This is a genomic window from Micromonospora polyrhachis, from assembly GCF_014203835.1.
Classification (GTDB): Bacteria; Actinomycetota; Actinomycetes; order Mycobacteriales; family Micromonosporaceae; genus Micromonospora_H; species Micromonospora_H polyrhachis.
On record NZ_JACHJW010000001.1, the window covers coordinates 922745 to 1038087 of the forward strand.

Consider the following 115343-nt stretch of genomic DNA (forward strand, 5'->3'; position numbering starts at 1 on the left):
CCCGCTCGTCGCGACCGCACGATCGGCGACCGGGCCGGTGGTCAGCTCCAGGGTGAACTGGCTGCCGTCGGAGCGGGTCACCAGGTACGACCCGTCGGGCAGCGCCGCCACGCTGCGGACCCCGGCGTGCGCCGCCACGTTACGGATGGCCAGCCGGGCCTGGTCCAGGACCGCCTGCGGCTCGGCCTGGGGCCGACCCTCGCCATGGAAGGCGGTGTTGGGAATCGCGCTGGCGGTGATCCGTTCCTGCGTCGATACGCTGCCGTCATGACCACGATCGACGACATCTACGCCGCCATCCTGGCCGATCCCGACGACATCGCCCTGCGGCTGCGTTACGCCGACAGCATCCGGGGACTGGATGCCGAGCATGCCGACCTGATCCGTCTGCAGATCGAGTACGACCGACTGCGCGTCGCCGGTGGCGACCTGCCCGCGAGCGAGGGAAGCCGGATGCGTGCCCTGTACGCCAGGCTGCGGGGCCGTCTCAGTGAGCCCGTCGCCGGTCTGGTCACCCGCACCGGGCTGCGGCGCGGCTTCGCCGAGTTGATCGTGTTGCCCGGGGCCGACTTCCTGGCCGACGGGGCCGAGATCTACCGACGGGTCCCGGTCCGACACGCCGTCCTGACCGGTGTCGACCCCGGTCTGGTCGCCGCGATCGCCGCCAGTGGGCTGCTGGCCCGGCTGTCCAGTCTCGATCTGAGTGACAACCCCATCGGTGACGCCGGTGTCCGTGCCCTGGTCACCTCGCCCCACCTGGGAAAGGTCCGCTGGCTGGGATTGGAGGGCTGTGGCATCGGCATCGACGGGGCCGAGGCCCTGGCGGCTGCCGCCAGCCAGGTCCTGCCCAACCTGCGGTACCTGCGTTTCGGTGGGAACGCCGTCGACCTGGTTCCCCACGGGGAGGGTTGGGATGCTGTCTCCGGGCAGGGACCCGTCGACGTCCACCTGCCCGAGCTGGGTGTCCGACTCGACGAGCGGTACGGTCCCTTCCCCTGGCTGGACGCGCGTCTGGCCTGGACGGACTTCGTCGACTTCACCCACGTCTGAGACGTCGGGTGTGCGGGACGGCAGCGCACCGGGCCGGCCAGCCGGCCCGGGCCGGGGGCCGGGTCCCGTACCGCTGTCATCAGCGAAGGGCGGCACCGTCCGGTTGGCCTCGGCGATCCGCTGGGCGTGGAACCGGATACTCGGCGGGATGTTGTACGAATCGATCGGCAAGGCGGTCGCCTGGGCCGCCAGGCTGTTCCGGAGGATGTCCCGGTCCTCGACCGGCACGCGGCCGGTGACCGCCGGGTTGACCGCCGCCGCACCGAGCACCCGCAACCCGCCGGAGCTGTCCTGGAGGCCCAGCACGTCCGGCTCCCCGCCGGGTGTGGTCGCCGGGCCGGTCAGCGGATTCAGCGACAGCGAAGCGACGAGGTCGGCGACGCCGCCCGCCATCTGGGCGTCCTGGCCGATGGAGAACACGACCCGGTCGTACGTCTGTTGGCTGCCGTCGGTGAACTCCACCAGGAAGTCCCCGTCGACGGTGTGCCGGACGCTGACTACCTCCCGCAGCGACATGTCGTTGACCCGGACCTGTGCGGCGTCGGAGTAGGCCCCGACCCCGGGCAGGGTGTTACGTCGGTTGTATCCGCCCTCGAAGCTGTAGCGCAGCTGCGCCTCGGCATCCAGCGCCGGATCGCCGGTCCGTTGACTGTCCGGCAGCGGCATGGTCCGAGCGGACCAGTCGATCTGGCTCGCCGGGGACGCCGCCGCCTGCTCGATGTCCCAGGCGCCGGAGGCACCGGCCCCGAAGACCAGCACCCGGTCGCCGGCCCGGTAGGCGTCGGCCAGGTTCTGTCCGCCGAAGTCGACCGTCGGATTCGTCGGTCGGGGCGCGGTGAACGACCCGTCCGGGGCGTACCCGAGTCGGCCGCGCGCGGCGTCGGGCACGGTGTCCGGGTCCACCGTCGTGCCGTCCGGGGCGTACGTCCGACCGGTGTCCGGATCCACCTGATAGCCGGTGACCGGGTCGACCACGAGCGGGTTGGTCAACCGGCCGGAGGTGTCGGTCAGCAGCGGCCTTCCGGACGGCTGACCGCCCAGCACGGTACGGGCGGCGGGCGGCAGAGTGTTCGGGTCTACGACCACCCCGGTCGGATCCCGGAAGACCGGCGACGAGCCGGACCGGTCGACGCTGTAGCCGGTCGCCGGGTCCACGAACCGTCCGGTGGCGGAGGACGGGACGCTTGGCACCCGGGCCGGGCCGGGGCCGCTGACGATGTCCACCGAGGCGGTGAAGAACGTCCGACCGCCCACGGTGACCTGGTAGTTCGCGCCGTCGGGCCAACCGGTGGCGTTCGCCGGACGCGGGGTGACGGCGGTCGCCCACCCCTGGTACGTCGGCATGCCGGTCAGGGCTCGGGCCGCGCCGACCGCTGCGGCGAAGTCGCTGGACGGGGCGAACTGCGTCCCCTGGTCGGCGAAGTGGGCCGGTTGGAACGGCAGGCCGGGGATCTCCAGCTCGGACGGCACCTGACCCATCAGCAGGTCCTGCCGATCCGCCCACGGGTCGGCCCCCTGCGACAGGCAGAGCACCGGCGGTAGACCGTGCCCGGTGTCGGCCGGTGCCCCCAGGGTCACGAAGTTGGCCGTCGCCGCCCATCCGCCACCGATCACCAGGCGGGTGAAGACATGTTGGGGGTCGCCGTCCAGGGCCGCGTCCACGCGATCGGTGAGCGCCTGGTCGGCCTCGTTGCGCAGCATGGTGGCCTGCTGCGCCCAGGCACGGGCCTCCGCCCGGATCTCCGCCTGGGCGGATCGGATGTCACCCACCAGGCCCTGCGCGTCGCCCCGGCCGAGCCCGATGAGGTTCTGCACCTCGGCGGCATCCGGCCCCAGCAGGCTCCGGGCCAGGTCGAGCCGTGCCTGGGCGGCATCCGGTCCGACGACGGGCACGTTCGAGCCGAGTTGGTGTACGTCGTGGGTGGGGTTCTGTTCCAGCAGCCCGGTGGAGACGAGCAGACTCAGCGCTTCGGCCCGCAACTGGGCGACGGTGGTCGGGTCGCCGCCGGTGGCCGCCTGCAGGTCACCCAGGACCACCCGTAGCTCGGTCAGCCGGCCGACGTCCCGGGGGGTCAGGTGTAGCTGTCCGTCGCCCTCGGGCCGGGAACCCTCGGCGAGGGCGGTCGTCGCGTCGGTCCGTACGCCGTCGGCCCGGTCCCGGGCGACGGTGTCCGCCTCGGCCAGCGCGGCGGCCATCGCACGCCGGATGTGGTCGGGCTGGGCGCTGGTGGACACCTGTACGACGGCGCCGTCGGCGGACATCTGGATGGTGGCGACCGGAGCTACCGTCGTGCCGGGCGGGACCGCCACGGTCTCGACGGTCACCTGGAACGGCCCGTTTGGCGTGTCGATAACAACCGTGCCGGTGGCCGGGTCGGCGACCGCATCCGCCGGCAGCGGGCCGGTGGTCAACGCCTGCTGCACGGCGGCGGTGGTACGCGCCGGGTCGGCGTCCAGCGCCGCGCCGCCGAAGACCGTGCCCGCTGCCGCCTGCCGTACGTCCGGCCCGGCGGAGTCGCCGGTCAGCCCGTCGGATCGGCCTCCGGCCACACCTGCCGGCCGGTGATCCGGCCCTCCTGGCGTGCCTGGCTGTACCGCCTCATGATCAGCCGTGGGGGCAGACTCGGATGTGCTGTCACCACTCCGCTCCGGTCGATGACGAAGCTCCCCTGACCCACGTGGATCCCCCGGGCCTGTTGTTCGGGTGACAGGATCTCCCGGGCCAGCCAGCCCTCCTCGAACGGGTGCAACGCTATCTGGTTTGGCGTGCCGAGCAGCCGGCTGATCAGTGCCCGGGCCTCGTCCTCCGTCATGATCCGTCTCTCCGTCCGGCACGATCATCGAGTCGAGCGTGTGCGTGTCCGCCACATAGTCTGCCGGTGGCTGCGACCAGGTGCTCCCGTCCTGCGGATCCCACCACACCGGGCCATCGGCATCCAGCGGGTAGACCACGAGGAAGGCGTGCGACCCCTCGCCGAGGACGTTGCCGTCCTCGTCGACCAGCGGATCGCCGTTCTCGTCGTACCCCACCCAGTTGGCGATCACCAAGGCGGCGGACCCAGGGCCGGCGTCGGCTATCTGCTGGTGCAGGTCGGCGTACTGTTGCGCGACCGCTGCGGCTCGTTCGGCCGGCGTACCCGGCATGTTGTCCGGTAGCGGCGTCCACTCACCGCCGATCCAGTCCGCCGCCCGGGTGTCGCCGTCGAACTCGCCCAGCACCGTCTCGATGCTGCCGTCGGGGTTGACGTCCGCCCAGCGGGGCGCCGCCACCTGCGGGTCACCAAAGAAGCTGGAGAGCGCCGCCAGTGCGACGTCGATGCAGTTGTTGTTGCGTCCCGGTTGGGTCGGTCCACCATCGTTGATCAACTGGCCGTACGGATGGGTCAACGGGTCGGCCCAGACCTCGAAGCCGTCCGGGGTCCGGAGGCTCTGCTCCAGGTCGGCCTGGAACTGCGGGTCCTCGATCGGGGCCAGTTGGTCCGGCCCGAACTGTCGGGTGTCCGTCAGCGACGGCCGACCCTCGTAGTCGGTGTCTGCGTCGACGTCCGTGTCGACGTCGGCGTCCGGATCGGTGTCGGTGTCTGCGTCGACGTCGGTGTCTGCGTCCGGATCGGTGTCGGACTGGTCGGTGTTGCCCGTCTGCTCGGGCGCCGCTGGCGAGGAAACGTCGCCGTCGGTACTCCCGGCCGGGGAGGAGTCGGTGTTCTCGGTCGTGGCACCGGGCCGCCCGGTCTGGGAGCGGCTGCCGCTGTTGGTGCCACCGACCGTGGGTGCGGCGGCCGACGACGTGTACGGGTTGCCGTTGGCATCGAGGGTGATCGACCACACGCCGTCGACCGCGGTGGTGTGGATCGGGCCGGTGTCGGAGACCGCTCTGATCTGTGCGTCGACCCAGATGATGGTGCCGTTGTGGTTGACCGCGTTCCAGGTGTGGGCATGCCCACCGGTTTCACCAGTCCAGCTGGTGATGATCAGCACGGACGAGCCCGGACCGGCCTGACGAAGGCGGTCGGCGATCGCGTCCAGTGCGGCCTGTCCGTGGCCGTCGGAGTCGAAGTTGGTGCCCAGTACCTGTTCCTGGCGCGCGGTGCTGTCGTTCTCCACCGTCGTCGGATCGGCGGTGACCGCCGCGACCTGCGGATCGCCGTACCAGGTGGAGAGGAACGACAGACCGACGTCGGCACAGTTGGTCGCCCGGCCCGGGTTCGTCGGGCCGCCGTCGTTGACCAGGTCCGCCCACCGGCCCTCGCGGGGATCGGGGTGGACCTCCGGCTGGTTGTCCGGCCCCTTCGGGACCTCGTTCTGCAACGCCTGCTGGTCGGTCTCGGCCGGTGGGTTCAGGCCCTGCGGATCGCCGTACGGGCGGGAGTCGACCAACGGCTGCCCGTTGCCCGGCACACCGGACTCCGGCGGTGGATTCGTGCCGGTGAGCCGTTCCGTGTCCACGATCGGTTGGATGCCCAGGGCGGGTACGTACACCTCGCAGGATCGGCAGGGTGGCCGGTAGTCGCCGTGGTTGTACTCGGTGCCGTCGCTGAACGCCTTACCGAGTTGATGGGTGACGATCTTCGCACCCTCGAACTTGCTGCGGGCGTACGCGTCGAACGTGCCCGGTCTACCCTCGCTGATCCACTGCTGTTCGAGTTGGTACAGCTGGTCGGAGATGAGGGCGACTTCCGAACACTTACCGTGACCAGCGCCCACCCTGGACAGCTGTTGTGCGGTCTGGTCGAGCAGCGTCTGCAGCAGCGGATGCACCGACGGAGTTGTCGGTGGATTGGTGCTCTTGTCGACCGTCATGCTGGTGTGGACGGTGATCTCACCGTTGGGCATCAGCAGCGCCCCGGCCATACCCGGCTGCTTGCCCTTGGAGATGATCTCGTTCTTGACCGCCTGCTGGATCGCCTTGGCCATCGTCCGCGACGCCTCGATCAGCGCCTGTTCGGCCTCCGGACCGGCCGGATCACCCTCAACGGTGGTCGGATCGAGCTGCCAACTGTGCGTGCCCTTGCCTGTCGGACCAGTCGACCGCCGCAGGGTGTCCGGGTTCACGGCCCCGCTCGACGCCGGAGGAGCCGGGTTCGCCGCAGTGGTGTCCGTCGGCGACGACGGGCCGGGCACCACCACGGGTACGACGACCGCGTCGGGATCGCTGTCCAGGTCCGAATCCGTGTTGGTCGGTCCGGAGTCGGATGTCTGGGGCGTAGCCGCCGACTCGTTGGTCGTTGGGTTGGTGTCCGGAGCCCCACTCTGCTCGGGCACCGGTAGCGAACCGTCCTGCTGGACCGGCCCGCCAGCAGCCGGGATCCGCGCGCCCTCGGTGGTACCGGGCGCGGTGTTCCGGACGTCCTGTTGTGCGGGTGCGTTCGGCTGGTTGGTGCTCGGCTGGCTCGTAGCTGGCTGGTTGGTACCCGGCTGACCGGTGGCCGGTTGGCCCGTGGCTGGCTGACCGGTGGGGCTCTGCTGGTTGGGCACGCCATGCTGCGTCGTGCCGACCGACTGTCCGGTCATGGACGGCCCGGACGGCGGAGTGAGCGACACGGAACCAGCGGAGTTCGGTGCCGTGGTGTTGGGCGCCGACATGCCGGACGGAGTCGTCGGAGTGACCGACACGTTGGTACGCGTCGCCCCGGTCGACGGCTGGTTGTTCGCCGTGTTCCCCGGCGCGGTGTTCGTGCCCGTGGTCGTGCTGGTGGTGCCGGGGGACGTGGTCGTCGTACCTGGGGACGTGGTCGTCGTACCTGGGGACGTGGTCGTCGTGGCCGGTGTCGAGGGGTTGGTGGTGGTACCGGGCGTGCTGGTGGTGGTACCGGGCGTGCTGGTGGTGGTACCGGGCGTGGGGCCGGCGTTGACCGGTGCGGAGGTCGTCGGGCCGGTACCGGGCACCACGGTCGGCGTGTCAGTGGTGTTCCCGGTCTGACCGATGTCGGACGGGGACGTCGACGTTTCGCTCGTCGGTAGGGTGCCGGAGGGTGTCTGGTCGGAGACCCCGCCACCTGCCACGGGCTCGCCGCCGACCGGCACTCCGACCGGTGTGTTCGACGACGGGTTACCGCTTGTCGAACCGCCCTGTGTCGGGTCGCTCTGTGTGGTGTCGGTGCCCGTGCTCTGCCCGGTATCGGTCGTTCCGCTGTCAGTCGTGCCCGGGGCAGCGGTATCCACCTCAGGCGGGCTGAGCGTGATCGAGCCGGAGCCCGTGTTGGGGGCACTCGACGGCCCGCTGTCTGTGTCCCCGGCATCGCTGTTGCCGCTACCGGTACTCGAACCGCTGTTTGAACTCGAACCGCCGCTGTTCGACGAGGATCCACCCGAGTTCGAGCCGCTGCCGCTGCCGCTGCCTGAGTTCGAGCTGGTGCCGCTGCCGCTACCCGAGTTCGAACCGGTGCCGCTGCCGGACGAGGATCCGCCCGAGTTGGTGCCGCCGGATCCGGTGCCACTGCCCGAGGAAGATCCTCCGGAGGAGGAGCCGCCGGTACCCGTGCCGGTGCCGCCGCCCGTACCAGTGCCGGTGCCGCCGCCCGTACCGGTGCCAGTGCCGCCGCCGGTGCCCGTACCGGTGCCCAGATTGCCGGTGTTGGCCCCACCGACGTTGAAGTTCCCGGAGTTGATCGGGCCGGTCTCTCCCAGTCCGGTGTTACCGGGAGTGATGTTGGTCGCGCCGCTGAGGGAGTTGGAGATCCCGGCGAGGCTGTTCCCGATGTTCGTGCCGATGTTGGTCAGGCCGGTCCGGCCGGCGCCACTGGTGAAGCCGCCGAGAATGGACTCGCCGGTCGGCAACTGCCACTGTCCGTTGACCATGCCGTTGGCCAGAGTGCTGGCAACCGGTGAGATCACCGCGTTCTGCATGCCGGAGGCGAGGGAGTTGCGCACCACCTGGGAGCCGGGGAAGTTCAAGCTGGGCGGGCTGAAGTTGACCGGAATTCGCGGTGCCACGTTGTTCCGGGCCCACTTGGTACCCGCGTTCAAGCCGACACCGAGAACAGCGCCGATGGCGCCACCGACGCCGGCGGTGAGGGTGCGCTTGGTGTCCCACTCCGAGCGCTCGCCGCTGTTCATCTGGTAGGCCTGCGCGCCGATGTCGATGATCAGCTCTTCGCCGACCTCCTTGGCGAGTTCGATCGCCATGACCCGACCAGCGTTCCGCAGGCTGGTCTGGGCGAGGCGTTGCCCAATCTGGCGCATGCTCGTCTGGAGGAAGAGCTTCATACCGGCCTTGGTGAACAACTGTCGGCCGAGCTGGGTGAGCAGGCGCTTGAAGGCCACCGTCACGGCCTGGCGACCCGCCGCCAGGATGCCGGGGATCGCGCCGGCCGAGACGCCACCCAGCCACGCCATGAGCAGGGCGACGAAGACCGCGATGACGGTGATGATGACGGCGATCAGAACGGTGAGCTTGGCGTACTCGATCTCCAGAGCGGCGGCGTCGCAGCCGGCACCGAGTGCGGCGGCGGCTTCCTGGACCACCGGCAGACCGGTGTTCGGGCCGACGCCGATCTGGGTCCAGAGCTGGCCGAACGCCCCACCGGCACTGCCGCCCCAGTTCTCCAGGATCTGTAACGCGGCACCGTCGCCCTCACCGAGCGCCTCGCCAATCGCCTCGGAGAGCTGGACCCACGCCTCGCCGAGCTCGCGCAGCTTGTCTTCGTCGCCGGTGGGCCACGCCTCACCGGCGCTGACCCAGCAGATCGCGTCCCAGACCCAGGCGTACTCGCCCAGCGTGCTCTTGGGATTGGGTATCGCCAAGCCCGCCCGCCCCTTTGCCGATGCCTGTCAGTTGAGTCGTGTGAGTCGTGACGCTACTTTTCGCCCTTACCGAACCAGCCGTCGACCATGTCGTCGACATCGACCGTACCGTCTACTGCTCCGGCGATGTCCGGACCCAGTTGCTGCATCCGCTCGACCAGCTTCTTTCCGGCGTCGAGCGTCAGGGTGGCCGGGGGCTCGTCGCCGGACAGATAGTTCTTGTTGAACTCCTCGCCCGCCTGGTCGGTGCCCCAGGGCTTGGCGCTGTTCAGACTGTTGATGGTCGAGGAGAGGGTGGCCCATCGCCCGGCCAGGGTGTCACCGGCCGCCGCCAGCGCGCTGGCCCCGCCTCGCGTCGCGCTCGGGTTGACGATGGTCTCGTGACTGTCGCTCATCGGTCCTCGTCTCCCGTTAGGTCGCGGTCGAGCTGGCGGAAGATGCCTTCTAGATCATGCTCCATGTACGCCTGGAACTGCGAGTCGGGCACGAACGGCCGACACAGTTCCTCCACTTCGGCCATGGCCTTCTCGGTGGCACGACGGATGGTTTCGGTCACCGTGGTGGAGAGTTCCTTGGAGTTCGGCCGTCGGTAGATGCGGGGGTCGAACTCCACCCGGATTACCTGGCCCCGTGGGCCGACGGTGGCCTTCACCAGGCCGTCGTCGGAGGCGACGGTGGCCGACACCGCCCTCAGCTTCTGCTGTAGGTCACCAAGGCCGGACCGCATCCGCTCGAACTGGCCCATGAGCTCGTCGGCCCGGGCACGCAGCCCCTGCGTGTCCATGACGTCCTCCCCCGTACGTCCACACCTCTCGCCGCACCGCAGACTGGCGACACGACACTCAGACGATACTGAATGCCGGCAACGTCGGCTCGTCGGGCGGCCGTCCCGAGACCGCTACCGGAATGCGGGCCAGTGCTCCGCCCTTCAGGGCGGAGGTAAAGGACCGCGCTGGGAGGCCGCCAAGGCCCGAGCAGTGCCTTGATCCGGACGGTTCTGCCAGTACGGACGCCTTCGAGTCCAGCGACAAACCAACGATAGGGTGCTCGTGTGCGGCTGCGTTACAACTACCGTTTGTACCCGACGCCGGGTCAGCGGATCGAGCTGGCGAAGGCGTTCGGGTGTGCGCGGGTGGTGTTCAACGACGGGCTGCGGTTGCGTCAGCAGGCTCGCGAGCAAGGGCTTGCGTACGTCTCTGCCGGGGAGTTATCGCGTCGTGCGGACAACTCAAACGACCGTGGAGCGCACGGGTAAGACCGGGACTCGTCCCGGCACCGCGCCGTGGAGCGGTAACCCACCCCCGGACGCCGTGTGTTCCACACGCAGCGTGGAGGGAACCTCCGCCGCTAGGGCGGAGAGGATGTCAAGATGCAGCAACGCTGTTCGGACGGAAAGGTGAGTATGCCGATGGGCGTCAGCCGTCGCACGTCCGTGGTGGTGGCAACAGCGGCCCTGCTGGCCGCCGGTACCGCCGTACCGGTCCAGGCCCGACCAGCGAAGGTCGCGGTGCCGCAGGCACGGGCTGCCGCCGCAGCGGACATCTGCAAGAACCCGGCAGAACCGGGCGAGTTCATTCGACAAACTCCCTGGCATCAACAGTGGTTCACACCGGAGCGCATCTGGGCACTCACCACCGGTAGCGGAGTCAAGGTGGCGGTCATCGACTCCGGCACGGATCCCGCCCATCCTCAGTTGGCGGGTCAGGTGTCGACCGGATACGACGCGTTGCGAGGTGGCCCCGGTGGTGACGTCGACTGTGTCTCCCACGGCACAGCGGTCGCCAGCATCATCGCGGCGAAGCGGTTGGAGGGCATCGGGTTCCAGGGACTCGCCCCCGGGGTGACGATCGTGCCCATCCGGGTCAGCGAACGCGAGGTGGACCAGAGCGGAAAATCCAAGGGCGAGACGATCACCCCGGAACTGTTCGCCCGGGCCATCCGCCGGGCGGTGGACAGCGGTGCCCAGGTCATCAACATGTCCGTCACGCTCTACATACCGGACGAATCCATCGAGTCGGCGGTCAAGTATGCCCGTTCCAAGAACGTGGTGTTGGTCGCCGCCGCCGGCAACCAACACCAGAACGGCGTGCGCCCGGACCCGGTGCCCTTCCCAGCCGCGTACGACGGGGTCATCGGTGTCGGCGCCATCGACGAGCGCGGCGCGCGCGTGACCCAGTCCCAGATCGGGTCGTACGTCGACGTCGTGGCGCCCGGCGGGAACATCACTGCGGCGACCCGGCTGTTCGGGCACGCGAGCTGGACCGGTACCAGCTTCGCCACACCAATGGTGAGCGCCACCGCCGCGCTGATCCGGTCGGCCGAGCCCGACCTCTCGGCGGACGAGGTGGCCCGTCGTATCGCGGCGACCGCCGACCCGGCCCGCGGTGGGCCCGTCGAGGGGTACGGAAACGGCATCGTCAATCCCTACCGGGCGGTCACCGAGCGCCTGACCTCAGCCCCACCGGTCGCCCAGCCGCCCCTGCCGGATCCGCCCCACGATCCGGCGGCGATCGCCCGAGCCGACCGCTGGCGGGTCTTCGGACAGGTGGCGACCTGGGGGGCGGTGGGAGTGGGGGTCATCGTCCTCGCGCTGGCAATGTCCGCCCTGCTGTTGCCGTACGGTCGACGGCGGCGGTGGCGCGCGGCCCGGCCGGCGGAGCCACCCGCGCCTAGGGTGGAGATCGACGAACCGGAGGAGGTCTTCTTCCGGGTGCCCAGTTCGTCGACGCCCGGCTAAGCCGCACCCGCATCACTGGCGCGCGGAAAGGCCGGCGGGCACTGGCTTGTGAAAATGCCGGTGGGCACTGGCGCGCGGAAAGGCCGTGGAAACGGTGCTGGCCCGGTCGGAGGACCGGGCCAGCACGCGATGTCGGCGATTACTGGAACTTCGCCTTGTTCGCGTTCTCCCGCTGCTGCATCTTGATGGCCGACTCCCGCAGCGCCTTCTCGATCCGACCGAGCAGGTCACGCAGGTCGTTGGCGGCCGCCTCCCAGTCGTTCTGCCGGCGGTAGTACTCCGTCTGCGCGTCGCCTTCCCAGGTCGTGAGCAGCGGCTGGATGCCCTGCTTGAGCCCTTCCAGCTCGCCGTTCAGATTCTTACTGGCGTTACCGCAGTTGTCCGCCGCCGCCTGCAGCGCCGGAAAGTTGTAGCGGATCTCCACGAGACTCCTCCCCCGGTCAGAGCTTCAGTGCCGCAGTGATCTGACCGGCCGTGGCACCTGCCGAGTCCATCTCGGACTTGATTTCGTCATCGGCGACGTCGTAGTCCTTACCCGCGGACCCGACGGCCTCGGCGATCGCCCGCAGCGCCACGTTCAACTTCGCCATGTCCTCGTCGAACCGCCGACGAACCTCATGGAAGGAACCCGCACCCGCGCCCTTCCACTGGTCGTACAACGGCGCCAACTCGTCCATCAGCCGGTTGAGGTTACCGGTCAGCCGGTCCGCGACGCCGTCGACGTCCTTCTCGGTCTGCACCATCAAGGCGGTGTCGGTATTCATCTGCGTCATGGCGGAAGTCACCCCCGTCCTCGCTCGATTGCCCACCGGTTACCCGGAAAGCGTCTATCCACGGCGCTTACGCACCCCCTGTCGTCCAGAACGGTAGCGGTTACGGTCCAGCCCGCGCTAGGGCGGTTGGCCGGTCCGTCACTCAGGGTCGATGGCGCGCTTCGCCGTCGCGGGGTCCAGTGCGGGACCGCTGGGCAGCCGAACGACGAGGCTGGCCGGCAGGCGGACCGGTTCGACGTCCTGGTAACCGAACATGCCGGGCACCCCCTCCGATGCCAGCGGGTAACGGTAGCCCAGATCGGTCACCAGATTGAGTGTGCCGGTCGGAGCGTCCGGCGAGGGCATGGAGGACACCAGCACCCCGTATCCGGGCGGCACCACGACCCGGTCGGCCAGCGGGATGCCGTCGCCGGTCTGCTGCGCGGTACGCACCGGTTCCTTCACCGGCTGCACCTGCGCGTCCAGGAGCACCTGCGGGTCGGTCTGGCCCGGTTCGTACCCGGCGCAGACCACCGGGCGATCGCCGGTCAACCGGGCGATCTCCGGACGCTGCTGGGGTGCCCGGTGGCTGCCCTCAGCCGGCGGTGCGGACTTCGGCGCGCTCGCGGCCGTGTTGGCGTTGAGCGGAATGGCCTTCGGCTCCGCTCCGTCGTACGCCCGCCGGGTGGCGGGGTCGGCCAGCAGCACGTCGGCCTCCAACTGGGTCAGCGGGGCCAGCTTGTCACGTTCGGCGAGGTAGTACTGGCGGCTGCCGTTCTGGCTCTCCACCACGTAGACCTGACCGACCTGCGCGTCGGAGAGCGCCTGGGAGGAATTGCCCCGGTTGGCGATCTCCCGCACCCTGATCGGCTCCCCCGCCGGGAGGGCGTTGAGCCAGGCCCCACCGACCGAGACGACCGGCTCCGAGCCCATCGTCAACCCTTCCAGGACGATGCGCTCGTCGGTGATCTCGTACCGGTGGTCGTTCCACACCAGATAGAGCCGGTTGGTCTTGCTGTCCCGGGCGAGCAGTCCGGCGTCGCCCAGGTCTCGTCCACCGGAGGGGCGCTGGCCCACCGTCAGCACCGTGGTCGGTACGAGTTCGCCGGCCTCGTCCCGGGCGGGCTGGGAGCAGAGGGTCCACGGGCCGCCGAGCATCCGCTTGGGGTCGGGAAGCGCCTCCGGTGCGTCCGGGATGCCGATCCTCGGCCCGCGTGGGGTACCTACCAGCGAGTTACGTGACACGGTCAGCGTCTGGGCTGGCGACTCCATCGCCAGCAACGCCGAGGCGTAGTTCAGCACCGGGTGCAGCCGGCCATCCCGATACAGGTAGCGGGTCCCGGTCTCCTTCTCCAGGATGACCGTTCCGCCTTCCTTCCAGCGGTAGGCACCCCCGGGGAAGATGAGCCCGTACACGCCTACCGCGGCCAGGAAGATCACCCCCACCATGATGCCGCCGAGGCCCGCGCCGCCGAGACGACGAAACGGCGCCGAGGCCGGATCCGGGTCCCGGGCGACCAACGCGGAGGTCATCCGCTGAACGAAGAACTGGTACGACTGGACCTGGTCCCGTCGCGACGGCATCGCATCCTCCCCCTGGCGTGAGGCCGGCGCGGATGGGGCGCCGGACCGCCGTGCCTACGATAGGCATCGCAGGCGTACGCCGATGCCGGCACCCAACCTGATGGGCACCCGACGATGGCCGGTGGGCCCGGAATCGACTCCAGGGAGCATTCCATGATCAGTCGCGAGGAGGCACTAGCCCTCGCCCGCGCCTGGGCGGCCGGCGATCGACCCGGCCCGGCACCGGAGGTCGGACTGCACGAGTTCGACCTCGGCTACGTCGCCTGGCCCGTGCTACCGGCACCGGCGGACCCCAGCCGGCCACCGGCGGCGACCGGCTTCCCCCGGGCCGTGATCGATCGGGAGACCGGTGAACTGACCCAGTGGCCGTCGCTGCCCGCCCCGGTCATCGCCGAGCGGTACGCCCAACAGCGTGCCGTCGACCACCGCTTCCCCCCGGACGTGCGGTATGTGCTGGAGGAGGCTGGCTGGTTCCCGGGTCGGGAGGTCACCGCTGCGGTGGACCACTGGCGGAACCGTTTCGCCGGGGACCTCGCCGGGCTCACGTTCTTTCCGGTGGCGCGCGCCGCGCTGACCGAGTTCGGCGGTCTGCGCCTGCCCCAGTTCGGCCGTAACGGCGAGCCGGAGGGGGGTTTCACCAGCTACCTGCACCCCACGCGTGGCGGGGTGGCCACCGACGCCGCCCGCACCTTCGCCGAGGAGTACGACAACCCGGTCTTTCCGTTGGGCAACAACGAGGACGGGCCGTCCGAGTTGGTCATCGACGCGCAGGGCCGGGTCTTCATGCTGCACTGGGCGGAGGAGTTCTTCGTCGGCGCGGGCATCGACGAGGCGTTGGTCGCGCTGATCCGGGGCACCGAACTCACCCCGGCCAGCGACCGGACCTGGTGACCGCCCCGTAGGCGTCAGCCGTTGATGGCCCGCATGAAGGCGTAGAGTCCGAGCACGCTACAGGCCACTGGGACCACCGCCAGTTGCAGGACGACATCCAGCATGTCCCCGAACCGGGCCAGTCTCGGCGACGGCGGACGCTGACTGTAGACCAGCCCGGCGCTGGCCACGACGGCCGCCGCCACCAGCGCCAGCGGCAGCACCGCCACCACCCGGACCAGCGTCGAGGTGTCGGCCGCACCGACCAGGGGAACCAGGGCGACGCCGGTCAGCCCGGCGACCAGCAGCGGCACCCGGTGTCGGACCGTCGCCACCAACCGGGCCCGCAGCAGGCAGCCGAGCGACACGATGCCGGCCAGGAGCAGCGTGGAGACCGTACTGGCCTTCGTCAGTACCACCAGGCAGCTGACGGTGACCGTGACCGCCCCGAACATCATGCCGGTCAGCATCTCGTCGGCCCGCGCGGTGGCCTGGTAGACCTTCTCCCGGCTCGGCTGCTCGTCGTCGCGCAGCAGGTCGTCCACGGTGCGGGGCAGCATCGGCATCGGCATCTTGCCGAGCCGGACGGAGATCAGCGGCATTGCCGGCAGGAGCAGGGTCACCACGCTGATGATGATCGCCGCACCCTGCGCGGCGTCGAGCGAGCTGAGGGCCAGCAGGCCACCCGTCAGTCCGCAGACACCGGTGAAGATGCCCGCCACGAAGACCCGGCTGGCGTCGCCCACGCCCAGGAAACCGAGTAGAGCGGCCAGCAACAGACCTGCGGAGCCGAGTAGCACGTGCGGGGCACCCAGTGCCCAGACCGACTCACCCGATCCGATGACCAGGGCGGCACCCATGAAGGCGTACGGCATGCTGAGCGCGGCGAGGACGGCCCCGGCGAGCGAGTCCGACAGCGCCCGGGACAGCGCGATCCCGGCGACCAGCAGCACGGTCGCGGCACCGAGTGCGATCGCTCCGCCGGCCCAACCGGGCTTGTCGGAGAAGAGGATGACGGCCAGCCCGAGAATGAGCAGCAGGCCGGCGACGACGAGGCCAGTGATCCGAGTCACGGCGGGTGTCCAGGCGATACCCCGCCGGCGGGCCCCATCCGCGATCGCCTCCATCAGGTCGTCATACGCCAGTTCCGGCCAGTCGGTACGACGCGGCACCAGGTGCAGGGTCTCGCCGTCGTGGACGTCCTGCGCGGCCAGCGTCCGGGACAGGTCCAGGACGCTGCCGTTGGCCCGACGTAGGGTCCAACCACCGTGGACGACGCCGTCCGACGGATTCTCGTCTGTCTGGCGCAGGACGGCTGGAAGGAGCCCCACGAGCGGTAGATGCTCGGGTAGGGCAAGATCGAGCCGCCGGGTGGGTGCGACGATGACGATACGCGCTAGTCCGGTTCCGGCCTGGGTGACCACTGCTTGACCCCTCGCGGCGAGGAGCGGGCTGACCGCCCGCGGCTGTCATGACGGGATGAGGCTACCTACCATGTGCCGGTGTCGCCGGGGCCGGTTCGCTACGGTGGCGACCGAGCATCGGCGGAGGGGTCTGATTCGTGAGCACCGTGGTGGTCAAACGTCCGGCTCGACAGCCTGAACCGGAGTACCCGTCCGGCGAGGTGCTGCTCGACCCACCACCGGAGGTTCCCCCACCCGGTGGCAAGGCCTGGGGCCAGATGCTGATGATGCTGCCGATGCTCGCTGGTTCGGTGGCGATGGCGCTGATGTTCGCCGGTCAACGCGGCAGCACCATCGGCTACGTCACCGGCGGCCTCTTCGGCCTGTCGGCGATCGGCATGCTGGCCTCGCAGCTGTCCAACCACTCGGGCGGGCCGAGCAAGCAGGAGATGCTGCAACGCCGCCGGGAGTACATGGACCACCTGGCCCGGCAGCGGCGGCGGGTCCTGAAGACGGTACGCAAGCAGCGGGAGTCGGCCTTCTACCGGCACCCGGACCCGGACTCCCTGTGGTCCATCCCGGTCGGTCCGCGTCTGTGGGAACGTCGGCGTGGTGACGCGGACTTCGCCACCGTACGCATCGGCCTCGGGGTCCAGGAGTTGGCGACGCCGCTGGTGCCGCCACCGGCCACCTCGCTGGAGAAGCTGGAACCGATGTGCGCGTTGGCGCTGCGCCGGTTCCTCACCACGTACGCGGAGGTTCCGGACCTGCCGGTGACGATGGCCCTGAACGGCTTCGCCCGCATCCACCTTCGTGGAGACGAGGAGGCCAAGCGCAGTCTGGTCCGGGCGATCCTCACCCAGGCGGTCGCCTTCCACGCCCCGGACGACATGCTCGTGGCGATCTCGGTCAGTGCCGATCGCCGGGGCTACTGGGAGTGGGCCAAGTGGTTGCCACACGCCCTGCATCCCACCAAGACGGATGCGTTGGGTGCGCTGCGACTGGTCTCGCCGACCGTCGCCGGCCTGGAGGCGATGCTCGACGACGTGCTGGCCAGCCGCCCCCGGTTCAACCTCTCGGGCGGTGAACCCCAGGTCAACGGTCCGCACGTGCTGGTGGTCATCGACGGCGGCGACGCCGCCGGCTCGGACCACCTGATGACCGACGGGGGCGTCGAGGGGGTCACCATCATCGACCTGTCCCAGCCGCCGCCCCGGGTGCTCGACCGGGCCCGGCTGGCCCTGGAGATCGATGCGGACGGCAAGCTGAGCAGCATGACCGTCGACGGGCCGGCCGACATCGGTCGGGCCGACCGATGCCGGATCGAGGAGATCGAGGCGCTGGTCATGCAGCTGGCGCCGATGCGGCTCTCCGCCGCCTCGCGGGGCGAGACGTCGCTGACCACCGAACTCGGCCTCGCGGAACTTCTCAACCTCGGCGACCCGTACGAGTTCGACGTCGACCGGGCGTGGACGCCCCGGCCGAACCGGGACCGGCTGCGGGTGCCGCTCGGCGTGACGCCGGACGGCGGCCCGGTGGACCTGGACCTGAAGGAGTCCGCGCAGGACGGCATGGGGCCACACGGACTGCTGATCGGAGCCACGGGTTCGGGTAAGTCGGAGTTGCTGCGTACCCTCGTCCTGGCCCTGGCCACCACCCACTCGTCGGAGAGCCTGAACTTCGTCCTGGTCGACTTCAAGGGTGGCGCGACCTTCACCAAGTTGGACAAACTGCCGCACACCAGCGCGGTGATCACCAACCTGGCCGACGAGCTGCCACTGGTCGACCGGATGACCGACTCCATCAACGGCGAGCTGGTCCGCCGGCAGGAACTGCTCCGCGCGGCTGGCAACTACGCGTCACAGCGCGACTACGAAAAGGCCCGATCCGCGGGTGCTCCCCTGGCACCGCTGCCCAGCCTGCTCATCATCTGTGACGAGTTCTCCGAGCTGCTCACCGCCAAACCCGACTTCATCGACATGTTCGTCCAGATCGGACGGGTCGGACGGTCCCTCGGCGTACACCTGCTGCTCGCCTCGCAGCGGCTGGAGGAGGGCCGGCTGCGCGGCCTGGACACCCACCTGTCGTACCGGATCGGTCTACGGACCTTCTCTGCGATGGAGTCCCGGGTGGTCCTCGGTGCCACCGACGCCTACGAACTGCCCCGCTCCCCCGGTCACGGTTACCTGCGCTACGGCACCGAGCCGCTGGTCCGGTTCAAGGCCGCGTACGTCTCCGGCACATACCGGAGCAAGACCGCCGAGGCGGTCGCCGCGGGTGACGGAGACGAGCGGGTGCAGGAGTACACCACCCAGTACGTCGCGCCGCAGCTGACCCGTACCCCGAAGCCGGTGGTGGAGGAGTCCACCGACGCGATCGGCGAGAGCCTGCTGGACCTCCTGGTCGGCCGGCTCACCGGCCGCGGCAAGCCGGCGCACCAGGTCTGGCTGCCGCCGCTGAGCGACCCACCGACGCTGGACCAGATGCTGCCGCCGCTGGCCGCCGACCCCAACCGGGGCATCACGGTTACCCACACCGGCCTGCACGGCGAGTTGCAGGTGGCGGTCGGCATCGTCGACAAGCCCTTCGAGCAGCGTCGCGACGTACTCTGGCTGGACCTCGCCGGCGCGGCCGGGCACACCGTGATCGTGGGCGGACCGCAGAGCGGCAAGAGCACCCTGCTGCGTACCCTCGTCACCTCGCTCGGCCTCACCCACACCCCACGCGAGGCCCAGGTCTACTGCCTCGACCTGGGCAGCGGCGCGCTCTCCTCGCTGCGGGACCTGCCGCACGTCGGCGCGGTCGCGACCCGGCTGGACTCCGGCCTGGTCCGGCGCACCATCGCCGAGCTACAGCTGCTGATGTCGCAGCGGGAGCGCCGGTTCGCCGAGCGCGGAGTGGACTCGATGGCGGCGTACCGGCGGGCGCGGCGGCACGGCCAGCACAGCGAGGACCCGTTCGGGGACATCTTCCTGGTCGTCGACGGCTGGGCCACCATCCGCGCCGAGTTCGAGGACCTCGAACCGGTCATCAACGACATCGCCAACCGGGGCCTCTCCTTCGGGGTGCACCTGGCCGTCACCGCCTCGCGGTGGATGGACCTGCGGCCGGCGATCCGGGACGTCTTCGGCACCCGACTGGAGTTGTGGCTCGCCGACGCCAGCGACTCCAACCTGGACCGGCGGGCGGCGATGAACGTGCCGGAGAAGGCACCGGGTCGCGGTATCACCGCCGAGGGGATGCAGTTCCTGGCCGCGCTGCCCCGGGCCGACGGCGTACAGGATTCGGAGAGCCTGCCTGAGGGGGGCCGCAAGCTCATCACGGACCTGGCCAACGCCTGGCAGGGGCCGGGGGCACCGCCGATCCGGCTGCTGCCGGCGGTGCTGCCGTACGGCAGTCTGCCCGCCACCGGCCGGCCCGGCATTCCGATCGGTATCGCCGAGGTCGACCTCCAGCCGGTGCACCTCGACTTCGCCGCCGACCCGCACTTCCTGCTCTTCGGGGACGGCGAGTCGGGCAAGAGCACCTTCCTGCGCGCGTTGGCGACGAGCATCGCCGACCGGCACGAGCTGACCGAGGCCCGACTGGTCATCGTCGACTATCGGCGCAGCATGCTCGGCGACATCACCTCGCCACACCTGATCGGCTACGGCTCCTCGGCCCAGATCACCGACGGCATCATCACCGAGGTGGCCAACGTCATGCGGGATCGGCTACCCCCGGCGGACGTCACGGCCGAGCAGTTGCGCGCGCGCAACTGGTGGAAGGGGCCCGACCTCTACGTCCTGGTCGACGACTACGACCTGGTGGCGGGGGCGGGGAGCAACCCGCTGGCACCGCTGCTGGAGTTCCTGGCCCAGGCCCGCGACATCGGCCTGCACCTGATCATCGCCCGCCGTACCGGTGGGGCCAGCCGGGCGCTCTACGAGCCGGTCCTCATGCGGCTGCGGGAGCTGAGCACGCCGGGCATCGTGATGTCCGGTAACCGGGACGAAGGGGTGTTGTTGGGTACCGTCCGGCCCGGTCCGCTGCCGCCGGGCCGGGGCTGGTTGGTGACCCGCCGGGAGGGCAACCGCCTGGTCCAGCTGGTGAATCTGCCACCTCGGGCGTGACAACTGTCTCGCTCTGGCTTGCTTGACGGCGATAGCGTCTACCAGAGTGGACGGGTACGACCTGCGGTCGGCGGAGACGACCGCACCACGGGCATGTAGGTGAACGGGGGAGGCACATGGGCGACGAGTGGCTCGTCGACAAGGACATCGAAGTCGACATCCAGCAGCTTCAGGACTTCGCCGAGCACATCAAGAAGGAGCTGGAGCTCAACTTCCAGCCGAGCTTCGAGAACGGCATCAAACCGATGCTCACCACGCAGGCGCCGTTCGGGGCGGGTGGGCTGGAGGAAGGCCGGTTCTTCCGCGGCCGACACGACGACAGCCGCGCTGCCGTGGCGCAGATGCTCGGTGAGGCCATGCGAGGGCTTACCGCCTTGAGTGTCGCCGCCACTTCCATCGCCGCCGAGTACCTCACCGGTGACGCCCTGTCACAGGCCACGAACGACGATGTCCTCAACGCGTTCTCGGGGGTCGACGGCCAGCAGACCCTCAACGACTACTGGGGCCAGGAGGGCAAGGGTCCGGACGAGGACCCGCAGAACCTGGTGCCGGAGGGTGCCGACGACCCGAACACCTACTTCGGCAAGGGCGAGGACACCGGCTCCACCCCCGGCGGCACTCCGGCCATGTACGAGGAATCAACCATCGCCGAGGGCAAGCCGGGCGAGTACACCATCCAGGGCGACGACGAGGGCATGCACGACCCCAAGTACGACATGCCCGAATACGAGCACTAGTCGGCGGCGGAACCAGGAGTTATCGAGGAGCAGCATGTCCGACGAATACTACGGATACGTACACTATTCGCCGCCGATGTACTCGGGGTACAGCGACGACTACATCACCGCCAACTACTCCGACCCGAACCGGGTCTACACGCCCACCAACTGGGAGCATCCCAACACCAACATCGAGAAGATGTGGGCGTGGATGCAGAAGGAGAGCGACGAGCGGACTCGCGCCCTGGCGGAGATGTGGCGGCGTACCAGCGTCCTGTTGGAGAGCACCCGGGAGAACCTGAAGAAGCACGCCGACGCGCTGGCCGCAAAGTGGACCTCGCCAGCGGGTGAGATTTTCATGGGCAAGGTCGGCGCCACCCTCTACTCACTGGACGAGTGGAAGCAGATCGCCAACGACAGCGCCAGCGGTCTCGAACAGCTGGCCACCAAGATCCAAACAGTGCAGCGGGACTTCAAACCGCTCTGGGAGGACTACCTCGCCGAGCAGAACAAGCAGGAAGGCAAGCGCAAGGACGACGAGGGTCTCCAGTTCGGCGACATCTTCGGCGCAAACAACGGGGACACCCCGGAGGAAGTGCAGAAGAAGTTCCACGATCGGGCGGTCGGGCTGGTGAAGCCGCTCGGCGAGCTCTACATCGACGTCTACATCAGCAACATCTCCCGGGGCGGCAAGTTCAAGGGCCCGACGAACGCGGCCATCACCGACCCGTCGCAGGTGCCCCGGCCGGGTGCCCCGGGTGCGCCCGGACGGCCCGGCGGGTCCCGGCCCGGCACGCCCACCGGGGGCACGCCGCCCACGCGGCCCAACCTGAGGGGACGCCCGGACACGCCGAACCTCTCCGACGCACCGGGCAAGCCCGACCTACCGGGCAACGTCCCGGACGGGTTGAGTCTGGCCGGCACGGCGACCGCCCCGCCGCCCACGGCACCGAACGTCCCGTCTACGCCGTCCCCGGGACCGGCACCGGCCGGCGGCCCAGCGCCGCACACCCCGATGGTCCCCGGCGTTCCGGGGGCACGCGGTGGTCCTGGCCCGGTGAAGCCGACCCTGCCCGGCACCGGCAGTGGTCCGAGCAGCGGACCGGGAGCGCGTTCTGCCGGATCGAACCGGCCGGGGCGGCCCACCCTGCCGGGCAACACCGGCCCCGGCGCGCCCGGCGGGCGTGGGGCCGGCACCCGGGGAGCGCCACCCAGCCGGCCCACCCTGCCCGGCAACACCGGCACGGGAAGCGGACCGGGTGCGCGCGGCCTCGGCACTCGGTCGACCGGCCGCCCGGTCCCACCATCGACACCAAACCTGCCCGGTAGCACCAAGCCCACCGGCCGGTCCACCGGTCTTGGCCCCAACGGTCGTCCGGCCACGCCACCACCGAGCCTCGGGGGCAAACGTGGCCAAGCCCCGGGGACCCCGACCGGACCCGGTGGCAAGCAGCCGACCAGCCCGCAGGGGGGCGCCTCCTCGGTCACTGGCACGGGCAAACCCGGCACCCCGGCGCAGCCCAACCTCACCGGACGGGGCGCACCCGGCACCGGTCGGCCCGCTCCGACCACCGGCCCGGCGCCGTCGCTCGGTGGTCGGCGTGGCCCCGCCGTACCGCCCCAGCGGACGGCTGGCCGCAAGCCGGAGGACGCCACGGAGGACTGGGAGTACGGCGACGGTGACGACGAACTGTGGGTCACCGAGTCCACTGCGGTCGGCAACATCGAGGCACCGACGGAACACCGGCCACAGCAGCAGGGCAAGGCGCTGGGCCAATCCTGATCCCAACTAGGACCGGCGGGCCGGTCACCGACGCCAGGCGTACGGTGGCCGGCCCGTACCATACGGTGACGGACCGTACAGCCGCCTGCCGGCGGCCCACAATGGGAGGTTGAACCGATCATGCGCGTGGTCCCCCGCCCGGCAGCCGCGCTGTCCGTACTCACCCTGAGCCTGCTCGGTGCCCTGGCCCTCCCGGCCGCGCCCGCAGCGGCCGACGAGGTCCGGGACCGCTCCTGGCACCTCGACGCGCTCGGTCTCGCCGAGCTGCACAAGATCACCCAGGGTGAGGGCGTGACGGTGGCGGTCATCGACACGGGTGTCGATGCCGCCCACCCCGACCTCAAGGACAACGTGTTGCCCGGGGTGGATCTGCACGACGAAAAGACCAAGGGTCGGGTCGACCGGCAGGGCCACGGCACCGCCATGGCCTCGCTGATCGCCGGACACGGACACGGGCCAGGTAACGGCGACGGAGTGCTGGGCATCGCCCCGAAGGCCAAGATCCTGCCGGTCACGGTGCAGTCCGCCAGACAGGGCATCATCGCTCCGGACGCGGTCGCGGCCGGCATCGACTGGGCCGTCGACCATGGTGCCGACATCATCAACGTGTCGCTCTCCAGTTCCTCCGACGACGACCTCGACCGGGCAGTCGACCGGGCGTACAAGAAGAACGTCATCGTGGTGGCCTCGGTCGGCAACCGGCAGGACCTGGTCATCGGCAACCCGGCTCGACACCCGGGCGCGATCGCGGTCACCGGTAGCGACCGCAAGGGCGGGCTGGGCCCGGAGTCGATCGCCGCCGAGGAGACCGACATCGCCGCTCCCTCGGTCGACCTGCAACGGGCCGCGCCCGGCGGGAAGTACTCACAGGCCACCAGTGTCAGTGGTGCCACTGCGGTCGTCTCCGGTGCGGTCGCTCTGATCCGGGCCAAGTACCCGAACCTGTCGGCCTTCGACACCTTCAAGCGGCTGCTGGAGACGACCAAGGACGCGGGCACGCCCGGCCATGACCCGGACTTCGGGTGGGGCGTACTCGACCTGCGCCAGGCGTTGACCGGCGAGCCGGACGGCCGGGCCAACAGCACCAACGCATCGCCCACGGCCACACCGGACCCGCTCTCCGTCTGGCAGCACCAGGACCCTGATGAGGACTGGTATTCCTGGCTGATCCTGGGAGTGCTGCTACTGCTCATCGCGGTGCTGGTCGTCGTCGTGCTCCTGTTCGTCCGTCGTCGTCGCCGTCAACGGACGCCAGCGGCCCAGCCCTCCGGGCCACCCAGCGCCGGGCCACCTGCTACCGGGCCGCCGAGCGCCGGGCCGGCGGCCAGCGGACCCCGTACCCCGGCCGACGACAGCATCTGGCGCCCGCCGGCCCGCTGAACTCGCTGGGTCGGCCAACTGTCAGGTGTCACTGGCCGGTCACCGATTCATGCTCCGGTGACCGGCCAGTGACACCGAGGGGCGGCCACTCCGCGCGACAAGGAGACGCAGATGTCCGCTTCGCCTGCTGGGGCCGTACCTCCACCGCCTCCCCCGCCGCCGTCGGCAGCGGCACAGCCGACGCTGGTGCGCCGGCCTCCGGCGGTGGTGGCGGCGGCGTTGCTCATGTTGCCGGCCGCCGCCACCTGGCTGGCCGCCGGAATCGGCTTCCTCGTCGCCACCGCCCGGACCGAGGGGGATGCCAAGTTCCTCCTGTGGATCATCGCCTTGGGCATCCTCGGCATCAGCCTGCTGCTGGTCCTGATGACCCTGCATGGGATCAGCGGCGCCTGGCGGGGACGTTCCAGCCTGCTGACCGTGCCCGCCGGATTCACCCTGGCACTGTTCGTGCTCGCGTTGATCAACCTGCTGGTCCGGGGCCGGCTCGACTACACCCCGACGATGCTCACCCCACTGATCGTCGGTGGGCTGGCGGGCATCGCCCTCGTCCTGCTGAAGAGCCGTCCGGCCCGCGCCTGGTTCGCTCAGGGCGGCCGTTAGCCCAGGGCGGCCGTTAGCCCAGGGCGGCCGTTAGCCCAGGGCGGCCGTTAGCCCGCTGAGACGGGCCCGTCGGGCTCGCAGACGGTTCTGGTCACCCCTGGGGGGAGCAACTGTCCGCCGGCCGGCGCTGTCGTCACCAGCCAGCCGCCGTCAGCCGGTTGGTCGCCCGGGGCATCGTCAGACCGGTGGGTCGTCCATCTCCGGTGGCACCGGTAGCCAGCGGCGCACCCCCACGTCGAACCGGGCCAGCGGCTCCTCGCTACCGTCCCGGTGGATGCGATACAGCCCGGCACCGTCAGGAACGACCAGCGCCTCCATCCGCGGTTTGCCCTGCCCCCAGTCGGCTGGCGTCTCCTCGTCGGGAGCCCAGCGCAACACCGCCGCCCATTCGTCGGCCTGGGTGAACGGGGAGCCCTCCCCCAACAGCCCCAACCGCCGGTAGAGCCGGACCGGAGTGTCCCGGCCCGGACCACGCCAGGCGTGCACCAGGCCGGCGGCCCGGTCGTAGCCCTGGTCGAGATAGGACGGTAGGTACTGCGGGGGAATCACCATCTGGAGCGTGAGCGGTACGTCCGGGTCCGGCTCGTCGTCTTCGTCATCGTCCTCGGCCATCCAGGACGCGCTCCGCTGGCTGGGCACCACCGGCTCGTCCTGCTCCGCAGCCACCAACCGGGATCGTTCGTCCTCGGCGGCGTCGGTCACCACCGTACGTAGCTGCCCCAGCCAGTTCCCGAGCGCGAGTACGGACTCCCCTGGCACGGTGGTGGTCAGCGCGGTGCCCGGGTTGACCGACAGTTGCCACGCCGGGTCGGGCCAGCTCTCCGCGAGCTGGTAGCTGCTGACCACGACGAAGTCGTGGTCACCGAGGGCCTGGCGTAGCCGGGCTTCGGAGGTGAAGACCGGCAGGGCCGGCTCACCGGCCGCGTCGGGCAGGCACCACCACGGAAACTCCGGGTCGGTCAGGTCCCGTGACTCCGAGCCGCCGGGGCGCAACGGTACGATGATCTCGCTCTTGAGCAGCGCGGCGGTCAGCAGATCCGGATCCTGCCGGATGATCGCGTCCCGGAGCGTCGCCTCGGCCTCGACCGCCGCTGGATCGGGCAACCCCCGCAGCTCGACGGTGGAGAGCCGGAGTCCGATCGGGAGCCCCGGGTCGACCGCCAACCACCAGCTTTCGTCGGGCCAACTGTCCACCACGTCGGTCAGGCTGACCAGGCGGTAGCTGACCGACTCCCCGGGCATGCAGACGGCGATCGCCGCTGGCGAGGTGAACGCGATGACGTGGGTGAGCCCGTCGAACACCCCGGTGGGCCAGGCCAGTTGCGCCCGGCCGGCGGCGGCCTCCGGCGAGACCGGCAGCAGCACCGGGCCACCAGCAAAGGCGGCGAGGAACGCATCCCGGTCACCGGCCTCGACCGCGGTGGCCATTGCCGTCTCCACCTCGGTCGCCGGCTGCCAGTCGGTCACCAGGTGCCGTCCAGTCGTACCCGGGCGGGCTGCCGGCCGAGCAGCAGTGTGCAGAGTGCCACGTCGAGTGTGTCGCCGAGGAACCAGTCACCGCCGTGGTCGAGCACGAACACCCTGCCCGCCTCGTCGATGGTCAGGATTCCGGTGCCGTCGCCCTCCTCACCGAGCGGAGTGACCGGACTGCCGAGGGCGTCAGCGAACGCGGTGAGGGTGGTCACGGAGTGCAGCACCCGGAACGGGTCCAGGTGCACGACGCTGGGCGCGATCTGTTCCCCGTCACCGGTCGGCTCCAGCCGCAGCCCGCCGAACTCGGCGTACGCCTCGATCGCCGCCGCCACGACGGCATGGTGTCGACCGTCCAGGTCGGCGTAACCGGCCAGCCGCAACGCCCAGTCGCGCGCCCGGTCGTCGTCGCGCTGCTGCGCCGACCAACCGGCCGCGGTGAGCAGTTCGGCCACCTCGGGTGGGAAGCGGTCACTCATGCCGACACCTCCACGCCGAACCAGTCCAGCAGCGTCGCGCAGGAACGGCAGGGTAGCTGCGACTCGCCGTGCCGGGGGTCGGCCGGTTCACGTACCCGGGTCAGGCGGATCCGAGCCCCCCACAACAGCGACCGGGCGCGGGCCGGACTGATCGGACCGCCGACACGCTCCGCCTCGTAGAGCCGGTCGGAGATCAGCACCGGCTCGGCGCACCAGCCGAGAAACCGTTCCCGCTGCTCGATTGGCAGTTCGTTGAGGAAACGGCGGACCATGGGGTGCAGCTCGGGGGCCAGGTCGCCGCGCACCGACGTGTGCGTGTGGACGACACCGTCGATCAGCAGGGCCCCCACCGCGAGGGGCAGCATGCGAACCTCGCTCAACCCGTCCTCCCCCAAGACCGCGACAAACGGCCCACTGTCTCTCGACCCGGGCCTCTCCCGCAGCCTAGCGTCCGTTCCCCGGTCGGGGGCGTCCGAGGCGGCGGGGCTCCCGCCGGTTGGCGGGCCTGCGATAGGGTCGGCGCCAACCCCTCCATCGTCGTACGAAGCCCGGAGCCATGACGCGCACCCTTCTCGTCTCCCCGGATCAGCCCGGCGCCTACCCGTCGATCGGCGAAGCGCTGGCGGCGGTGACGGACGACACCGTGGTCTCGGTCAGCCCCGGCACCTACTACGAGGCGCTGTTCATCAACGATCGTGGCGTCACCATCGTCGCCGCGCAGGGGCCGGGAACGGTCACCATCGACGCCTCCTCCGGTGCCTATCCGACCGTGTCCTGCAACAACGGTCGCCTCGAACTGCGCGACCTCGTCCTACGGTCCGGTGACGCCCCGACGGTCACGGTCGACCGGGCGAAACTGACCATGACCGGCTGTGAAGTGAGCGCCGGCTTCGGCGCGGCCATCAACGTGGGCAGCCGGTCCGAGTTCGAACTCACTCGCTGCCGGGTGACCGGTGGACGCTACGGCCTCGTCGTCGAGGACGCCAACGGCACCGTCGAGGGCTGCGAGTTCGCCGACCTGGTCGAGGACGGTGTCATCATCCGGATCGGCGCCAGCCCGACGGTCCGCACCAGCACCGTCACCCGCTGCGGCGGCCGGGGCATCTACGTCTACCAGTACGGCCGACCCACGATCGAGGCCTGCGACATCTCGCAGACCAACGGCGCGGGCATCGCCATCGTGCACCAGAGTGCTCCCGTACTACGCCGGTGCCGGATCCGCGACACCCGGGGACCGGCGGTCTCGTTCGCCCGGGGCTGCCAGGGCACGGTCGAGGAGTGCACGACGGAGAACACCGGCGTGCCGGCGATCGAGGTAGCCGAGGGTGCCACCCCCACCATCGTGGAGGGTACGGCCAGCAAGCGGGCGGTGTTCGGCGCGGAGGCGGCCCAGGCCGCCACGCAGCAGGACACCGCCCGGGTGGAGAAGCTCCTGGCCGACCTCGACGCGATGGTGGGGTTGGAGACGGTCAAGGACGAGGTCCGGGCCCTGATCGACGAGATCCAGGTCAACGAGTGGCGGCGGGGAGCCGGGCTACCGGTCGGTGCCGTCAGCCATCACCTGATCTTCGCGGGGGCACCGGGTACCGGTAAGACCACCGTGGCGCGCATCTACGGCGAACTGCTCGCCGCGCTCGGTGCGCTGCCGGGCGGGGACTTCCGCGAGGTGTCCCGGCGAGACCTGGTCGGCCAGTATCTCGGGCACACGGCCGAAAAGACGGCTGCCGCCTTCGAGCAGGCTCGCGGTGGAGTGCTGTTCATCGACGAGGCGTACACCCTGTCGCGCTCCTTCGGCAGCGGCGGAGACTTCGGCCAGGAGGCTATCGACACCCTGGTCAAGCTGATGGAAGACCACCGTGACGAGGTGGCCGTCATCGCTGCGGGATACACCGCCGAGATGTTGCAGTTCCTCGACGCCAACCCTGGTCTGGCGTCGCGGTTCGCCAAGACCATCGAGTTCGGCAACTACTCCCCGGAGCAACTGGTCATCATCGTCCAGCGAATGGCCGGAGGCGACGAGTACCTGCTGGAGGATGGCGTCGTCGACGTGCTACAGGACCACTTCGCCAACATCGAACGCGACCAGAACTTCGGCAACGCCCGCGAGGCGCGCAAGCTCTTCGAGGGGGTACGGAAGGCGCAGGCACAACGGCTGCGTCAGTCCGGCAAACGGCCGAGCCTGGACGATCTCCGTACGGTGACCGCTGCTGACGTTCGCGTGGCGACCGGCCGCTGAATGGCCGCCGAGACAAGAAGGGACCTGTGGTGACAGCTCCCGGCGCGGCACGTCCCGGTGAGCCGGGATGGCAGCACCAGACAGCCGGAGCGACCCAGCCGCCCTCAGCGGCTGCGGCCCGGCCGGCGGCAGGACCAGGACAGGCTCCCCCACCGACCGTCACCTGGGCTGGCTCTGCGGTATCCGGGTCCCCCGGACACGCCACTGTCCCGGCTGGGCCGGCCCAGGCCGCCTATCCGTACGCCGCACCGGCCCAGCCGTACACGCAGACACAGGCGCACACCCAGACGCAGACGAGGGGTGCGGCCGCTGCTTCGCACCCCGCTCAGGCCGCTGCCGCCACCAACGTCGCCGCGACGAGCGGGCCACCGGCCCAGGCCGGCGCTGCCGTCTCGGCCCGGGCCAGCGTCGCCGCTCAAACTACGGCGACGGAGTCCGCAGCGGCAGCGGTGGCCCGGCCCCGCCCACTGCGGTCGGGCATCGGCACCTTCCACGTCGCGCAACTGCTGGGCTGGCAGGTGGCCGGTGCTGCCGGACTCGCCGCCTACCAACACAGCGTCGCGGCCACCGCCGCCGTATCGGCCGGCGCGGCGCTGACCCTCGCCCCGACCCTGATCCGGCTCCGTGGGCGATGGGCCTACCAGTGGCTGCCGTTGTGGCTTCGCTACCGGCTCCGTCCCCACCGCCTGCCGGCCAGCGGCGGTAACCACGCCCTCAACCTGCTCTCCTTCGTGGAGAGTAGTGCCGCGCTCGACACCATCGACATCGACGACCAGTCGGTGGCACTCATCGGGCACCGGGGTGGGCTCAGCGCGGTGTTCGAACTGGACCCGGCCGACGGGTCGCTGGTCGTCGGCCCACCGCAGCCCATCCCCTCGCCAGCGGAGCTGCTGCCCGCCGCCGACGACGAGTCGCCTTCGATCACCGTGCAGGTACTGATCCACGTCGCACCGGCACCGAGGGTGTCTCTCGGACCCGGCGTCGTCGACCGGTCCTACCGGGAGTTGACCGACGGTGACGTGCCCGCACACCGTCGCGTGTGGGTGGTGCTCCAGGCGGCCCGCACCCCGGACTTCTACTCCGACGCCGAGCTACGGCCAGCGCTGACCTCGGCCATCCGCCGCACCCGTCGGCGGCTACGGCGGGACCAGATCACCGCCCGGTTGCTCAACCGCGACGAGTTACTGGCCGCCGTCGGATACCTGGCCGAGCTGCCTCCGCAGGCGGACAAGGGCAACGTGTACGGCGCCGCCAGTGGCCGAATGCTGGCCCGGGAGGGCTGGCAGACCTGGTGGACGGAGCAGATGCCGCAGACTTCCCATCGCCTCGTCCAGTGGCCTCGGATGCCCTGGCAGGTCGACAGCCTGCTGCGTCAGCTGCCGACCCTCGCCAGCGTGGTTTCCGTCGCGGTGACCCGTGACCCCAACCGCACCTCGCCCGGCGACGACGTGGCCGTCGAGGTCGGGTTCCGGCTCATCGCCCGGGACGCGAACACGCTGGCCGCCGGCAACCAGGCACTGGCCGAGGCCGTACGGCGGGACGGTGGCCGCACCGAGCGACTCGACGGTGAACAGGTGCGTGGCCTCGCCGCCACGCTGCCGCTCGGAGGTTTCCTGCGGTGAACGACTCCGCGTTTCCGGCCAGCCGGATGGGACTGTATCTGTCCGGACCGGCTGCTCTCGGCAGTCTCGACCTGCTGGCCGGTGCTGGTGGTCTGGTCATCGGGCACAACCGGCAGAAGGAGCCGGTCGTGTTGCGCCTGTTCCGGCCGGAGCCGGTGCGGCTGATGCTCGTCGGTGGGGTCCGCTGCGCCCAACTGCTGGCGTCGCGGGCGGTCGCGCTCGGTGCCCAACTCTTCATTCAGACCGGGCGGGAGCAGGTCTGGGACGCGTTCCTGCGCAGCGCCGTCATCGGCCGGGACGTCGTCTCCTTCCTCCCGGTCGGGGCGCAGCCACCCCAGCCGGCGTCCTCGTCCGCGCCGCAGCTGATGATCGTCGACACCGGGCCGGCCACCGGACCCGACTCCGTCGCCGGTACGCCCTGGCGGGCGACCCTGGTGGTTCGGGACGACCTGGCCAGTTGGGACGTGGACGCGTTGGTACGCAGCGACGTCGTGCTGTTGCAGCGGTTGACCGAGCCGGAGGCGGCGCTGGCCGTGTCGCCTCTCGGCCTGGCGGAGGCGCAGAACTGGTTGCCCCGCATCCATCCGGAGATGGTGGGCCTGGTCAGCAAGGGCCGGTTGCAGTGGGTGTTGCTGAGCATGACCAACTCGGAGCGCAGCCTTCTCGGTACGGTGGCCCGAGCCGGCTGACCGGTCGACGCCACCGGATGTGCAGCGGAACGAGGCCCTCGGCCACCCGACCCTGATCGCTCTGGATCGCTACCCTGAGTGCTCCGGATCGGCAGCGGACCGACGCCTCGGCACCCGACCCTGAGCTATCCGGATCGCCGTCGGCCGGGTCGGGTGGGCATGCGAAGAGACGGCCACCCAGCCGCCTGGCAGGCGGTCGGGTGGCCGTCGGGGGTATGTGCGTGCGGGTGGGTGGGGTCAGTAGCGGCGGCGACCGTAGGCACCGGCCGCGATGGCCACGCCCACGGCGGCGAAGGCGACCTGGATGAACAGCTCGATCCAGTCGACACCACCGGTGTCATCGACGCCGAGGGCAGCCGCGACGACCGTGCCCAGCAGCGCGGCGACCACACCGATGACCAGGGTGAGCCAGATCGGGATGCTCTGCTTGCCGGGTACGACGAGCCGGCCCAGGGCACCGATGATCAGGCCGATGATGATGGCGGTGAAGATGCCGGTAACTTCCATGAGAGCCGTCCCCTCAACGTTTGTCGTCTGGGCCGGTCATTGCCCACCGCCACCGGTGCCGAAACTCGGTCCGACCTGTGGTCGGGACGTACGGTTGGTGGTCAGTCGGAGAGGCGGACGCTCAGGCCCTTTCCGCCGAACTCCTGGCACACGAAGACCGGCTGCTGCCCGGTGCTCGCCTCGACATCGAAACGGTAGCCGATCTCGGCGAACTCCGGGATGCGCTGCGCCGTGTCGACCCGGGATGTGACCAGCCAGCGGGCGAATGCACCTCTGGCGATCTTGGCGTGCACCACCACGAACTTGGGTGTGCCGGTCTTCGGGTCGATGGTTAGGAACTTGGGGGTTACCAACCGGCTCGATTCGACGAAAGGCGTGACCGTCTTGCTGTATTCGACGGCGGCCAGGTTCACGATGAGTCCGCTGGCGGGGAGGTTTCGGGCGATCGCCTCACCCCAGAATCGGTAGAGGTTGGCATACGCCGGATCGGGCAACCGATAGCCCATTTCAAGCCGGTACGGCTGGATACCGTCGTTGGGGCGCAAGATCCCGTACAGGCCGGAGAGAATGCGTAGATGCCGATTGGCGTAGTCCCGATCCGCCGGGGAGAGGTCCCCGGCGCGCAGGCCGCTGTAGATGTCACCGACGAAGGTGTCCACGGCCGGCATCTGGGCCTGTGGTTCGACCCCCCAGTCGGCGAGGAGCGTGTGGATACGCTCCGCCAGGTCGGGCGAGACCGCCATGACCTTCGTCAACTGCTCCGGGGAGAGGGTCTTCAGGTAGTCGGCGAGCGTTCGGGCTCGCTCAAGCAGGGCCGGTGTGTCGAGGGACAGGTCGCCGCGCGCCGACGGCCGCATCGTCTTCGAGGAGTGGAGCAGAATAATCATTTCTTGTCGATCATATCGACCTCGTCGGACCGGTTGACGGTATTCTTCGCCTTGCCCACGAAGTCCTCCTCACCCGTTCCGACAAATTGAGTGGATCATTGTAGCGGTCGACCGAGGTGCAGCAGACCCGCGAGACGGATGTCCCCGCCCGCCGCTGCGGCGGGCGGGGACACCGATTGGTCAGCGCTCCTTCCCCGGCTGCCTGGGTATGATCACCACCGGCGCCTTCGTGTCTGGAGCGGTCGCCGCCGTCGCTGGGGCGGCTGTCCCGGCGGCCGGGCCGTGCCGCCTCGGCGGCGCGAGCAGGCGCATCATAGGTTTTTCCACGAGCCGGAAGAGCAGCCACGCGACGACCAGGTTGAGCAGCAGGAAACCGATCGCCGCCGCCGGTCCGCGCCAGCTGGTAAACCCTCCGATCGTGCCGGTCATCCGCAGCACCGTGGTGACCACGAAGACGTGCACCAGATAGAAGGCGAAGGACACCTCCCCGAGCCAGACCAGTGGCCGGGACCGCCAGGGCGACCAGGTACCGCGCAGGTCCGCGTTGGCCGCGGCGGCGATCACCAGCACGTACGCGACCGCCAACAGCGTGGTCCACCACTGGGCGGGAATCCAGAAGCTGGCGATCATCCAGGTCGCGACGAAGATGGCACTGGCGACCGGCAGGTTCGGGCCCCGCCAGCAGCCCCGCCGCATCAGTTCACCGGCCGCCACGCCAAGCCAGAACTCGAGGGACCGGACCAGTGGGAACACCTGCGAGAACCACCAGCGGTCGGCCTCGGGCAACAGCGCCTGGGCCGGCCACACGGAGAGGATCAGCAGCGGCATGGCGACGACGACGGCGTACAGCATCCATGGCCGGGCCCGACGGATCAGCGGCAGGGCCAATGGCAGACAAAGATAGAAGAACAGCTCGCAGGAGAGCGACCAGCTGACCGTGTTGACGCTGTAGAACCAGCCAGGTGTCGGGTTCCACGCCTGGACCAGGAAGAGGTTCGACAGCAGCACCTTGAGGTTCTGCGGCTCGGCCCAGTAGTAGACGCCGAACAGCAGCACGACGGCCCACATCGCCACGTGACTCGGGAAGATCTTGGCAATTCGTCGGCGCCAGAACACGTGTCGGGGCTCACCCACCCGGGCCGACCAGACCAGCACGAACCCGCTGAGGATGAAGAAGAACTGCACTCCGGAGAGGCCGAGGCTGAACAGCCGGTCGACCACCGCCTTGTAGTCGGGATCGGCGATGACGTGCATCGTTCCGACGTGGAAGCCGAATACCAGCATCGCGGCGATCCACCGCAGGCCGGTCAGGGACGGCAGCCGGTGCAGTGGTGCCCGGACGACGGCGGGGCTGGACTCCTTCCTGGTAGCCGAGCCAACCGGGCGGTCCGGGACGGCGGCGGGGCTCTCGGCGGTGGACAGCGGTCCTGGGGGCATCGGCACGGAGGTCATAACGCCGGGCACTCTAGCCCGTTCGGCCGATGCCGCAATCGGGCGGTCCGGGGAGTCGGACGTTGTGCCCGCCCAGCTAGCCGCGGAACAGCGATACGGACCGTTACGGTCTCCGGTCGACGACGGACGACCGACGGTCCCGGGTATCGTGCTGCCACGTGACCGGCGCTCCGTACTCCCACTGCTCGTCCTGCGGCACCGTATACCCGGCTCAGACGGACTGGCCCCGGGTGTGTGCCACCTGTGAACACACCGTCTGGCGCAACCCGATACCGGTGGCGGTAGCGATCCTGCCGGTCGTCACGGCCAGCGGCCTGGGCGTGGTGGTACAACGCCGCGACATCGAGCCGGCCCGAGGGCTGCTGGCATTGCCCGGTGGCTTCATCGAGCACGGCGAGGACTGGCGCACCGCGCTGGTCCGGGAACTCCGCGAGGAGACCGGCCTGCTCGGCGACGCCGACACGGTGCGGTTGTTCGACGTACAGAGCGCACCCAGCGGTGGGACGATCCTGATCTTCGGCACGTTGCCGGCTCAGCCGGCCGATCAGTTGCCCGCCTCGGCCCCCACCGACGAGGCGACCGAGTGGCTCGTGGTCACCGAGCCGACCGAACTTGCCTTCTCCACCCACACCGAGGCGCTGACCCGGTTCCTCGCCGAGCAGTCCGACGCGGGCTGATCCAGGCGCACACGGCGAGCATGGCCGTGCCATGCTGCCGACCGGTAAGGCCACTGGGTGCTCAGGCGAGGAGATAGTTCGGCGGTACGGCGTCGGTGAGCCAGACCCCGTTGTCGCTGCGGTAGAAGGCGTAACCGTCGCGGTCCATCGCCGCCGCGTCCACGGTCAGTATCACCACGGCACCGCTGCGTCGGGCTCCCACCCGGCGGGCCGTCTCGACGTCGGCGGAGAGGTGGACGTGGTGCCGGTTGCCCCGGTTGAGGCCGGTGGCGCGAATGGGTTCGAGCACGGCGGCGCTGGTGCCGTGGTAGAGGTGACACGGCGGGGTCTGCGGCATCAGCCCGAGTTCGACCGAGATCGAGTGCCCCTGGTTGGCCCGGATCCGCTCCACCCCGTCCGGACCGCGCTGGACAGCGAACCGCTGTTTGTCGTTCTCGGCCACGACCAGGTCCAGTTCGGCCCGGCCCATCCGTAGGGCGACCAAGAACTCGTCCAGCGGCACCCAACCTGCGACGTCCAGGGTGAGGCCGAACCGTTCCGGGTCGTGCCGCAAGGCGCGCGACATCCGCTTGCTCAATCTGACCAGGCTTCGGCGGTCCACCCGGGCATTGTCACCCGTGTCACAGATGCGATCCAGCGGATATCTTCTCGCTCGGGTCAGGAGAGCCGGGCCGGCAGGCCGAAGCACACAAAGTGCTCGGCGCCGAGGAACGAGGTGAGTTCGGCGATGCGCTCTCCGCGCAGGGTCAGCACTGTGATCGACCAGGCGACATGTGAACCGGCGGCGTCGTCCCGGAGGTAGAACGCCACGGCCGGTTGACCGTTTGCGCTGGTCAGGAGGTAACGCCAGGTTGGGCAACGGGTCATCGGGACCTGCCAGGCGAAGTCGGCGACCGCCGTAATGCCGTGGTACCAGTGTGGCAGCGGTGGCATCGACCAGGTGACGTCCTCGGTCAGCAGGGCGACCAGGGCATCGATGTCGCCGCCCGCCAACGCGTCGGCGTACCCACCGACGATCTCCCGTACCCGGGCGTCGTCGATCTTCCGCAACGTCTGCTGCTGCGTACGGGGCGGAACCTTCTCCTTCACGGTCTTGCGGGCCCGCGCCAACGCGGAGTTCACCGAGGTCGTAGAGGTGTCCATCATCGCGGCGATCTCGACAGCGGAGAAACCGAGGACGTCGAACAACAACAGCACTGCCCGTTGGTTGCCCGGCAGGTGTTGCAGTGCGGCGACGAAGGCGAGTTCGACAGCCTCCCGCCGCTCGTAACGGGCATGCGGGCTGGCCGGGCCGTCCATGAGGTCCGTGTCGGCGTACGGGCCCAGCCAGCCGACCTCGGTCAACGGAACGTTCCCGTCGAGTACGGCGTGGTCGCTGGACGGGCCGAAGTCGACGGGCAGCACCCGTCGACCCCGGGCCTTGAGGATGTCCAGGCAGGTACGGGTGGTCGTGGTATAGAGCCACGACCTCAGCGAGCCACGCCCCTCGAAGCGGGCCAGCCCGCGCCATGCCCGCAGCAAGGCATCCTGCAGTGCATCGTCGGCATCATGGGTCGAGCCGAGCATCTGGTAACAGTGGGCGTGCAGTTCGCGTTGCAGTGGTGCCACCAGGTGGGCGAACGCGGTTTCGTCCCCATCACGTACGCGCGCCAGGTCGGCGTTCTCGGGCGCGGGTTCAGCAGACCTCGCCGAGAAAACTTCGCTCACAGGCGACGAGTCTGCCCCATCGCGGCGGTCTTACCACTGGCAGCCCAACGCCGACCCGACGCAGGAGACCTCCGACATGACCAACTCGAAGCAGAAGACAGCCCGACGCAGCGATGCCAGCATCTGGCCTCTGATCCACGACGAGCGGGCCGCCCTCGCGACCGATCTGGCGAGTCTGACCAACGAACAGTGGGCGACGCCTTCGCTGTGTACCGGCTTGTCGGTGCGGGAGGTGCTTGCCCACCTCACGGCGGGGGCCAGCCTCAACAACGTACGGTGGCTGGCGGGCGTGATCCGCTGCCGGTTCGACTTCGACAAGCAGGTGGCGATGCGGCTGGCCGAACAGTTGGGCACGACCCCGACCGAGACGCTCGCGAGGTTCCGCCGCAGTGTCACGAGCACCACCAAACCGCCGCTCCCAACCGTGGCGATGCTCGGTGAGTCGATCGTGCATGGCGAGGACATCCGGCAGCCGCTGGGCATTCGTCGCGACTACCCGATCGAGATCATCACGATGGTGGCCGAGTACTACCAGGGCTCCGACCTCGTCGTGTTGGCCAAGGGGCGAATCGGCGGCCTGCGACTCGTCGCGACCGACGGGCCCTTCACCAGCGGCTCCGGACCACTGGTGTCCGGCACCACCCTGGCGCTCGTGATGGCGATGACCGGGCGCACCAGGTACTGCGACGAGCTCGATGGCGACGGCGTCGCGACCTTGCGTAACTGCTCTTAGCGCACGACTCCCGAAGCAGCCCCGGCCGACGGGTTCCAGGGCGGAGCCACCTTTGAGCCAAAGCGACTTGACGTGGCATCATTTTGACACCACCATGATGTCATGGATTTGCTGCCGTACGTCGAACTGCTCCGGCGGGAACTCGCGGTCGCCGCCGAAGCCGGCGGTAACGAGGCGCGGGCCCTCGCCGAGCGCCTCACCGCTCCCCTCGAATCCGCGATCCGGCTCACCCTGCTGGAAGCGCTCTCCACCGCCACCGCGGAGATCACCCGCGACCTGGCCCCCGGCTCGGTCCACCTACGCCTACAGGGACGCGATCCGGACTTCGTGGTGACCCCGGCCCCGATCGACCAGCCGGCGCCAACGGAGCCCGAGCCGAACATCCCCCCGCCGCCCATGGAGGAGATCCCGGCCACCGGCGGCGACAAGGGCGGGACCGCCCGGATCAACCTTCGTCTGCCCGACGACCTCAAGGCCCGGGTCGAGGAGGCTGCTGCCCGGGAACGACTCTCGGTCAACGCCTGGCTCGTCCGCGCCGTCGCTGACGCGCTGTCGCCGCCCCGTCCCGCGCACCCCGGCACCGAGCGCCGGGCCTCCAGCCATGGCCAACGCTTCACCGGCTGGGCCCGCTGACCGCACTATCCCACTGCCCCGCTAGGCCCACTGAGCGCAACGCCACCGCTCGACAGCTCGCGAGAGAAGGACCGTCATGCCCACCTTCGACACCCCCCAACCGATCACCGTCACCCTCAGTCTCGGCATGGTCGTCGGCAACGTGCAGGTCATTGCCAGCGACCGCACTGACACCAACGTGGACGTACAACCCATCGACCCGGCCAGCAAGGCCGACCTCAAGGTCGCCGAACAAACCCGCGTCGAGTACGCCAACGGCCGGCTGACGATCAAAGCTCCGAAGCTCGGCTCGCTGTTCACTCGTACCGGCGGGATCGACGTCACGCTCGAACTCCCGTCCGGCTCCCAGATCGAGGGCGAGACCGGCATGGGCGAGCTCCGCTGCGAGGGCCGAATCGCCGAGTGCCAGCTCAAGAACGGCTACGGAACGATCCGCATCGACCAGGCCGGGGCGGTGAAGCTGCACAGCGGCAGCGGAGACGTGATCGTGGAGCACATCGTCGGCAACGCCGAGGTAACCAACAGCAACGGGGCCATCCGCCTGGGTCGGATCGACGGACCGGCGACGGTCAGGAACTCCAACGGTGACAGTTGGATCGGCGAGGTCGCCGGCGAGCTACGGCTCAGATCGGCGAACGGCGCGATCACCGTCGACCGGGCGCACGCCAACGTCACCGCGACGACCGCCAACGGCAGTGTACGACTCGGCGAGGTCGTCCGCGGCGTGGTCACCCTGGAGAGCGCTGCCGGCAGCCTCGAGGTGGGCGTCCGCGACGGCACCGCCGCCTGGCTCGACCTGAAGACCGTCGCCGGGCGGGTCCGCAACGAGCTGGAGTCCTCCACCGGTCCGGGCGACGCCGAGGACACCGTGGAAATCCGCGCTCGCACCTCCGTTGGCAGCATCACCGTCCGACGTTCCTGACCCGACTTCCTGGAGGAGAGCAATGTCCCGCCAACCCGCGATCGTGGCCACCGGGCTACGCAAGGCGTACGGCGACAAGCTCGTGCTCGACGGCATCGACCTGACCGTGCCAACGGGAACGATCTTCGCCCTGCTCGGCCCCAACGGGGCCGGAAAGACCACCACCGTCCAGATCCTCTCCACCCTGATCCGCGCCGATGCTGGTCAGGTACGGATCGCCGGGCACGACCTGCACAGCGACCCCGACGGCGTACGTGACGCGATCGGCGTCACCGGGCAGTTCTCCGCCGTGGACAACCTGCTCACCGGCGCGGAGAACATGGCCCTGATGGCGAACCTGCGCCACCTGGACCGGGCCGCCGGGCGGCGGCGCATCGCCGCGCTACTGGCACAGTTCGACCTGGTCGAGGCGGCCGGCAAGCCGGTGGTCACCTACTCCGGTGGCATGCGTCGCCGACTCGACCTGGCGATGACCCTGGTCGGCGACCCCCGGGTCATCTTCCTCGACGAACCGACCACCGGTCTGGACCCGCGCAGCCGGCGCACCATGTGGCAGATCATCCGTGACCTGGTACGCGGCGGTGTGACCATCTTCCTCACCACCCAGTACCTGGAGGAGGCCGACCAACTCGCCGACCGGATCGCGGTCCTCGACCACGGACGCCTGGTGGCGGAGGGGACCGCCGACGAACTCAAGCGACGCATCCCGGGCGGTCACGTACGGCTACGGTTCAGCGGCCCGGCCGGACTGGACCTGGCCACCCGCTCGTTCACCCACCTGTCGCGTGACGACGACACGCTCACCCTGCACGTCCCGCACGACGGCAGTGTCCAGTCGCTGCGTGCCCTGTTGGGCCGGCTCGACGACGCCGCCATCGATGTCGACGAGCTGTCGGTGCACACCCCGGACCTCGACGACGTCTTCCTCGCCCTCACCAAACAGTCCCAGGAAGAAAGGGTTCCCGCCCGATGAGCACACTCGCCTACGCCGTACGTGATTCGAGCACGATGCTGCGGCGCAACCTCCGGCGTATGCAGCGCTATCCGTCGATGACGTTGCTGCTCATCGGTATGCCGGTCGTTCTCCTGCTGCTCTTCGTCTACGTCTTCGGCGGCACGATCGGTGCCGGCCTCGGCGGCAGCTCGGGGGGTCGGGCGGAGTACGCGAACTACATCACCCCGGGCATCCTCCTGATCACCATCGCCAGTGTCGCGCAGGGAACGGCGATCTCCGTCGCCATGGACATGACCGAGGGCATCATCGCCCGGTTCCGTACGATGGCGATCTTCCGACCCTCGGTGCTGACCGGTCACGTGCTCGGCAGCATGATCCAGGCCATGCTCGCGGTGGCCGTCGTCACCGGGGCCGCCCTGCTCGTGGGCTTCCGCCCCACCGCCACCCCGGTCGAATGGCTCGCCGCCATCGGTGTCGTCGCCGCGATCACCTTCGCGGTCGTCTGGTTCTCGGTCGCCTGTGGCCTGGTGAGCAAGAGCGTCGAGACGGCCAGCAACATGCCCATGCCGCTCATCCTGCTGCCGTTCCTCGGCAGCGGTTTCGTCCCCACCGACTCGATGCCCGAAGCGGTGCGTTGGTTCGCCGACTACCAGCCCTTCACTCCCGTCATGGAGACCCTTCGGGGGTTGCTGCTGGGCAGTGGAATCGGCAACAGCGGCTGGCTGGCCCTCGGCTGGAGCGCCGCCATCGCCCTGGTCAGCTACCTGTGGGCCAGGAAGCTCTACAGCCGCGACCCCGCCCGCTGACCATCGAGGCGTCCCGCCGACAACCGGGTCGGGCCATCTCCACCTGGCACAGCACCGCCCCGCAGCAACCACTCCGCATTACCGGATAGCACCACCCAGGTAGCACCAGCCGGGTAGCACCACCTCTTCAGCGGGCAACCGATCCGACCTCGTCCCGCGCTCGCTCCGCCGCACCACACGGGCCGACAGCCCCGCACCACGCGGGCATGCCGACAGCCCCGCAACATGCGGGCCGAGCCAGCAGCCCCGCAACATGCGGGCCGAGCCAGCAGCCCCGCACCAGCACAGCGGCAGACCGTACCGAAAAATCCGGCCGCATCTGCGGCTATCCCACCGTGCCCAAAAACGGGCCTACCGCCCGCTGGGTGCCGGCATCACGGTGCCGGCACCCAGCGGTCACCCCACTCGGGACGGCCACCGGGCGCTTTTCCCACCTACGGGTGAGACACCCCCAGACCGCTTTCTCACCTACCGGGTGAGACACCCCCACACCGCGCTGCCCCGGAAAGGAATCGACATGTTCCCCTCCCCCAGCGTCAGTCCTCGCGCCCGCGCCGACGAACCCACCAGCCTGATGGTCAGATCGCTGGCACCCGATCTGGCGCGCGGCCTCATGCTGCTGCTCATCGCCGTGGCGCACGCCCCAGCCTTCGTCAACGACTGGGACCTCGGGCCCACAGCCCTCAACGCCGCCGCCACCTTCGTCAAGTCCCTCGTCGCCGACAACCAGGCCCGCGCCATGTTCGTGTTCCTCTTCGGATACGGGCTCGGTCAGCTCACCCAACGCCAGTACGCCCGAGGTGACGACTGGCCGACGATCCGGAAACTGCTCCGGCGCAGAAGCCTCTGGCTGCTCATCATCGGTTTCCTGCACGCCGTGCTCCTGGTCCCGCTCGACATCATCGCGGTCTACGGTGCGACGCTGCTCCTACTCACCCCACTCGTACGAGCCCGCGACTCGGTGCTGTGCTGGACGGGGGCGGCAACGCTCGTCCCCGCAACGCTGCTGCTCACCTGGCAGGGCGTGACGGCACAGCACAACGCCCACAACGGCCGGGCCTTCACCATGGCCGAGTACATGACGCCCAACTTCGGTGCCCACGTCCTCGCCGCCCTCCCGTCCTGGCCGATCGAGACCCTGCTCTCCACCATCATTGTCGTGCCCGGCATGGTGCTGGGCATCTGGGCGGCTCGGCGACGGATCCTGGACGAGCCGGCACGCCACGCGGCACCACTACGCCGGGCCGTTGGCGTCCTGCTCGTCGGGTCGATCGTCGGCCGGATCCCCGTGGCCTTCCTGATGGCTGGTGTGTGGAGCACGTCGTCCGCCCCGGTGGCCTGGGCGGTCCACGCCGCGCACACCCTCGCCGGATACGCGGGCGGAATCGGTCTGGCCGCCGCCATCGGTCTCGCCGCGATCCGGCTCGGCCACGAGCATGGCGCCCTCACCACCGCACTCGCCGCGCTGGGGCAGCGGTCGATGACGTTCTACCTGTTCCAGTCGGTGGTGTGGGTGGTGCTGTTCTACCCATTCACCCTGGACCTACGCGACGACATGGGCGCCGCCGCGACCATCGTGATCGGCGTCGGGACCTGGGTGGTCTCGATCCTGCTGGCGGACTGGATGCGCCGTCTGGGGCATCGCGGTCCGGCGGAGACACTGTTGCGCCGGATGTCGTACCGGCCGAGGGTGGGCGACTACCCGGACCGGACCACCGAACACCGATCCGGGTAGTCGCCGAGCTACGCCGAGACGGGCAGCACCGGGTCCGGCACGAAGACGGGGCGGCGAGCCATCCGGGCACGTACCGCAGCGGTCCCGAAGTGGTGGTCGAGGGCGCGGGTCGCCGCCGCCCATTGCCGTACGGATCGGACCGGCGCCAACGTCCGTACCACGAACTCGTCGCTCCAGCGATGGACAGCCCGCTGCCAGAGCACCATTGCCGGCTCGTCGAGCAGGCTGCCCACCGTACCCTCGTAGATCGGCATCGCCCGTACCTGTCCGTCCGGCTCCACCTGCAGTGGCCGGAAGTCCGGGTTGGCGGCGAGGAGTTCGGGATCCATCCGTAGCTCCAGGTTGTCGGTCACGGTGACCTCGACCGACGGTGGCGCGAGTTGGCGCAGCCGCTCCACGAGCCGGCCGTCCCCGAATTCGGCGAGCTGTTCGTCGGTGAGCAGCTCGTGCTCGGCGAATTCCGGTCGGCTGGCCAGTCCACTCGGCACCGCCGCACCGAAGCTGACGGCGTCGAGCTGTTCGAATCGGGATGCGACCGAGGTGCAGAACCGCTCCATCTCGTGACGGTTACTGCGGGTCACCACGCAGTCCAGGCCGAACCGGAACCCGGGCGAACCGTCGGCCCGCTGTCGACGTGCCGTTTCGTCCAGCAGCGTCGCCGCCCGCAGGGCCCGCTCGAACGAGCCGGCCCGACCCCGGATACGGTCGTGGGTCTGGGCGCTCGCCCCGTCGACGCTGACCGTGATGTGGTCGAAGACCCGGCCGAGTTCCTCGGCGAGGGCGGGATCGAGCCGCCAACCTCCGGTATAGATGCCCACCTGCACCCCGGCCCGCGAAATGCGCTCGGCAACCTCGACAAGGCCGTCGACCAGCAGCGGCTCGCCCCCGGCGAAAGTGACCAGGTACGGCCGCAGGGAGGCCAGTCCGTCCGCGACCCGAAGCAGGTCCGGCCGGGACAACTGGCGGGACGGACGGCGACCGGACTCGGAGTAGCAGTGGAAACAGCGCAACGGGCAGGCGTAGGTGATGTCCCAGATCACGCCGGTGGGTCCCTCGGGCAGGTCCATCGGTACTCCTTTCGACGTCGCCCGAGACTAGAAGCCGACGCCCGCCGCCGGCATCGGTACACCGGTACGGGCGCTGGCCGACCGAGTACGTAACCCGATCCGGCCCGACAACGTCTACGTACCGGTCGCCGCCGTTTGCGTACCCCATCACGGATGGCCGCCGGCCGTGCGCTGCCTAGCGTCGTCGGCAGCGGTTTCCACCGGAGGGCACGGGCGACGGAGGTGTACGGATGCACGACAACGCAGTCTCGATCATCGTCTGCGGGGCCAGTGCCGCCGTCCTGTTCCCCACCTACGCGATGCAGCTACGGCAGCAGCTCACCGATCCGCTGCGGGTGCTGCTGACCCACGGTGCCGAGCGCTTCGTCAAGCCGAGCACCATCGCCTTCTTCGCCGACGAGGTGTACGCCAGCGACGACGAGAGTTTCATCCCGACCGAGTTCGCCCGCCGCTCGCGGGTGATCGCGGTGCTGCCGGCGACCGCGCACACGCTGGCCTCGGCGGCGCTCGGGCTGGCCGGTTCCCCGGCGCAGACCGCACTGCTCGCCGCGAGCGGACCGACCCTGTACTTCCCGTCGATGAACCGGGCCATGTGGCAGCGTGAGTCGACCCGTCGACATGTCGCCACCCTACGCGCCGATGGGCATGTCGTCATCGACCCGGTCGAGGCGGGCGTCTACGAGAACTGGCAGAGGTCGGTGGTACGGGCCCCCGCGCTGCCAGCGCCGGCCGAGGTCGCACAGCTCATCGCGGCAGCGGCAGCGGAGGCGGGGGCGGGAACAGAGGCGGGGGCGGCAGCTGCGGCAGCGGAGACGGGGACAGAGGCGGCAACGCCGATCCAGTCGACGTCCCCGGACCTGCTACTGGTCGGTGACCCCGAACCGTCGGACCCGTGGCTGCAGTACAACGCCGAGGTCGACTGGGCGACCCCCGAGCTGTACGACGCGCTGCGCACCGACGTGACCGAATTGCTCGGCGACGGCACGGTGGCGGACTTCTTCTTCGTCCACAAACCACCCGGGCTGCGGCTGCGATACCGGATCGACCCCGCCGACCGGCCGGCGGTGGCGGGCCGCGTCACGACACTCCTCGACGACCTGTGTCGACGCGGACTGGTGCGCGGCTGGCTACCAGCGGTGTACGAGCCGGAGCAACGCCTCTTCGGCGGAGCCGAGTCGATGCGTAGCGTGCACCAGGTTTTCACCGCCGACAGCCTTGCCTGGCTCGGCTTCCACGCGGACCAACCCGCCGCCGGGCAGCGCCCGACCGCCACCTGGGCGATGTCCCTACTGATGATCCGCGAGCTGCTCGACGCCCTCGGGATCACCGGCTGGGAGGACATCGACGTGTGGGACCGGCTCGGCCGGTACGGCCAGCGGATGCTCGACACCGAGGTCGCCGACGACGCCCGGGTCGCCCGGATCGCCGCCGCCCTGCGTCGGGACTGGGCAGAACCGGAGCGCCTGCGCGAACAGCTTCCGCCCACCGGGCCGCAACTACTGGACCGTTGGGCACAGTCGATGGCCACCATCGGCAAGGAGTGGTGGGACGGCTACTTCACGAGTCCCGATGCGGAGGTGGGGCCGCGGCATGCTGCTGCCTTCACCATCATCTTCCACTGGAACCGGGCCCGACTTCCCATCGGCCAGCAGGCGCTGATCACGCACACGCTCGGCGGCCGGATGACGGAGGCGACGGCATGACCGGGTTGGCAGGCTGGGTCCTGCTCCGCACAGCGGGCCTTCCGCTGCGGATGTGGCTCGACGGGGCGAATCCCGAGCTGGCGCTGCGGATCCGCGCCCTGGTCGACGCCGAGGACCGATACGCCGACCTGGCTGCGGCCCTGGCGGTCGAGCTCGGCGCGGTGCTCGTACCGCATCCGGCGCTGGACACCGCGACCCGCCGGCACGTCCTGGCCTGTCGACGGCGACTGCACCGGAGTCAGCCGATCGACCCGGCGGGGTTCACCCGGCTGGTGTCGGCGGCGCAGGCGGCCGGAGAACCAGACCTGGCGACACGGCTCACCGTGCTGGCCATGACCGCCGAGCGGACGACGGCCGAGCGGACGACGGTAGATGTCGCGGTGGACGAGGAACTGGCCCGGCTGCTGCCGGCACCATGGACGATGCTGACCGAGTCACCGGTCGGGCGACACGCGTTGGCCGACGGCGACATCACGGCCGGCGACGACATCGCCGCCCGGGTACGCGTCGGCGAAGCCTGGCAGGGAAAGCGGTTACGCCAGCGCAGCGAATACCTGTGGCGGATGATCAGCCGGGGCGCGGCGAAGACCACCCCGCGCGGTTGGCTGGGTCACGTCAGCCTGATTCCCGCAACCGAGGACGGGACGTATCCGGTGACGCTGGGGCCCGAGGTCGCGGCCCGCTGGACGGAGAACGTGCACGCCCTCCAGGCGGAGCCCCCCGCCGGCCGGTCCCGGGTGGCGCTGGCACCCCTGCACCAGTTGGTCGACGGCCAGCTACGGGTGTGGGTGGTGCGGCCGGACGACCCCACCGAGCTGCATCCGGTCACGCTGCGGATGACGCCACACCTCACCCGCGTACACGCCGCGCTGCGTCACGGTGCCCGTTCCATCGACGAGGTGATCGCGGCGCTCGTCACGGATCCCGACGATGCCCGGCAGCGGACGACCTGGCACGGGTTCCTGTCCCATCTCGTGAAACTCGGCGTCTGCCAGTTCACCGGCACCCCCCGGGTACGACGTACCGGCTGGCGTGATGTCGGGCAGCAGGTGACGGCAACGGCCGAACCGGACGCCCCCGGATTCGTCGACGTGTACCGCCGTGCCACCGCTGACTGGCCGGCCGCCACCGGTGCACTGGTGCAGGCCGCGCTCGGACCGGTGCAGCGGCTCAACGCCCTGATGAGCCTCGACGAGGAGAAGCCCTCGATCGTCCCCGACCATATCGGGCCGGACCGGCGACCGGTGCTCGACCTGCTCGGCGAGCTACTCGCGGACGAGTCGCACTCGAAGCACGAGTGGCGTCCTGCGGTGTGGCCGACCACCGACCGGCCGGATTCCGGCTATGCCCGGCTGCTCCGGCTGATCGCCGACACCTCGACCGGGCAGCAGGTGGTCGACCTCGACGACGACCTACTGGACCGTCTCGGCGCACCACCGGCTGAGTACGGCTGGCCGGTGGACTGCCTGGTACGTCCGCTTGCCGACGGCGGTGTCGTGCTCGACGCGATCGCCTCCGCCGGCATGCTGGACGCCCGCTTCGCCGCCGAGCTGACCGCGCTGCATCCGGCGTCGTCGCACGTCGACGCGTACCGCCGGTTCCTCCGCGAACTGGACGCCCAGACCGGGGTCACCTCGGTCGAGCTGCTGACACCGGCGTTGGCGGAGCGGGCAGCCAACGCGGTGCGCCGACCGCTGTATCCGACGGCGTGGACCGGCGACGCGGACCTCGAACCGTACTGTGACGTCGACGTCGGCTCCGCCACCCACATCCCGCTGGAGGCGTTGACCGCACGCCGGGTGGACGACCGGATCGTCATCGAGGCGGACGGCCGTCGGGTCAGGATCATGTACCACGCCACCCGCCAGCCGCCGACCCCGTGGAGCCTGCTGCTGTCCATCCTCCAGGGTGGGCCGACGCTGGTCGCCACGCGTTTCCGCCGCCTGCGGCATTCGCTGGCGGCATTGCCCGACCAGGCGTACCTGCCCCGGGTCACCGTACGGGGCTCGACCATCGTCTCCCCGGCGCAGTGGCGGCTACGTCCGGCGCGGCTGTGGGACCCAGCCGATTCTCCACTGGCCAAGGCGAAGCATCTCGCCCGGCTTCGTGATCGGCTCGGCCTACCACGTTGGATCATGTTGTGCGCCCGGCCCGGCGGCCGTCCGGTCCCCTGTGACCTGGACAGTCTCCGCGCACCATCGGTGTTCGAGGCGGTGTCGGACGCAGCGGTCACCGAGACGACGGATGCAGCGGTCACCGAGGCGACGGATCCGGACGAAGCCCAGCTCATCGTCGAGGAAATGGTGCCCGCACCGGACGAACTACCGGTCCGCGACCTCGTCGACGGGCGGCCGGAGCCGGTTGCCGCCGAGCTACTGCTACGCCTGCCGCAGCACACGGATCCGGCCTCCCTTGCCGTCGCCACCGCCGCTGCGCTGGCCGGCACCCCGGTCGGCTGGCCTGGTCCCGCCGATCATCGAAACGGGGCCGAGTTGCCCGACCAAGGACTCCCCACGCGAGCGATCGCACTGGGGCCCCCCGACGACCTTCCGGCGAACGGTGCAAGCCGCGCGCTGGAACCGACTCCACGAGGGAGGTGAACGAGATGGAGAAGATCGAGATCACGACCCAGCCGGCGCTGTCGGTGGACGAGCTCATCGCTGAGCTGGAGACGCAGTTCGGTGACGTGCAGATGCTGCCGAAGGCTGCGTACCCGCCGCCGACCAACGGCTGCACGAACGTGTCCAGCTGCGCGTGCTGATGCGCCCGGTGGCTGCCCTCAGCCTGGGGGCGGCCACCGGCCCACCCGACGATGAAAGGGGGGCTTCTGTGGACGCGTTGCAGACCGTCGCGACGACGCCGGACGATGTCGATGCGCTCATCGCCGAGTTGGAGGCACAGTTCGGCGACGTACAGATGCTGCCGCAGGCCGCATATCCGTGTGTCAGCTGCACGCAGGGCTGCACGCACGTCGCCAGCTGCGCGTGCTGATCCGCCTGGTGGCCGTCTTCAGCCCGGGGGCGGCCACCGGCCCGTCCCACCGACCGGAAGGGCTCCCGTGAGCACCTCGTTGTCCAGCCCGGTGACGGCGAACCGCAGCCATCCGGCCATCGTCACCGATCCGCAGGTCGTGGCCGCCGCGCGCGCCCATCTGATGGCGGCGGCGGCGCGACTGCCCGGTTCCGATCCGCACTCCACGTTCACCACCGATGCCGGCACTCCGATCGTGGCCTCGCTCGTGCTCGACGCCGCCGACACGGACGAGGCGACCCGTTCGGCGGCGGAGCGTGCCCTGTCCGCCTGGCTCGCCGTCGTCGGCGGCACCGGCGCGTCCCACTACGGCGTCTTCGCCGAGGGGCTGGCCGGACGACACCTGGGGTTGCTCGCCGCCGCACACGTCCGACCGGGTCTGCGTCGGCTCGCCGCCGCGTCCCGCCGCGCCCTGGTCCGGCGGACCGCCCTCGACACGTGGCGGACCAGCGATGTCGGCTGGGAAGACTACGACATGATCATGGGACCGGCTGGCGCCCTGCTGGCCCTGGCCGCCGACCCGGAGGTCATGCCAACAGACTTGGCACCTCTCACCGCGCACCTGGTGACGCTCTGCGACCGTCCGGAACTGGAGCGATTCCGTCTCCGTCAGCGACTCGACGAGCGGTACTCCCCCTGGAACCAGGACCGGATCAACGTCGGGGTGGCGCACGGCGTTCCCGGTGTTGCACTGGCCCTCTGCGCAGCCCTCGACGCCTCCGGCGACGACGCCGGCATCCGCGCCGCGCTGCGGCGGGTCGCCGACTGGCTGGTCGCCGAGGCGTATCCGGACCCGCTGGGCTTCATCACCTGGCCGACGGTGGCCCGGGAGAACCGCCCGCCCGCCAGGGACGTGGCGGAGCAACCCACCGCACGGCAAGCCTGGTGCTACGGCACCCCCGGCGTGGCATGGGCAGTCTGGGAGATCGGCCGGGTGCTGGACGATGACGGGCTGCAACAGCTCGGCCGCACCGCGATCAGCTCGTTCCTGGACGCCGGCTGTCCGAACGGCAACATCGCGCTGCGCGAGAGCCTGGCCATCTGCCACGGCGACGCCGGGCTGCTGGTGCTCTGCGACGCGTTCCACCGGCACGCCGGACTGGCGGCTGCCGGCGCGGTCCGCGACCTCCTGTACGCCCGGCTGCGGGCCCGGCTGACCGAGCTGACGCCCTGGTCCGCCACCAACTACGCGCTGCTCAACGGCCCCGCCGGCGTACTGGCCGCCCTGTTGACCAGGCCGGGTGCCGACCGGACCTGGCTGTATACGGTGGGGCTACGGTGACGACGAGCGGGAACCGTGCGGTATGGGCGTTGGTGCGCTGGCTGCCCACCGTGTCCGCCAGGCTGACCGTGCTGCTCACCGCCCTGATCACCGCTGCCGCAGTCGCTGCCGTCCTCCTCCCGTTGTCCGTGGGGCAGTTGGTCGCCGTACTGTCGACCGCGCCCGCATCGGCGGACGGCGGTCAGGCGGTACGGGGTGCGCTCGCCGTGGTCGGTGGGCTGTTGCTACTCGATGTCCTGCTCGACCCGGTGCGTACCCTGGTGGCCGCCCGGCTGGCCGCCAAGGTGGACACCGGGACCGCACAGCTCACGGCGGAGGGCGCGATGCGTCCCGCCGACATCGCGCACCTGGATGATCCTCGGGTGGTCGACCAGATCGAGCTGGCCCGGGCGGTGGGGTTGGGCGCCATCCCGCCGGGACAGGCGGTGACGGCGCTGACGCACCTGAGCGCGATGCGGCTGGCCGGTCTCGGCACGGCGGCGCTGCTCGGCTGGGCCGGGGACTGGTGGATGCCGCTCGTGCTCGGCGCGGCCTGGATCCTCACCGGGCGACTGCACGGCCGACGGGTCCGACGCGCGGTGGCCGCCCACGTCGGTGAGACCACCGCCCTACGCCGTGCCGCGTACCTGCGTGATCTCGCCATGAACGTGCCCTCGGCCAAGGAGGTCCGGCTGTTCGGGTTGCAGTCCTGGCTGGTGGAGAACTTCGGCCGGGCCTGGTGGGACGGCATGCGTGAGCTGCGACGTGGGGCCACGGGCTGGCACTCCCACCTCGCCGGCCTCGTCCTGCTGACCCTCGGCCATGCCGCCGTCCTCGGCCCGCTGATGGTCGGCGCTCGTCGTGGCGACCTCTCCACCGTTGAGCTGACCGTCGCCCTACAGGCGGTGCTGGGCATGTCCGCACTCGGCTGGCCGGGCGATCTGATGTGGCTGCTGCACACGTCCAGTGCCGCCGTCCCGGCCGCGCTCACCATCGGCCGACTCGGTTACCAGGAATCGACCCGGGTCGAGCCGCGTACCGGCGAACAGCGCCGAACACAGCGACCGGAAACGACCGGGCTTCCTCGCCGGGAGATCCGCTTCGAAGGGGTGAGCTTCCACTACCCCGGCGTCGACACACCCGTGCTCGACCAGCTCGACCTGGTCATCCCCGCCGGGTCGTCGCTGGCGATCGTCGGGGCGAACGGCGCGGGCAAGAGCACCATCACGAAACTGCTCGCCGGCCTCTACCGGCCAACCGCCGGCCGGATCACCATCGACGGCCGGGACCTCGACGAATACGAGATCTCCGGGTGGCGTCGGCAACTCGCCGTGGTGTTCCAGGACTTCACCCGATACCCGTTCTCCATCCGGGAGAACATCGGCCTCGGCCAGGTGGAGGTCGAGGCGACCGACACGGCGGTCCGCCGCGCGGCGCGGTTGGCCGGTTTCACCGACGTGGCGGAGCGGCTGCCCAGTGGCTGGGACACCCCGCTACACGAGGGCTACCTGGGCGGCACCGAACTCTCCGGCGGGCAATGGCAACGACTGGCGATCAGCCGCGCCCTCTTCGCCGTACAACACGGGGCCAAGGTGCTCGTCCTGGACGAGCCCACCGCGCACCTCGACGTCCGGGCCGAGCACGACCTCTACTCGCGTTACCTCGACATCACGGCGGGAATCACCACGATCCTGGTGTCGCACCGGTTCGCCACCGTACGACTCGCGGATCGCATCGCCGTCCTCGACCGGGGCCGGATCAGCGAGTACGGCAGCCACGACGAACTACTCGCCGCCGGTGGTCGGTACGCCCGACTGTTCACGGTGCAGTCGCAGCCCTTCACCGTCGGCATCGGGGAGCGCTCATGAGCCGTATGGGCGCAGCCATCCGGCTGCTGATCGGTATCGCCTTCCGGGTCTCCCCGTGGCGCTCCACGGTGGTGCTGCTCCTCGCGCCGCTACTCGGGGCCGCCTCGGTGGCGCAGGGCCTGGCCCTGCAGTGGATGGTCGACGGGGCGCTACGCCAGCAGGTCACCCCGCTGACCAATGGCGCGGTCCTGCTGGTGGTGGTGACGGTCATCATCCACCAGGTCACCGCAGCGGCAGCGGACCTGCGTACCAGGTTGCAGCAGCAGGTCGGTCTCGAATTCGACCGTCGACTGATGACCTTCTTCGCCGGGCGGGCCGGGCTGGACCACTATCACGACCCTGCCTTCCTGGACGCCGCGACGCTGTTGCGGGCTCGGCGCGGCGAGTTGGGCAACGCCTTCGCCGCGGTGGTCGAGAACCTCAACGTGCTGGCCCGGTTCGTCGCAGCGGCCGTGCTGCTGGTCAGCACCAGCCCGGTACTCGCCCTGCTGCCCCTGGTCGCGCTCCCGCTCGCCCTGGCGACCCGGCGACAGGAGCGGCTGGTCGCCGAGGCGGAACACGAGACCGCGGAACTGGACCGCCAACGTAGGGATCTGTTCTCGCTGGCCAGCGACCCCGCAGCTGCCCGGGAACTGCGGCTCTACCGCTTGACCGACGAGATCGCCGACCGGCACCGGCGGGCGTTCGCCGCCGTGCATCGGGTACGGGAGAACGCCCGGGTGCGGGGCGCGGTGGCCGTCATGCTCGCCTGGACGGGATTCGTCGCCGCCCTCCTCGGTGGGCTCGCCATCACCCTCGACGGGGTGGCGGTCGGTACCGCGTCGCCGGGCGAGGCCGTACTCGTGGTCGTGCTCGGCACCCGGCTCACCACCGCCACCACCAGCCTCACCCAGCTGATCGCCTGGCTCCGCCGGTCGCTGGACACCGCCGGCCTCTACCTGCGCCTGGTCGGTGAACGGACCGCCGCCGCCACCGGTGGCGACCGGGACGCTCCGAGCGGTGACATCGTCTTCGAGAAGGTCTCCTTCACCTACCCGGGTGGTTCCTCGGCGGTGCTGGACCAGGTCGACCTGTGCCTTCCGGCCGGGGCGACGGTCGCCCTGGTGGGTGCCAACGGGGCCGGCAAGTCGACGATCGTCGCCCTGCTGGCCGGCCTCTACCAGCCGACCGCTGGCCGGATCAGCATCGGCGGAGCCGATCTGGCCGACCTCCCCCTCGACCGGTGGCGCAGCCGGATCACCGCGTGCTTCCAGGACTTCTGTCAGTTCGAGTTGCTGCTACGCGAAACGGTCGGCCTCGGTGATGTCCGGGCGCTTCCGGACAGTTCGGCGGTGGCGACCGCACTCGACCTGGCCGGGGCGCAGGGTCTGGTCCGGAACCTGCCCGCTGGCCTGGACACCCAACTCGGGTCCGCCCTTCCCGGTGGCGTCGACCTCTCGACCGGCCAGTGGCAGAAACTCGCCCTGGCCCGGGCCAGGATGCGGCCCGACGCCCAACTGGTCCTGTTGGACGAGCCGGCCGCCAGCCTCGACCCGGACACCGAGGCGGCGCTGTTGGCGCGCTACCTGCACCCACCGCAGCAGCGTCGGACGACCACGGTCGTCGTGTCGCACCGGCTCACCACCGTGCGCGCCGCCGACCTGATCGTCGTACTCGACGGCGGCCGGGTGGTGGAGCAGGGTACGCACGACGAGCTGATCGAACAGGCTGGCCGGTACGCCGAGATGTACGCGCTGCAGGCAGCGGCGTACGCCCGCACCTCCAGCTGACCAGCCGGCGCAGTTCATCGTCGACTCGGCCGCTCATCCGACCGGCACCCGCACTCAGGCGAGCGTCAGCTCGACCGGCAGGTTCTGCCGCGAGTTGACCCCGAGTTTCCGGTACACCCGGGCGAGATGGCTCTCCACGGTACGCACCGAGAGGGTGAGCCGTCGGGAGATCTCGCGGTCGGTGAGCCCGGCAGCGGCGAACGCCGCGATCTGTGTTTCCCGGCTGGTGAGCGCCGGCAGTGTGGGGATCGCCGGAGCCGGTTGGCCGAGCGCGACCCGAAGCCGTTCGAGCAGCACCAACGCCTCGGCCCGACGCGGGCCACCGTGCTGGGCCAGCAGCGCCGCCGCCGCCTCCGCGAGCCGCCACGCCGGCCGGAGCAGTCCGGCCCGGTCGAGTGCGATGGCGTGGTGCAGCAACTCGCCCCCGTCCTGTCGGGTCAACGCGATGGTCGCCGCGCCGGTGAGGGCGAGGCGGGGTGCGTCGATCCGGCGCAGCACCGCGGCGATCCGGTCGGCCACGGTGACGGGGCCGCTCGCACCACGAAGTTCGGCGGCCTGGACCAGGTAGTGCAACTCGGCGGCCCCGCAGCCGGCCCGGTGGGCCGCGTCGATCGCGGCCTCGATCCTCCCGCAGGCGGTGGGCAGATCGCCGCGCGTGCCGGCCAGTACGGCGGCAGCCCATGCGGAGACCCCGGGTACCAGGGTCAACCGGTCCGGCGGATCGTCGGTCAGGGTCTGGGTGGCTTCCGTCGGCCGACCGCCCTGGGCGAGACAGACCGCCAGTAGCGCGGCAGTCTCGGTGCGCAGCGGACCCGGAATGGCGCACTGCTGCCCGAGCGCCTCCCGCAACCGGGTGACCGCGATCGAGTCGGCCCCGACCAGCCAGCCGGCGTAGCCATCGAGCAGACAGCGCAGCGCCGCTGGCAGACCCGGCGACGGTCCGGGCTCGTCGAACCGCGCCCGGACCGGGTACGACGGGATATCCGCCGGGCCGGGCTGGTCGTTCGCCCGCCACAGGGTGGCGAGCTTCTGGATCGCCCGCACCGTGCCGAGACGCTGCCCGGACGATCCCGAGCCGGTCTGGCCGAGACCATGAGGTCCCTCGGCGGCCCCGGTCAGCAGTTCGGAGGTGGTGGTAAGGGCGCGACCGGTCTGGCCGACCAGGACCGACGCCGTCGCCCGAACCAGTCTCGCTCGGTCAGCGGATGGACCATCCGGAGCGCGGTCCAGCAGCGCCTCAACCTTGGCCAGCGCCTCGGCCGGGAGCCCGGCGAAGAGCGACAGCGTCGCGTCCAGTGTCTCGACCCGGTCCACCGCGGCCGGTGGTACGCGGAGCAGCGCCAGTTCCTCGCGGGCACCAACCGGATCCCGTTGCACCCAACATCGGTATCGGACGAGGGCGAGCGAGACGGCGAGCCGATCGCCGGGATCGTCGGTCGCTGCTCGGTGCCGGGTCAGCACCTGCCGTCCCTGCGCGGTCGCACCGCTGGCGACCAGCGCGTTGGCGTACCCGACTGCGGCGGTGGTGGTGGCGGATTGGGCGAAGGCCCGGGCCGCGAATCGTACCGCCAGGTCGGGGTCGGAGTGCTGTACCTCGCGCGCCGCTCGCAACAGCAGTGGTGGATCGACCGGCTGCTGGGTGGCCAACTGCCACCTTGCCCGAGGAACGAGGCCGGGCAGCCGGTCGGCCGGGTCGGCGGCCCGGAGCAGCAGTTCGGCCACTCGACGTTGCCGGGCCGCCGACGCCTCGGCGCGGGCCACGGCGCTCAACAGCGGATGTTGGCAGCGCACCAGGATCCGACTTCCGTCGTGCGTGGTACGGAGGAGGCCCTGCTCCTCCAGTTGTTCCGCCACCCCGGGAGCCACCGTCTCGGCCAGGGCCAGTGGTAGTGGCTCCCCCAGCGCGACGGCGGTCAACACGTCCCGGCTCGACGAGTCGAGACTCGCCAGTCGATGAGCGAAGACCGCCGACAGGGCGGGTGGCTCGGCCGTGGGGCCCTGCCACCACCACAGCCCTCGGCGGCGCACCAACTGTCGTGTGCTGCGGCCCTGCCGGACCAGTTCGACCATGAAGGCGGCATTGCCACCGGTCCAGCCGTGCAGCAATTCGACCGTCGGCCGCGCCACCTCGCCGTCGAGTAGCCCGCACAGTAGTCGCCCGGTGTCGTTCCGATCGAAGGTGGTGACCTGGACCTGGTGCAGGTACCGGTCCTTCCAGAGGGCGAGCAGCGCGTCGGGGAGCGGGACGTCGGAGCGGACCACGGTCATCAGCCGGAGGGTGCCGCTGGTTGCCAGGGCGAGCAGGCCGGCCGCGGAGGCATCGTCGAGGTGGTGCGCGTCGTCGACGACCAGAACCGGCACCCGGGCTCCGGCCCGGCGGACCAGTTCGTCCACCAGCCGTGCGTACCGGGTGGCCGGGTCCCTGGTTGCTCCTGCCGACGGCAGCATCGCGAAGGCGCCGAACGGCACCTGCCGGGCCGCCCGGCTCGCGGTGACCCAGGTGACCGCGTACCGGGAGACGGGCAGTGGACGGATGACGGCGCGGGCCAGGGCCGTCTTGCCGGTGCCAGCAGGCCCGCTGATGACGCTGCCGCGTCCCGAGGTGAGTGCCGCGAGTACGATCCGGGACTCCCGTTCCCGCGCGACGAACGTGTCTGCGCCGGTCTCGCGTGGCATCGCATCCCCCCGGAGGTCGCGGTGCCACCCTCGGCCCTCCGGTTCTGGTCCGAACGCGGCACCGCATCAGACGTACCGGTCAGCCTCCAGTGGGTACGGCCTGGGGGCTAGGGACAACCTCCCGAGTTTCTCGGGACATCGACCCCACCGCTGCCCCGTCCCCCGCCCTGATCACCGCAATCCCACCATTGTCGGTCAGGTACTGGACGACCCGGTCGACGATGGTGGGATCACGCAGGATCCGCCGATGCCCGTGGCCCTCGGTCAGCATCAGTTCGGCCCGGGGCCAGGCCGCCGCGAGCGCCTCACCGTCGGTGTGCCGTACCTCCTTGTCCAGCCGGTCGTGTACGACGAGCAGCGAGGGAAGATCCTGCCGCTCGGTTGCGCGGGCTGGGATGTCGAACTCGGCCATCCGCCGGCCGACCCGTCGTTCGAGTCGGCGGAGGAATCGGGTGTGGATCCGCTCGCCGAAGTTGAGGGCGTGGGCGAAGTCGGCGGTGTAGGCGATCGGGTCGCCCATCGGGGCGATGAGGACCAGTCGCTCGGCGGGTACGCCGTCCAGGGCCGCGATGGCAGTGGCGGCACCGCCGAGGGAATGACCGACCACCGCGTACGCCGGACCGCCCGCCTGCATCACGGCGGTCAACGCGTCGACGAACTCCGTCAGCAGTCCCCTTCCCGGCCCGTACCCGCCGGGGGCCGAGTCGCCGTGGCTCGGCGCGTCGAAGGCGATGACCCGGTGCCCGGCGGCGACCAGGGGGGCGATGAAGGCGTTGAACTGGCCACGCCAGCCGCCCCAGCCGTGCATCAGGTAGACCGCCGGGCCCTCACCCCAGGCCTCGGCGACGACGGCTCGACCGTGTACCGGCACGGTGAACCGTTCACCGGGTGGGTCGGCCGGGCTTACCCGACCACGTGGGACGGTGCACCACATCCGTTCGGCGAGTACGGCTCCCGGGCCGGGTGCCAGGCGCTCCAGCGCACCAAACGTCAGCCGCAATCCACCCATGATTACAGCACGAACGGTCGTGCTTTTTTTGCTACGCCAATCAGCCATGTCACTCCAATACGAGGGGGTCAGATCCGAGCGTTGCCCAACAGCGCGTCCACGGCCCGGCGGGTCCTGGCCGCGGCCATGGGATCGTTCATCAGGCGGTGGGCGTGAAAGAAGCCGAGCATGACGCCGTAGAGGTCGTGGGCGAACTGCTCGGGGTCGACGTCGGGCCGGAACTCCCCTTCGGAGATCCCGGTCCGGAACATCTGGGCGATCGACTCCATCAGGTCCCGGTGGTCTCGGACCAATTGGTCCCGGATCGGTCCAGGTCGGTCGTCGAACTCCGTGTCGGCCGCCACGAAGAGACAGCCGGCCTGCCGCTCCAGGCCGAGGGTCAGCCAGTGGTCGACGAGCACACGGATCCGGCGTTCACCCCGGGGGGTGGCCAACGCAGGATGGACGACAGACTCGACGAAGTTCTGTCGGACGTAGGCCAGGACCTGCAACTGGAGGGACTCCTTCGAGCGGAAGTGACCGAACAACCCGCTCTTGGACATCTCCACCTGGCTGGCCAGGGAACCGATGGTGAGGCCCGCCAGACCGATCCGGTCAGCGACCTCGGCCGCCACCTCCAGCACGGCCTGCTTGGTCACCTCACCCTTACCCACCCGCAGATAGTTGCGCACGATCGTGCGCCCAGTCAAGGCAGCTGACGGTCAGGTGTCGACGGCTTACAGCCGGTGCCGGACCCAGACATTGGGCTCGACGTAGACGGCGTGGTCCTGGGCGACATCGCAGTACACCGGGACGAGCGCCTGCGGGACGTGGACCGGGCCGGTCGTGTCGAAGGGCAGCCCGGTCCAGCTCCGCCACTCGGCGAGCGTGCCGGGCACCACCATGGACCGGGTGGCGATGCCCTCGATACGCCCACCGGCGCGTACGTGCACCCGCAGCCACGGGTCGACAGGGAGGCCGTCCTCACGGGTCTGCGTCACGTACTCGCCCATCGGCAGGTCGGGCTGGGTGTGCTTGCCGCTGGGGCGGACCGGCGCGATCAGGGTGTCGTAGCCGAACCGGCGGGCGTTGTCCCCCATCGCGGTCAGCATCCGGGCGGAGAGCCCGCCACCCCGCTGGTCGGGCTGGATGCAGATCTCCAGGGCCGACACGATGTTGGTGGGGGCGCCGACGAGACGGTTGAGGGTGGCGCGCTGCACCACCCGGTCCCAGCCGCCGACGGGCAGCGGGTCCGCATCGCTCCAGGACAGCGGCACCGAGTAGGCCCGTGCCACGGCCCGCTCCGGCTGGTCCGGATCGAGGGCGAGCAGGACGAACTCGGGATACAGCTCGTTGGCCACGCCGTAGTAGAGGGTAGCCATGGGATCCCAGGCCATGAACTCCGGCCAGGCTCTGTCGAAGCCGTCGAGCAGCGGGGCGAGGTCGGGCCGGTCGGCCAGGGTCACGATCTCCAAGGTCACCCAGGCACAGTAAGCGGTCGCCCTGACCAGCCCAAATGGTTATGCGGCGTGGCTTTGCCACCAGGACATCCAAGGTCATCCAGATTCATCGATTGACAGCCGGATTGCGCACTGGAAACATCAAGGCAATCTGGGAGCGCTCCCACCACCCCCGTCCCGAAGGGACCCCCATGAGCCCACACCGAATCCGCCGATCCCGCCTGGTGCTGCTCGCCACAGCGACCACTCTCGCGATGACCGGCACCAACACGCCGGCACACGCCGATCCCCCGCCACCCGATGCTCCGGAACAGATCGACAACGGCGACTTCAACGTCGGTGTCCCACCCTGGTTCTCCTACGGCACCGGTCCGCTCGGCGTCGTCGACGGCCGGGGCTGCGCCACCGTCCCCGGCGGACTGGGCAACCTGTGGGACGCCGGCATCGGACAGGGTGCCGTCCCGCTGGTCGCCGGTTCGGCGTACACGCTGTCGTTCGCGGTCTCCGCCAACCCCGGCAACTCCGCCCTGCGGGCGGTACTCCAACTCGGCACCGCGCCGTACACCGCCTACACCTCCGTCGACGCGACCGCCAGCGACGGTGCCATCCGGGTCGAGCACACCTTCACCGCCCCGACCGACGACCCCACCGCCCAACTGATCTTCCAAGTCGGTGGCAGCCCGGTGGAACAGACCCTCTGCCTGGACGACGTCTCGCTGCGTGGCGGGACCGAAGAACCGCCGTACGTGCCGGACACCGGTCCCCGGGTCCGGGTCAACCAGGTCGGCTACCTGCCCAACGGGCCGAAGAACGCCACCGTCGTCACCAGCGCCACCGACCCGCTGCCCTGGCAGCTACGGTCGGCTGGCGGTGCCGTGGTGGCCAGCGGTCAGGCCACTGCGCGCGGCGTGGACCCGGCCTCCGGGCAGAACGTGCAGAGCATCGACTTCTCCGCCCACCACACCGCCGGCACCGGCTACACCCTGGTCGCCGACGGCGAGACCAGTCACCCGTTCGACATCTCCGGCGACCTCTACACCCGGCTGCGTTCCGACGCGCTCCAGTTCTTCTACGTCCAGCGCAGCGGCATCGCCATCGACGGTGACCTGGTCGGCACCGAGTACGCCCGACCCGCCGGGCACCTCGGAGTCACCCCGAACCAGGGCGACACGGATGTGCCCTGCCAGGCCGGGGTCTGCGACTACCGGCTGGACGTACGCGGCGGCTGGTACGACGCCGGCGACCACGGCAAGTACGTCGTGAACGGCGGAATCGCCACCTACCAGCTGCTCAGCACCTTCGAGCGGACGAAGACGGCGGCCAGCGCGGGCGGCGGCGCAGCGCTCGGGGACCGCACCCTGCGGGTGCCCGAGCGGGGCAACGGCATACCGGACATCCTCGACGAGGCGCGCTGGGAGCTGGAGTTCCTGATCCGGATGCAGGTCCCGGCCGGCAAGCCACTCGCCGGGATGGCCCACCACAAGATCCACGACCGGAACTGGACCGGGCTACCGCTGGCCCCCGAGGACGACCCACAACCCCGGGAACTGCACCCGCCGTCCACCGCCGCCACCCTCAACCTGGCCGCCACCACGGCCCAGTGCGCCCGCCTGTACGCCCGGTACGACGCCGCCTTCGCGACGCGCTGCGGCACCGTGGCGCGGACGGCGTACGCGGCAGCCAAGGCGAACCCGGCGATCCACGCCAGCCCCACCGACGCCACCGGCGGCGGGGCGTACGACGACACCGACGTCACCGACGAGTTCTACTGGGCCGCCGCCGAGCTGTACCTGACCACCGGGGAGCAGGCGTACCTGGCCGACCTGACCGCCTCGCCGCACCACACCGGTGACGTGTTCGCGTCACGCGGTTTCGGCTGGCAGAGCGTGGCCGCACTGGGCCGGCTGGACCTGGCCACCGTGCCGAGTGGACTACCGACCGCCGAGCGCACCCGCATCCGTGCCTCGGTGACCACCGCCGCCGACCGTTACCTCGCGGAGCTGCGCCGACAGGCGTACGGGCTGCCGATGCCCGGCGATCCAGACAGCTACTTCTGGGGCGGCAACAGCAACGTCGTCAACAACGCCATCGTGCTCGCCACCGCCTACGACCTGACCGGGCAGGCGGGCTACCGGGACGGCGCGGTGCAGGCGATGGACTACCTCTTCGGTCGCAACGCGCTCAACATGTCGTACGTGACCGGCTGGGGCGAGCAGGCCGCCCGCAACCAGCACAGCCGGATCTTCGGCAACCAACTCGACCCGTCGTCGCCGAACCCGCCCGCCGGATCGCTGGCCGGCGGCCCCAACACCGCACTCCAGGACCCGTTCGCCAGTCAACTCCTGGCCGGCTGTGCGCCGATGTTCTGCTACGTGGACGACATCAACTCGTACTCGACGAACGAGGTGGCGATCAACTGGAACTCGGCGCTGGCCTGGATCGCCTCGTTCCTCGCCGATCAGGGCGACGGCACGGCCCCGCCACCGGCCACCTGCCGGGTGGACTACGTCAACTACGGCACCTGGGCCGGCGGCGGCGGATTCACCGCGCAGGTCACCATCCGTAACACCGGCGCGCGCACGGTCCAGGGCTGGACAGCCAGCTTCGCCTTCGTCGGCGACCAGAAGGTACACGAGGCGTGGTTGGCGAAGGTGACCCAGGCCGGTGCCACCGTGACGGCCCGCAACGAGTCGTACAACGCCCGGATCGAGCCCGGCCAGACGGTGACCTTCGGCTTCAACGCCACCACCGCCGGCGGGGCCAATCCGCCCCCCGGCCTCTTCACCGTCAACGGGGCGGCCTGCTCCTGAGGTCACCGGGGGCGTCCACCCCGGCGTGGATGCCCCCCGCCAGCCGTCGGAAACTCGGCGGCACTGGCCGGCGGCACGGGGACACAGCCACGGCCGCAACCAGCCTCGTCGGCACCGAGTGAACGCCCGCATCGGCCACAGCCCGGACATACGAAGATCCGCCGATCGATCGGCAGCCAGCAGGGAACGCTGAGCATGTCGTTGCCGTGTGAAAGGTCAAGCGCGTCACCGTCCCCGCCGACCGCCTGCGTCGAGCCGTACCACAGCACCGGGTAGCGGCCGTGGCAGGCACCGCACGCGTTGACCCCCCACTCGGTGCTGCATCCAGCGCAGACGGCATGGAAGGTGTCACCCGCCCATGCCTCGAACTGACGGCCGTCAGCGACGACACCACAGGTGGGACAGGTGGCGAGCCACCCGAGCGCGGCACGGGCCGCCTCCAACGCGCTTCCGGTGTCCGCTCCCACCGCACTCCGGTTGTCCCGGTAGTCCCTCGTGTTGGTCCACTGGGCCAGGGCGGCCCGCACGCTGTCGAACTCGGCCGGGCGGGGCGGCCGGACCGCGACGAGTCCGCCGGTCGTCCGGCGTAGCCAGGCGGGTGCCATGTCCAGTGCCGCGGCCAGGCCAGCGGGGGCCGGAACGACCGGCGGGTAGGCCAGCAGCCGAGGTACGTCCATGGTCCACCGCAGGGCGCGGGCGACCCGTTCCAACGAGTCGGACTCCAACGGACTCACCGGCACGCAGAGTGGACCGTCGGGGGCAGGCGGACTCGCCCCCGACGCGCCCGGGGCCGCCGCCGGGACGGCCCGCTGGAAGCCTGCCCAGAACGCCCGAAGCCGGGTCTCCACCGGCAGTGCCGCCCGTTCCTCCGCCGTACCGGGATACAGCACCACGGTCGGCGGGTCGGTCGGTACGAGGTCGTCGAGCAGGTCGGTGACCGGGGCTCCGGGGCCGGTGATGGTGTGCGGCAGGGCCACGAACCGGACGAGGGGACGGCCCCGCTCCCCCAGCACTAGTACGCCGTCGGCACCCCAGTCCAGTTCGTACGTCGCACCGTCCCGGTGCAGGGGGGTGGGCGGACCCGAGCGGGCCGGACTCGATGCCGCCCCCACACTTATCCTCAGGTATTCACAGGCACGCAGCACGAGCAGTACGCAGTACCGCTCGAATGCGACGGCGAAACGCTGGTGGCGGGACCGGTCCATGGTGCGGGCACGCACCTCCTCCGTCCAGGCCGTCCACAGTCTTCCCACCCGCCGGTACCGGTCGTCATTGGTCATCAGGTTGGTGCGGCGCAACGTGACCGGCAGGTGGGCGTTGCGGTTCACCCCCCGCACCAGCCGGGATCCGCGCAGCGCGTCGACCTGCCCCCGCCAGCCGCGCAGCACCTCCGCGAACGCTCCGGCCTCCGCGACCACCCGTTCGGCGTCGGCGGCCATCTCCTCCAGCAGCAACGCGAACCGGTGTGCGTTGCGCCAGGAGGGCCGCTCCACCTGACGGTGCTCGACCAGCCGCTCCACCAGCCGTACGATGTCCTCCACCTCGCGGATCCGCAGCCTGAGATACCTGGCCAGCTCTTCGACGAGCCGCCCGGCGAGCCGGTTCTCGTACAGGTCGAGGTCGTCGTCGAAGCGCAGCGCCAGAATGTGCGACGGGCGCACCCCACGCACCGTCCGGACCTGCCAGTACTGGCTGTGTCGGGACAGGTGCGCGGCGGCGCTGGGGGCGATACGGCGGGCCTGGTCGACCCGGGCGACCTCCTGTACCACCCGGAGCCGGTCGACCGGCCGGCGGCCGACCGCGACCAGCGCGCCGACACCGGCATGGATCTCCTGGTCGAGCCGGGTGGGAGTCAACCGCTGGCGCGGCTCCGCGATCAGCGGGGACTGCTCTGCCCACTCCCTGGCACCGCTGTCGCCGGCAACCGGGGTCGCCAGGCGTGCGGAGATGGACAGAACGGTATCCACCACCACCGGATCGGGCAGACCGTCAGCCCACAACTGTCCGCCGACAGTCGCGGGCGACGACCCGGGCACCGCCGACGCCGTACCTACGGCGGTGGTCCGGGCGGGGCTGACCAGCTCCAGCGACCAGCGTTCGCCAGTGACCGGCACGAGGTAGTCGCCGGCTCCGACCGGGAGTCCGTCCAGCGTCGTCCCGGGTGGCGCGCTCCACAACAGGTACCGGCCCGCGATCGCGCGACCGTTGGGAAGTGCGGACAGCAGTTGCCCGGTGAGCCGGTCGGCCCACTCGACCCCGCCCACCTAACCACGGCTCCGGCGGCGGATCGCCCGGTCCAACACCGCCACGGTCTGGACCGGCTCCCCGTCCAGTCCCTGACCTTTCCAACTGGTGGCGACCTCGTCGCGTACCCGGCCAAGCGCCTCGCCAGTGATTTCGTAGTGGTGCTCGATCTTGTGGATGACCTTGGTGGCGAGCAACCCGTCGGCCGCTTCGCCGACGGTGCCGCCGGCAGCACAGACCACCGGCACGTACGCGTCGATCTGCCGCTTCAGCCGGGATCCCCAGCCGAGTTGACACTCCTCGGCGAGCAGTTCCTTGAGATCACCCTCGATGAACCGCCACACCCGGCCCGCCTCGCCACGCAACGACCGTCGGGCTGCGGTGAACGCCTTCTGCAGCCCGACGAGGGTGACGACTGGCTGGCTCCGCAGTGCCGGTTCGTCGATCCGAGGACGCTGGGTCGGCAGCTCCAGCACGAACGCCCGGTCGTAGGTCTTGTCGGCGAACCGGACGGTGGTCTCGTCGTTGTTGGCGGTACCGATGAACCAGACGTTCTCCGGCAGGGCGATGCGCCACTCCCCGTCCGGCTCGTCGGTCAGCAGCCGCGCCGGTGGTCGGCCGGTGCCGCTGGGCAGGAGGTCGAACGCCGCGCCACGTGGGTTCTCCAACTTCGACAGCGCGTCGGCGAAGTACTGCTCGGGGTGCGACAGGTTCATCTCGTCGAGCACGATGAAGTACGGGACCTCGGCATAGTACGGGCACTGCGCCTCGTACAACGCCTTCAGAAAGGCCGACTCGTGGAACCGCCGCTCGAAGGTGTTGTAGTGCCCGAGCAGGTCCTGTCGGTCCCGCCAGCCTGCCTGGACCTCGACCACGCGGTGACCAGCCCCGATCGCCCGGGCGAAGGCCCGGGGCAGGCTGGTCTTGCCGATCCCACTGAGTCCTTCGAGCAGGTGCAGCCGGCTCATCGCCAACCCGCCGAGGAACGATCGGACGTCCCGCTCCGAGTAGGCCAACCGGTCCTTCGGGTCCTGGTGCCACATCGCCCGGCGTACCTCGTCAGCCAGGACGGCCAGGTCCGGATCGGGTACCTCCGTCAGGTCACGCGGGGTGCCCACCCGCTGGTCGCGGTCCATCTCGTCGCAGCCCCGGAACGCGGTCTCCCGCTCGGCCTGCTTACTCAACAAGTCGTACCGCTGATGAAGTTCGTCGATGGTGGCCCGATATCCGTTGACCACCCCCTGGTACGCCAACTGGGTGTCCCGCAACAGTCTGATCTCGTCGACCGCGACCCGCGACGACTGCACCTCGTTGAGCAACCGTTGCTGCTCCAGCCGCAGCTCGGCCACCCGCTGCGCGCAGCGGCGATGTTCCTCGGCGGTACGACGCAGGTAGGCGACGTCCTCCTCGTCGGGTCGCCGGGCCAGCTCGTCGCGCAGCCGCTGGTTGGTGCTCTCCAGGTCCTGCACCCGCTGGGCGTGCGCCTCCGGGCTGTGTTGGCCCAACAGGTCCAAGTCACGCCGCTGCTGTTGGACCAGCCCACGTTGGTGGTCGAGTTCCGCCACGGCGGCGGCCAGCCGCTCGTCGCTGGTCCGCAACCGGAACTCCAGTTCCTTGATCCGACGGGCCGTCCTGGCGTCCGCGGCCAGCCGGGCGGCCTCGATCCGTTCCTCCAGCTCACTGTGCAGAAGGTCGACCGAACGGCGATCGGCACGTAACAACGCCCACTGCTGCTCCAACTCGGAACTCTCGGCCTCGACCCGCTTGCGCCGATCGGCCAGTTCCTGTTCGACCGCCACCCGATCGGCCGCCAGCACCTCCCGGTGCCGGCGGCGCTCGGCCCCCTGACGGTCGCGGTGCTCCCGCTCCTCGCTCTCCAACCGGGCCGTCAGCTCGGCCAGCTCGGCGTCCAGTCTGCGCCGTGCCTGTGCGCCGTACTCGCGGAACCCCGCCTCGGCGTCCAGCTCACGGGCGCGGATCGCCAGCTCGCGATCGCCGAGCGCCTGCTCCCGCTCGGTCAGGACAGTCCACCGCTGCCGCAGCTCGGCCGCCTCCTCGGCCAGGGTGGTCCGGGTCCGTTCCGCGTCGGCGAACCGGTCGTCTGCGGCCTTGGCCCGCGCCTCGGCGGCGCGCGCCGCCCGGTCGTACAGTTCCTGTGCCCGGCGGGCCTCGACGAGCGCCGCCGCGAGCCGGCCCACGTCCACCTCGGCGACGTCCAGCGGGGTGCCGGCGTCATCCGGCCGCTCACCGGTCGGGTCCAGTTCCTCGGCGGCTGCGGCGGTCCCGGCCACCGCAGCCAGTTCCGAAGCCTGCGACAGCAGCCGGTCGGGTTGGGCATCGGTCCGGGGCGCGGCGCTCGTCGCCGGACGGCCGGCGGTGGGCTTGCGGGGAGTGTTCCGGGACGACTTGCGTTTCGACATCAGCCTGCGGTTTCCCTTGCTGGATCGGACACGGATCGGAGGTAGGCCCGGACCATCTCGTGGGCGAGGTCGCGGCTCCATTCGACCTCGTCGGCGCTCGGGTTCGAGATGGCGGCGTGGGAGCCGTCGTTGCGGAGATCCCCGAGTCGGTCCCAGTCGTCGGCGAAGCCCGGCCGTCGCGGGCCAAAACTGGTCAGCGGGTGGTCCACATCGATTCTGAGGACGCCCAGGACCGCGGCGGCCAGCAGGACGTTGCGGTTGACATGGTCGCCGGCGAAGGCCCTGCTGATCTGGTGCCACGGGAGGGCCCGGAGCCGGCCTGGCGACCCCAGGCTGAGGTCGTGACAGATGTCCACCACCACCTGCTGCCGCAGGGAGTTGTTGACGCCCAGTTCCGCCAGGACCGGGCCGGCCGGCTGGTACGTCGCCACCATGCGACGCAGGAGCAGCTCGATGGTGCGGGCAGCGTAGGTGACGGTGTGTTCGTTGGCCGCCCGGCCGTGTCCACCGCCACTGCGCAGGTACGCCGTCTCCACCGCCACCAGCAGTCCGCACAGTTCCGGATCGTCGGTGGCCCGCAGACCGAACTCCAGTTCGAGACGGGCCGCCACATCACGGCGGACGAGAAGATCCGACTGGTAGAGGTTCACCGCCCGCTTCTCGGCTGGGCCTCCGGTCAGTTCCCCGAGCACCTGTCTGATCCCATCGTCGTGGTCGACTCGGGCGAGCACGAAGCCTCGCAGCATCGGACTCGGCCGGCCGGCGAACGGGTCGCGGGCCTGCCAGGTCTCCTCCTCACCGTGGCTGCCGACGTACAGGCAGGTCGAGAGCCACACCAGGGTCGGTTCGGCGTCAACTATCGACACTCGCCGGATCGCCCTCGGTGGTCGCCCACCGCCGGCTCGGCGCGGCTTGCGGCGTCGTACCGCCTCCAGGATCGCCAGCGCATCCGGTGGTTGCGGCACCGGCCGCGCCGGCAGCGCGACAGCGGTCAACCGGCGGGGCGGGCCCGGACGCCCCTTACTACCACTGTGTAGGAACGGCCCTCCCTGGTCCCAGGCGACGTCCGCATACCGTGGGTTGACTTCCGCCCCCGGCCAGAGCGTCTGGGTGAAGACGTCCTGGAAGACGTACGCGACCTGGGTGTCCTGCGGATCCACCTCGCCGGTGACGAGGGCCTCCTGCCCTGCCGTGGTAGGCCGGCGGATGCCGTCCAGGTAGTCGAAGCGGGTCAGCTCGCCCACCACGACGTCCACCAGGGCCGGGTGCAGGCGCAACGCGGCGGCGATCCGGTCGCTCTGCCGCACCCCGATCTGGCACAGCTGTAGCACCGCGTGCTGGAACAGGTTCAGTTCCTCCTGCTCGACGACGGGCGCACAGACCCGGTACTGCCAGGCCGGCCAGACGATCCACCGGTGCGGCGTGTCCGGCACGCTGCGCACCATGTCGACCATCGGCAGGTCAGACCGGAAGGTGACGACCGAACTGCCCATGACACAACTCCCGGAAGGCGACCAGTCCCTCAACCTGTTCCGGGGCCTCGCCCCGGACGAACATGTCACTGTCCCCGACCGCGATCAGCAGCCGCCGCTGGCGACTGAGTGCGACGCAGAGACGGTTCACCAGCATCAGGTGGCCGTACTTACGCCAGCGTTGCCGGGCAGCGTCCGCGACGTCGTTGCTCCTCGTCGTGGAGAGCAGAACGACATCAAACTCCTTTCCCTGGAACGCGTCGACCGTGCCGACCCGCAACCGCTCCTCACCGTCGGCGGTGGACTCCATCTCCGGAATCGGGCGGAATCCGTCGCCGTCACGCAACGCCAGGCCTGCCTGGACCAGTTGCGCCCAGACCAGGTCCACCTGCGGGCGGTAGAAGGCGATGATCCCGAAGGTCAGGTCCGGATCCTGCGCGGCGAGCCGACGTAGCTCGGCCACGACCGCCTCCGCCTCGACCGGCCGCTGCCAGGAACTACGTTTCCGTTCCTCGGCGCCCGCCGCCAGGGGTAGGTGTCGCCATACACCGACCAGCCCCTGGTACGGCCGCAGCGGATGACTCAGTTCGGCGGCCGTCCGTCCGGAGCGGATGTTCTCCGGCCCGCCGTAGAACACCGTACTGACCAGGCGGCCGAGTTCGGGGTGCATCCGGTACTGCGTGTCCAGCCGGATCGTGCGGTCGCCCCGACCCTCCTGGAGCTGGAAGAGCCGCTCGAACAGACTCTGGGTCAGGTCCGTCTCCAATCGGGCGTCCTCTGGCGCGTTCCGCCGCAGCGCGTCGAGCAGTTGCCGTTCGACGGTGTGCGGTAGCTGCGCCTGGTCACCGACCAGGACGATCCGTTTCCGGGCGCAGGCCATCGGAATCATCAGGTCCAGCGGATTGGCCCGGGCGGCCTCGTCGATGATGACGGTGTCGAACGAGAGCTTCCCCTCGGCGGCCAGCTCGCGCATCTGCGCCGAATCCACCTGCTGGCAGGTCGCGGCGAGGACCGGGGCGTAGGAGTGCACCGCCTGATAGACCCGCTCGGGGTCGTATTCGAACACGTCCACGTAGTCGGCCAGGATCGCGTCCGGGCCGTCGCGCGCGTCGCGCAGGCACCCTTCCACCTCGGCGGCGAGGGCGAGCAGCGCGTCCCGGACCGCCGGGTTCAGTCCGGGCGCGGCGATGGGACCACCCATTCCGGCCAGGAGCTCCAGCAGTCGGTGTCGCAGTGCGCGCAGATCCGGGAGGAAGTCCGGGGTGCTCGCTCCGGTCCAGCCGGCCCCGCGTTCCAGCAGCTCGGCCTCGGCCGGCTCCAGCAGTTCGACGTCGACGAGCCGGTCGCGCATCCGCCGACATCCGGCCGGGCCATCGTCGGCGAAGCTGGTGGGCGTGCAGCGCAGACCGCGGACCAGCCGGCGCAGCGGGCCCATCTGGTGCGGGTCGACCCGGGACGTGTCCAGAGCCAACTCCAGCTCGTCACGGACCGTGGCGACGCGATTGCGCACCTCCGGGCTGACCTCCCACCCCACCAGTTCCTCCACCTGCCGGAGCAGGCCAACGGTCCCCTCGGCCGACGGTGGTGACACCAGGTACGACGAGATCATTGTCTGGACCGTGACCAACTGCCGCCGTCGGGCGCTGGCTGGGCGGCCGGCAAGGTCCTCGTGCAGCTGACCGAGGACCTGCCTACGCCAGCGTTCCGTGGTCCGGACCGTGCCCCGCCTGCGCGCGTCGACCTTGACACCGGGTAGGCCGTACACGGTGGTCTTGGCCAGGACGTGCTCCAGCGCGTCGTGCTGGTACGTGGTGAGCAGGGTGTTGCGTCCCACCGTGCACACCAACTCGTCCACCTCCGCCAACCGCTGCTGGAGTGCGGTGATCACCTGGGTCTTCCCGGTCCCAGGCGGGCCCTGGATCAGCACGATGCCGGTTGTGTTCAGCGCCATCTGGATCGCCTCGCGCTGCCGCTGGGTGGGTCGACCGCCCCGAAACACCGCTCGGGTCGCAGCCGACATGGCCTCGAAACCGAGCGGGCGGGTGTCCGGCGGGACCACGCCGTTGAGTAGGAGGCCCAGGCCCTTCATCTCGGCCCGGCCCCGCGCGATCCGGTCCCGGGCCTGCTCCCGCCGCTGCTTGCTCACCTCGCTACCTCGGTAGGCGTAGTGCAGATACCCCGTGGCCGGTGGTGCCGTCTCGTCCCGATGACCGGTTCTCGCCACGAGCACCAGTTGCAGGTGGTCGAGGTCGATCCGCCCGACCGGTCCGCTGAACGCGGGACCACTGCGCGTCGTGGCACCGGGTTCATCGGCACCGAGCAGCAACGACGGCACCTGGTTCGCCGCCTGTAGTTCGAGGCCAGGCTCATCGGCACGGGCCTCCTGGATCTGCTCCAGAAAACGCCGCGTCTTCGGATCGGGGGCAAGCCGGAACCGCCATGCGCCGTCCTCGATCGCCTCACAGGACGTGTAGTGACCGGTGCCCAGGTCGGTCGCGAACCGTACCGCGTGCGCCCACTCCTGCTCGTTGTACCGCTGCCACAGCTCCAGGTACGACCGTTCCCCGGCCACCGCCGTACCGAGTTGGCCGAGCAGGTGCGCCTCGAGCCTCGCCCCGGTCGTGTCGTCGGTGAAGGTCAGGCTGGTACGCAGCAGGGCCGGCTGGCGACCGTCCGGGGGGCGCCGGGCGATGAGTAGCCTGGTCAGGATCAGACGCCCGTCATGCTCGCGGAGGTCGGCGTCGACGTCGAGGCCGTGCAACCGGAACCCGGTGTCCCGGTATCCGCCGTCGGCGTGCCCGGACAGCATGGCGCGGGCGTACGTCTCCCCGGCCAGCGGTCCCAGCATCAGCTGCCGGTGTAGCCAGACACACACCTCCTCGACGGAGCCGAGCGAGCGGTTCCGTCGCCGCGCGTCCATGATCGCCCGCTCGTCGACTCCGACCCGTAGCTCGTCACCCCACAACAGCTCACGGTCGAACAGGTGGACGCGGACCGCCGCGCCCCGACGGTCCCGATCAACGCGGGCCAACCAGGCCACCGACCGACGGCGAGCCTGGAGAACCAGTCGTAGGGCGTCCTCGTCCCGTACGCCTCGGCCGCGAACTGCCGTGTCCCCACCACGAGAGCCCGGACCAGCCGGGCCGAGCAGGATCTCCCCCTGCCCACCGTGTAGCACGACCTCGTCGGTGGACCGGAACCGATCGGGTATCCGTTCCGCTCCGACCGTCCGTAGCTCCAGGTCGAGCACCTGGCCGTGCCAGGGCTTCAGACCGCTGGCGGAGAGTCCGGAGCGGGTCGACCCGCCGGGCGTCACCGCACCGTTCCCGTCGACTCGATGAGGTCGAACGTCACCTGCCGGTGTGGACTCAGTGGATCGCTGGTGAAGCACAACCGCCACGGCGGCACCTCCGGACGTAGCTCCACCTCCGCGTCCTGTTCCGGCCACAGCCGCCGCTGCACGTTCCGGTCGCCGGAGACGAGCAGGACCGGCCGGGCGCCCACGTTGCGCACCTGGATGCGGTTGTCGCCATCCCAGCTCACGGTGGACAGTGGTCGGTCCGGGGCGGCGGGACGAATCTCGCCGTGCCGACCGGTCAGTACGAATGGTCGGCCCCGGTCGATTGCCACCAACTCACCGGCGGGTATGTCCCAGCCCCGCACTCCCACCACTCGATCCGGGTCACCGGAGCGCTCGGCCCGGTCGAGGCTGAAGACGTCCGGGCCGGCGTGCAACCAGATCCGGCAGACGAGGTCGCTACCCGACGACGCGCCGCACCAGGGACAGGCCCGGGTCGCGAACCGCTGCCCGGGACACGACCCGCACGCGATCATGGCATCGCCGGCCTGCCACAGCGCCATCGCCCAGTCGGCGCAGGAGGGGCGGCGGCGCGGCTCCAGGAGCCCCTCCTCGAAGGTGCTCCGGAAGTACCGCGTGACCGTCCGCGTCACCAGCCGGTTCCGACCGGGCAGGCCCCCGGTCGAGACGTTGCTATGGTCCTCCGCGTGGTCGATCCACGGCACTCGGTACGCATGTGCCGCCTCCTCCCACTCGACTGGCCCCTCCTCGATCTCGTCACCGATGAACGGGTGTACCGCGAACAGGGTGTGATGTGCCATGACGGCGAACGCGAACGCATCCGAGAGAGTGCTGATCCGGCCACCCCGATTGACCAGCTCAGGGGCACCGTAGCCCGGGGTGTAGACCGCAGGTCGCGATCCGTCGGACTCCACCGCGAGGTTGTCTGGGTCCACCAACCAGATCTGGTCCTGGTCCGTCGGCTCGGAGACCAGGACATTACCGGGAGATGGATCGCCGTAGGCCATTCCCCGGGTGTGCAGGGTCGCGAGCGTGGTCGCGATCCGGGCGAGTATCCGCAGGCGGCGACGCAGTCCGCCGGTCGCCAGATACCACGGGACCAGTTCCACCTCGTACGGTGCCAGCATCTGCCGTTCCAGCGGCACCATGTCGTCGACCAGTTCCATGACGAAACCAAGGTCCGGCTCCGCGAGCATCACCATTGGTCGGGCTATCGGAAGGTCCTCGATCGGCATCCGAGCAACCGCCCGTAGCCGACTCTCCAACGCGGTGGCCTGGCCCGGATCCGCGTCCCGGCGAAACAGCCGTTTCACCGCCAGCCGGCTGTCCTTGACCCGATTGACGACCCCCTCGGCACCGTGGCCGAGCCGCTCGGCCAATGGAAGTGACCGACCCCGCGCGTCCCGCACGGTCTGCTCCATCGCTCTCCCTCTGGCTCCTGGCAGTTCAGGTGGCTGTCCAGATCGACGTGGTCTCCGGTCAGATCAGGTCCTGCAACTCGCGAAGATCGATCGGCGGAATGGTATCGGGCTTGACACTATGGACCCGTTCGGTGACGCGCAGCGTCACCCACCGGAAGAACTGTGCGACCCGGTGGACGTCCTCGGCCCGAAAGACGGGTATCGCCGGGTTGGCAACGAAACTCTCCAACACCCGCTGGGCCTCGTCGTCGATGTCCTGACCGATTCCGACCGCTATCCGCAACGCTGCGGCTCCCCGAACGGACACGAGAAATCGCTCCATTCCGGACTGCCAGTCGTCGGTAGGTTTTCCGTCGGACACCAGGATCACCGTGGGGCTGTACGCCCGGCGGGGCACAATCTCCTCGTTCCTGAGCAGGTCGGCGGCCAACGAGAGCGCACCGCCGATCGGGGTACGTCCAGAGGGTTGCAACTCGGGCCAGACCGCCGATGGCGAGGGTGTCATCGGCAGGTGTAGTCGGGCTTCCTCGCCACCGAACTCGATCGCCGCCACGTGGATCAGACCACGTGGCGAGTCCTGGGCAGCGAAGTCCCGGAACATGCCGGCGATGCTGGCGTTCAGTGTATCGATCTTGTTGTCATCGGCCATGCTGCCGCTTGAGTCGGCGAGGATCAGCACGGGAAGCGGACGCGGAGCAGCCGATCTCGGTCGCACATTCATGATCGGTTCGACGACTTCCGGTTCGGCCCGCCCGGTCGATTCCACGCCTGCCATGGCTACTTCCTTCCATTGACTGTGCCCGTCCGCAAAGCAACAGGTCAGAATGGTCGGAACAAATACATCTGTCAACCCCTCGATTTCGGCGACGACGAGCCAACCACCGGGCTTCGGCCACTCCGGACCGAGGGCCTGTGCACGCCGTGCCCGCACCCTTCGCGCCGCTCCGACCGTCCTGGTGTTGACCTTGTACCGTTACGGTTTCCCGACAGTGGTCACGGGACGGCCCATCGACGCGCGTCCCGGCAGGAGCACCATCCGGATAGGAGACCGAAGAACGTGAGCCCGACCTCACGCCGACCGTCCATCCTGTGGAGGGGGCTCCGGACCCGAGGGCCGATGCTCGCCCTGATCGTGGTGGTGCTCCTGTCGGCAACGGTCATCGCCGTCGGCCTACGCGCCTCTCCCACGGCCCCGTCCCGACCGATGCTGGTCTCCAGTGGATCGTGGGCACCGTTCGTCGGCCCCGAACTGCCCGACGGGGGCCCGGTCGCCAAACTGGTCGTCGAGATCCTCAACCGGTCCGGCTACTCGCCCGAGATCCGGCACACCTCGTGGTCACTGGCCGAGAAGCAGGTCACCTCCGGCGCGTCCCACGCGGTGTTTCCGCTGGTGGGCAGCGAGTCACGGCGGGCCGGCTTCCTGCTCTCCGATTCGCTCCTCGACATCGAGTACGTGTTGTTCTACGACCGCCGTCGGGGTGAGCCGAAGATCTCCGCACCGGCCGACCTGGCCGGCCTGCGGGTGGGCGGCATCGCCGGATACGACTACTGGAAGGAACTGGAGTCCGCGGTCAGCACCTTCGTGACCTTCGACTCGCCGCTGGAGGGCTTCCAGGCGCTGGCCGACGGGCGCGTCGACGTACTCGCCGAAGGGCTGCTCCCCGGTCAGGCGGTGCTGACCGGTACGTCGTTCGCCGGAGACGCCAGCAACTTCGGCTACCTCCAGAACGACAGTCCGCTGGTCCATTCGGTGGAGGGCCTGTACTTCATGATGGCCGACACTCCCGAGGCCGCCATCGTGATGAAACGGTTCAACGAGGTGCTGGCGAAGTTGCGCAGCAGTGGCGAGTATAAGGAGATCGTTCCCGGGTTCGAGCCAGCCGAGGGCCGGCAGGTCACCCTGATCCCGGTGGGCGATACCGGCCTGGTGGAACTCCTGGACGACAACGGAAGGCTGGCCCTGTTGGCCCCCCAGGGCACTCGCGCGCAGGTGCTCGTCTGGCCCCGGGAGTTCGTGGCATCGCCCGGCGCATCCCGCGCACCGATCCTGGTCAAGGTGAAGGTCGTCAACGGGCCGGCACAGGGCCGGGTGCTCCACGTCGACGCACGCGCCCTCCTGATCGATGCGGAGGGGAAATGACCGAGCTGCGAATCCTCGCCCCGGTGGTGGTGGACTACTACGCCGTACCCGGCGCGTCGCTGCGCGACCCCATGGCGTACGCCGGTTTCTGGGCGGAGCAGCAGTCGGCCCTGGACGAGCTGCTGGTGGAGCTGGCGCCGGAGGCCCCGACGGAGGGAACCGCTGGACGCCCGATCGTCGTACTGGAACACACCCGGCCGGCGAACTCGCTCAACCTCTACCGCACCATCAGCGACTACGGCGCGGAACGGACGCCGCACGTGCTCACCGGAACGCTGCGTCCGGCACACCTGCCGGGCGAGTTCGCCGGTGTGACCGACGTCCTGCACACCGGGGTCAGCGAGATCAGCTTCCGCCTCTACGACCACGGCCTGATGCTGGTGGAGTTGCTGGCCGACGTCGAACCCGCGCTGGCCACCCCGGCCGACGAACTGCCCGCGCGGCTCGACGAACTACAGGATCAGGCGGTGGCGATGGGCGAGCGGGTAGCCCGGGAGGTCGTCAGTCGTTACCTGGATCCGATGCTGGCCCTGTTCCGCCGGGCCGACCGGGAGGATCAGATCCTCGCCGCCGCCACCGGGCAGGACGACCCGGTGACGGCGGAGTTCGGCGAGGCGTTGTGGGTGACCCGGAGTCTCATCCTCGACCCGGCATGCCCGAACGCCGAGACGATGGTGCGGCACTGGGTCAAGGACGTGGTGTCCGCCGCGGACGACCGACTGCCGGCCGACCGGCTGCTGGACGGTGAGATCCACCATCTCGTCCGCTGGCTGAACTACCTCTTCCTGGACCGGCATGGCGCCGGCGGCCGAATGCTGCCCGGCGATCCCTTCCAGGACCAGTGGGACGCGCTGCGCCACGCCCAGGTGTTCTACGGCATGTTGGACCGGATCGACACCCGACTGTCGAAGATCCTCGCCGATTCGGCGGCGGCCACCTCCCGGTGGGAGCTGGACCAGCTCAAGGACAAGCTGATCGGGTTGAGCCAGCGAGCCGAGCTGATCATCATGGAACGCCAGGACCTGTCGAAGTACCTCAAGCGTTCCGTCCGGGTGGAGATGGACGCCATCCTCGACTTCTGGGACTACGAGACGCTCCTGGAACAACCCGTACGCTTCAAGATCGAAACCTGCGACCGGCGACTCGCCGAGCTGGCCGCACGACGTACCGCCCGATCGGCGATGTTCACCGATCTCATTCTGCTGGGCATCGCCATGACGTCGATCCTCGGTACGGCGTTGGCGGTCACCGACTTCGGCCGGTCGATCGCCAGTGACCCGGACATGGCCGTCTACGACCTCGGCCGATCCTCGGCCGTGGAATGGTTCGCCTCCCAATCCGCCGACACCATCCTCATCGCCTCCGGCATGCTCTCGATCCTGCTGGTCATCGTCTACCTCTTCTTCCGTCGCGACAGCCGTTCCTGAGGAGAGCTGCCGTTCATGAGAACCGCCCTCCGCAGCCGGTCGATACGGATCTTCGCGACCACCCAGTTCCTGCTGGAGGTGCAGTTCTGGTTTCCGGTCTGGCTGATCTACCTGCTGGACCTGGGCTTCCCGCTGGCCACGGCGATGCTCGCCGACGCGGTGTTCCGGATCGTCTCGGTGGTCTGTGAGTTTCCGGTGGGGGTGATCGCGGACCGGGTCGGCCGCCGCCGCGCCTATCTGACCCTGGCCGGCCTGTCGGTACTGACGTTCGCCCTGATCGCACAGATCCAGTCCAGCCCGCTGCTCTTCGCGACCTGGGTGCTGTGGGGGGTGCTCTGGGCGCTCACCTCCGGCGCGGCCAGCGCCTATCTCTACGAACTGTGTGCCCAGGACGAACTCCCGATCAATCCCGCTCGGGCCTTCGGGCTGGTACGCGCGGTCGGTCACGGGTCCGTACTGGTCTCGCTCCTGGCCGCCGGCTACCTGTACGAGGCGGATCCCCGGCTGCCGTTCGCCGTCACCTCCGCCCTGGCGGCGGTGGCGTTCCTGCTGGCCCTCCGGCTACCGGAGATCCGGGGATCGCGGGTCGCCACCTCGCTCTCCGCAGCGCTGGCCGACATCCGCCGGGCACTCACCCTGGCCCAGGTACGCCAGGCCGTCCTGCTGGGCATCCTGCTGCTGCTGTTCGGCTGGAGTGCGCGCATCCTGTTCCAGCCGCTGGCCCTGGAGCTGGGGCTCTCCGCCCGGGTCACCGGCTGGATGTACGCGGCGTTCGCCGCCGCCTCGGTGCTGGGCGGGTTGGCGGCCGGGCACCTGGCCGTAACCCGGCGACGGACGGCACTGGCGGCAGCGTTCCTGCTCGTCCTGGTCGCCCTGGCCGCCACCAGTCAGGTGGTGTCGCTCGGCCCGTTCGTCTTCCTACCGGTGATGGGCTTCGGGTACACGCTGGGCATGACGGTGCTGGACGTCTTCACCAACGAGGCCGCCCCGCCGGCGGTCCGCGCCGCGATCTTCGGGGTGGTCACCTGCACCGCCGGCATCGGCATCGCCGTGGGCCGCCCCCTGCTCGGAATACTGGCCGACGACCATTCGGTCCCGTACGCCGCCGGACTGTGGACTGTCGTCGGCGTACCGCTGGTGGGGTTGGCCCTGCTGGTGATCCGGCGAGTCCAGCCCGGCTGGATGCGCCACGGGTCGGCCGGACCGCCGGTCCGTGAGCGACAGTCCTCGACAGCGGAGTGACCGGCTACGGCAGCCGGGGATAGAGCATCGTCGCGACGTCCAGGGCACGGTCGCCAGGTGTGCCGTCGCCCTGCGCCGTCCACACCTCGGAGAGCACTGCGGTGACGAATCCCCAGGCGACGACGCGGTCGACCGGGATCCCGAAGCCGTCGGCGAGCTGTTCGATCCGTGCCGGTACGAGGGCGAGAAGGTCGTCCTCGCGCCGCCACGGGTCAGGGTTGTAGAGCACGGCACCGCACTCGTACCCCGGGTCGCCCACCACCCCGTGCGGGTCGATGGCGAGCCAGGGTTCACGCTCGGCCCGCAGCACGTTGTCATGGTGCAGGTCGCCGTGCAGCACGAACCGGTCCGCCGCGCTCGCGCACAGTTCGTCGAAGAGCGTGCCCGCGCACTCGACGAGGTGACGGGGCAGCGGGTCGTCACCGGGAAATCGCCGCAGGTGCGCCCGGAACGACTCGCTCTCCTCGCGGACGTCCGGCAGGGTGCACCCGGGCGGCGGCGTCCGGTGGAGCCGTCGCCCCACCGCTATGATCGCGGCCGTCGCCTCGGTGTCGTCGCGCGGTACCAACGCCGCCGCCGGGGTGCCGGGGTCGGCGCGCTCCAGCAGCAGCGCACCCCGCTTCGGGTCCTCGGCGAGCAGCCGCACCGCGCCCTGTCCGTCGTACGCCCGGAGCGCCTGCGCTTCGAGTTCCAGGTGCCCGGCCGGTACACCGAGCTTCAGTACGGCGTCCGTACCGTCGGCGCGGGTGACCGAGGTGACCCAGTGGTAGCTGAGCAGGTAGGGCGTGCCGACGGTGAGCTGCCAGTCGCGGGCGACCTCGTCGAGCAGTGCGGGCAACGCCTCCAGCCACCGGGTGCCGTCGTCACCCCAGTTCTCGACGACGTTTCGGGTCAGGACGGACGGAATCGTGATCGACACTGGACAAGCGTCACACAGCCGTTAACAGCACCGCCGTGGGGGCATCGAACGCGGCCCAGGTCGGTGGTTCGGTCTCAAGAATGACGGTCCCGGTCGCGATGCCGGCGGGGTGGCTGGCCGGCACCCGGGGGCGTGTGCGAACGTCACCGGCACCAGACAAACGCCGGACGGCATGGCGTACGGATCGCCCGGCACGCACGCTGGTCACAGCGAGGCCCCGGCAGGAGTGGGATCTCCATCCGACATGCCTCCAGATGGGCATCACCTGCGTCGCCGGGCCCCCGTCACGGCAGCGGCCAGGGACTTCAGCTGGGCCCGGCGCAGGAACAGGATGATCCCGACCAGGACGAGCAGCCCTGCCGCCGCCGAGCCGGTGAAGATCATCCGTACGTTGCTGGCCTTGAAGGTGGCTGGCGGGTCGCCCGGATCCGGGAAGGTGACCACCATCGTGGCGGTACGACGGACCACACCACTGGTGAGGGTCAACTCCGCCTTCCACGGCCCGTTGTCGAGGCGGCTGGGCAGGGCGACGGTGACCTTGCCTGTCTGCTCGGGTGCGAGCGTGGTGCCTTCGACCACGGGAAACGGTCCGGCCCTGATTTCCCCGGGCTCGTCGGTGAGCCAGAGCGTGCCGCTCAGGTCGAGCGCCCGCCCGCCGGTGTTGGTCACCTTGACGGTGAGGGAGGGGCGGCCGTCGGCGGCGCGACTGGTGGTGAACTCCTCGATGTCGAAGCCCGAGGCGGGCTCGCCGCCCGGACCGACGTCGAGGTAGACCCGAATGCCGACCCGATGGACCTTCGCTACGGCATTCGGCTTGGGGTCGGAGGCCGCGGAGGCCCAGACGACCGCGTACCGTTCGCCGGCGGACGCGGTGGGCGGCACCGCGATCGTGGTGGTCACGGCTTGGTTCTGCCCCGGTTCGAGGGTCACCTCGGGCTGACTCAGGGAGGTCCACGACGACAACTCGTTGGCCGTCCGGCCCTCGCCGAAGCGGAACTGCTCGCCCTGCACGTCCGCAGCGGCGGCGTAGAGCTGGATCCGCTTGCGTTTGTCGGTCCGGTTGGAGATCTCGACCTGCCGACGGATCGTCGTACCGGGCGCCAGGTGGTCGATGATGTACCGCTGGGCGCGCGAGTCGTCGCGACGATCGGCCGGTGCCTCCATCAGCTTGATACCGATGGTGTCCAGGTCCTCCCCCGGATCGGCCGCCGCGACCGGACCGGTCAGGGCGCTGACGCCGACGATGGCCAGCATCAGCGCCCCGGCCCGGCTAGGCCACCGAATGTGTCACCGTGCCGGTGTAGGTGCCCACGACGGCGGACGCGGGAATGTGCACGATCAGCCTGGGCGACCAGGCGACCTGGTTGACCCCGGTACCCCCGACGTGCTGGAAGGCGGTCAGCGCGGTCACGGTGTCCAGGGGCTCCGCATCGGTGGCGGCGAGTTGGCCCGGAATGAAGTTGCCCGTCCCGGCCTGCTCCGCACCCTCGCCGGACCAGTAGTCGATCTGGCTGGCGAGGATCCGTTCGGTCGGGCTGCCCCCGCCCGTCTCGAGGTGGGTCGAGGTGACCGAGGCGGTCCAGGACGCATCGGCGGCACCCCGCTGGTCGACGACACGTACGGTACCGATCGAGGCGGATATGTCGGTGCCGGGCAGGGCGCTACCGAGGAAGGCCGCGTCGGGAGCGGTGATGTCCAGGCCCGCACCGACCACGTTCAAGGTCACCCCGGTGGAATCGGTGGGTGCCGCCACCGCAGGAGCAGCGGCAAGCCCAAGCCCGGCGCAGGTGGCTACCGCCACGGCCGCAGTACGGATACGACGACGCATTGGTGCTCTCACTTTCGTTTCGGGAAGCAACGCTGGGTGTGCGGTCGACGGGGACGGCCACGCCTCTTGACCTTATTGCCTGAGATGAGCACGTATACGAACTTCTCCCCCTTTTTCACCTCCTGCGCTGTGGCCGCACCTTGCCAGGCATCGATACCGACAATCCACAGCATCTACCTACAGGCAGTGATATAACGGTCTAAAGCTCACGGAGGGTTTGCTCAGGCATGCGGCACCGGCGAATTCTGGCGCTCGTCGTCGCGGCGGTGGCCGCCATCACCGGCAGCCTCGTCGTCGCGACCGAGCCCGCCCAGGCCGCCCTGGTACGACCCTTCGCTCCCCGTTTCCAGGCGAGTGAGCGGGGCGACGTGATATTCGCGGGCAACGCACTGGTCACCTGCCTGTCGTCAGCGGTCGTCGGCTCCCCCACCTGTGCCGCCGCGCAAGCCGGTGCCGTGGTGAACAACAACAACTACACCGCCCAGTACGTCGACGTGGACGGGGTGGCAGCGACCGCCAACTCCAGTTCCGCCACGCTGACCGTGCCCAGCGGCGCCACCGTACTCTGGGCCGGGCTCTACTGGATGGGCAGCGCCGCGAGCAACAACAACAGCCGGCAGTACATCTCGTTGGCACCGCCCGGTCTCGGTTACACCACGCTGCAGGGACAGGTGACCACCGGCGCGGTATCGACCAATGGCGGAGTCCCGTACTCCGGGTTCGTCGAGGTCACCGCCCTCGTACGGACCAGCGGCAGCTACACCGTCGGCGGCCTCACCACCGCACTGGGCACGAACGCCCGGGGCGGCTGGGCCATCGTCGCCGCCATCCGCGACAACAGCCAGGCGTTGCGGAACCTGGCCATCTTCGACGGGTACGCCGAACTCGCCGCCACCACCAACGACAACCGGGTCACCACCACCATCTCCGGATTCCGTACCCCGACCACGGGCACGGTGACCGCGCGGATCGGCGCGGTCGCTTCCGAGGGCGACCTGGCGACCACTGGCGACAGCCTCTCCTTCAATGGCGTCACCCTCAGCGACAGCCTCAATCCCGCCACCAACTTCTTCAACAGTTCGGTCACCCGGCTCGGCAATCGGGTCACCGGCAAAAATCCCGACTACGTCAACCAGTTGGGCCTGGACATCGACTACCTCGCCGCGCCCAGTGGCTCGATCGGCAACGGTCAGACCTCGGCGACCGTCTCGTTCAGCACCACGGGCGAGTCGTACGAGGCGGTTGCCCTGTTCACCGTGATCGACATCTTCGAGCCGGACATCACCGCCACCAACTCGGTGGCCCGGGTCGGCGGCGGCAGCAAGGTCAACCCGGGCGACGCCCTCGAGTACACCATCGTGGTGAACTCGACCGGGAGCGAGAACGCCACCGGCGTGCAGGTCGTCAACTCCCTGCCGGCCGGTGCCAGCTACATACCGGGCTCACTGTCGATCAACGGGGTCGCCCGTACCGACGCAGCCGGTGACGACACGGCCCGCCTCGACACCGCCAACAACCGACTGGTCTTCAACCTCGGCACCGGGGCCACCGCGACGGCGGGCGGCAGCATGGCGCCGAACACCCAGAGCACCCTGCGTTTCCGGCTTCGGGTCAACGATCCCACCCCGGTGGGGCTGATCATCAGCGATCAGGCGACCATCACGTACGGATCACCGACGAGCAGTACGACGTACACGGATCTCACGGACGACGTCGGCGCACCTGGTGCCACCGACCCCACCCGGGTCGACGTCAACGACGCGCCGGTCGCCGCCCCGGCGACGGTGGGCACCGGCGAGGACACTCCGCTGACGATCAACCTGCCCACCTACGTCGGCGATCCGGACGGGGACGCCCTCGCCTTCACCGTCACCCAGCCACCAGCAGGCCAGGGCAGCATCGCCTGCACCACCGCTGGTGCCTGTACCTACACCCCACCGGCCAACTACAACGGACAGACGAGTCTCGACTACACCGCCACCGACCCGGGCGGCCGGTCGTCGGGGTCCACCATCACCATCACCGTGACACCGGTCAACGACCCGCCCGTAGCGGCACCGGACACCGCCACCACCATCAGCGGGGCCATGGTGGTCGTCGACGTCCTCGCCAACGACACGGACATCGACGGCGACCGCCTCACCGTCGTCCCCGCCAGCGGGACCACCAGCCACGGCAGCTACTCGTGCACCGCCACCGCCTGCAGCTACACCTCTGCCACGAGCTTCGTCGGGACGGACTCGTTCACCTACCTGGCGACCGACCCGGGCAACGGAACCTCGACCGGCACCGTCACGATCACCGTGGTCGCCGGGCCGACCGGGCTGTCCATCCTCGCCCCGGAGGCAGCCACCCTCCCAGCGGTCGCCGCTGGATCGACCACCGCCTCGGGGCCCATCGGCCTCGTGACCGTCGTCGACGATCGCGGGGCGGCCTCCGGCAGTTGGACGACGGTCGTATCGATCACCGACTTCGCCAACGGCAACGGCGCTGCGGGCCGGACGGTACCCAGAGCCAACATCTCGTACGCCTCCGGACCGCCCGTGGACAGCAGCGGAAGCGGCACATTCATACCGCAACCAGGTGCCACGCTCGCCAGCCCGCAGGTAGCGGCGCGTTGGACCGGCGGCACCGGGCGGAACACGGTGTCCTGGACACCAACGCTGACGCTGGCCCTGCCCATGGACCTGGTCGCCACCGAATACACCGCCGTCGTCACGCACTCCGTCGCCTGACCGCCTCTCCAACGGGTCTGTCACCTGACCGCACGAGTCGCGCGTCACGATCGCACGACGATTCATGCCGCAAGTTCATGCATCTGATGCATAGAGGGTAACTTGGGGAGCGATGAGGGATGAAATGTATTCGGTCGAGCAGGTGGCCGACCGACTCGGCCTGCACGTACGCACCGTGCGCGGCTACATCCGCACCGGCCGACTCAAGGCGGTACGGATCGGCAAGCAGTACCGCATCGCCCAGGCCGACCTCGACGCGCTGACTGGCCAGCCACCGCCGACCCCCAGCCGGTTCGGGATGGAGGTCTCCAGCATCGTGCAGATCGACGGCATCGACCGGATCGCCGCCGACCGGTTGGGCACCCTCGTCCTGACCAGCGCCAACACCAACCACGACCCCCGACGTCCGCTACGCATCCAGACCATCCACGACGAGGACCGGCACCGGATGAAGATCGTGATCCTCGGCGATGCCGCCAGCACCGCCGAAGTACTGCAACTGGTCGAAGCCGTGCTCGACGGCGACAACGGCCTACTCGCCGAGAAGGTGGAAAATGCCTGACGTGATAGAGGATCGGGCCGGGGTGCCGGTGCTGGTATGCGACCCCGCCGGTCCGCAGGTAACCACCGTGCAGAACGCACTGGACCTGATCGGCACGGCCTTCCTCGGCGCCGAGGTGGTGGCCGTGCCCACAAGCCGGCTGGACGAGCGCTTCTTCTCCCTGGACACCCGTTTCGCGGGCGAGATCATGCAAAAGTTCGTCAACTACCACCTACGTCTGGCCGTCGTCGGCGACATCACCCCGCACCTGGCGGCCAGTCCGGCACTGCGTGCTCTCGTACACGAGTCGAACTCCGCCAACCACGTGTGGTTCCTGCCCGACCTCGACGCCCTCGACGACCGCCTACGCAAGACCACCTGACCCACCATTGGCCCGTTTGACGGGCAGCCAGCTCGTGAGCAGCGGAACCAGGGCGGGGTGAAGCACACGCGTTCCTAGCGCCAGGGATCGAGGGCGAGCTTGCCCCGGGTCTGGCCCGCTTCGAGTTGCTGGAGCACCGCCGGCCCCTCGGCCAGGGGATGCACGTGGGGGGTACCGGGTGGGTACACGCCGTGGGCGATGAGAGCCTCGATCTCGACGAGCAACGACTGATAGAGGGACGGGGCCGCGACCGCCAGCGCACCGATGTGCAGACCCTTGATCTGGACCTGGTGGGTGAAGATCAGGTCGTGTGTGGTCACAGTGGCGTCACCGGAAGCGGCGCCGAACACGACGATGCGTCCGGTGAAGGGTTTGGTAACCGACAGGCTGGCCTCGAAGGTGGCCTGTCCCACCGATTCCAGGACCAGATCGACACCGCCGGTCCGGCGGATGATCTCCTCAGCCAGATCGGGGCGTCGGCTGTCCAGCACCTCGTCAGCGCCGAGCGCTTTGACCGCTTCGTGCTTCGCTGGTGACGCCGTGGCTATCACCCGCGCACCATAGTGGCGGGCAAGGCGAACGGCAGCCTGCCCGACGCCGCCGGCCGCGGCATGAATGAGCACCGTCTCACCCGTCTTGATCTCGCCCAACGGCTTCAGTGCCGCCAAGGAGGTGGCCCAGTTCAGCACGAGGCCGAGAGCTTCGGCGTCGCTCCAGCCGGACGGCACGGGAAGTACACCCGCGGCTGGCATCGTCATGTACTGCGCGAAGGCGCCCGGTCCGGTTCCGACGACGTGTGTGCCGAGCTGTAACGGGGTTTCGACGTCGGGGCCGACCTCCACGATCTCCCCGGCCGCCTCGAAGCCCGCTACGTAGGGCGCCTGCGGGCCTCCTCCGTAGGTGCCTTGGGTCTGCATGACGTCGGCGAAGTTGACCCCCGCGGCGTTGACACGGATCAGGTACTCGCCGGGGCCCGGGGTAGGGCGGCAGTGATCTGTCGTGAGGGTCAGATCCTTCGGTCCCCGGTGCGACCGCTGGACCAGCGCTCGTACGGTCAGCTCGGCGGTGTTCTGCTGCTCGTTGATCTCCATGCACCGAATGTAGAAGTTTGACACTTACGTCAAGGTCAAGCGGTTGTCAGAGATCAGTACGGTGGGCCTCTCGCAGGTAGGCGTCAAGTGCCGCCTGCTGATCGCTGAGAACGGCGATGCGAGCAGCGAGCCGATCGCGATGGCCCTGCACCTCGTGCAGGAACTCCGCGCACACCATGCCGGTGCCGGCATCGGATCCGTCGGTGAGGCTGGGCAGAACCTCCCTGATCAACCGCACCGGCAGCCCGGACTCCAGCAGCGAACGGATGATGAGCACCCGGTCAATGGTGGACTGGCAGTAGTCGCGGAACCCATTGCTGAAACGGCCAGGAACGATCAAGCCTTCGTCCTCGTAGTGCCGCAGCGATCGGGCACTCACGCCACTGACCCTGGAAGCTTCGCTGATCTTCATACCTGCACCCAACATCCAGGAGCACCGCGATCTTCCGGCACTCGCTACGACGAGTTGAAGGCCCGCTTGGGCGTCAACACCTCGGGTCCCGCAACAACTAGTCGGCGCTGCGCGCCATCGTCCGTACGCGAACCCCGAGGCCGACTACGGCGGTGGCCGCAGCCACAACGATCCGGTCCCCCGCGAGCTTCGTCTTGAGCGCGTCGACGATGTCGTCGGCGATCACCTCGCCATGGTCGACCACAACGACCCGTTCCGCCATCGAGTCGGCCTCGTCCAGGTAGTGCCCCGGGACCGCTCGCACGGTCTGGGTACGGCTCACCACGAAGTCCCGGGTGAGCAGACGGGTACGGTTCAAGATGTCCTCCTGGCTGTCGGTCTGGGCGCCGTCGGAGGCACGCTGCCAGGGGTAGAGGTCACAAGCTGTCCGCCACCCTCTGCCATCCTCGGCACATGCTGGGCACCTCGGCCCGACTGTTGACGCTGCTGTCCCTGCTTCAGACGCGGCGCGACTGGCCCGGGCAGACGCTGGCCGAACGGCTCCGGGTGACGCCACGCACCATCCGGCGGGACGTGGACCGGCTCCGCGAACTCGGGACGGCCTGGAGGTCTGCCGGCAACTCCGCCGCGACAACGAGGACGTGGCAATCATCGCCGTCACCGCCCGCCGGGTACATGACCAGAGCTTCGACTCCCGACAGCGGGGAGTCCAACTGGGACCTGCCTCTACCACTTCGGGCCGTACGGCTTCCAGGCCACCTGGAACCCCCTGGTGGCCGCCCACCGTATCCCCGGTGGCATCGAGCCCGATCCCCCGTCGCTGCTCCGGGCCCTCGACGAACTCGAGATCGCCCGTGCGCTGCTACCGCGGCGATGAAAACCGCCACCGGTTAGGAGCCTGCCGCACTTGCGGCGTCCTACCCGGGGGCCGTCGAGCGCGCGCCGGGCGGGGCGAACCGACTGACGCTGCTCGATGAATCCTGCAAGACACCCGCCCGGTCACAGATCGATATACCTTTGAACGTCATTACGATGGCCATCGTTCTACAAGTGAACCCGCGCCAGTCGCGCGGGCCACCTACGAAGATTGGCAGAACATTGCGGAAGCTACTCTCCTCGCGTCGCGTGCTCGGCGCGGCGGCGCTGTCTCTGGTGAGCGCCGGCATCGGTGTGGCGATGACGCCCAACGCTGCGCTAGCGGCGGCTGGTCAGTTCACCCTGTGCGCTCACGGTGGCTACTCACCGACTGCCGTTTTCCCGGACCGCGGCGGTTTGTCCATAACCCCCATGGTCGGCACGTGTACCACAGCCAACCTAGGTGGTAACACCAACGAGCGGGTGGACATCTACGTGGATGGTAGGAAGATCGGATCCACCATCTACAACGGTGCCCCCGTCGGCACGACGGTCGTGACCATCCCCGGCCCCAGCTTCTACACCTACAACGGCTGACCTTCACCACTCGCAAACACAGAACGGCCCCGCCAGCATGAGCTGCTACGCGGGGCCGATTCGCAGGCAGCCGGATGTCACCCGCAACGCCCGAGGGGTCACATCTGGCAGACCACCTGGGCGGCGGGTCGCACCTGAAGGTCCACATCGCGGCGTGTGCTACCTGGACGTATCTCGCCCCAACCGGTTGGAGGCCCGGTGATATCTCGACGAAGAGCCCTGTCCGCACTGCCCCTCCTTCTGGCCACCACCCTGACCGCGACGGCTCTGCCGGTGTCGGCGTACGCCGGACCGACGGCGACCGTCCCGACCCCCGGTCAGACGGTTGCCGAGCCAAACCAGGTCCAGGGCCTGACGGTGACGCAGGCCGACGGTTACGCCACCCTCAGGTGGACTCCGGTGGCGGGAGCCACCGACTACCAGATCGAACGCACCCCTGTGGACGACCGGGACGTGGCCACCGGTAACCCGGTTATCACCGGCGTCTGGCGGCCCAACCGGCAGGTCGACCCCGAGTCGCCGACCTTCGCCGACGCCGGCTTCCACCCCGGCGACCGGTTCCGGTGGCGGGTACGGGCCCGGTACGGGACCACCGCGCAGCCGTACTCTGCCCCGGTCACCGGCACCACCCGACAGCCGTGGGGCGACCCGCACGTACCGGGCGAAAACCTGCGCACCCAGTGGGAGACCACCCGCGCGGCGCAGTACACCAGCGACGTCGAGGAGTACGCCTACACCGCCGCGATCGACGCGCTCAGTGAGCGGGTCCGGGTGGTGGAGATCGGTCGTACCGTCCTCGACCGGCCGATCAACATGCTGGTCCTGGGTTACCCGAAACCGCCGGCCACCCCGGAGGGGGTCGCGGCGACCTCTCCCCTGCTGATCAACTGCAACGTGCACGGCAACGAGCCGGGTGACCGCGAGGCCTGCCTGATCATGGCCCGCCAGCTCGCCTTCGGTACCGACGCCCGGACGATCGACCTGTTGTCGCACACCACGGTCCTGATCGTCCCGACCATCAACGGCGACGGGCGGGCGGCGAACACCCGGGGCAACAACGCCGGGCAGGACCTGAACCGCGACTACTCGCTGGTCCGCCAGCCGGAGACCCTCGCGTTCGTACGGATGCTCAAGGACTACCGGCCGGTGGCCGGTTACGACGGTCACGAGTACGGCAACAGCAGCGCGGGCGACCTGCCGATGCTGCCGCCCCGGCACCAGAACGTGGCCAAGGGGATCTTCGACGAGTCGCTGAACATGATCGAAGGCCACATGTACGCGCAGGGTGCCCGGGACGGCTGGTGGGCCTGCCCGTACGGCTGCGTCGGCGGTGGCAACGTGGGACTGGGCGAGGAGACCATCCTGCGCAACACCCTGGGCCTGAAGAACGTGGTGAACTCACTGCTCGAACTGCGTAGCGCCGGCGGGGCCACCCGGCCGGACGAGGGCAACACGGCCAACAACCGACGGCGCAAGACGTACTCCGCGGCCTGGACTTTCCACCAGTTCCTCGACTACCACCGGGCCAACCTGGACACGATCCGGCAGAAGCGGGGCGCGGCGATCCGGTTCCAGAGCGCCAACGACAGTCGGATCGTCTTCCGTGGCTCGCACGAGATCCCGGCCCACCCGGCACCGCACCCGGGTGACGCCGTGCCGCCGGTGGACGCCCCGCTGCCGTCGCGAATCCTGGACGACCCGCCGTGCGCCTACCGGCTCACCGAGGAGCAGTACCACGGGGAACGCAGCGACGGCGCGCCCGGAAAGCGGACCACGGTGGCGCAGCGGCTCGCCGCGCACGGCTGGAAGGTGGTCAAGACCGCCAACGGGTACGTCGTACCGCTGGCCCAGCCGGAACGTGGGCTGATCCCGCTGCTGCTCGACGGGGCGGCCGTCGAGGGACTGGTCGCCGGCGAGCGGGTGTACCCGACGCTGACCGGCCGGCACAACGGGCCACTGAGGGTGACCGGCTTCGCCTGCCTGGCCGGGGCGAGCGTGAACGGCCCGGTCACCGTCGCGCCGGGGGCCGCCCTGGTCGCCACCGGCTCGTCGGTCAACGGTCCGATCAGCGTGGCCGGGGCCGCCGGTCTCTTCCTGGCTGACGACACGGTGCGTGGCCCGGTACGGGTCACGGGCGTCACCGACGCGGTCTCGCTGATCGACAACCGGATCTCCGGTCCGGTCGACCTCTCCGCGAACCGTACCGGCGGCGACGTGCCGTTCGTCGTCGGCAACACCGTCTACGGGCCGCTGAGCTGCGCGGCGAACTCGCCGGCACCGACCAGCCTGGAGCTGCGCAACTCGGTCTCCGGCCCCCGGTCCGGTCAGTGCGTCGGGCTGTGACCCGGCGAACCGGTGAACTGATCGAGCGGTAGTGGCGGCCGTCGTACCGGTCGGTCGGGTCCGCCCCCGGCCGGCCGGTGCGACCCCGGTACGAGTCGACCCTGGAGGTAACGTGTCCGCTCCCTTGCGCTGGCGTCTGGTCGTACCGGTGCTGCTCCTGACGGTGGCGGCCACCGGCTGCTCCCGGGCCGAGCCCCGATCCGGTACGCCGGACGGCGCACCGGCCACCGGCGGTTCGTCGCGGGTGGCGAGCGTGACCGGACCGCTGTGCGAGCTGTTGCCCTCCGGTACCGACCCGGGAAACCCGGCGGCGCTCACCGGCGAGCGGGTGGATGTGGCGCTGCGGTGGATCCCGGTCCTCACCACGTTCGAGGCGGCGCTGCGCGCGTCCGGACTCACTGACGAACTTCGCGCGAGGCAAGGGCTGACGGTCCTGGCCCCGACCGACGACGCGTTCCGCCGGAAGTTCTCCGAGGACGACCTCGACGGATTGTTCCTGAAACGGAAGAACGAGTTGCGCGACCTGCTGAAGGCCCATGTCGTCGACGGCAGTCACTCGCTGACCGATCTGGTGGCTGCCGGCAGCGTCACCACCCTCGACGGTGCCTCCGTCCCGATCACCCGGGCGGATGCGATGGCGCGGCTCGGAGCGGACGCCACGACTCTCTGCGTGGACTACCGAGCCACCAACGCGAGGATCCACATCATCGACAAGGTTCTCGGCAAGCTTCCCACCACCGCCGACGGCAGCGGCCACCGAGCCCACTGATCGATGCGGTGCGGCCGCAGCCACCCGAGATTATTCTTGACTCATTCCAGAAAACGCGCCACACTACCGGCCATGGCTACGGCCTCGGACTTCGAACAGATGCTGCGCGCCGCCGCGTTGCGCGTGACCCGGCCACGGGTGGCGGTGCTGAACGCCGTGCGGACACACTCGCACGCCGACACCGACTCGATCATCGGTGTCGTGCGCAGGGAACTCCCGGGTGTCTCGCACCAGACGGTGTACGACGCACTGCGCGCACTGACGGTCGCGGGTCTGGTACGGCGTATCCAGCCGCCCGGTTCGGTGGCTCGCTACGAGTCGCGGGTCGGCGACAACCATCACCACGTCGTATGCCGGTCATGCGGCCTGATCGCCGACGTCGACTGCGCCGTCGGGAACGCCCCCTGCCTGACCGCCTCCGACAACCACGGCTTCGCCATCGACGAGGCGGAGATCGTCTACTCGGGCCTTTGCCCTGCCTGCTCCACCACCCACCGTTCTTGACCACCCCCGCAATCGCCCTGCTCCCCCCCCGGTCGGAAGGAACCCGATGTCCGAAAACCACGATGCCGTCGTCCATGACGCGGAGGCGGGCAGCGAGTCACGCTGCCCGGTCGCACACGGACGTGCCCCCCACCCGACCCAGGGCGGTGGCAGCCGCGGCTGGTGGCCGAACCAGCTCAACCTGAAGATCCTCGCCAAGAACCCCGCTGTCGCCAACCCCCTCGGTGACTTCGACTACGCCGAGGCGTTCAAGACCCTCGACCTCACCGCCGTCAAGCGCGACATCGCCGAGGTACTGACCACCTCGCAGGACTGGTGGCCGGCCGACTACGGCCACTACGGCCCGTTCATGGTCCGGATGGCGTGGCACAGCGCGGGCACGTACCGCATCAGCGACGGCCGTGGCGGCGCGGGTGCCGGCATGCAGCGCTTCGCCCCGTTGAACAGTTGGCCGGACAACGCCAACCTCGACAAGGCCCGCCGGCTGCTCTGGCCGGTCAAGAAGAAGTACGGTCAGAAGATCTCCTGGGCCGACCTCATGGTCCTCGCCGGCAACGTCGCCCTGGAGTCGATGGGCTTCAGGACCTTCGGCTTCGCCGGAGGGCGTGCGGACGTCTGGGAGCCCGACGAGGACGTCTACTGGGGTCCGGAGACCACCTGGCTCGGCGACGAGCGCTACACCGGCGAGCGGGAGTTGGAGAACCCCCTGGCGGCGGTCCAGATGGGCCTCATCTACGTCAACCCGGAGGGACCGAACGGCAACCCCGACCCGATCGCGGCGGCCCGGGACATCCGTGAGACGTTCCGCCGCATGGCGATGAACGACGAGGAGACGGTCGCCCTCATCGCCGGCGGTCACACCTTCGGAAAGACCCACGGTGCGGGCACCACCGACCAGGTCGGCCCCGAACCCGAGTCCGCCCCGCTCGAGGCTCAGGGTCTCGGCTGGCTGAGCAGCTTCGGCACCGGCAAGGGGGGCGACACGATCACCAGCGGGCTCGAGGTGACCTGGACGTCCACGCCGACAAAGTGGAGTAACAACTTCTTCTGGAACCTCTTCAGCTTCGAGTGGGAACTCACCCAGAGTCCCGCTGGCGCACATCAGTGGAAGCCGAAGCACGGCATGGGCGAGGGCACGGTACCGCACGCCCACGACGCCTCGAAGCGCATCGCGCCGAGCATGCTGACGACCGACCTCGCGCTCCGGTTCGACCCGGTCTACGAGCAGATCTCGCGCCGCTTCCTCGGGGACCCGGACGCCTTCGCGGACGCCTTCGCCCGGGCGTGGTTCAAGTTGACGCACCGCGACATGGGGCCGGTCACCCGCTACCTCGGACCCGAGGTGCCGACCGAGACGCTGCTGTGGCAGGACCCGATCCCGCCGGTGACGCACGAACTCGTCGACGCCGGGGACATCGCGGTCCTCAAGGATCAGATCCTCGCCTCGGGGCTGACTGTCTCCCAACTGGTCTCCACCGCGTGGGCCTCGGCCTCGACCTTCCGGGGCAGTGACAAGCGCGGCGGGGCCAACGGGGCGCGCATCCGCCTCGAACCACAGAACGGTTGGGAGGTCAACGATCCCGATCAACTGGCTACGGTGCTGCGCACCCTCGAAGGCATCCAGGACACCTTCAACACGGCGCAGACCGGGGACAAGCGGATCTCGCTCGCCGACCTCATCGTGCTCGCCGGTACCGCCGCCGTCGAACAGGCCACCAGGAACGCCGGCTTCGACGTCGAGGTCCCCTTCACCCCGGGACGGACCGACGCGTCGCAGGAAGAGACCGACGTGGAGTCGTTCGCGGTGCTGGAGCCGACCGCGGACGGGTTCCGCAACTACCTCGGCAAGGGCAACCGGCTGCCGGCCGAGTTCCTCCTGGTCGACCGGGCGAACCTGCTGACCCTGAGCGCCCCGGAGATGACCGTGCTCGTCGGTGGTCTCCGCGTTCTCGGCGCGAACGCCCACCAGTCACCACACGGCGTCCTCACCACGACCCCGGGAGCGCTGACCAACGACTTCTTCGTCAACCTGCTCGACCTGGGTACGACGTGGACGCCGACGTCCGAAGACGCGAACACGTTCGAGGGGCGCGACAGCGCCACCGGCGAGGTCAAGTGGACCGGCAGCCGAGCCGACCTCGTCTTCGGCTCGAACTCCGAGTTGCGCGCACTCGCCGAGGTCTACGCGAGCGACGACGCGCGGGAGAAGTTCGTACACGACTTCGTCGCGGCATGGGTCAAGGTGTCGAACCTCGACCGGTTCGACCTCGGCTGAGGCGACCGTCCGGGTCGGCCTGTCCCGGCCGACCCGGACGTCCCCGGCCCCGACGGCAACGACGTTCTACCAGTTCCGCCCTCCGGGACCCGGCCTGCCCCGCTGCGGCAACGGTGCTGCCTGTGCAACGGGGCCGGAGTGGACGAGTTGGGTGATGTGGATGCGGGCCTGGTAGAGCATCCGCTCGGCGGTAAGGACGGCGCTGCCGGTGTCGAGGAGGCGGTGTTCCCAGGCGGGGTGGGGGATCGGGAACTCGATGGGCATTAGTTCGTTCATGATGGCGACGAGTTCGTAGACCAGTAGGTGTGCGACCAGGGCTTCGCGTGCGGCGTACTCGATGATGTTGTCGATAGGGCTGTCCGGGTCGGGTAGGCAGGTGGGTGCGGAAAGCCGAGCCCGGCGGACCTTGGTGCGGTGGCGCTCCAGCTTGTCGATGCTGGTGACGGCCAGGAGGCCGGCGAGGATGCCGAGGGCAGCGGATACAGCGCCGGACTGGTTGACGGTACCGGTGAGGGCGCTACTCCGATCCCGACGACGACGAAGAGATCGAACTTTCGGTACCGGGTGCGGTAGATGTTCTGCGCGCGGTCGAGGGCATGCGCGGCGTCACGGAGGGCGTTGGCGGCGTCCCGGCCGGTGGGTTGGTCGCCGTGGGTGGCGTGGATGAGCCAGGCGACATCGCGTACGTGTTCAGCGGCGATGGCGGCGTAGTCCGAGATCAGGCGGCAGGTGTCCCGGCGTGGTGGGGGTGCCGGCCGGCTGTCCGCCGGGGTCGGGGGTGCCGGGGGTGTGGTGCCCTGGGTTGTCATCGGATCACCTCCGAGGTGGGGACGGCGGTGTGGTCGGCATGTGTGGCGGGGCCGCCGCTGAAGGGTTGGGTGTGCGGCGGCCCCGCCGTTTCCGGGTGCCCGTCGGGTTGCGTTGCCGCGCAGGTCGACGGGTGGGCTGGTCAGTTGCCAGCATCTGGTGGTTGGCCGGGTCGCCACATGGGGTGGATGGTGTGGTGGCGGGTCAGGTGCAACGGTGGCCGTGTCTGGTAGCCGTGGCGGGCCAGCAGGTCGCGATGCACGTCGCTGAAGGCTTCGGTGTAGGCGGCGGTGCCGTATCGGTCGAGGCGGCTGTGATGGTGGTCGAGCAACCTGGCGGCGATGCCGGTGGCACGGTGGTCGGGTGCGATGGCGAGTAGCGTGAGGTGTTCGTGACCTGTCTCGGGACGTTGGCCGTCGAGGAGTCGACCGAGGGTGGTGAACCGTTCGGTGTGCTGGTGGCAGGCGGCGGCGAGGCGGGCCTCGTACGCGGCCGGTGGTGGGATCTGCCGGTAGCGGTGGAACCAGACCCCGGCCCCGATGAGCCCGTCAGCGTTGGCGAGGACGTCGACTTCACCGAAGAAGAGGGCGTGTTCGACCCAGATCCGTACGGCCTCGGTGAGGACGGTGGGGCGTTGCTGCGGGCCGGGGACGAGCCATTCGGCCAGGGGCAGATCGTGGGCGGCGTCGGTGACGAGCGCGGCGATCGTGGCGACTTCGGCGTATCGGGCACGTCGTACGACGGGTGCGTGGGCGGCGACCATCACTGCTCACCATCGCTTTCGCCGTTGGCTGTTGCGGGTGGCTTTTCCTCGCTTGGGTTGGGGTCCGGCTTCGGCACAGGTTTCACCGATGGATTCGGAACCGGCTCGTAGTCACCGCTGTACATGAGAAACCACCTTCCGATCGAAGGACCCAAAGAGAATCACGCTCTCTGTAGCGTTACGCTCACAGTTAGAGATCAATAGGGGGTCAGGCTTTTCAACCCTTTTCAGAGGCGGCTCGATGGACGATCTTGGCAGTCAGTTGAGGCATGCTCGTCTTGAGGTCGGTGTGACACTGACCTATGTCGCAGCCCGCTCCTGTTACTCGTTGACTCACCTGAGCAACGTCGAGGCAGGACGCCGGACAGCGACACCTGACATCGTGCTCGCGTATGCGCGGGCACTCGGGGAGGCTGACGTGGATAGACGTCGAATGCTCGGCATCGCGGCGGGCGTTGTCAGCTCCGCAGTAGCTGGCGAACTCATTCAGGCTGGCTTCAATGCGGTGCTTGCTGGGCAGCCTGCGGAGGACGAATGGCGGGAACGAGTAGCCCAGTACGGTCGGGACTACATGGCCGTCGGGGCGAATGTCCTGCAAACGCGGCTGGCCAGTGATCTGGTGGTTATGCAGCAGCAGCTTGAGACGCCGGTCATGTGGGCAATCGCCGCACGGACCCTGGCGATCTACGGCAAGACGACAGCCGACCCTGCCGAGGCGATCCGCTGGTACAACCTGGCGGTGACGGCGGCAGACCGGTCCGGCGATCTCGACACCCGAGTCTGGGTACGGGGTCGGGCCGCTATCGCCCTGGCCTACGAGGGTGCCGAGTTGTCGACGGCCCAGGGCTACGCCGATGCGGCGATTGGGTTGGCCGAGCGGCCATCCATTGGGCGGTTGAACGCCCTGATGGCGCGGGCTCATGTGGCTGCCGGCCGAGGTAACGTCGCGGGTGCGGTCAGTGCGGATGAGGACGCCCGACGGGTGTTCGACCGGGTGGCTTCACCGGATGCTGAGGTGTCGGACACGGCGGTGCCACCGTGGCGGATGGCGACGTTCCGAAGCATGCTGTACGCGAGGTTGGGCGTTGTGGATGCTGGCGATGCAGCCCAGGCCGAGGCTGATCGGCTCCGACCGGCGTCGCTGGCTCGCTTCGCCACGCATATCGAGCTACATCGCGGCCTGATGATGGCGAGGTCCGGTGACCGGGCTGGTGGAGTTGCCTATGCCCGAAAAGCCATGGCAGCCCTGCCCGCCGATAAGCGGTCGCAGACCCTCGGACTACTGCTGCGAGAAGTGGAACGAGTCGGTCCGGGATGTAGCAGAGACCTGGCCGTAGAAGGTGCGACGGACGTCGAGTCCCCGGCCCCTCGATGAAGGGCCAGGGGCTCGTTGTCTCTTGCAGCAGGTGTACGACCCGATTCAGAGGGCGGCCTCTGCGGGTGCCCGCCGGGCGGGGCCGGCGAGCGCGTACGCGATGAGGCCGCCGACTCCGAGCACCGTGGCTGTCACCGCCGCCGGGGTGTTACCCGGTACCTGGGACTGCCAGGTCAGGATCTCCCCGAGCACGTGGCCGGTTACCGGATAGACGGCTGCGGCAAGGGTCCAGCCCAGTGGCACGAACCAGGCCCGGCCCGCCCCGAGCAGGGGCGCGCTCAGCGCGGTCAGACCGAGCAGGCCGGCGGCGTCCCGGATCACCAGCCCGGTCGGCCCGAAGCTGCTTCCGGTGAGGTGGGTCAGGAGCGGCAGGCCGGCCACCACGGCCAGCGCGGCGAGCAGGTGGGCGACCCGGCGCGGTGCCCAGGGCTGTGCGGCGGTGCGGTCGAGCTCCTCGTCGGGGCCGCCCAGGGTGGCGGTGAGCGCCGCGACCAACAGGAGGGCGGTGAGCACGACCATCGTGACGCCCGGGGCACCGTCGTTGACGATCGCTCCGAGCACCCACATCACCACCATGCCTACGACGGCCGCGGCCAGGGCCACCGGTACCCGACGTGACCGCAGGTAGAGCGTCAGCCACCGCATTATTTGCCGCTTACGATCTCGTCGAGGTCGGCGCAGTTCAGGGCACCCTCGCGTACTGCCGCCACCCGGGCCAGCGCCTCCGCCTCGGGCAGTTCCCGCAGGCCCTGCCACAGTCGGCGGACCTGGTTGTTCCACTCGCCGCCGTCGTCGAAGCCAGGCTCCGCCGGTGGTTCGGTGCCGACCAGCCAGTACGTGGCCGCCCGCAGGACCGACGCGCTCAGCCCGTCGGGGCACCGGCCGCCCGGGTTGCTGAGCACCCGGGCCACGATCTGCGGCACGAGGTCGTTCGGGGAGGCAAGGTGACCGCGTCTATCGACCTGGATGGTCATCAGCGCGATCCCTGCCGGGTCCGGTCGGGGCTCGGGCATTTCGGGCCCCCACGTCGTGGTGTCCTCGTGTGCCTCGGCGGGCGGCTGCGGCAACTTCGCGAGTAGTGCGAGCGCTTGCCGCGCCGGGGGCGTGACTTCGGGTAGCAGGGTGGAGTGGACCCGGGCGACGCAGACCTTCGGAGCGTCCGTGGTGCAGACGAGTTCCTTCGCGACGGGGTCGATCGGGTGCGGGAGGTAGCCGTCGTGCGGCATCACCGCGATCGCCACTGCCACGCCGAGCGCCACCGGCAGCAGCGCCGCCACCCGGGTCCGGCGGCTCTTCGCCGTGTGCAGGACGTACGCGCTGACGGCGAGGGCCCCCAGCCACACCGCCTGGGCCGCGCTAAGCCGGCCGGACACCGTCTCGTAGTCGCTGAACTGGTTCATTCCGTACATCGGAGAGAAGAGCACGACCAGCCAGTCGTGGCCGCTGGCGATTCCGGGAAAGCCCATCAGCCAGCCGATGCCGGCGACGGCGAGCACCGGCCCGGCAGCGACCGACGGCCACAGGCGGCCGACCGCAAGGCCCAGCCAGGCCGCCGCGACCACGGCGAGAATCCCGACGGCCACCACGGCGAACGCCGCCGCCGGGAGATAGCGGGCGGTACCGGCGATCCAGGGCGCGGTCACCGCCAGGACCGCCAGGTAACCGACCGTCACCGCGATGCCGAGCGCGCCGACGATCGGCAGGACCCGCTGGGGGCGTGGTCGGGGCGTGCTACCGACGAGTTCGGCCAGACCGTTCCGGCTCTCACGGCGCCCCTGCCAGGCCCCGACCGCCAGCGCCAAGGGGAACAACAGCACCAGGTATTCCCGCTCGATCATGGCCAACGCCATCCAGTTGGACGACCAGCGCCCCGGGGCGGCATAGCATGCGATCGCGCCGGTAATCAGCAGGATCAGGGCAGCGCCGAGGGCGACGGAGCGGCGCAGTTCGATGCGTAGCATGCGGCTCATCGGCCCGCCTCCGCCCGGTGGCGGCGCAGCAGGGCGGAATAGCCCCGCTCGGCAGGGCTGTCCCCGACGTCGCCGGAACCGCCCGCGGCGATCAGCGACTCGGTGGTGCCCCGATGCACCAGCCGCCCCTCGTTGACCAGTACGACGTTGGTACACGCGGCCACCACGTCCTCGACCAGGTGGGTGGAGACCAGGACGCAGCTGTCGACCCCGAGGTCGCGCAGCAGATCGCGGAAGTCGAGGCGCTGTTCGGGGTCGAGGCCGACGGTCGGCTCGTCGAGCAGCAGCAACTCCGGGTCGTTCACGATCGCCTGGGCGATCCCGGCCCGGCGCAGCATGCCCCCGGAGAGCGTCTTCATCCGCGCGTCGGCCTTGGCACTGAGCCCGACCCGGTCGATCGCCCGCTGCACCGCGGCGGGCACCACGGACTTCGGCATCTCCTTGAGCCAAGCCATGTACTCCACGAACTCGCGCACGGTGAACCGTGGGTAGAAGCCGAACTGCTGCGGCAGGTAGCCCAGGCCACGGCGTACCCGCCGCAGGTCGGTGCGGTCGTTGACAGCCGCACCGAGCAGGGTCAACGTGCCGCCGGCCGGCTTGACCACGGTGGCCAGGGCGCGCATCAGTGTGGTCTTGCCGGCGCCGTTGGGTCCGAGCAGCGCGTGTACGCCGGCGCCGAGGGCCAGGTCGAGGCCGTCGACGGCCAGGTGGGTGCCGGCCTTCACCCGCAGGCCGTCGGCGTGCACGGCCCAGGGATGGGTGATGGCGGCCGTCTCGGCCGCACTCACGGTACGCATGGAGATACCTTTCGTAGCGAGGAAGGGAAGCTCATCGGTGGCTGGTCAGCCGACTGAAGTCGCCGGCGCGACTCACCGCGACGCCGAACAACACCGCAGCGGCCAGCGCCCAGAAGAGGGTGCTGTCGGGCCGCAGCACGAGCGGCAGGTCCTCGGTGACCACCGTGGGTACGACCACGGCCAGCGCCCAGAGTGTGCCGAGGCCGACCGCGGCGCGCGATACGCCGATCAGTGCGCCGAGCGCGATGGTGCCGGCGGTGAACGCCAGGCACGGCAGCAACATCAGCGCCAGCGAGGTCCCGGTGCCGGCTCCGAAGAGGGCGAGCACCGGAACGATCACGGCGAGCACCACCAGGGTGCGCCGCAGCAGCATGATCAGGCCGGCCGCCGGGGTGCTGGAGATCAGTTCGCCGGCCGGGTCGAGGTGGCGGCTCCAGGCAGCCGCCACCCCGGGCAGCGGCGCTACCGGGGCGAGCAGCAGCACCAGGGACGGCAGGTCGGGCAGCAGCCGGTTCAGCGCGAGCGCGCAGAGCAGCATCGGGACGGTCATGGCGACCCAGGGCAACAGCGCGGCGACCAGCCAGCGACGCCTCGGCACCAACCAGCGGCGGGCCTGCCGGGCCGGGGCGGGCCCGGCGGCGATCTCCCGATCGAGCTCGGCGGCTACCCGGTCGAGCAGGACGAGGGTGCTGCCGGCCGCGCTGCCCGCCAGCCGGGCCCGGCACTCCGCGCAGTCCTCCAGGTGGACCTCGATCGACCAGACGGTGGCCTCGTCGAGGCCGTGGCCGCCACCGGCGTACTCGGCAATCGCGGCGAGACTGGGGTGTGTGGTCATGACAGCGCCTCCCGCAGGGCGATCCGGGCCCGCCGGGCGCGGGACCTCACCGTGTTCTCCGGCACGTTGAGCAGTACCGCTGTCTCGCGTGAGGTGAGACCGTCGAGCACCATGGCGCGCAGCACCTCGCGCATCTCGGGCGGCAGGGCCAGCAGCGCCCGTTCGAGGTTCTGGTCGACCCGGCCGGCCATCACCTCGTCCTCGGCGGCCGGAGCAACCGTCTCGGCGAGCGGCACGGCCGGCACCTGCGCCTGCCGGGCCCGCCGCCGGAACGCGTCGACCAGCCGGTTGGCGGCGATCGTCCAGAGCCAGCCGACCGCGCTGCCCGAGGTGGTGGTGCTGGCAAAGCTCCCCGCCGACCGCCAGACCGCGAGGTACGTCTCCTGCATCACGTCGGCGACCACGTCCTCGTCGGCACACCGGCGACGCAGTCGTACGGCAAGCCACGGCGACGTACGCCGGTACAGCTCGTCGAAAGCCCGTCGGTCGCCGGTGGCCGTACGGCGCACGAGTTCCGCCTCGTCGACCGCGTCCACTCCTCTTCTCACGTCAGGTAGGACGACCTCCCCGGTACGCCCCGGTGCACCACGGCGAGTGACCCACGCCACGGTCGACGGCGCAGACTCCGGCTGCCCCGTCCGTTCAGCCCAGTTCAGCAGGTGAGTGGGCCGTACCGGACGGTACCGTCCGAGGCAGTTCCTGCCCGGTCGAGCCGTGCTGTGGCTCCTTGACGAGGAGCACGACGACGAGGGCGACCTCGATCACGGTCACCACCACACCCACCGGATCGACGGCAAGCCGAGTGAACGTGAGATAGGTCGGCACCCCGATCGTCCGGGTGAACAGCCACATCGCCGGCAGCATGAGGGCGAGCACCCGGGCGGTGTGCAGCCACCGCCGACGCGGCGATGGTTTCCACAACCCGGCGAAGACCAGGCCGAACCCGACAGCGACGACGATGTGGCAGCCACTGAGCAGCGGCCAGGCCACCGCCTCGGTCCAGGCCGCGGCGAGGTGACCGAACTCGGCGGCGAGCGCCAGACCCGCGGCGATCCGGGTACGCATCAGAAGACTCCGGGTACGCATCAGGCGACCTCGTAGTTCGCCATCATCATCATGTCCCCGTGCTCCAGGTTGTGGCAGTGCAACACGTACCGGCCGGGATAGCCGGTGAGCCGTACCGCGATCCGCACCTCACCACCGCGGATCTGGACCGTGTCCTTCCAGCCGGTGTCCTGGGGGTCCGGTGGTGAGCCGTTGCGGTCGATGACCCGGAAGTGGCCCAGGTGCAGGTGGAAGGGGTGCTCCGGGTCCACGGTGATCCGCCAGATCTCGGTGCTGCCGAGCCGGGCCCGGGCGTCCACCCGATCCGGCTGGAAGGTCCGCAGGTTGATCGTCGCGGGCAGCCCACCCTGTCCCCCGAGGAACCGGAAGGTACGGGTGGTCGCGGCCTGGCTCTCGTCGAAGGGCTCAGGGTCGGGTCCGAGTCGCTCCGGTATCGCCGAGTCGTCGGCGACCCGTGTTCCCACGTCGAAGCGGAGCACCTCGGCGGTCGGGCCGGCACCGGACCTGTTCCCGAAAACGACCGAGGTTCCCGCCGGATACCGGGAGAAGTCGACGATCACGTCGTAGCGTTCCCCGGCACCGACGTAGAGGGAGTCGTGCGACACCGGTCGCGGTAACAGGCCGACATCACTGCCGATCTGCACCAGCCCCCCGCCACCGGGCGGCGGCGGGTCCAGGTGCAGGTCGTAGCTGCGCGCGTTGGACGCGTTGAGGATGCGTAGCCGGTACCGGGCCCCGTCCACCCGGACGAACGGCCACGGCGCACCGTTGACCAGGATGGTGTCGCCGCGTACCCCGTCGGCGAAGAGCGCATGCACCCCGGGCCGCTCACGCAGGTCCGGGTCGAGCGAGGGATAGAAGAACGAACCATCCTCGTTGAAGAACCGGTCCGTGATCATCAGTGGCAGCTCCCGCTCACCGCGTGGCAGCGGCAGGTTCTCCTCGGCGTCGTCGCGCAGCAGGTAGAAGCCGGCCAGCCCGCGATAGACCTGCGGACCGGTGAAGTCCATCCGATGGTCGTGATACCAGAGCGTCGCGGCCGGCTGCTGGTTCGGGTAACGGTACGTCCGCGCACCGTGGGCCACCCCGGCCGTACCGCCGTGACCGGACGGACCGGTCGGCACGTGGTGACCGGGCCAGCGGTGCTGGCCGACCGGCAGGACCAGGTCCAGTGGATACCCGTCGGAGTCGGGGGGCGTCACCCCGCCGTGCAGGTGCACCACGGTCGGCACGGTGAGGTGGTTGTGGTGCCGAACGGCGACCGGTCGGCCGCTACGGGCCTCGATGGTCGGCCCGGGGAACACGCCCTCGTAGCCCCAGATGGGGGTGGGTCGGCCGGGCAGGATCTCCACCTCGGCCGGCAACTGCCGCACCTCGTACCGGTCGGTGCCGTCCTCGGTGGAGACCGGCCGCAGCACCGGTGGAATCGGCAACGGAACCGCGAACCTGGGCACCGACGGGCTCCGGTGCGTAGCGGTCACGGCAAGTCGCACGCCCACCGCACCGCCGACCGCCGTCGGCAACGCCACCCCGGTGATCCCGCCGAGCCCCCACCGCAGCAACCGACGCCGCGACACCCTGTCACTCATGGATTCGAAGCTAGAAGCTGGCAAGGGGCCGGGCATCCGCACCTCAGCGACGTTCGACTACGCATCTGGACGTACGGGCGGGCAGCCCTGTGCTCCTAGACTCCGGTAACTGTGAACCTCACCGGAGTCGTCTCGCCCACCCGGCAGCCGATCTTCGTCGACACCACGCTGGCCGTGGCCACCGCTGCCGCCGTGCTGCTGGCGATGACCGCGCTGGGCAGCCCGGAAAGCCGGCCGGTGAGCCCGTACGGCTACCTGTTCGGCATCGCGGTCGCGGCCCCGATCCTGGCCCGCCGTCGGGCACCACAGATGGCGCTGCTGGTGTCGACAGCCATCCTGCTGACCTACTACGGGCTGGACTTTCCCGGCTTCTCCCCCTTCCTCGCCCTGGCCGTGCCCCTCTACACGGTGGCGGTCACCGGCCGCCTGCGCACCGGCGTACTGGTGGCCATCGCGGTCGCCGCCCTCGGTGTGCTCTCCCGGGCGGTCGAGATCGGGTCCGTGTTGCGGTCACTACCCGGCAGCCTGACCGACACGGCACTGATCGTGGGGTCGATGCTGCTCGGCGACGTCGTACGGGCCCGCCGGATCCTCCGCCGGGAGCTGGCCGAGGGGTTACGCCGAGCCGTACGCGAGGCCGAACGGGAATCCGAGCGTCGGGTCATGAGCGAACGGCTCGACATCGCCCGGGAGCTGCACGACGTACTGGCCCACAGCATCGCGGTGATCGGTGTCCAGGCCAACGTCGCGGCGGAGTTGCTCGACAGCGACCCCGTCCGGGCCCGGAGCGCGGTCGAGACCATCCGGGTCACCGGTGAGGAGACCCTCACCGACCTGGCCGACACCATCCGACTGCTCCGGGTGGGGGCCGATGTGGAGCCCTCACCCGAACTGGAGAGTGCGGCGACACCGGTCGACGGGGCCGGGCCGCCCTCGGGAAGGTGAGCGATGATCCGGGTCCTGCTCGCTGACGACCAGCCGCTGGTCCGTACCGGCCTACGGATCCTGCTCGACCTCGACGACGACATCACCGTGGTCGGCGAGGCGGCCGACGGCGCGGAGGCCGTGGAGCTGACCCGGTCCCACCGTCCGGACGTCGTCCTGATGGACATCCGGATGCCCCTGGTCGGGGGGATCGAGGCGACCCGACGCATCGTCGCCGACCCCGAGTTGACCGGGGTACGTGTCGTCGTGCTCACCACGTACGAGCTGGACGAGTACGTCTTCGCCGCGCTCCGCGCGGGGGCCTGTGGCTTCCTCACGAAGGACGTCCGGCCGGACCGACTCCGCGAGGCGGTGCACCTGGTTGCCGAGGGTGGGTCGCTGCTCTCCCCCGCCGCGACCCGCGCGGTGATCGCCGGATTCGTGGAGGGACCTTCCGCCCGGCGCGCCGACGAGGTACGCCTGTCGGTCCTCACCGCCCGGGAGCGGGAGGTGGTACGGCTGGTCGCGACCGGACTGACGAACAACGAAATCGGCGAGCGGCTGTCGATGAGCCCGGCCACCGCCCGGACCCATGTCAGTCGGGCAGTGGGCAAGCTCGCGGTACGCGACCGGGCGCAGCTCGTGGTCGTCGCCTACGAGACCGGCCTGGCCCAGCCCTCGCGGTGACCCCGGTCACATCACACCCACCGGCGTGAACCGGTACAGCGGCGGCGGCTACCCAGGACAGGATGGACGCGACGGTCGCCGAGCAGCAGGACGCCGACCGACGGCTACTACACCAGGTGGCCGCCGGGGATCAGGCGGCGCTCGAACGACTGTACGCGCGGCACGGACCAGCCCTGTTGGCGTACGCCGAAGGGCTGCTCGCCGACCGGCTCAGCGCCGAGGAGGCACTTCAGGACACCCTCCTGGCCGTGTGGCGGGCCGCCTCCTCCTTCGAGGCGCGTTCCACCGTACGGACCTGGCTCTTCGGGATCTGCCGACGACAGGCGCTGCGCCGGATGCGGGGCCGCACGCCGGTGCATCTGCCCATCGACGTCGCCACCGAACAGGCCACCGGCGAGCCCGGCCCGGAGGCCGTCACCCTCGCCCGGGCCGACGCCCGAGCGGTCGCCACCGCGCTGGCGGGGCTGACTCCCATCCATCGGGAGGTGTTGGACCTCGCGTTCGGTGCCGGGCTGGCCCACGACGAGATCGCCGCCGTGCTCGACGTACCGGTCGGCACGGTCAAGAGTCGACTCCACCACGCCCGCGCGATCCTGGCCCGGGCCCTGCCGGTCGAGGCCGACCAGGTGCCCGAGACGTCCCGCCCGGTTACGACGAGGGGAGGTCACCGATGAGTCATCCGACCGACCGGTTGGCCGAGTACGCGGCCGGCACGCTGCCGGACCGCGCAGCCGCAACGCTCGCCGCGCACCTGTCGCGCTGCGCCGTGTGTCAACAGGACGCCAGCGCCTGGCAGCGCATCGCCGAGGGTGTCCGCGATCAGCTGGCACCCGCACCGACCAGCCTCTTCTCGGCATTGCGCGACCGCCTCACCCCACCGCTGCCTCGGCCCGGAACACCGCCGCCGTACCGGGCGGTCCCCGGCACCCGCCCCGCGGCCCGCGCTGTGGGGCTGCTGGCCCATCAGTGGCGGCTGGTGGGGTGGCGGGTGTGGATCGTCGCCGCCGTGGTGCTCGCCGCCGGAACGGCCGTGGCGGGGTGGGCGACGGCACCTGCGGAAGCCGTACTCGCCACGGTCGTCCCGCTGGTCGCGGCGCTCGTGGTCGCCGCCGCCTGCGGCGACGACGATCCGCCGGGCGAGTTGCTGCGGGCCACGCCGACGTCGGTACGCACGACCCTACTGGCCCGGCTGACCCTGGTGCTGGGGGTGCTCTTCGGTGCCGCGGTGGTCGGCTCGCTCGGGCTGAGCCTGGCCGGGGCCGGCGAACCGGGCCGGCTGCTCGCCGCCTGGCTCGGCCCGATGGTGCTGCTCTCCGCGGTCAGCTTCGCCCTCGCCTCGACGTGGCGGCCGGCGGTCGGCGGCTCCGCTGCGCTAGCACTGTGGACGCTGCGGGCGCTGGCCGTCTCCGGTGCGCTCGACGCCGGGGTCGCCGGTGTGGTGGAGGCGGCGTGGCGTACGACGTGGCCGGTGCTGACCGTGGCCGGCGCTCTGGTGGCGGGTGTCCTGGCGCTCGCTCCCCGGCTGCCGCAGCCCGCACCGGCGCGGCTCGGGCGATGAGTGAGCTGGATCACCGTCCTGTCGAATGAACCGGGCGACGTGCCGGGTGCACTCAAGGACGTGGAGATCTGGCGACACGAGATGCGGCGGCTGGGCTGGGTCGCCCCCGCCGCACCGGCCTTGGTGGTCCTGGTCGCGGTCGCCGGGGCGCTGCTCGCGAACGGCAACGGCGCGGGCCGGTCACAGCTCTCCGGTGTCCTGCTCACCGGCCTGGAGGCGCTGCTGCCCCTGGCGGTGACCCTCGCCGCCGCATCGGTGGTGGCGGTCGGCCGGGTACGCGAACTGCACCTGTCGCTGCCCACCAGGTACGCCGTGGTCCTGGGCCGGCGGCTCGCCCTCCTGGGCGGGGCCACCACCGCCGTCGCCGTCGTCTTCACGGTGGCGGTCTGGTCGGCTGGTTTCTGGTACGGCCCGACGCCTCTGCTGTCACCGCTGCTCTGGGCACCGTCGACGGTGTGGCTGACCAGCCTGGCGGTCCTCGTCGGGCTGGCCAGCCGAAGCCTGCTGCTGGCCACGACCGTGCCCGCCGGCGTGTGGCTGGGCCAGCAGCTGTTCACCCCGGCGTTCACGGACCACGACTGGCTACGGCCGTTCTACCTGTTTCCGGTCACCCGGCTCGACGCCTATCCCGGCTGGGTCGTCGACCGGCTGCTACTCGCCGCGGTGACCGTACCGCTCGCCGTCGGCGCTGCCGTACTGCTGTGCCAGCCCGAACGGATGCTGACCGAGGAGGAGGTGTGACCCGGATGGGAGAGATGTTGGCGGTCGTCCGGTACGAGTACCGGATGCAGATCCGTAAGCGATCCCTGTGGATCACGATCGCGCTGCTGACCGGGCTGCTCGCCGTCGCCCGTTCCGGGATGGGTCCGCGCTACGCGCCCCCACCACCGGATGCCTCCGCCCGGGAGGTGATGACCCGCTGGGCGTTCCTGTTCGTGGTCATCGTGCCGATCGGGTTCGGTATGGCGCTGGCCGACCGGCTGCTACGGGACCGCCGGCTGCGTACCAGTGAGTTGCTGGCGAGCCTGCCGATCGGCGTGGGCGGGCGGCTCGGCGGCACGTACCTGGGCAGTGTCGCCGCCACCGGCACCCCCGCCCTGCTCGCCATGCTCGCCGCCGCCGGCTACGAGGCGGTACGTCGGGGCGACGTCACCATGCTGCCCTGGGGTGTCGTGGCGTTCGCCCTGGTGTTGCTCCCCGGGCTGGCGTTCGTGGCGGGGTTCGCGCTGGTCTGCCCGCTGTTCCTGAGCGCGCCACTGTTCCGGGTGTTGTTCGTCGGGTACTGGTTCTGGGGCAACGTGCTCCTTCCGGTGACTCTGCCGACCCTCACCGGGTCGCTGCTGACCCCGAACGGTGGCTACGCGACCAGTTGGCTGCTGGGCACCCCGGTCAACTACGCGGGCATACCCGGCCCGCTGTCGTTCCTGCGGCCGGCACCAACCGCCGCGACCGCCGCGACCAGCATCGCGCTACTCGTTCTCGTCGGCCTGCTCCCCCTGGTGGTGGCCGGCCTGTTCCAGAGTCGCCGACGCGCGGCCTGATCACCGGAGGCGACTCAGATGGACATTCAGATCACCGGACTACGTCGTGCGTTCGGCCGGGTCGCCGCCCTGCGCGGGGTGGACCTGACGGTACCCGGGGGAATGTTCGGCCTGCTCGGTGGCAACGGCGCGGGCAAGACCACGCTCATGCGGGTCCTGGCCGGCGTACTCGCCCCCGGCGGCGGACAGGTGTCGGTCGGCGGTCACGACCTGACCCGGCGGTCCGGTCGGCTCGCCGTCCAGCGTCGGCTCGGCTACCTGCCGCAGGACTTCGGGGTCTACCCCGACCTGTCGCCCCGGGAGTTCCTCGACTACGTGGCCCTGTTGAAGGGACTCGACGACCCGGCGGCGCGGCGCCGGCAGGTCGGCGAACTGCTGGAGATGGTCGGGCTGGCGGAGGTGGCCGGCCGCCGCCTGAAGGGTTTCTCGGGCGGCATGCGGCGACGGGTCGGGATCGCCCAGGCGTTACTCGGTGACCCGGCGCTGCTGGTCGTGGACGAGCCCACCGCCGGCCTCGACCCGGAGGAGCGGGTACGGTTCCGGACGCTCCTGGCGGGGCTGGCCGGGCAGCGCACCGTACTGCTGAGCACCCACATCGTGGAGGACGTGGCGCAGACCTGCCCGGACGCCGCCGTACTCGCCGCCGGCCAGGTGATCTACACGGGATCGGTCGCCGACCTGGCCCGCACCGGTGAGGGCGCGACCTGGGAGCTGCACACCACCGGCGCGCCGCCCACCGAGGGCGTGGTGGTCTCGGCGGTCGCCCGGCCCGACGGCACCGTCTACCGGGTGGTGAGCGCGGTACGCCCCAGCGCCGACGCGACGCCGGTGACCCCATCCCTGGAGGACGGGTACGTCGCACTCATGCGCCAGCACGCCTCGATGTCGTCCGCCACCTGACGGCACCACCGCCATCTCCCGTACGCCTGGTTGCTCCTGGTCCTGGGCACGTCGGCCGGTCAGCGTCACGGCCCTTCGACGCTGCCGGTTCGCCGGTTGTGGTGCTCCAGCAACCTGGACAGCAGCTCGGTCAACCGCTGCCGCTCCTCGGGGGACAGCGGCGCCAACAGTTCGTCCTGGGTTTCGGCCAGTTGCTTCTCCAGTCGCCGCAGCTGTCGCTTGCCCGCAGCGGTCAGCGAGATGACGTTGCGTCGCCGATCGGCGGGGTCCGGGGCCCGCTCGACCAGTTCGCGGTCGGCAAGCTCGTTGATCGTCGCGACCATGTCACTGAGATGGATACCGCTTCGGCGGCCCAGGGTGGCCTGGCTGGCCGGGCCGAGCTTCTCCAGCGTGGCCAGCAGCCGGTAGTGGTAGCCGCGTGCGCCGACGGCCGAGAAGCCGTCGGACACCAGGCGGTGTGCGTGGCCGGCGGTCTGGGTGAGCAGCCAACTGGGCAGGCCCTCCCACCTGGCAGGCGTCTTCTCGGCCGGGTTCTCCATGTGACAAGCCTAACGAATCATTGGTGACGCCAACGATTGCGATATCGTTCGGACTAGAAACATTTGTCGTCCTAACGTTTATCTTCCGAATGAACAGTTGTGGAGCTAGGACCCATGATCAAGCCGTTCCGCATCGACATCCCCCAGGCCGACCTCGACGACCTGTCCGACCGACTCTCCCGCACCCGCTGGCCCAACGAGGTCGCCGACGCCGGATGGGACTACGGCTTCCCGCTGGCGCGGCTCAAGGAACTGGCCGAATACTGGCGCACCGGCTACGACTGGCGCGAGCACGAGGCAAAGCTCAACGAGCTTCCACACTTCACCACCGAGATCGACGGCCAGAACATCCACTTCGTCCATGTCCGGTCGTGGAAACCGGAGGCGCTCGCACTGATCCTCACCCACGGCTGGCCCGGCTCGTTCCTGGAGTTCCTCGACGTGATCGAGCCGCTGTCGCGCGACTTCCACCTGGTGATTCCGTCCATCCCCGGCTTCGGGTTCTCCGGGCCGACCCACGAGCGCGGCTGGGACGCCGTCCGGGTCGCCCGGGCCTGGGCCGAGCTGATGCGCCGCCTGGGATACGAGCGCTACGGCGCGCAGGGTGGCGACTTCGGCGCGGGCATCTCACTGGCGCTCGGCGCGGTCGCACCCGAACACGTCGTCGGGGTGCACGTCAACTACCTGCCGACCCGGCCGGACCCCGACGTCGAGGTGTCCGAGGCGGATGAGGCCCGGCTGGACAAGGTCCGACAGCTGATGGCGAACCGCCCGCCGTACCAGGCCCTACAGGCGCTCACCCCACAGACCATCGGCTACGCGCTGACCGACTCGCCGGTCGGCCAACTGGTCTGGATCGCTGAGCGGTTCGCCCAGTGGACCGACCCCGCCACGCCGGTCAGCGACGACCGGATGCTCACCGACATCTCGCTGTACTGGCTCACCGCGACCGCGGCCTCCGCCGGCCGATTCCACCGCGACGCCCTGCGGGGAAGCCAGCAGCCGTGCCGGGTCCCGCTCGGCGTGGCGGTGTTCGCGCACGACATCACGCTGTCGGTACGGCCACTGGCCGAGCGGTTGTACGACATCCGGCACTGGTCGGAGTTCGACCATGGCGGCCACTTCGCCGCGATGGAGGTACCGGAGCTGTTCGCCGAGGACCTCCGGAAGTTCTTTCTCGTCGGCGGACCGGTGATCCCGTCGGGCATGAACGGCTGATCCTCGCCTGTCCACTCTCGACCACGTACGCATTTTGGGTCACGCTCTTCCTGTCACCGCTCGACCACGAAAGGACGACACCTTGCGTACGACAACCAGTGGTTCTCGCGCCACCCGGCTCCTCCTGCCCGGCCTGTTCCTGCTCGCGCTCGCCGGCGCGGCGGGCCCCGGTGCCAGCCAGGTGGTCACCGGGGCCGGAATCGGTCCCGGCCAGGTGGCCACCGCAGCCCCCGCTCTCACCGTCGCCCCCGGCCTGCCGGGCGGCAACCGGACCGGGTTCGGCATCGACTCGTGCGGCCGGGACAGTGACCCGGCGCTGTGGGACATGCTCTTCCCGATGTGCAACCGGGAGGGCGGGCCGGCGGTCCTCGACAGCGGCCTCGTCTGACGCCTTCCCGCCCCACCCGGAGCAGAGCTGTACATCCCATGTACCTGCTTTGTGCGTCATCCCGCCTACCGTTGCGGGGAGCCGCCGGAAAGCCCAGGTGGTTCCCCTCGGGAGGCAGGCAGCGGCCGTGGGCACGTGCGGGGGCCGAGGCGATGCGGATCGCTGGGTCCACGGCCGCGGAAAGGGATGTGGATGGACTACACGGTCGCCGTCGTCGACGATCGGTCCGTCACGTTCCGGGGCGTGGTGGAGGTGCTCCGGGAAGCGGCCGGTATCCGGTTCGTGGGCGTCATCCCGACGCTGGGGGAATGCGGTCCACGGGTCCCGGGATCGGAGCCCACGGTGGTCGTCGCGGACCCCTTTCCCGGACCGCCACTGCCCAGGATGCTTCCCGGGCACCTCAGGCTGCTGGTCATGTCCACCTCGCAGCATCCGGACGACGTACAAACGGCACTGCGCCACGGGGCCGGTGGCTACATCCGTAAGGAGTCCGATGTCGAAACGTTGCTCCGGGCCATCGATGTGGTCGCCTCCGGCGATTTCTACCTCGATGGCGGGCTGCGGGCAGCATTCGCCACCGGATCATCTCCGGTCGATCCCGGCCAGGCTGCCGCACCACCCGGTCAGGCCCCGCTGACCAGGGCACTGACCCCACGGGAACGGGAAGTCCTCCGGCTCGTCGCTGGCGGCCTGACCCACAAGCAGATCGGGACCCGACTGGGGCTGTCCAAGACGACCGTGGACACCTACGTGCATCGGATCCGGCAGAAGACCGGCACGCCCAACAAGGCCGGGCTGACCCGCATCGCGATGGGGCTCCAGCTCACCGGTCCGGCCCTGGCCCGGTAACCCCGGTAGGCACCCCGCAACGGCACCCGTCCGGTGTGGACACGAACTCGATCAGGCCCTCTGGGAACGCCGCCTGCTCTGTTACAAAGGGCGGCGTGGCAATCATGCGCTTCGGACTGCTGGGTTCACTTGAGGTTCGGGTCGACGACGTAGTGGTGCACCTCGGCTCGGTCAAGCAGCGCCTACTCTGCGCCACTCTGCTACTCGAACCGAACGAGGTGCTGCGCACCGACCACCTGGTGGAGATGTTGTGGGACCAGCCGCACCCGTCGTCCGCTCCGGCCAACCTGCGCACCTACGTACACGGCCTGCGCCGGGCGCTGCGCGTCGCACCGGAGGTCGCTGGTCGCCTGCACACCCGCACCGGAGGCTACCTACTGGAGGTCCAGCCGGGCGAGCGTGACCTGGACAGGTTCCGGGAGGCGGCCCAGCGGGGCCGGGACGCGTTGGCCGCCGGGCGGCTGGAGCTGGCCGAGGCCAGCCTCGGCAGCGCGTACCGGCTGTGGCGGGAGCCGCCCCTGGCCGACCTGCCCCTGCCACCGGCGCTCGCCGCCCGGCTCGCGTACCTCGACGAGGAACGGCTGATGGTCGAGGAGGACTTCGTCCAGGCGAAGCTCGGCCTCGGTGCCGCCGCCGAACTGGTCGGGCGACTGCGCGACACGGTGGTGGCCCATCCGCTGCGGCAACGCAGCTGGGGGCAGCTCGTGACGGCGCTCTACCGCACCGGGGACGTGGCTGGCGCGGTGGCCGCGTACCTTCAGGCCCGCGACGTGCTGGCCGAGGCGACCGGCCTCGATCCCAGCCCCGAGTTGCAGGCTCTCTACCGCGACATCCTGCACCACAGCCCACACCTGTCCGCCGACACGCCGGCCACCGTCACCGGGCCCGCACGCCGCCCACTGCGGGAGCTGCCCGCCCGCATCGCCCACTTCGTCGGCCGGCAACACGAGATCACCACCGCCCTGGGCTGGCTCGACGGGGAGACACCGCCCGCCGTCCTCGGTCTACACGGGCCGGGCGGGGTGGGAAAGTCGGCGCTCGCCGTCCAGCTTGCCGACCACCTGGCCGACCGGTATCCCGGTGGGACCCTGTATGTCGACCTTCAGGGCTCCGACGCCAACCTGCCGCCGTTACGACCGATCGACGTGCTCGGCCGGTTCCTGCGGACTCTGGGTATGCCGGGCAACACGGTTCCGACGGATCCGGGCGAGGCGACCGCCGGTTTCCGTTCGGAGATCGCCGGACGGGGCATCCTGGTGGTGATCGACAACGCCCGCGACGCCGTTCAGGTACGGGATCTGCTCCCCGGAGACCGGACCTGCACCGCGATCGTGACCAGCCGGCGGATGCTCACCACCCTGCCCAACGGCCGGCACCTGGCCGTCGGGCTGTTGCCCCGGCACGCCGCGGTGGAGCTGCTCGCGGTCGAGTGCGGCGCGGACCGCGTCGCGGCCCAACCGGAGGCAGCCGGCCGGCTGGCCGAACTCTCCGGCTTCCTGCCGCTGGCCCTACGCATCGTCGGGGCCCGGCTGGCGAGCCGACCACACTGGACTCTGGACCAGCTCGTGGACCGGCTCGCCGACCCCCACCAGCGCCTCGATGAGCTGGAGTACGACGACCTCAGTCTGCGCGCCTCGATCGCGCACGCGTACGCCGCACTGCTCGACGGCGACGACCGGGACCGCCGGGGTGCGCGGGTGCTGCGGCTGGTGGGAGGTTCCCAGCTACCGGTGGTCACCCCGCGCGCCGTCGCCGCCCTGCTCGACGAGTCGGCGAGACACGCCGAGGAGGCCCTGGAACGCCTGGTCGACCAGCGCCTGGTCGAGCCCCGGGGGCCGGGCACCTACGCCCTCCACGACCTGCTCCGTCTGTACGCCGCCGAGCAGGCGGCGGCGGACCCGGCGGTCGACCGGGACGCCGCGCTGGGCCGGTTGACGCAGTTGTACGAGCTCGGAACGCGGGAGATCGAGCAGATGGCCAGCGCCGGCTGGGCGCCGACCCTCGGGCGGGAGCGGACGACATCCCCGTGGCAGGACGCGCCGACCAGTCCGGCGCAGGCTGTCCGATGGCTGGCCGAGGAGCACGCCAACATCCTGGCGGCCTTCACGGCGGCGGCGCAGACCGCCGGTGAGCCCGCGCGCCTCGCCGCCCTGCTGGCCTGGGCCAGTGTCGCCGTGCTGCGCCGGCACGGTTACCGGCATGAGGCGGTCCGCCTGGTCGACGGCGCGGTGGAGTTGACCGACCGGCTGGGAATGCCCCTGGAGCACGCCGCCGCGCTCTTCTACCGGGCCGGCCTGAACCGGGGCACCGGCGACCCCGACCTCGTGGCGGCGGATCTACTGCGCTGTCTGGAGTTGGTCCGGGCGGTGGGCGACCAGAACCGGACCTCGGCGTGTCTGGAGGCGCTGGGCATCCTGCACTACCGCACCGGCTCGGTGATCAGCGCGCTCCGCTACCTCGACGAGGCCCTGGCGCTGCGCCGCGACTCCGGTAGGCCGCTGCTGGTGGGGGCCAGTCTCAGCAACTCGGCGATGGTCCGGATGGCCGTCGGCGCCGAGGAGGAGGCGTTCGCCGGGGTGACGGAGGCGCTGCGGATCGCGCGGGAGATCCGGGCCGTCGGCCTTGAGGGCGCGGCGCTGAGCATGCACGGCCAGGTGCTCTGTCGGGCCGGGCGGTGGCAGGAGGCGATCCCCAGCCTCACGGAGGCGGTCGCCGTCACCGAGCACTCCGGGGACCTACCATCCCGGGCCGAGGCGTACCTGGCGCGGGCCGCCGCCCACCTGCGCCTGGCCGATCCCGCCGCCGCCGGCCGCGACGCGGCCCTCGCGGGCACCCTCGCCGCCCAGACCGGTGACCGGTACGTCCTGGCCGTGTCCCGACACGCGGCGGCCTGCGCCGCGGAGGCCGCTGGCGACGGGGCCACCGCGGATCGGCTCCGCCGCGAGGCCCGGGAGACGAATCGGTCGGTGCCGGGCTACCGCGAACCGCACTACGAGGAGTTCTTCGGCCCGCTGTGACGGGTCGCATCGCGGCCAGCCGGTCATCCGCCGGATGCCGCTGACGGGCCTGAGCGCCGTGTCGGGCGCGGCGCAGCCGGTCTACGGCCCGAGCGCCTCGACAAGGCGACACCCGTACTGGGTCTTGTGGGTGAGGGGAAGAATCACCGACGTCGGCGATGTTTCGGGGCCGCGAGCCGATGACGATCGACCGCATGCAGAAAGCACCCCTTGTCTTCGTCGTCGCTCCCGCCCTCATGATCGTCTACGGCCTGGTCCGGCTACTGGACGGGCTGGATGGGCAGTACGGTCCCGGTTTCCTCTGGACGCTGGGGCATCTCGCCTTCCTCGTTGCCCTGTTCCTCTTCGGCTTCGTGGTACTCGCCGCGCGCCGGATGGTCGGGGGTGGCGTGCTGGCCACGACTGCCGCTGTCGCCGGTATCGCCGGTCTGGTCTGTTCGATCGCTCAGATTGGCATCGACATCGTGGTGGGGCTCGCGGCCGACGACAAGGCCGCGATGCGGCAGATGTTCGGTGAGGTGCGGGATGTGCCCGGTGTCTCGGTCGCCGTCTACGGGCCGGGGCCGGCGTTGTTCTATGTCGGGTTGCTCGCGCTGGTCGTTCACCTTGCGGTGGTGCGGGTCGTCCCGGTGTGGGCTCCGGTGGCCGTGCTGCTCGCTATCGGCGTCGCGGTGACCAGTCTGGATCTGCTACCGGTCGCCGGCCTGCTGATTCTGGTCGCGCTGGTGGCCCTCGCCCGGCGGGCTTCCGCGGACGCATGACAGCATGGCGCACCGTGTGGCAGGGTCGGTGGGCGCGTTCGCCGTGGTGGGATGTCGCGCTGGCGGCATGTGTCGCGGTGGCCCAGCTCTGGCCGTTGCTGTCCCGGGACGGTCCGTGGCACTGGTGGGGGTACATCGTCGCGGCCGGTTCCGCGCTGCCGCTGGTGGCGCGGCGGAAGGCAGCCTTGCCCGTGCTGCTCGTCAGTCACGCCTTCAGTGCCTCGTACGATCTGGTGGACGTTGTCGCACCGCAGCCGCTCTGGTACGGGCCGCTCATCGCCCTCTATACGGTGGCCACCCGGTCCGGCCGGTGGGTGCGGTGGGGTGCGCTCGCCGCCGTTTTCAGTGGCGGGCTCCTCACGGTCGGGTCGCTGGACACCGCGTTTCGGGGTGTCGTCGTTTCCGTGACCGCGTATGCCCTGGGGAGGGCGGCGGCGGGGAGCAGGGCGTACGCCGCCGTCTTGGAAGAGCGGGCCGCGCGGCTTGAGCGGGAGCGGATTCTGGAAGCCGAACGAGCTGCCGAGCGAGAGCGCGCCCGAATCGCCCGCGACATGCACGACATCCTGGCGCACGCGGTGAGTCTCATGGTGGTGCAGGCGGAGGCCGGGCCGGTGGTGGTGCGTGCCGATCCTGAGCGGGCCGTCGCCACGTTCGACGCCATCGCCGGGGCAGGCCGGGATGCAATGGATCAGCTTCGTCGCATACTTGCGGTGCTGCGGGAGGAGCAGGGGTCGGGTGCCCCGAAGGCGACCGTCGAGGATCTGCCCGACCTGGTGCGGCAGGCGGCGGGGGCCGGGGTGGAGGTGGGGTACGAGGTGGCGGGCGAGCCCCGGCCGCTGCCGCCCGATCTGGGGGCGGCCGTCTACCGGATCGTCCAGGAGGCGCTCACGAACGTTGTCAAGCATGCTGGCGCTTCCCGCGCCGATGTGCGGCTGAGCTGGCAGGAGCAGGAGTTGGCGATCGAGATTCGGGACAACGGCCGGGGCACCACCGCCGGGCTGCCGCCCGGCGGTGGCAACGGACTGGTCGGTATCCGGGAGCGCGCCGCCGCGTACGGCGGGACCGCATCGGCCGGTCCGGGGCCTGCGGGCTTCACGGTACGCGCGCGGCTGCCGCTGTGACCCGGGTAGTGGTCGCCGACGACCAGGAACTGGTGCGCGCCGGATTCGCGATGATCCTGGACGCGCAGGCCGACATCGAGGTGGTCGCCGAGGCGGGTGACGGCTTCCAGGCGGTCGCCGCCGTACGGGATCATCGCCCCGACGTCGTCTTGCTCGACATCCGGATGCCGGGCATGGACGGCATCGAAGCCGCCCGGATCATCGGTGCCGAGACCGACTGCCGGACCGTCATGCTGACCACCTTCGACCAGGATGACCACGTGTTCGACGCGCTGCGGGCGGGTGCCAGTGGCTTCCTGCTCAAGGATGTGCGGCGCGATGACCTCGTGCACGCGGTGCGCGTGGTGGCGAAGGGTGAGTCCTTGCTCGCACCGTCGGTGACCCGGCGGCTGGTGGAGCAGTTCACCGTAGGCGGCGCGACCCGCCCGTTGCCCGCGGCGCGGCTGTCCGTGCTGACCAGCCGCGAGCGGGAGACGCTGCGGATGCTCGCGGAGGGTATGTCCAATCCGGAGATCGCCGCCGCCATGGTGGTCAGCACGCACACCGCGAAGACGCACGTCAGTAACGTACTCAGCAAGCTCGGCCTGCGCGATCGGGTGCAGGCCGTGATCGCGGCATACGAGACCGGCCTGGTCGTGCCCGGGCAGAGGTAGCCCGGGTGGTCGTCAGGCGACGTCGCGACGCCTCGTCCACTGTGACTGGTGCCGCCGTCAGCCCTTCTGCACTCCGGAGGTGGCGACGACCTCCGCTCGGGTGCTGCTACGGACACAGGTCACCGAGGAGAAATTACCGATGCCCACCCAGGAGCCGTACCGGTAGACGTAGGTG

At 70.1% G+C, this 115343-nt stretch carries 97 protein-coding genes and 2 pseudogenes (2 of these 99 running past the window's edge); 54 read left to right on the plus strand and 45 right to left on the minus strand.

What is annotated here, in order from left to right; genetic code table 11:
- Positions 1-372, minus strand: the start of a protein-coding gene (locus tag FHR38_RS33480; RefSeq protein WP_376771461.1) for a C2 family cysteine protease. Its footprint begins 8367 nt before the window's first position; the window shows 372 of its 8739 coding nt (coding positions 1-372); the start codon lies at positions 370-372; its stop codon lies beyond the left edge, outside the window.
- An 81-nt stretch (positions 373-453) separates the two neighbouring features.
- Between FHR38_RS33480 and FHR38_RS33485 the strand changes: the two genes are divergently transcribed.
- Positions 454-1050 (plus strand): hypothetical protein, encoded by a 597-nt coding sequence (locus tag FHR38_RS33485; RefSeq protein ID WP_376771462.1) that lies wholly within the window; start codon positions 454-456, stop codon positions 1048-1050.
- Positions 1051-3960: 2910 nt separating this feature from the next.
- Here the strand turns inward: FHR38_RS33485 and FHR38_RS33490 are convergent.
- From FHR38_RS33490 to FHR38_RS03650, 3 genes and pseudogenes are all read right to left on the minus strand, one after another.
- Positions 3961-8793 (minus strand): annotated as a pseudogene (locus tag FHR38_RS33490) (toxin glutamine deamidase domain-containing protein); the annotation flags it as partial.
- 53 nt (positions 8794-8846) lie between these two features.
- Positions 8847-9188: a hypothetical protein gene (locus FHR38_RS03645; RefSeq protein WP_184532740.1), complete on the minus strand. Its 342-nt coding sequence runs from the start codon at positions 9186-9188 to the stop codon at positions 8847-8849.
- Entirely contained in the window at positions 9185-9577 is a 393-nt protein-coding gene (locus tag FHR38_RS03650) for a YbaB/EbfC family nucleoid-associated protein (protein ID WP_184532742.1), read from the minus strand. Before FHR38_RS03650 ends, FHR38_RS03645 begins: the two co-directional genes overlap by 4 nt.
- Before the next feature lie 267 nt (positions 9578-9844).
- Between FHR38_RS03650 and FHR38_RS33495 the strand changes: the two genes are divergently transcribed.
- Both FHR38_RS33495 and mycP (FHR38_RS03660) read left to right on the plus strand, forming a co-directional pair.
- The gene (locus tag FHR38_RS33495) at positions 9845-10048 is read left to right on the plus strand and encodes a helix-turn-helix domain-containing protein (protein ID WP_221448901.1); all 204 of its coding nucleotides are present in this window, start codon (positions 9845-9847) and stop codon (positions 10046-10048) included.
- A 405-nt stretch (positions 10049-10453) separates the two neighbouring features.
- Complete coding sequence (mycP, locus tag FHR38_RS03660; protein WP_376771463.1) at positions 10454-11530, plus strand: type VII secretion-associated serine protease mycosin; 1077 nt, start codon at positions 10454-10456, stop codon at positions 11528-11530.
- 139 nt (positions 11531-11669) lie between these two features.
- On the opposite strand, the gene FHR38_RS03665 is transcribed toward mycP (FHR38_RS03660), so the two are convergent.
- The 3 genes from FHR38_RS03665 to eccB form a co-directional block, all read right to left on the minus strand.
- Positions 11670-11954, minus strand: coding sequence for a WXG100 family type VII secretion target (locus FHR38_RS03665; RefSeq protein WP_184532746.1), 285 nt, complete (start codon positions 11952-11954; stop codon positions 11670-11672).
- A gap of 16 nt (positions 11955-11970) precedes the next feature.
- A complete protein-coding gene (locus tag FHR38_RS03670; protein ID WP_376771464.1) occupies positions 11971-12294 on the minus strand; it encodes a WXG100 family type VII secretion target in 324 nt (107 codons plus the stop codon).
- A gap of 147 nt (positions 12295-12441) precedes the next feature.
- Complete coding sequence (eccB, locus tag FHR38_RS03675; RefSeq protein WP_184532750.1) at positions 12442-13866, minus strand: type VII secretion protein EccB; 1425 nt, start codon at positions 13864-13866, stop codon at positions 12442-12444.
- A 153-nt stretch (positions 13867-14019) separates the two neighbouring features.
- Here eccB and FHR38_RS03680 point away from each other — a divergent pair, with 153 nt between their 5' ends.
- A complete protein-coding gene (locus FHR38_RS03680) occupies positions 14020-14757 on the plus strand; it encodes an SUKH-3 domain-containing protein (protein ID WP_184532752.1) in 738 nt (245 codons plus the stop codon).
- Positions 14758-14771: 14 nt separating this feature from the next.
- Here the strand turns inward: FHR38_RS03680 and eccD are convergent, their stop codons facing one another.
- Entirely contained in the window at positions 14772-16160 is a 1389-nt protein-coding gene (gene eccD, locus FHR38_RS03685; protein WP_184532754.1) for a type VII secretion integral membrane protein EccD, read from the minus strand.
- Positions 16161-16297: 137 nt separating this feature from the next.
- On the opposite strand from eccD, the gene eccCa reads away from it, so the two are divergent.
- The 5 genes from eccCa to FHR38_RS03710 all read left to right on the plus strand — a co-directional run bounded on the left by eccCa (position 16298) and on the right by FHR38_RS03710 (position 24733).
- Positions 16298-20251 carry a type VII secretion protein EccCa gene (gene eccCa, locus FHR38_RS03690; protein WP_184532756.1) on the plus strand — a complete coding sequence of 1318 codons (3954 nt, stop codon included), beginning with the start codon at positions 16298-16300 and terminating at the stop codon, positions 20249-20251.
- 116 nt (positions 20252-20367) lie between these two features.
- Positions 20368-20988: a hypothetical protein gene (locus tag FHR38_RS03695; RefSeq protein ID WP_184532758.1), complete on the plus strand. Its 621-nt coding sequence runs from the start codon at positions 20368-20370 to the stop codon at positions 20986-20988.
- A gap of 34 nt (positions 20989-21022) precedes the next feature.
- Positions 21023-22753, plus strand: a complete 1731-nt coding sequence (locus tag FHR38_RS03700; protein ID WP_184532760.1) for a WXG100 family type VII secretion target — start codon at positions 21023-21025, stop codon at positions 22751-22753.
- 120 nt (positions 22754-22873) lie between these two features.
- Positions 22874-24133, plus strand: a complete 1260-nt coding sequence (gene mycP, locus FHR38_RS03705) for a type VII secretion-associated serine protease mycosin (RefSeq protein ID WP_184532762.1) — start codon at positions 22874-22876, stop codon at positions 24131-24133.
- Between the two features lie 111 nt (positions 24134-24244).
- The gene (locus tag FHR38_RS03710; protein WP_184532764.1) at positions 24245-24733 is read left to right on the plus strand and encodes a hypothetical protein; all 489 of its coding nucleotides are present in this window, start codon (positions 24245-24247) and stop codon (positions 24731-24733) included.
- 177 nt (positions 24734-24910) lie between these two features.
- Here FHR38_RS03710 and FHR38_RS03715 read toward each other — a convergent pair whose 3' ends face one another.
- The 3 genes from FHR38_RS03715 to FHR38_RS03725 are packed head-to-tail and all read right to left on the minus strand — an operon-like array spanning position 24911 to position 27062.
- Positions 24911-26200 carry an SseB family protein gene (locus tag FHR38_RS03715; RefSeq protein ID WP_312881793.1) on the minus strand — a complete coding sequence of 430 codons (1290 nt, stop codon included), beginning with the start codon at positions 26198-26200 and terminating at the stop codon, positions 24911-24913.
- Positions 26197-26682, minus strand: coding sequence for an SUKH-3 domain-containing protein (locus FHR38_RS03720; RefSeq protein WP_184532766.1), 486 nt, complete (start codon positions 26680-26682; stop codon positions 26197-26199). Before FHR38_RS03720 ends, FHR38_RS03715 begins: the two co-directional genes overlap by 4 nt.
- A complete protein-coding gene (locus tag FHR38_RS03725; protein ID WP_184532768.1) occupies positions 26679-27062 on the minus strand; it encodes a YwqJ-related putative deaminase in 384 nt (127 codons plus the stop codon). The genes FHR38_RS03720 and FHR38_RS03725 overlap by 4 nt, the downstream gene beginning before the upstream one ends.
- A gap of 176 nt (positions 27063-27238) precedes the next feature.
- Here FHR38_RS03725 and FHR38_RS03730 point away from each other — a divergent pair, with 176 nt between their 5' ends.
- Genes FHR38_RS03730 through FHR38_RS03740 form a run of 3 tightly spaced genes read left to right on the plus strand, consistent with a single transcriptional unit; the run spans position 27239 to position 31229 of the window.
- Positions 27239-28918 (plus strand): right-handed parallel beta-helix repeat-containing protein, encoded by a 1680-nt coding sequence (locus FHR38_RS03730; protein WP_184532770.1) that lies wholly within the window; start codon positions 27239-27241, stop codon positions 28916-28918.
- Positions 28919-28947: 29 nt separating this feature from the next.
- Positions 28948-30540 carry a type VII secretion protein EccE gene (eccE, locus tag FHR38_RS03735; RefSeq protein ID WP_184532772.1) on the plus strand — a complete coding sequence of 531 codons (1593 nt, stop codon included), beginning with the start codon at positions 28948-28950 and terminating at the stop codon, positions 30538-30540.
- Positions 30537-31229 carry a hypothetical protein gene (locus tag FHR38_RS03740; RefSeq protein ID WP_184532774.1) on the plus strand — a complete coding sequence of 231 codons (693 nt, stop codon included), beginning with the start codon at positions 30537-30539 and terminating at the stop codon, positions 31227-31229. Before eccE ends, FHR38_RS03740 begins: the two co-directional genes overlap by 4 nt.
- Positions 31230-31466: 237 nt before the next feature.
- Here the strand turns inward: FHR38_RS03740 and FHR38_RS03745 are convergent, their stop codons facing one another.
- The 3 genes from FHR38_RS03745 to FHR38_RS03755 form a co-directional block, all read right to left on the minus strand.
- Positions 31467-31736 carry a GlsB/YeaQ/YmgE family stress response membrane protein gene (locus tag FHR38_RS03745; protein ID WP_184532776.1) on the minus strand — a complete coding sequence of 90 codons (270 nt, stop codon included), beginning with the start codon at positions 31734-31736 and terminating at the stop codon, positions 31467-31469.
- Positions 31737-31837: 101 nt separating this feature from the next.
- The gene (locus FHR38_RS03750; protein WP_184532778.1) at positions 31838-32623 is read right to left on the minus strand and encodes a YaaA family protein; all 786 of its coding nucleotides are present in this window, start codon (positions 32621-32623) and stop codon (positions 31838-31840) included.
- A 180-nt stretch (positions 32624-32803) separates the two neighbouring features.
- Complete coding sequence (locus tag FHR38_RS03755) at positions 32804-34075, minus strand: acyltransferase family protein (RefSeq protein WP_246446286.1); 1272 nt, start codon at positions 34073-34075, stop codon at positions 32804-32806.
- A 158-nt stretch (positions 34076-34233) separates the two neighbouring features.
- Between FHR38_RS03755 and FHR38_RS03760 the strand changes: the two genes are divergently transcribed.
- Positions 34234-34752 (plus strand): NUDIX domain-containing protein, encoded by a 519-nt coding sequence (locus FHR38_RS03760; protein ID WP_184532780.1) that lies wholly within the window; start codon positions 34234-34236, stop codon positions 34750-34752.
- A 61-nt stretch (positions 34753-34813) separates the two neighbouring features.
- Here the strand turns inward: FHR38_RS03760 and FHR38_RS03765 are convergent, their stop codons facing one another.
- The gene (locus FHR38_RS03765) at positions 34814-35353 is read right to left on the minus strand and encodes an RNA 2'-phosphotransferase (protein ID WP_184532782.1); all 540 of its coding nucleotides are present in this window, start codon (positions 35351-35353) and stop codon (positions 34814-34816) included.
- Positions 35354-35409: 56 nt separating this feature from the next.
- On the minus strand, positions 35410-36405 hold the full coding sequence (locus tag FHR38_RS03770) for a sigma-70 family RNA polymerase sigma factor (protein WP_221449361.1): 996 nt from the start codon (positions 36403-36405) through the stop codon (positions 35410-35412).
- Between the two features lie 130 nt (positions 36406-36535).
- On the opposite strand from FHR38_RS03770, the gene FHR38_RS03775 reads away from it, so the two are divergent.
- The 6 genes from FHR38_RS03775 (at position 36536) to FHR38_RS03800 (ending at position 42243) form a co-directional block, all read left to right on the plus strand.
- The gene (locus FHR38_RS03775) at positions 36536-37192 is read left to right on the plus strand and encodes a maleylpyruvate isomerase family mycothiol-dependent enzyme (protein ID WP_184532786.1); all 657 of its coding nucleotides are present in this window, start codon (positions 36536-36538) and stop codon (positions 37190-37192) included.
- Between the two features lie 102 nt (positions 37193-37294).
- Positions 37295-37825: a toxin-antitoxin system HicB family antitoxin gene (locus tag FHR38_RS03780; RefSeq protein WP_184532788.1), complete on the plus strand. Its 531-nt coding sequence runs from the start codon at positions 37295-37297 to the stop codon at positions 37823-37825.
- Positions 37826-37901: 76 nt separating this feature from the next.
- The gene (locus FHR38_RS03785; RefSeq protein WP_184532790.1) at positions 37902-38747 is read left to right on the plus strand and encodes a DUF4097 family beta strand repeat-containing protein; all 846 of its coding nucleotides are present in this window, start codon (positions 37902-37904) and stop codon (positions 38745-38747) included.
- Positions 38748-38769: 22 nt separating this feature from the next.
- Complete coding sequence (locus FHR38_RS03790) at positions 38770-39720, plus strand: ATP-binding cassette domain-containing protein (protein ID WP_184532792.1); 951 nt, start codon at positions 38770-38772, stop codon at positions 39718-39720.
- Positions 39717-40508, plus strand: a complete 792-nt coding sequence (locus tag FHR38_RS03795) for an ABC transporter permease (RefSeq protein ID WP_184532794.1) — start codon at positions 39717-39719, stop codon at positions 40506-40508. Before FHR38_RS03790 ends, FHR38_RS03795 begins: the two co-directional genes overlap by 4 nt.
- 517 nt (positions 40509-41025) lie before the next feature.
- Positions 41026-42243 carry a DUF418 domain-containing protein gene (locus FHR38_RS03800; protein WP_184532796.1) on the plus strand — a complete coding sequence of 406 codons (1218 nt, stop codon included), beginning with the start codon at positions 41026-41028 and terminating at the stop codon, positions 42241-42243.
- Between the two features lie 8 nt (positions 42244-42251).
- On the opposite strand, the gene FHR38_RS03805 is transcribed toward FHR38_RS03800, so the two are convergent.
- Entirely contained in the window at positions 42252-43310 is a 1059-nt protein-coding gene (locus tag FHR38_RS03805; protein WP_184532798.1) for a radical SAM protein, read from the minus strand.
- A gap of 230 nt (positions 43311-43540) precedes the next feature.
- On the opposite strand from FHR38_RS03805, the gene FHR38_RS03810 reads away from it, so the two are divergent.
- From FHR38_RS03810 to FHR38_RS03840, 7 genes are all read left to right on the plus strand, one after another.
- Positions 43541-45013 carry a thiopeptide-type bacteriocin biosynthesis protein gene (locus FHR38_RS03810; RefSeq protein WP_184532800.1) on the plus strand — a complete coding sequence of 491 codons (1473 nt, stop codon included), beginning with the start codon at positions 43541-43543 and terminating at the stop codon, positions 45011-45013.
- The gene (locus tag FHR38_RS03815) at positions 45010-47613 is read left to right on the plus strand and encodes a lantibiotic dehydratase (RefSeq protein ID WP_184532802.1); all 2604 of its coding nucleotides are present in this window, start codon (positions 45010-45012) and stop codon (positions 47611-47613) included. The genes FHR38_RS03810 and FHR38_RS03815 overlap by 4 nt, the downstream gene beginning before the upstream one ends.
- Before the next feature lie 5 nt (positions 47614-47618).
- Positions 47619-47774: a hypothetical protein gene (locus FHR38_RS03820; RefSeq protein WP_184532804.1), complete on the plus strand. Its 156-nt coding sequence runs from the start codon at positions 47619-47621 to the stop codon at positions 47772-47774.
- A 68-nt stretch (positions 47775-47842) separates the two neighbouring features.
- A complete protein-coding gene (locus tag FHR38_RS03825) occupies positions 47843-48004 on the plus strand; it encodes a hypothetical protein (protein ID WP_184532806.1) in 162 nt (53 codons plus the stop codon).
- A gap of 67 nt (positions 48005-48071) precedes the next feature.
- On the plus strand, positions 48072-49325 hold the full coding sequence (locus FHR38_RS03830) for a lanthionine synthetase LanC family protein (protein WP_184532808.1): 1254 nt from the start codon (positions 48072-48074) through the stop codon (positions 49323-49325).
- Complete coding sequence (locus tag FHR38_RS33090; RefSeq protein WP_184532810.1) at positions 49322-51172, plus strand: ABC transporter ATP-binding protein; 1851 nt, start codon at positions 49322-49324, stop codon at positions 51170-51172. Before FHR38_RS03830 ends, FHR38_RS33090 begins: the two co-directional genes overlap by 4 nt.
- Complete coding sequence (locus tag FHR38_RS03840) at positions 51169-52941, plus strand: ABC transporter ATP-binding protein (RefSeq protein WP_184532812.1); 1773 nt, start codon at positions 51169-51171, stop codon at positions 52939-52941. Before FHR38_RS33090 ends, FHR38_RS03840 begins: the two co-directional genes overlap by 4 nt.
- Positions 52942-52995: 54 nt before the next feature.
- Here the strand turns inward: FHR38_RS03840 and FHR38_RS03845 are convergent, their stop codons facing one another.
- The 4 genes from FHR38_RS03845 to FHR38_RS03860 all read right to left on the minus strand — a co-directional run bounded on the left by FHR38_RS03845 (position 52996) and on the right by FHR38_RS03860 (position 58086).
- Positions 52996-55617, minus strand: a complete 2622-nt coding sequence (locus tag FHR38_RS03845) for a helix-turn-helix transcriptional regulator (protein WP_184532814.1) — start codon at positions 55615-55617, stop codon at positions 52996-52998.
- Positions 55618-55696: 79 nt separating this feature from the next.
- Positions 55697-56626, minus strand: coding sequence for an alpha/beta fold hydrolase (locus tag FHR38_RS03850; protein ID WP_246446288.1), 930 nt, complete (start codon positions 56624-56626; stop codon positions 55697-55699).
- Positions 56627-56694: 68 nt separating this feature from the next.
- Entirely contained in the window at positions 56695-57315 is a 621-nt protein-coding gene (locus FHR38_RS03855; protein ID WP_246446291.1) for a TetR/AcrR family transcriptional regulator, read from the minus strand.
- Between the two features lie 27 nt (positions 57316-57342).
- Positions 57343-58086, minus strand: coding sequence for an N-acetyltransferase (locus tag FHR38_RS03860; RefSeq protein ID WP_184532818.1), 744 nt, complete (start codon positions 58084-58086; stop codon positions 57343-57345).
- A gap of 170 nt (positions 58087-58256) precedes the next feature.
- Between FHR38_RS03860 and FHR38_RS03865 the strand changes: the two genes are divergently transcribed.
- Positions 58257-60875: a glycoside hydrolase family 9 protein gene (locus tag FHR38_RS03865; protein WP_184532820.1), complete on the plus strand. Its 2619-nt coding sequence runs from the start codon at positions 58257-58259 to the stop codon at positions 60873-60875.
- Positions 60876-60877: 2 nt separating this feature from the next.
- Here FHR38_RS03865 and FHR38_RS03870 read toward each other — a convergent pair whose 3' ends face one another.
- From FHR38_RS03870 to FHR38_RS03895, 6 genes are read right to left on the minus strand one after another with little or no spacing between them, the layout of a single operon-like run.
- Positions 60878-63139, minus strand: coding sequence for a hypothetical protein (locus FHR38_RS03870; RefSeq protein ID WP_184532822.1), 2262 nt, complete (start codon positions 63137-63139; stop codon positions 60878-60880).
- Entirely contained in the window at positions 63140-65539 is a 2400-nt protein-coding gene (locus tag FHR38_RS03875; protein WP_184532824.1) for a hypothetical protein, read from the minus strand.
- The gene (locus FHR38_RS03880; protein ID WP_184532826.1) at positions 65539-67032 is read right to left on the minus strand and encodes a hypothetical protein; all 1494 of its coding nucleotides are present in this window, start codon (positions 67030-67032) and stop codon (positions 65539-65541) included. Before FHR38_RS03880 ends, FHR38_RS03875 begins: the two co-directional genes overlap by 1 nt.
- The gene (locus FHR38_RS33095) at positions 67001-70327 is read right to left on the minus strand and encodes a DEAD/DEAH box helicase (protein WP_184532828.1); all 3327 of its coding nucleotides are present in this window, start codon (positions 70325-70327) and stop codon (positions 67001-67003) included. Before FHR38_RS33095 ends, FHR38_RS03880 begins: the two co-directional genes overlap by 32 nt.
- Positions 70324-71751, minus strand: a complete 1428-nt coding sequence (locus FHR38_RS03890) for a protein kinase domain-containing protein (RefSeq protein ID WP_184532830.1) — start codon at positions 71749-71751, stop codon at positions 70324-70326. Before FHR38_RS03890 ends, FHR38_RS33095 begins: the two co-directional genes overlap by 4 nt.
- Before the next feature lie 58 nt (positions 71752-71809).
- On the minus strand, positions 71810-72526 hold the full coding sequence (locus FHR38_RS03895) for a vWA domain-containing protein (protein ID WP_184532832.1): 717 nt from the start codon (positions 72524-72526) through the stop codon (positions 71810-71812).
- Positions 72527-72808: 282 nt separating this feature from the next.
- Here FHR38_RS03895 and FHR38_RS03900 point away from each other — a divergent pair, with 282 nt between their 5' ends.
- Genes FHR38_RS03900 through FHR38_RS03910 form a run of 3 tightly spaced genes read left to right on the plus strand, consistent with a single transcriptional unit; the run spans position 72809 to position 76560 of the window.
- Positions 72809-73891, plus strand: coding sequence for a substrate-binding periplasmic protein (locus FHR38_RS03900; protein ID WP_184532834.1), 1083 nt, complete (start codon positions 72809-72811; stop codon positions 73889-73891).
- A complete protein-coding gene (locus FHR38_RS03905; protein WP_184532836.1) occupies positions 73888-75318 on the plus strand; it encodes a hypothetical protein in 1431 nt (476 codons plus the stop codon). The genes FHR38_RS03900 and FHR38_RS03905 overlap by 4 nt, the downstream gene beginning before the upstream one ends.
- A gap of 15 nt (positions 75319-75333) precedes the next feature.
- A complete protein-coding gene (locus FHR38_RS03910; protein WP_184532838.1) occupies positions 75334-76560 on the plus strand; it encodes an MFS transporter in 1227 nt (408 codons plus the stop codon).
- A gap of 4 nt (positions 76561-76564) precedes the next feature.
- Here FHR38_RS03910 and FHR38_RS03915 read toward each other — a convergent pair whose 3' ends face one another.
- The 3 genes from FHR38_RS03915 to FHR38_RS03925 all read right to left on the minus strand — a co-directional run bounded on the left by FHR38_RS03915 (position 76565) and on the right by FHR38_RS03925 (position 79307).
- On the minus strand, positions 76565-77479 hold the full coding sequence (locus FHR38_RS03915) for an aminoglycoside phosphotransferase family protein (protein ID WP_184532841.1): 915 nt from the start codon (positions 77477-77479) through the stop codon (positions 76565-76567).
- A 261-nt stretch (positions 77480-77740) separates the two neighbouring features.
- Positions 77741-78733: a COG1361 family protein gene (locus tag FHR38_RS03920; RefSeq protein ID WP_221448902.1), complete on the minus strand. Its 993-nt coding sequence runs from the start codon at positions 78731-78733 to the stop codon at positions 77741-77743.
- A gap of 16 nt (positions 78734-78749) precedes the next feature.
- Entirely contained in the window at positions 78750-79307 is a 558-nt protein-coding gene (locus tag FHR38_RS03925) for a hypothetical protein (RefSeq protein ID WP_184532843.1), read from the minus strand.
- Positions 79308-79534: 227 nt separating this feature from the next.
- Here FHR38_RS03925 and FHR38_RS03930 point away from each other — a divergent pair, with 227 nt between their 5' ends.
- From FHR38_RS03930 to FHR38_RS03940, 3 genes are all read left to right on the plus strand, one after another.
- The gene (locus FHR38_RS03930) at positions 79535-82042 is read left to right on the plus strand and encodes an Ig-like domain-containing protein (protein WP_184532845.1); all 2508 of its coding nucleotides are present in this window, start codon (positions 79535-79537) and stop codon (positions 82040-82042) included.
- Positions 82043-82154: 112 nt separating this feature from the next.
- A complete protein-coding gene (locus tag FHR38_RS03935; RefSeq protein ID WP_246446294.1) occupies positions 82155-82604 on the plus strand; it encodes a helix-turn-helix domain-containing protein in 450 nt (149 codons plus the stop codon).
- Positions 82597-82965 (plus strand): DUF4180 domain-containing protein, encoded by a 369-nt coding sequence (locus FHR38_RS03940; RefSeq protein WP_184532847.1) that lies wholly within the window; start codon positions 82597-82599, stop codon positions 82963-82965. The genes FHR38_RS03935 and FHR38_RS03940 overlap by 8 nt, the downstream gene beginning before the upstream one ends.
- A gap of 74 nt (positions 82966-83039) precedes the next feature.
- Here the strand turns inward: FHR38_RS03940 and FHR38_RS03945 are convergent, their stop codons facing one another.
- From FHR38_RS03945 to FHR38_RS31490, 3 genes are all read right to left on the minus strand, one after another.
- Entirely contained in the window at positions 83040-84056 is a 1017-nt protein-coding gene (locus FHR38_RS03945) for an NADPH:quinone oxidoreductase family protein (RefSeq protein WP_184532849.1), read from the minus strand.
- 46 nt (positions 84057-84102) lie between these two features.
- Complete coding sequence (locus FHR38_RS03950) at positions 84103-84468, minus strand: MerR family transcriptional regulator (protein ID WP_184532851.1); 366 nt, start codon at positions 84466-84468, stop codon at positions 84103-84105.
- Positions 84469-84565: 97 nt separating this feature from the next.
- Complete coding sequence (locus FHR38_RS31490; RefSeq protein WP_221448903.1) at positions 84566-84826, minus strand: hypothetical protein; 261 nt, start codon at positions 84824-84826, stop codon at positions 84566-84568.
- 95 nt (positions 84827-84921) lie between these two features.
- Between FHR38_RS31490 and FHR38_RS03960 the strand changes: the two are divergent.
- From FHR38_RS03960 to katG, 6 genes and pseudogenes are all read left to right on the plus strand, one after another.
- Positions 84922-85066 (plus strand): annotated as a pseudogene (locus FHR38_RS03960) (helix-turn-helix domain-containing protein); the annotation flags it as partial.
- A 434-nt stretch (positions 85067-85500) separates the two neighbouring features.
- Entirely contained in the window at positions 85501-85920 is a 420-nt protein-coding gene (locus FHR38_RS03965) for a hypothetical protein (protein ID WP_184532853.1), read from the plus strand.
- A 198-nt stretch (positions 85921-86118) separates the two neighbouring features.
- A complete protein-coding gene (locus tag FHR38_RS03970) occupies positions 86119-88263 on the plus strand; it encodes a M14 family zinc carboxypeptidase (protein ID WP_312881809.1) in 2145 nt (714 codons plus the stop codon).
- 112 nt (positions 88264-88375) lie between these two features.
- A complete protein-coding gene (locus tag FHR38_RS03975; RefSeq protein ID WP_184532855.1) occupies positions 88376-89032 on the plus strand; it encodes a fasciclin domain-containing protein in 657 nt (218 codons plus the stop codon).
- A gap of 72 nt (positions 89033-89104) precedes the next feature.
- Entirely contained in the window at positions 89105-89536 is a 432-nt protein-coding gene (locus FHR38_RS03980; protein ID WP_184532857.1) for a Fur family transcriptional regulator, read from the plus strand.
- 46 nt (positions 89537-89582) lie between these two features.
- Positions 89583-91811, plus strand: a complete 2229-nt coding sequence (gene katG / locus FHR38_RS03985; protein ID WP_184532859.1) for a catalase/peroxidase HPI — start codon at positions 89583-89585, stop codon at positions 91809-91811.
- A 66-nt stretch (positions 91812-91877) separates the two neighbouring features.
- Here katG and FHR38_RS03990 read toward each other — a convergent pair whose 3' ends face one another.
- From FHR38_RS03990 to FHR38_RS04000, 3 genes are all read right to left on the minus strand, one after another.
- Positions 91878-92087, minus strand: a complete 210-nt coding sequence (locus FHR38_RS03990) for a hypothetical protein (protein ID WP_184532861.1) — start codon at positions 92085-92087, stop codon at positions 91878-91880.
- Entirely contained in the window at positions 92084-92620 is a 537-nt protein-coding gene (locus FHR38_RS03995; RefSeq protein WP_184532863.1) for a hypothetical protein, read from the minus strand. Before FHR38_RS03995 ends, FHR38_RS03990 begins: the two co-directional genes overlap by 4 nt.
- Before the next feature lie 140 nt (positions 92621-92760).
- The gene (locus tag FHR38_RS04000) at positions 92761-93381 is read right to left on the minus strand and encodes an N-acetyltransferase (RefSeq protein WP_184532865.1); all 621 of its coding nucleotides are present in this window, start codon (positions 93379-93381) and stop codon (positions 92761-92763) included.
- Positions 93382-93622: 241 nt separating this feature from the next.
- Between FHR38_RS04000 and FHR38_RS04005 the strand changes: the two genes are divergently transcribed.
- Complete coding sequence (locus FHR38_RS04005; RefSeq protein ID WP_184532867.1) at positions 93623-94756, plus strand: helix-turn-helix domain-containing protein; 1134 nt, start codon at positions 93623-93625, stop codon at positions 94754-94756.
- A gap of 45 nt (positions 94757-94801) precedes the next feature.
- Here FHR38_RS04005 and FHR38_RS04010 read toward each other — a convergent pair whose 3' ends face one another.
- The 7 genes from FHR38_RS04010 to FHR38_RS04040 all read right to left on the minus strand — a co-directional run bounded on the left by FHR38_RS04010 (position 94802) and on the right by FHR38_RS04040 (position 101012).
- Positions 94802-95401: a hypothetical protein gene (locus tag FHR38_RS04010; protein ID WP_184532869.1), complete on the minus strand. Its 600-nt coding sequence runs from the start codon at positions 95399-95401 to the stop codon at positions 94802-94804.
- A complete protein-coding gene (locus FHR38_RS04015) occupies positions 95401-96726 on the minus strand; it encodes a hypothetical protein (RefSeq protein WP_184532871.1) in 1326 nt (441 codons plus the stop codon). The genes FHR38_RS04010 and FHR38_RS04015 overlap by 1 nt, the downstream gene beginning before the upstream one ends.
- A complete protein-coding gene (locus tag FHR38_RS04020) occupies positions 96723-97523 on the minus strand; it encodes an ATP-binding cassette domain-containing protein (protein WP_184532874.1) in 801 nt (266 codons plus the stop codon). Before FHR38_RS04020 ends, FHR38_RS04015 begins: the two co-directional genes overlap by 4 nt.
- A gap of 31 nt (positions 97524-97554) precedes the next feature.
- A complete protein-coding gene (locus FHR38_RS04025) occupies positions 97555-98358 on the minus strand; it encodes a cupin domain-containing protein (protein WP_184532876.1) in 804 nt (267 codons plus the stop codon).
- Entirely contained in the window at positions 98355-98906 is a 552-nt protein-coding gene (locus FHR38_RS04030) for an RNA polymerase sigma factor (RefSeq protein ID WP_184532878.1), read from the minus strand. Before FHR38_RS04030 ends, FHR38_RS04025 begins: the two co-directional genes overlap by 4 nt.
- 94 nt (positions 98907-99000) lie before the next feature.
- Positions 99001-99444 carry a hypothetical protein gene (locus FHR38_RS04035; RefSeq protein WP_184532880.1) on the minus strand — a complete coding sequence of 148 codons (444 nt, stop codon included), beginning with the start codon at positions 99442-99444 and terminating at the stop codon, positions 99001-99003.
- A complete protein-coding gene (locus FHR38_RS04040) occupies positions 99444-101012 on the minus strand; it encodes a multicopper oxidase family protein (RefSeq protein WP_184532882.1) in 1569 nt (522 codons plus the stop codon). Before FHR38_RS04040 ends, FHR38_RS04035 begins: the two co-directional genes overlap by 1 nt.
- Before the next feature lie 111 nt (positions 101013-101123).
- Between FHR38_RS04040 and FHR38_RS33100 the strand changes: the two genes are divergently transcribed.
- The 7 genes from FHR38_RS33100 to FHR38_RS04075 all read left to right on the plus strand — a co-directional run bounded on the left by FHR38_RS33100 (position 101124) and on the right by FHR38_RS04075 (position 106622).
- The gene (locus FHR38_RS33100) at positions 101124-101957 is read left to right on the plus strand and encodes a histidine kinase (protein ID WP_184532883.1); all 834 of its coding nucleotides are present in this window, start codon (positions 101124-101126) and stop codon (positions 101955-101957) included.
- A 3-nt stretch (positions 101958-101960) separates the two neighbouring features.
- Positions 101961-102623 carry a response regulator gene (locus FHR38_RS04050; RefSeq protein WP_184532884.1) on the plus strand — a complete coding sequence of 221 codons (663 nt, stop codon included), beginning with the start codon at positions 101961-101963 and terminating at the stop codon, positions 102621-102623.
- A gap of 62 nt (positions 102624-102685) precedes the next feature.
- Positions 102686-103297: an RNA polymerase sigma factor gene (locus FHR38_RS04055; RefSeq protein WP_184532885.1), complete on the plus strand. Its 612-nt coding sequence runs from the start codon at positions 102686-102688 to the stop codon at positions 103295-103297.
- Entirely contained in the window at positions 103294-104181 is an 888-nt protein-coding gene (locus tag FHR38_RS04060; RefSeq protein ID WP_184532886.1) for a cupin domain-containing protein, read from the plus strand. The genes FHR38_RS04055 and FHR38_RS04060 overlap by 4 nt, the downstream gene beginning before the upstream one ends.
- Positions 104182-104922 carry a hypothetical protein gene (locus FHR38_RS04065; RefSeq protein ID WP_184532887.1) on the plus strand — a complete coding sequence of 247 codons (741 nt, stop codon included), beginning with the start codon at positions 104182-104184 and terminating at the stop codon, positions 104920-104922.
- The gene (locus FHR38_RS04070; RefSeq protein ID WP_184532888.1) at positions 104919-105722 is read left to right on the plus strand and encodes a hypothetical protein; all 804 of its coding nucleotides are present in this window, start codon (positions 104919-104921) and stop codon (positions 105720-105722) included. Before FHR38_RS04065 ends, FHR38_RS04070 begins: the two co-directional genes overlap by 4 nt.
- A gap of 18 nt (positions 105723-105740) precedes the next feature.
- A complete protein-coding gene (locus tag FHR38_RS04075) occupies positions 105741-106622 on the plus strand; it encodes an ABC transporter ATP-binding protein (RefSeq protein ID WP_184532890.1) in 882 nt (293 codons plus the stop codon).
- Between the two features lie 65 nt (positions 106623-106687).
- Here the strand turns inward: FHR38_RS04075 and FHR38_RS04080 are convergent, their stop codons facing one another.
- The gene (locus FHR38_RS04080) at positions 106688-107161 is read right to left on the minus strand and encodes a MarR family winged helix-turn-helix transcriptional regulator (RefSeq protein WP_184532892.1); all 474 of its coding nucleotides are present in this window, start codon (positions 107159-107161) and stop codon (positions 106688-106690) included.
- A gap of 114 nt (positions 107162-107275) precedes the next feature.
- On the opposite strand from FHR38_RS04080, the gene FHR38_RS04085 reads away from it, so the two are divergent.
- From FHR38_RS04085 to FHR38_RS04115, 7 genes are all read left to right on the plus strand, one after another.
- Entirely contained in the window at positions 107276-108379 is a 1104-nt protein-coding gene (locus FHR38_RS04085; protein WP_184532894.1) for an epoxide hydrolase family protein, read from the plus strand.
- A gap of 82 nt (positions 108380-108461) precedes the next feature.
- A complete protein-coding gene (locus tag FHR38_RS04090) occupies positions 108462-108767 on the plus strand; it encodes a hypothetical protein (protein WP_184532896.1) in 306 nt (101 codons plus the stop codon).
- 192 nt (positions 108768-108959) lie between these two features.
- Positions 108960-109616 carry a response regulator transcription factor gene (locus FHR38_RS04095; RefSeq protein WP_184532897.1) on the plus strand — a complete coding sequence of 219 codons (657 nt, stop codon included), beginning with the start codon at positions 108960-108962 and terminating at the stop codon, positions 109614-109616.
- 104 nt (positions 109617-109720) lie between these two features.
- Positions 109721-112633 (plus strand): AfsR/SARP family transcriptional regulator, encoded by a 2913-nt coding sequence (locus FHR38_RS32760; RefSeq protein ID WP_281385005.1) that lies wholly within the window; start codon positions 109721-109723, stop codon positions 112631-112633.
- Between the two features lie 194 nt (positions 112634-112827).
- A complete protein-coding gene (locus FHR38_RS04105; protein ID WP_184532901.1) occupies positions 112828-113394 on the plus strand; it encodes a hypothetical protein in 567 nt (188 codons plus the stop codon).
- Positions 113395-113408: 14 nt separating this feature from the next.
- Positions 113409-114515: a sensor histidine kinase gene (locus tag FHR38_RS04110; RefSeq protein ID WP_312881815.1), complete on the plus strand. Its 1107-nt coding sequence runs from the start codon at positions 113409-113411 to the stop codon at positions 114513-114515.
- Positions 114512-115168, plus strand: a complete 657-nt coding sequence (locus FHR38_RS04115; protein WP_184532905.1) for a response regulator — start codon at positions 114512-114514, stop codon at positions 115166-115168. The genes FHR38_RS04110 and FHR38_RS04115 overlap by 4 nt, the downstream gene beginning before the upstream one ends.
- Before the next feature lie 57 nt (positions 115169-115225).
- Here FHR38_RS04115 and FHR38_RS04120 read toward each other — a convergent pair whose 3' ends face one another.
- On the minus strand, positions 115226-115343 hold the final stretch of the coding sequence (locus FHR38_RS04120; protein WP_184532907.1) for a hypothetical protein. 236 nt of this gene lie beyond the right edge of the window; the window shows 118 of its 354 coding nt (coding positions 237-354); its start codon lies beyond the right edge, outside the window — the gene reads right to left on this strand; its stop codon occupies positions 115226-115228.

Bases quoted from the DNA above. Each gene is read 5' to 3' on its own strand.
- FHR38_RS33485 (WP_376771462.1), top strand. From the start codon at position 454: ATGCGTGCCCTGTACGCCAGGCTGCGGGGCCGTCTCAGTGAGCCCGTC.
- FHR38_RS03645 (WP_184532740.1), bottom strand. From the start codon at position 9,188: ATGAGCGACAGTCACGAGACCATCGTCAACCCGAGCGCGACGCGAGGC.
- FHR38_RS03650 (WP_184532742.1), bottom strand. From the start codon at position 9,577: ATGGACACGCAGGGGCTGCGTGCCCGGGCCGACGAGCTCATGGGCCAG.
- FHR38_RS03670 (WP_376771464.1), bottom strand. From the start codon at position 12,294: ATGAATACCGACACCGCCTTGATGGTGCAGACCGAGAAGGACGTCGAC.
- eccB (WP_184532750.1), bottom strand. From the start codon at position 13,866: ATGCCGTCGCGACGGGACCAGGTCCAGTCGTACCAGTTCTTCGTTCAG.
- FHR38_RS03680 (WP_184532752.1), top strand. From the start codon at position 14,020: ATGATCAGTCGCGAGGAGGCACTAGCCCTCGCCCGCGCCTGGGCGGCC.
- FHR38_RS03695 (WP_184532758.1), top strand. From the start codon at position 20,368: ATGGGCGACGAGTGGCTCGTCGACAAGGACATCGAAGTCGACATCCAG.
- FHR38_RS03700 (WP_184532760.1), top strand. From the start codon at position 21,023: ATGTCCGACGAATACTACGGATACGTACACTATTCGCCGCCGATGTAC.
- mycP (WP_184532762.1), top strand. From the start codon at position 22,874: ATGCGCGTGGTCCCCCGCCCGGCAGCCGCGCTGTCCGTACTCACCCTG.
- FHR38_RS03710 (WP_184532764.1), top strand. From the start codon at position 24,245: ATGTCCGCTTCGCCTGCTGGGGCCGTACCTCCACCGCCTCCCCCGCCG.
- FHR38_RS03720 (WP_184532766.1), bottom strand. From the start codon at position 26,682: ATGAGTGACCGCTTCCCACCCGAGGTGGCCGAACTGCTCACCGCGGCC.
- FHR38_RS03730 (WP_184532770.1), top strand. From the start codon at position 27,239: ATGACGCGCACCCTTCTCGTCTCCCCGGATCAGCCCGGCGCCTACCCG.
- FHR38_RS03745 (WP_184532776.1), bottom strand. From the start codon at position 31,736: ATGGAAGTTACCGGCATCTTCACCGCCATCATCATCGGCCTGATCATC.
- FHR38_RS03750 (WP_184532778.1), bottom strand. From the start codon at position 32,623: ATGATTATTCTGCTCCACTCCTCGAAGACGATGCGGCCGTCGGCGCGC.
- FHR38_RS03755 (WP_246446286.1), bottom strand. From the start codon at position 34,075: ATGACCTCCGTGCCGATGCCCCCAGGACCGCTGTCCACCGCCGAGAGC.
- FHR38_RS03775 (WP_184532786.1), top strand. From the start codon at position 36,536: ATGACCAACTCGAAGCAGAAGACAGCCCGACGCAGCGATGCCAGCATC.
- FHR38_RS03780 (WP_184532788.1), top strand. From the start codon at position 37,295: ATGGATTTGCTGCCGTACGTCGAACTGCTCCGGCGGGAACTCGCGGTC.
- FHR38_RS03785 (WP_184532790.1), top strand. From the start codon at position 37,902: ATGCCCACCTTCGACACCCCCCAACCGATCACCGTCACCCTCAGTCTC.
- FHR38_RS03790 (WP_184532792.1), top strand. From the start codon at position 38,770: ATGTCCCGCCAACCCGCGATCGTGGCCACCGGGCTACGCAAGGCGTAC.
- FHR38_RS03795 (WP_184532794.1), top strand. From the start codon at position 39,717: ATGAGCACACTCGCCTACGCCGTACGTGATTCGAGCACGATGCTGCGG.
- FHR38_RS03800 (WP_184532796.1), top strand. From the start codon at position 41,026: ATGTTCCCCTCCCCCAGCGTCAGTCCTCGCGCCCGCGCCGACGAACCC.
- FHR38_RS03805 (WP_184532798.1), bottom strand. From the start codon at position 43,310: ATGGACCTGCCCGAGGGACCCACCGGCGTGATCTGGGACATCACCTAC.
- FHR38_RS03810 (WP_184532800.1), top strand. From the start codon at position 43,541: ATGCACGACAACGCAGTCTCGATCATCGTCTGCGGGGCCAGTGCCGCC.
- FHR38_RS03815 (WP_184532802.1), top strand. From the start codon at position 45,010: ATGACCGGGTTGGCAGGCTGGGTCCTGCTCCGCACAGCGGGCCTTCCG.
- FHR38_RS03820 (WP_184532804.1), top strand. From the start codon at position 47,619: ATGGAGAAGATCGAGATCACGACCCAGCCGGCGCTGTCGGTGGACGAG.
- FHR38_RS03840 (WP_184532812.1), top strand. From the start codon at position 51,169: ATGAGCCGTATGGGCGCAGCCATCCGGCTGCTGATCGGTATCGCCTTC.
- FHR38_RS03845 (WP_184532814.1), bottom strand. From the start codon at position 55,617: ATGCCACGCGAGACCGGCGCAGACACGTTCGTCGCGCGGGAACGGGAG.
- FHR38_RS03850 (WP_246446288.1), bottom strand. From the start codon at position 56,626: ATGGGTGGATTGCGGCTGACGTTTGGTGCGCTGGAGCGCCTGGCACCC.
- FHR38_RS03865 (WP_184532820.1), top strand. From the start codon at position 58,257: ATGAGCCCACACCGAATCCGCCGATCCCGCCTGGTGCTGCTCGCCACA.
- FHR38_RS03875 (WP_184532824.1), bottom strand. From the start codon at position 65,539: ATGTCGAAACGCAAGTCGTCCCGGAACACTCCCCGCAAGCCCACCGCC.
- FHR38_RS03880 (WP_184532826.1), bottom strand. From the start codon at position 67,032: ATGGGCAGTTCGGTCGTCACCTTCCGGTCTGACCTGCCGATGGTCGAC.
- FHR38_RS03890 (WP_184532830.1), bottom strand. From the start codon at position 71,751: ATGGAGCAGACCGTGCGGGACGCGCGGGGTCGGTCACTTCCATTGGCC.
- FHR38_RS03895 (WP_184532832.1), bottom strand. From the start codon at position 72,526: ATGGCAGGCGTGGAATCGACCGGGCGGGCCGAACCGGAAGTCGTCGAA.
- FHR38_RS03905 (WP_184532836.1), top strand. From the start codon at position 73,888: ATGACCGAGCTGCGAATCCTCGCCCCGGTGGTGGTGGACTACTACGCC.
- FHR38_RS03910 (WP_184532838.1), top strand. From the start codon at position 75,334: ATGAGAACCGCCCTCCGCAGCCGGTCGATACGGATCTTCGCGACCACC.
- FHR38_RS03920 (WP_221448902.1), bottom strand. From the start codon at position 78,733: ATGCTGGCCATCGTCGGCGTCAGCGCCCTGACCGGTCCGGTCGCGGCG.
- FHR38_RS03925 (WP_184532843.1), bottom strand. From the start codon at position 79,307: ATGCGTCGTCGTATCCGTACTGCGGCCGTGGCGGTAGCCACCTGCGCC.
- FHR38_RS03930 (WP_184532845.1), top strand. From the start codon at position 79,535: ATGCGGCACCGGCGAATTCTGGCGCTCGTCGTCGCGGCGGTGGCCGCC.
- FHR38_RS03935 (WP_246446294.1), top strand. From the start codon at position 82,155: ATGAGGGATGAAATGTATTCGGTCGAGCAGGTGGCCGACCGACTCGGC.
- FHR38_RS03940 (WP_184532847.1), top strand. From the start codon at position 82,597: ATGCCTGACGTGATAGAGGATCGGGCCGGGGTGCCGGTGCTGGTATGC.
- FHR38_RS03945 (WP_184532849.1), bottom strand. From the start codon at position 84,056: ATGGAGATCAACGAGCAGCAGAACACCGCCGAGCTGACCGTACGAGCG.
- FHR38_RS03950 (WP_184532851.1), bottom strand. From the start codon at position 84,468: ATGAAGATCAGCGAAGCTTCCAGGGTCAGTGGCGTGAGTGCCCGATCG.
- FHR38_RS03965 (WP_184532853.1), top strand. From the start codon at position 85,501: ATGGCCATCGTTCTACAAGTGAACCCGCGCCAGTCGCGCGGGCCACCT.
- FHR38_RS03980 (WP_184532857.1), top strand. From the start codon at position 89,105: ATGGCTACGGCCTCGGACTTCGAACAGATGCTGCGCGCCGCCGCGTTG.
- katG (WP_184532859.1), top strand. From the start codon at position 89,583: ATGTCCGAAAACCACGATGCCGTCGTCCATGACGCGGAGGCGGGCAGC.
- FHR38_RS03990 (WP_184532861.1), bottom strand. From the start codon at position 92,087: ATGAACGAACTAATGCCCATCGAGTTCCCGATCCCCCACCCCGCCTGG.
- FHR38_RS03995 (WP_184532863.1), bottom strand. From the start codon at position 92,620: ATGACAACCCAGGGCACCACACCCCCGGCACCCCCGACCCCGGCGGAC.
- FHR38_RS04000 (WP_184532865.1), bottom strand. From the start codon at position 93,381: ATGGTCGCCGCCCACGCACCCGTCGTACGACGTGCCCGATACGCCGAA.
- FHR38_RS04005 (WP_184532867.1), top strand. From the start codon at position 93,623: ATGGACGATCTTGGCAGTCAGTTGAGGCATGCTCGTCTTGAGGTCGGT.
- FHR38_RS04010 (WP_184532869.1), bottom strand. From the start codon at position 95,401: ATGCGGTGGCTGACGCTCTACCTGCGGTCACGTCGGGTACCGGTGGCC.
- FHR38_RS04015 (WP_184532871.1), bottom strand. From the start codon at position 96,726: ATGAGCCGCATGCTACGCATCGAACTGCGCCGCTCCGTCGCCCTCGGC.
- FHR38_RS04020 (WP_184532874.1), bottom strand. From the start codon at position 97,523: ATGCGTACCGTGAGTGCGGCCGAGACGGCCGCCATCACCCATCCCTGG.
- FHR38_RS04025 (WP_184532876.1), bottom strand. From the start codon at position 98,358: ATGACCACACACCCCAGTCTCGCCGCGATTGCCGAGTACGCCGGTGGC.
- FHR38_RS04035 (WP_184532880.1), bottom strand. From the start codon at position 99,444: ATGCGTACCCGGAGTCTTCTGATGCGTACCCGGATCGCCGCGGGTCTG.
- FHR38_RS04040 (WP_184532882.1), bottom strand. From the start codon at position 101,012: ATGAGTGACAGGGTGTCGCGGCGTCGGTTGCTGCGGTGGGGGCTCGGC.
- FHR38_RS04050 (WP_184532884.1), top strand. From the start codon at position 101,961: ATGATCCGGGTCCTGCTCGCTGACGACCAGCCGCTGGTCCGTACCGGC.
- FHR38_RS04055 (WP_184532885.1), top strand. From the start codon at position 102,686: ATGGACGCGACGGTCGCCGAGCAGCAGGACGCCGACCGACGGCTACTA.
- FHR38_RS04060 (WP_184532886.1), top strand. From the start codon at position 103,294: ATGAGTCATCCGACCGACCGGTTGGCCGAGTACGCGGCCGGCACGCTG.
- FHR38_RS04075 (WP_184532890.1), top strand. From the start codon at position 105,741: ATGGACATTCAGATCACCGGACTACGTCGTGCGTTCGGCCGGGTCGCC.
- FHR38_RS04080 (WP_184532892.1), bottom strand. From the start codon at position 107,161: ATGGAGAACCCGGCCGAGAAGACGCCTGCCAGGTGGGAGGGCCTGCCC.
- FHR38_RS04085 (WP_184532894.1), top strand. From the start codon at position 107,276: ATGATCAAGCCGTTCCGCATCGACATCCCCCAGGCCGACCTCGACGAC.
- FHR38_RS04095 (WP_184532897.1), top strand. From the start codon at position 108,960: ATGGACTACACGGTCGCCGTCGTCGACGATCGGTCCGTCACGTTCCGG.
- FHR38_RS32760 (WP_281385005.1), top strand. From the start codon at position 109,721: ATGCGCTTCGGACTGCTGGGTTCACTTGAGGTTCGGGTCGACGACGTA.
- FHR38_RS04105 (WP_184532901.1), top strand. From the start codon at position 112,828: ATGCAGAAAGCACCCCTTGTCTTCGTCGTCGCTCCCGCCCTCATGATC.